At 72.3% G+C, this 115343-nt stretch carries 94 protein-coding genes, 2 tRNA genes and 1 riboswitch (2 of these 97 running past the window's edge); of the genes, 41 read left to right on the top strand and 55 right to left on the bottom strand.

The window, feature by feature from the left end; all coding sequences use genetic code 11:
• Together ACFYW3_RS03430 and ACFYW3_RS03425 are read right to left on the bottom strand one after the other, a co-directional pair.
• Window positions 1-7419: the 5' portion of an RHS repeat-associated core domain-containing protein gene (locus ACFYW3_RS03430; RefSeq protein WP_389385385.1), read on the bottom strand. Its footprint begins 840 nt before the window's first position; only the first 7419 of its 8259 coding nucleotides appear in the window; the start codon lies at window positions 7417-7419; its stop codon lies beyond the left edge, outside the window.
• Window positions 7420-8237: 818 nt separating this feature from the next.
• The gene (locus ACFYW3_RS03425; RefSeq protein WP_389385384.1) at window positions 8238-8615 is read right to left on the bottom strand and encodes a YybH family protein; all 378 of its coding nucleotides are present in this window, start codon (window positions 8613-8615) and stop codon (window positions 8238-8240) included.
• A gap of 160 nt (window positions 8616-8775) precedes the next feature.
• Here ACFYW3_RS03425 and ACFYW3_RS03420 point away from each other — a divergent pair, with 160 nt between their 5' ends.
• Both ACFYW3_RS03420 and ACFYW3_RS03415 read left to right on the top strand, forming a co-directional pair.
• On the top strand, window positions 8776-9696 hold the full coding sequence (locus ACFYW3_RS03420) for a LysR family transcriptional regulator (protein WP_389385383.1): 921 nt from the start codon (window positions 8776-8778) through the stop codon (window positions 9694-9696).
• 201 nt (window positions 9697-9897) lie between these two features.
• On the top strand, window positions 9898-10548 hold the full coding sequence (locus ACFYW3_RS03415) for a ScbR family autoregulator-binding transcription factor (RefSeq protein ID WP_351761890.1): 651 nt from the start codon (window positions 9898-9900) through the stop codon (window positions 10546-10548).
• Between the two features lie 45 nt (window positions 10549-10593).
• Here ACFYW3_RS03415 and ACFYW3_RS03410 read toward each other — a convergent pair whose 3' ends face one another.
• From ACFYW3_RS03410 to ACFYW3_RS03385, 6 genes are all read right to left on the bottom strand, one after another.
• Window positions 10594-11226 carry a uridine kinase gene (locus ACFYW3_RS03410; RefSeq protein ID WP_351761892.1) on the bottom strand — a complete coding sequence of 211 codons (633 nt, stop codon included), beginning with the start codon at window positions 11224-11226 and terminating at the stop codon, window positions 10594-10596.
• Window positions 11223-12011: a metallophosphoesterase family protein gene (locus ACFYW3_RS03405; RefSeq protein ID WP_389385382.1), complete on the bottom strand. Its 789-nt coding sequence runs from the start codon at window positions 12009-12011 to the stop codon at window positions 11223-11225. The genes ACFYW3_RS03410 and ACFYW3_RS03405 overlap by 4 nt, the downstream gene beginning before the upstream one ends.
• Window positions 12012-12273: 262 nt before the next feature.
• Window positions 12274-12867, bottom strand: coding sequence for a hypothetical protein (locus ACFYW3_RS03400; protein ID WP_351761899.1), 594 nt, complete (start codon window positions 12865-12867; stop codon window positions 12274-12276).
• 70 nt (window positions 12868-12937) lie between these two features.
• Window positions 12938-14014 (bottom strand): SCO0930 family lipoprotein, encoded by a 1077-nt coding sequence (locus ACFYW3_RS03395; protein ID WP_351761902.1) that lies wholly within the window; start codon window positions 14012-14014, stop codon window positions 12938-12940.
• Between the two features lie 145 nt (window positions 14015-14159).
• On the bottom strand, window positions 14160-15569 hold the full coding sequence (locus ACFYW3_RS03390; RefSeq protein WP_351761905.1) for an NADH-ubiquinone oxidoreductase-F iron-sulfur binding region domain-containing protein: 1410 nt from the start codon (window positions 15567-15569) through the stop codon (window positions 14160-14162).
• A 35-nt stretch (window positions 15570-15604) separates the two neighbouring features.
• The gene (locus tag ACFYW3_RS03385) at window positions 15605-16867 is read right to left on the bottom strand and encodes a hypothetical protein (protein WP_389385381.1); all 1263 of its coding nucleotides are present in this window, start codon (window positions 16865-16867) and stop codon (window positions 15605-15607) included.
• Window positions 16868-17327: 460 nt separating this feature from the next.
• Between ACFYW3_RS03385 and ACFYW3_RS03380 the strand changes: the two genes are divergently transcribed.
• Entirely contained in the window at window positions 17328-18509 is a 1182-nt protein-coding gene (locus ACFYW3_RS03380; protein WP_389385380.1) for a PucR family transcriptional regulator, read from the top strand.
• Between the two features lie 113 nt (window positions 18510-18622).
• Here ACFYW3_RS03380 and ACFYW3_RS03375 read toward each other — a convergent pair whose 3' ends face one another.
• The 3 genes from ACFYW3_RS03375 to ACFYW3_RS03365 all read right to left on the bottom strand — a co-directional run bounded on the left by ACFYW3_RS03375 (window position 18623) and on the right by ACFYW3_RS03365 (window position 21679).
• The gene (locus ACFYW3_RS03375; protein ID WP_389385379.1) at window positions 18623-19465 is read right to left on the bottom strand and encodes an RNA polymerase sigma factor; all 843 of its coding nucleotides are present in this window, start codon (window positions 19463-19465) and stop codon (window positions 18623-18625) included.
• Window positions 19466-19606: 141 nt separating this feature from the next.
• The gene (locus ACFYW3_RS03370) at window positions 19607-21001 is read right to left on the bottom strand and encodes a DUF1996 domain-containing protein (RefSeq protein ID WP_351763465.1); all 1395 of its coding nucleotides are present in this window, start codon (window positions 20999-21001) and stop codon (window positions 19607-19609) included.
• A 9-nt stretch (window positions 21002-21010) separates the two neighbouring features.
• Window positions 21011-21679 carry a DUF4142 domain-containing protein gene (locus ACFYW3_RS03365; protein ID WP_351763463.1) on the bottom strand — a complete coding sequence of 223 codons (669 nt, stop codon included), beginning with the start codon at window positions 21677-21679 and terminating at the stop codon, window positions 21011-21013.
• A gap of 427 nt (window positions 21680-22106) precedes the next feature.
• Between ACFYW3_RS03365 and ACFYW3_RS03360 the strand changes: the two genes are divergently transcribed.
• A complete protein-coding gene (locus ACFYW3_RS03360) occupies window positions 22107-23663 on the top strand; it encodes an alpha/beta hydrolase (RefSeq protein ID WP_389385621.1) in 1557 nt (518 codons plus the stop codon).
• Between the two features lie 65 nt (window positions 23664-23728).
• Here the strand turns inward: ACFYW3_RS03360 and ACFYW3_RS03355 are convergent, their stop codons facing one another.
• The 9 genes from ACFYW3_RS03355 to ACFYW3_RS03315 form a co-directional block, all read right to left on the bottom strand.
• Window positions 23729-24181, bottom strand: a complete 453-nt coding sequence (locus tag ACFYW3_RS03355; protein ID WP_351763461.1) for an SRPBCC family protein — start codon at window positions 24179-24181, stop codon at window positions 23729-23731.
• 78 nt (window positions 24182-24259) lie between these two features.
• Window positions 24260-25639 (bottom strand): MFS transporter, encoded by a 1380-nt coding sequence (locus ACFYW3_RS03350; protein ID WP_389385378.1) that lies wholly within the window; start codon window positions 25637-25639, stop codon window positions 24260-24262.
• On the bottom strand, window positions 25636-26049 hold the full coding sequence (locus ACFYW3_RS03345) for a PaaI family thioesterase (RefSeq protein ID WP_389385377.1): 414 nt from the start codon (window positions 26047-26049) through the stop codon (window positions 25636-25638). The genes ACFYW3_RS03350 and ACFYW3_RS03345 overlap by 4 nt, the downstream gene beginning before the upstream one ends.
• A 79-nt stretch (window positions 26050-26128) precedes the next feature.
• A complete protein-coding gene (locus ACFYW3_RS03340; RefSeq protein ID WP_389385376.1) occupies window positions 26129-28162 on the bottom strand; it encodes an FAD-dependent oxidoreductase in 2034 nt (677 codons plus the stop codon).
• Window positions 28163-28371: 209 nt separating this feature from the next.
• Complete coding sequence (locus ACFYW3_RS03335) at window positions 28372-31395, bottom strand: alpha-mannosidase (protein WP_389385375.1); 3024 nt, start codon at window positions 31393-31395, stop codon at window positions 28372-28374.
• 48 nt (window positions 31396-31443) lie between these two features.
• On the bottom strand, window positions 31444-32319 hold the full coding sequence (locus ACFYW3_RS03330; protein ID WP_351754898.1) for a carbohydrate ABC transporter permease: 876 nt from the start codon (window positions 32317-32319) through the stop codon (window positions 31444-31446).
• The gene (locus ACFYW3_RS03325; RefSeq protein ID WP_389385374.1) at window positions 32316-33221 is read right to left on the bottom strand and encodes a carbohydrate ABC transporter permease; all 906 of its coding nucleotides are present in this window, start codon (window positions 33219-33221) and stop codon (window positions 32316-32318) included. Before ACFYW3_RS03325 ends, ACFYW3_RS03330 begins: the two co-directional genes overlap by 4 nt.
• Window positions 33218-34552, bottom strand: a complete 1335-nt coding sequence (locus ACFYW3_RS03320; RefSeq protein ID WP_389385373.1) for an ABC transporter substrate-binding protein — start codon at window positions 34550-34552, stop codon at window positions 33218-33220. The genes ACFYW3_RS03325 and ACFYW3_RS03320 overlap by 4 nt, the downstream gene beginning before the upstream one ends.
• Window positions 34553-34874: 322 nt before the next feature.
• A complete protein-coding gene (locus ACFYW3_RS03315; protein ID WP_389385372.1) occupies window positions 34875-35234 on the bottom strand; it encodes a hypothetical protein in 360 nt (119 codons plus the stop codon).
• A 188-nt stretch (window positions 35235-35422) separates the two neighbouring features.
• Here ACFYW3_RS03315 and ACFYW3_RS03310 point away from each other — a divergent pair, with 188 nt between their 5' ends.
• Window positions 35423-35872, top strand: a complete 450-nt coding sequence (locus ACFYW3_RS03310; protein ID WP_351754889.1) for a universal stress protein — start codon at window positions 35423-35425, stop codon at window positions 35870-35872.
• Window positions 35873-36063: 191 nt separating this feature from the next.
• Here the strand turns inward: ACFYW3_RS03310 and ACFYW3_RS03305 are convergent, their stop codons facing one another.
• Both ACFYW3_RS03305 and ACFYW3_RS03300 read right to left on the bottom strand, forming a co-directional pair.
• A complete protein-coding gene (locus ACFYW3_RS03305; RefSeq protein WP_351754886.1) occupies window positions 36064-37017 on the bottom strand; it encodes a serine/threonine dehydratase in 954 nt (317 codons plus the stop codon).
• Window positions 37018-37094: 77 nt separating this feature from the next.
• A complete protein-coding gene (locus ACFYW3_RS03300; RefSeq protein ID WP_351754883.1) occupies window positions 37095-37739 on the bottom strand; it encodes a TetR/AcrR family transcriptional regulator C-terminal domain-containing protein in 645 nt (214 codons plus the stop codon).
• 240 nt (window positions 37740-37979) lie between these two features.
• Between ACFYW3_RS03300 and ACFYW3_RS03295 the strand changes: the two genes are divergently transcribed.
• The 6 genes from ACFYW3_RS03295 to ACFYW3_RS03270 all read left to right on the top strand — a co-directional run bounded on the left by ACFYW3_RS03295 (window position 37980) and on the right by ACFYW3_RS03270 (window position 42816).
• Entirely contained in the window at window positions 37980-39662 is a 1683-nt protein-coding gene (locus ACFYW3_RS03295) for a ricin-type beta-trefoil lectin domain protein (RefSeq protein WP_351754881.1), read from the top strand.
• Between the two features lie 156 nt (window positions 39663-39818).
• On the top strand, window positions 39819-39983 hold the full coding sequence (locus ACFYW3_RS03290) for a hypothetical protein (protein ID WP_351754879.1): 165 nt from the start codon (window positions 39819-39821) through the stop codon (window positions 39981-39983).
• 206 nt (window positions 39984-40189) lie between these two features.
• Window positions 40190-40405: a hypothetical protein gene (locus tag ACFYW3_RS03285; protein ID WP_351754876.1), complete on the top strand. Its 216-nt coding sequence runs from the start codon at window positions 40190-40192 to the stop codon at window positions 40403-40405.
• A gap of 121 nt (window positions 40406-40526) precedes the next feature.
• Window positions 40527-41108 carry an ECF RNA polymerase sigma factor SigK gene (gene sigK, locus ACFYW3_RS03280; RefSeq protein ID WP_351754874.1) on the top strand — a complete coding sequence of 194 codons (582 nt, stop codon included), beginning with the start codon at window positions 40527-40529 and terminating at the stop codon, window positions 41106-41108.
• Window positions 41105-41890, top strand: a complete 786-nt coding sequence (locus ACFYW3_RS03275; RefSeq protein WP_351754871.1) for an anti-sigma factor — start codon at window positions 41105-41107, stop codon at window positions 41888-41890. Before sigK ends, ACFYW3_RS03275 begins: the two co-directional genes overlap by 4 nt.
• A gap of 338 nt (window positions 41891-42228) precedes the next feature.
• The gene (locus ACFYW3_RS03270; protein WP_351754868.1) at window positions 42229-42816 is read left to right on the top strand and encodes a fasciclin domain-containing protein; all 588 of its coding nucleotides are present in this window, start codon (window positions 42229-42231) and stop codon (window positions 42814-42816) included.
• Window positions 42817-42954: 138 nt separating this feature from the next.
• On the opposite strand, the gene ACFYW3_RS03265 is transcribed toward ACFYW3_RS03270, so the two are convergent.
• Together ACFYW3_RS03265 and ACFYW3_RS03260 are read right to left on the bottom strand one after the other, a co-directional pair.
• Window positions 42955-44190: a cytochrome P450 gene (locus tag ACFYW3_RS03265; protein ID WP_389385371.1), complete on the bottom strand. Its 1236-nt coding sequence runs from the start codon at window positions 44188-44190 to the stop codon at window positions 42955-42957.
• A 62-nt stretch (window positions 44191-44252) separates the two neighbouring features.
• Window positions 44253-44603 (bottom strand): hypothetical protein, encoded by a 351-nt coding sequence (locus ACFYW3_RS03260; protein ID WP_389385370.1) that lies wholly within the window; start codon window positions 44601-44603, stop codon window positions 44253-44255.
• A gap of 895 nt (window positions 44604-45498) precedes the next feature.
• Between ACFYW3_RS03260 and ACFYW3_RS03255 the strand changes: the two genes are divergently transcribed.
• The 9 genes from ACFYW3_RS03255 to ACFYW3_RS03215 all read left to right on the top strand — a co-directional run bounded on the left by ACFYW3_RS03255 (window position 45499) and on the right by ACFYW3_RS03215 (window position 65078).
• Window positions 45499-52908, top strand: coding sequence for an SDR family NAD(P)-dependent oxidoreductase (locus ACFYW3_RS03255; RefSeq protein ID WP_389385369.1), 7410 nt, complete (start codon window positions 45499-45501; stop codon window positions 52906-52908).
• Window positions 52901-57523 carry a beta-ketoacyl synthase N-terminal-like domain-containing protein gene (locus tag ACFYW3_RS03250; RefSeq protein WP_389385368.1) on the top strand — a complete coding sequence of 1541 codons (4623 nt, stop codon included), beginning with the start codon at window positions 52901-52903 and terminating at the stop codon, window positions 57521-57523. The genes ACFYW3_RS03255 and ACFYW3_RS03250 overlap by 8 nt, the downstream gene beginning before the upstream one ends.
• A complete protein-coding gene (locus ACFYW3_RS03245; protein ID WP_351754854.1) occupies window positions 57513-57845 on the top strand; it encodes an acyl carrier protein in 333 nt (110 codons plus the stop codon). Before ACFYW3_RS03250 ends, ACFYW3_RS03245 begins: the two co-directional genes overlap by 11 nt.
• 6 nt (window positions 57846-57851) lie before the next feature.
• On the top strand, window positions 57852-58676 hold the full coding sequence (locus tag ACFYW3_RS03240; RefSeq protein WP_389385367.1) for an alpha/beta fold hydrolase: 825 nt from the start codon (window positions 57852-57854) through the stop codon (window positions 58674-58676).
• Entirely contained in the window at window positions 58673-59839 is a 1167-nt protein-coding gene (locus ACFYW3_RS03235) for a glycosyltransferase (protein ID WP_389385366.1), read from the top strand. Before ACFYW3_RS03240 ends, ACFYW3_RS03235 begins: the two co-directional genes overlap by 4 nt.
• Window positions 59836-61806 (top strand): methyltransferase domain-containing protein, encoded by a 1971-nt coding sequence (locus ACFYW3_RS03230; protein ID WP_389385365.1) that lies wholly within the window; start codon window positions 59836-59838, stop codon window positions 61804-61806. The genes ACFYW3_RS03235 and ACFYW3_RS03230 overlap by 4 nt, the downstream gene beginning before the upstream one ends.
• 11 nt (window positions 61807-61817) lie before the next feature.
• Window positions 61818-62756, top strand: coding sequence for a galactokinase (locus ACFYW3_RS03225; RefSeq protein WP_389385364.1), 939 nt, complete (start codon window positions 61818-61820; stop codon window positions 62754-62756).
• A gap of 71 nt (window positions 62757-62827) precedes the next feature.
• Window positions 62828-64069: an alkaline phosphatase family protein gene (locus ACFYW3_RS03220; RefSeq protein WP_389385363.1), complete on the top strand. Its 1242-nt coding sequence runs from the start codon at window positions 62828-62830 to the stop codon at window positions 64067-64069.
• Window positions 64070-64154: 85 nt separating this feature from the next.
• Window positions 64155-65078 carry an SDR family oxidoreductase gene (locus ACFYW3_RS03215; RefSeq protein WP_351383411.1) on the top strand — a complete coding sequence of 308 codons (924 nt, stop codon included), beginning with the start codon at window positions 64155-64157 and terminating at the stop codon, window positions 65076-65078.
• A 13-nt stretch (window positions 65079-65091) separates the two neighbouring features.
• Here the strand turns inward: ACFYW3_RS03215 and ACFYW3_RS03210 are convergent, their stop codons facing one another.
• Window positions 65092-65856 (bottom strand): TetR/AcrR family transcriptional regulator, encoded by a 765-nt coding sequence (locus ACFYW3_RS03210; RefSeq protein ID WP_351754839.1) that lies wholly within the window; start codon window positions 65854-65856, stop codon window positions 65092-65094.
• 97 nt (window positions 65857-65953) lie between these two features.
• Between ACFYW3_RS03210 and ACFYW3_RS03205 the strand changes: the two genes are divergently transcribed.
• Window positions 65954-66364: a VOC family protein gene (locus ACFYW3_RS03205; RefSeq protein WP_351754836.1), complete on the top strand. Its 411-nt coding sequence runs from the start codon at window positions 65954-65956 to the stop codon at window positions 66362-66364.
• A gap of 9 nt (window positions 66365-66373) precedes the next feature.
• Window positions 66374-68647: an ATP-binding cassette domain-containing protein gene (locus tag ACFYW3_RS03200; RefSeq protein WP_389385362.1), complete on the top strand. Its 2274-nt coding sequence runs from the start codon at window positions 66374-66376 to the stop codon at window positions 68645-68647.
• 63 nt (window positions 68648-68710) lie between these two features.
• On the opposite strand, the gene ACFYW3_RS03195 is transcribed toward ACFYW3_RS03200, so the two are convergent.
• The gene (locus tag ACFYW3_RS03195) at window positions 68711-69802 is read right to left on the bottom strand and encodes an enoyl-CoA hydratase/isomerase family protein (protein ID WP_389385620.1); all 1092 of its coding nucleotides are present in this window, start codon (window positions 69800-69802) and stop codon (window positions 68711-68713) included.
• Between the two features lie 114 nt (window positions 69803-69916).
• Between ACFYW3_RS03195 and ACFYW3_RS03190 the strand changes: the two genes are divergently transcribed.
• On the top strand, window positions 69917-70552 hold the full coding sequence (locus ACFYW3_RS03190; protein WP_351754827.1) for an ATP-binding protein: 636 nt from the start codon (window positions 69917-69919) through the stop codon (window positions 70550-70552).
• A 209-nt stretch (window positions 70553-70761) separates the two neighbouring features.
• Here ACFYW3_RS03190 and ACFYW3_RS03185 read toward each other — a convergent pair whose 3' ends face one another.
• Window positions 70762-71520, bottom strand: a complete 759-nt coding sequence (locus ACFYW3_RS03185) for an AraC family transcriptional regulator (protein ID WP_389385361.1) — start codon at window positions 71518-71520, stop codon at window positions 70762-70764.
• Between the two features lie 110 nt (window positions 71521-71630).
• Between ACFYW3_RS03185 and ACFYW3_RS03180 the strand changes: the two genes are divergently transcribed.
• The 3 genes from ACFYW3_RS03180 to ACFYW3_RS03170 are packed head-to-tail and all read left to right on the top strand — an operon-like array spanning window position 71631 to window position 74004.
• Entirely contained in the window at window positions 71631-72857 is a 1227-nt protein-coding gene (locus ACFYW3_RS03180; protein ID WP_389385619.1) for an MFS transporter, read from the top strand.
• A gap of 42 nt (window positions 72858-72899) precedes the next feature.
• Entirely contained in the window at window positions 72900-73361 is a 462-nt protein-coding gene (locus tag ACFYW3_RS03175; RefSeq protein ID WP_389385360.1) for a MarR family winged helix-turn-helix transcriptional regulator, read from the top strand.
• 28 nt (window positions 73362-73389) lie between these two features.
• A complete protein-coding gene (locus tag ACFYW3_RS03170; RefSeq protein ID WP_389385359.1) occupies window positions 73390-74004 on the top strand; it encodes a hydrolase in 615 nt (204 codons plus the stop codon).
• Here the strand turns inward: ACFYW3_RS03170 and ACFYW3_RS03165 are convergent.
• The 3 genes from ACFYW3_RS03165 to ACFYW3_RS03155 all read right to left on the bottom strand — a co-directional run bounded on the left by ACFYW3_RS03165 (window position 73967) and on the right by ACFYW3_RS03155 (window position 75274).
• Window positions 73967-74422: an ATP-binding protein gene (locus ACFYW3_RS03165; protein WP_351754815.1), complete on the bottom strand. Its 456-nt coding sequence runs from the start codon at window positions 74420-74422 to the stop codon at window positions 73967-73969. The two genes, ACFYW3_RS03170 and ACFYW3_RS03165, sit on opposite strands and share 38 nt — an antisense overlap.
• A gap of 76 nt (window positions 74423-74498) precedes the next feature.
• Window positions 74499-74864, bottom strand: a complete 366-nt coding sequence (locus tag ACFYW3_RS03160; RefSeq protein WP_389385358.1) for an STAS domain-containing protein — start codon at window positions 74862-74864, stop codon at window positions 74499-74501.
• A gap of 336 nt (window positions 74865-75200) precedes the next feature.
• Window positions 75201-75274: transfer RNA gene (locus ACFYW3_RS03155), tRNA-Pro, on the bottom strand.
• Between the two features lie 115 nt (window positions 75275-75389).
• Here ACFYW3_RS03155 and ACFYW3_RS03150 point away from each other — a divergent pair.
• Entirely contained in the window at window positions 75390-75881 is a 492-nt protein-coding gene (locus ACFYW3_RS03150; protein ID WP_389385357.1) for a DUF309 domain-containing protein, read from the top strand.
• An 18-nt stretch (window positions 75882-75899) separates the two neighbouring features.
• Here ACFYW3_RS03150 and ACFYW3_RS03145 read toward each other — a convergent pair whose 3' ends face one another.
• Genes ACFYW3_RS03145 through ACFYW3_RS03130 form a run of 4 tightly spaced genes read right to left on the bottom strand, consistent with a single transcriptional unit; the run spans window position 75900 to window position 79157 of the window.
• On the bottom strand, window positions 75900-76289 hold the full coding sequence (locus tag ACFYW3_RS03145) for a VOC family protein (RefSeq protein ID WP_053677171.1): 390 nt from the start codon (window positions 76287-76289) through the stop codon (window positions 75900-75902).
• A 5-nt stretch (window positions 76290-76294) separates the two neighbouring features.
• Window positions 76295-76927 carry a lactate utilization protein C gene (locus tag ACFYW3_RS03140; RefSeq protein WP_389385356.1) on the bottom strand — a complete coding sequence of 211 codons (633 nt, stop codon included), beginning with the start codon at window positions 76925-76927 and terminating at the stop codon, window positions 76295-76297.
• On the bottom strand, window positions 76924-78405 hold the full coding sequence (locus ACFYW3_RS03135; RefSeq protein ID WP_389385355.1) for a lactate utilization protein B: 1482 nt from the start codon (window positions 78403-78405) through the stop codon (window positions 76924-76926). The genes ACFYW3_RS03140 and ACFYW3_RS03135 overlap by 4 nt, the downstream gene beginning before the upstream one ends.
• Window positions 78402-79157, bottom strand: coding sequence for a (Fe-S)-binding protein (locus ACFYW3_RS03130; protein WP_389385354.1), 756 nt, complete (start codon window positions 79155-79157; stop codon window positions 78402-78404). Before ACFYW3_RS03130 ends, ACFYW3_RS03135 begins: the two co-directional genes overlap by 4 nt.
• A gap of 18 nt (window positions 79158-79175) precedes the next feature.
• Between ACFYW3_RS03130 and cobF the strand changes: the two genes are divergently transcribed.
• Entirely contained in the window at window positions 79176-79928 is a 753-nt protein-coding gene (gene cobF, locus ACFYW3_RS03125) for a precorrin-6A synthase (deacetylating) (RefSeq protein WP_351754801.1), read from the top strand.
• Here the strand turns inward: cobF and ACFYW3_RS03120 are convergent.
• Together ACFYW3_RS03120 and ACFYW3_RS03115 are read right to left on the bottom strand one after the other, a co-directional pair.
• Window positions 79915-81063, bottom strand: a complete 1149-nt coding sequence (locus tag ACFYW3_RS03120; RefSeq protein WP_389385353.1) for an aminotransferase class V-fold PLP-dependent enzyme — start codon at window positions 81061-81063, stop codon at window positions 79915-79917. The two genes, cobF and ACFYW3_RS03120, sit on opposite strands and share 14 nt — an antisense overlap.
• Window positions 81064-81210: 147 nt before the next feature.
• A complete protein-coding gene (locus tag ACFYW3_RS03115) occupies window positions 81211-82914 on the bottom strand; it encodes an endo-1,3-alpha-glucanase family glycosylhydrolase (RefSeq protein WP_389385352.1) in 1704 nt (567 codons plus the stop codon).
• Window positions 82915-83523: 609 nt separating this feature from the next.
• Between ACFYW3_RS03115 and ACFYW3_RS03110 the strand changes: the two genes are divergently transcribed.
• The 3 genes from ACFYW3_RS03110 (at window position 83524) to ACFYW3_RS03100 (ending at window position 86554) form a co-directional block, all read left to right on the top strand.
• A complete protein-coding gene (locus tag ACFYW3_RS03110) occupies window positions 83524-83943 on the top strand; it encodes a hypothetical protein (protein ID WP_351754792.1) in 420 nt (139 codons plus the stop codon).
• A gap of 230 nt (window positions 83944-84173) precedes the next feature.
• Window positions 84174-85586 (top strand): sulfatase, encoded by a 1413-nt coding sequence (locus ACFYW3_RS03105; RefSeq protein ID WP_351754790.1) that lies wholly within the window; start codon window positions 84174-84176, stop codon window positions 85584-85586.
• A gap of 35 nt (window positions 85587-85621) precedes the next feature.
• Entirely contained in the window at window positions 85622-86554 is a 933-nt protein-coding gene (locus tag ACFYW3_RS03100) for a formylglycine-generating enzyme family protein (protein WP_389385351.1), read from the top strand.
• 130 nt (window positions 86555-86684) lie between these two features.
• On the opposite strand, the gene ACFYW3_RS03095 is transcribed toward ACFYW3_RS03100, so the two are convergent.
• From ACFYW3_RS03095 to ACFYW3_RS03085, 3 genes are all read right to left on the bottom strand, one after another.
• Window positions 86685-87233 (bottom strand): GNAT family protein, encoded by a 549-nt coding sequence (locus tag ACFYW3_RS03095; RefSeq protein ID WP_351754789.1) that lies wholly within the window; start codon window positions 87231-87233, stop codon window positions 86685-86687.
• A 121-nt stretch (window positions 87234-87354) separates the two neighbouring features.
• The gene (locus ACFYW3_RS03090; protein WP_351754787.1) at window positions 87355-89574 is read right to left on the bottom strand and encodes an NADP-dependent isocitrate dehydrogenase; all 2220 of its coding nucleotides are present in this window, start codon (window positions 89572-89574) and stop codon (window positions 87355-87357) included.
• A 227-nt stretch (window positions 89575-89801) separates the two neighbouring features.
• Window positions 89802-90647, bottom strand: coding sequence for a chitosanase (locus ACFYW3_RS03085; protein ID WP_389385350.1), 846 nt, complete (start codon window positions 90645-90647; stop codon window positions 89802-89804).
• 229 nt (window positions 90648-90876) lie between these two features.
• Between ACFYW3_RS03085 and ACFYW3_RS03080 the strand changes: the two genes are divergently transcribed.
• Both ACFYW3_RS03080 and ACFYW3_RS03075 read left to right on the top strand, forming a co-directional pair.
• The gene (locus ACFYW3_RS03080; protein WP_053677196.1) at window positions 90877-91464 is read left to right on the top strand and encodes a sigma-70 family RNA polymerase sigma factor; all 588 of its coding nucleotides are present in this window, start codon (window positions 90877-90879) and stop codon (window positions 91462-91464) included.
• Window positions 91461-92180 (top strand): anti-sigma factor, encoded by a 720-nt coding sequence (locus ACFYW3_RS03075; RefSeq protein ID WP_351754784.1) that lies wholly within the window; start codon window positions 91461-91463, stop codon window positions 92178-92180. Before ACFYW3_RS03080 ends, ACFYW3_RS03075 begins: the two co-directional genes overlap by 4 nt.
• A 283-nt stretch (window positions 92181-92463) precedes the next feature.
• Here ACFYW3_RS03075 and corA read toward each other — a convergent pair whose 3' ends face one another.
• Entirely contained in the window at window positions 92464-93546 is a 1083-nt protein-coding gene (gene corA, locus ACFYW3_RS03070; protein WP_389385618.1) for a magnesium/cobalt transporter CorA, read from the bottom strand.
• A gap of 254 nt (window positions 93547-93800) precedes the next feature.
• On the opposite strand from corA, the gene ACFYW3_RS03065 reads away from it, so the two are divergent.
• Complete coding sequence (locus ACFYW3_RS03065) at window positions 93801-94235, top strand: BlaI/MecI/CopY family transcriptional regulator (protein ID WP_351754781.1); 435 nt, start codon at window positions 93801-93803, stop codon at window positions 94233-94235.
• 15 nt (window positions 94236-94250) lie between these two features.
• Complete coding sequence (locus ACFYW3_RS03060) at window positions 94251-95183, top strand: M56 family metallopeptidase (protein WP_389385349.1); 933 nt, start codon at window positions 94251-94253, stop codon at window positions 95181-95183.
• Between the two features lie 46 nt (window positions 95184-95229).
• Here ACFYW3_RS03060 and ACFYW3_RS03055 read toward each other — a convergent pair whose 3' ends face one another.
• From ACFYW3_RS03055 to ACFYW3_RS03045, 3 genes are all read right to left on the bottom strand, one after another.
• On the bottom strand, window positions 95230-95685 hold the full coding sequence (locus ACFYW3_RS03055) for a TerB family tellurite resistance protein (RefSeq protein WP_351754776.1): 456 nt from the start codon (window positions 95683-95685) through the stop codon (window positions 95230-95232).
• 123 nt (window positions 95686-95808) lie between these two features.
• On the bottom strand, window positions 95809-96201 hold the full coding sequence (locus ACFYW3_RS03050; RefSeq protein WP_389385348.1) for a molybdopterin-binding protein: 393 nt from the start codon (window positions 96199-96201) through the stop codon (window positions 95809-95811).
• Between the two features lie 25 nt (window positions 96202-96226).
• Window positions 96227-97147: a LysR family transcriptional regulator ArgP gene (locus tag ACFYW3_RS03045; RefSeq protein ID WP_389385347.1), complete on the bottom strand. Its 921-nt coding sequence runs from the start codon at window positions 97145-97147 to the stop codon at window positions 96227-96229.
• A 69-nt stretch (window positions 97148-97216) separates the two neighbouring features.
• Between ACFYW3_RS03045 and ACFYW3_RS03040 the strand changes: the two genes are divergently transcribed.
• Both ACFYW3_RS03040 and ACFYW3_RS03035 read left to right on the top strand, forming a co-directional pair.
• Complete coding sequence (locus ACFYW3_RS03040; RefSeq protein WP_351754769.1) at window positions 97217-97840, top strand: LysE/ArgO family amino acid transporter; 624 nt, start codon at window positions 97217-97219, stop codon at window positions 97838-97840.
• A gap of 98 nt (window positions 97841-97938) precedes the next feature.
• Window positions 97939-98871 carry an ADP-ribosylglycohydrolase family protein gene (locus tag ACFYW3_RS03035; RefSeq protein ID WP_351754767.1) on the top strand — a complete coding sequence of 311 codons (933 nt, stop codon included), beginning with the start codon at window positions 97939-97941 and terminating at the stop codon, window positions 98869-98871.
• 128 nt (window positions 98872-98999) lie between these two features.
• Here ACFYW3_RS03035 and ACFYW3_RS03030 read toward each other — a convergent pair whose 3' ends face one another.
• Complete coding sequence (locus ACFYW3_RS03030; protein ID WP_389385617.1) at window positions 99000-100316, bottom strand: phosphatase PAP2 family protein; 1317 nt, start codon at window positions 100314-100316, stop codon at window positions 99000-99002.
• Window positions 100317-100723: 407 nt separating this feature from the next.
• On the opposite strand from ACFYW3_RS03030, the gene ACFYW3_RS03025 reads away from it, so the two are divergent.
• On the top strand, window positions 100724-101272 hold the full coding sequence (locus tag ACFYW3_RS03025) for a pentapeptide repeat-containing protein (RefSeq protein ID WP_389385346.1): 549 nt from the start codon (window positions 100724-100726) through the stop codon (window positions 101270-101272).
• A gap of 502 nt (window positions 101273-101774) precedes the next feature.
• On the opposite strand, the gene ACFYW3_RS03020 is transcribed toward ACFYW3_RS03025, so the two are convergent.
• A tRNA-Pro gene (locus tag ACFYW3_RS03020) sits at window positions 101775-101848 on the bottom strand.
• A gap of 191 nt (window positions 101849-102039) precedes the next feature.
• Between ACFYW3_RS03020 and ACFYW3_RS03015 the strand changes: the two genes are divergently transcribed.
• Entirely contained in the window at window positions 102040-102741 is a 702-nt protein-coding gene (locus tag ACFYW3_RS03015) for a thiamine pyrophosphate-dependent enzyme (protein ID WP_351754762.1), read from the top strand.
• An 83-nt stretch (window positions 102742-102824) separates the two neighbouring features.
• Window positions 102825-103730, top strand: coding sequence for a transketolase (locus ACFYW3_RS03010; protein WP_351754759.1), 906 nt, complete (start codon window positions 102825-102827; stop codon window positions 103728-103730).
• Window positions 103731-103742: 12 nt separating this feature from the next.
• On the opposite strand, the gene ACFYW3_RS03005 is transcribed toward ACFYW3_RS03010, so the two are convergent.
• From ACFYW3_RS03005 to ACFYW3_RS02975, 7 genes are all read right to left on the bottom strand, one after another.
• Complete coding sequence (locus ACFYW3_RS03005; protein ID WP_351754756.1) at window positions 103743-104294, bottom strand: GAF domain-containing protein; 552 nt, start codon at window positions 104292-104294, stop codon at window positions 103743-103745.
• A 114-nt stretch (window positions 104295-104408) separates the two neighbouring features.
• Window positions 104409-104843 (bottom strand): DUF742 domain-containing protein, encoded by a 435-nt coding sequence (locus ACFYW3_RS03000; RefSeq protein ID WP_351754753.1) that lies wholly within the window; start codon window positions 104841-104843, stop codon window positions 104409-104411.
• Window positions 104840-105274, bottom strand: a complete 435-nt coding sequence (locus ACFYW3_RS02995) for a roadblock/LC7 domain-containing protein (RefSeq protein ID WP_351754903.1) — start codon at window positions 105272-105274, stop codon at window positions 104840-104842. Before ACFYW3_RS02995 ends, ACFYW3_RS03000 begins: the two co-directional genes overlap by 4 nt.
• Window positions 105275-105333: 59 nt before the next feature.
• Window positions 105334-107106, bottom strand: a complete 1773-nt coding sequence (locus tag ACFYW3_RS02990) for an ATP-binding protein (protein ID WP_389385345.1) — start codon at window positions 107104-107106, stop codon at window positions 105334-105336.
• A gap of 427 nt (window positions 107107-107533) precedes the next feature.
• Complete coding sequence (locus tag ACFYW3_RS02985) at window positions 107534-108748, bottom strand: MBL fold metallo-hydrolase (RefSeq protein ID WP_351754747.1); 1215 nt, start codon at window positions 108746-108748, stop codon at window positions 107534-107536.
• 181 nt (window positions 108749-108929) lie between these two features.
• Window positions 108930-109715: an SGNH/GDSL hydrolase family protein gene (locus ACFYW3_RS02980; protein ID WP_053677224.1), complete on the bottom strand. Its 786-nt coding sequence runs from the start codon at window positions 109713-109715 to the stop codon at window positions 108930-108932.
• Window positions 109716-109878: 163 nt separating this feature from the next.
• The gene (locus ACFYW3_RS02975) at window positions 109879-110907 is read right to left on the bottom strand and encodes a peptidoglycan DD-metalloendopeptidase family protein (RefSeq protein ID WP_389385344.1); all 1029 of its coding nucleotides are present in this window, start codon (window positions 110905-110907) and stop codon (window positions 109879-109881) included.
• Between the two features lie 4 nt (window positions 110908-110911).
• Window positions 110912-111098, bottom strand: a riboswitch (cyclic di-AMP (ydaO/yuaA leader).
• 310 nt (window positions 111099-111408) lie between these two features.
• Here ACFYW3_RS02975 and ACFYW3_RS02970 point away from each other — a divergent pair.
• Window positions 111409-112224, top strand: a complete 816-nt coding sequence (locus ACFYW3_RS02970; RefSeq protein WP_389385343.1) for a tyrosine-protein phosphatase — start codon at window positions 111409-111411, stop codon at window positions 112222-112224.
• A gap of 52 nt (window positions 112225-112276) precedes the next feature.
• Here ACFYW3_RS02970 and ACFYW3_RS02965 read toward each other — a convergent pair whose 3' ends face one another.
• The 3 genes in view from ACFYW3_RS02965 to ACFYW3_RS02955 are tightly spaced (at most 5 nt apart) and all read right to left on the bottom strand, a layout consistent with a single transcriptional unit that may run on beyond the window.
• Window positions 112277-113692: an aspartate aminotransferase family protein gene (locus ACFYW3_RS02965; RefSeq protein WP_389385342.1), complete on the bottom strand. Its 1416-nt coding sequence runs from the start codon at window positions 113690-113692 to the stop codon at window positions 112277-112279.
• Window positions 113689-114720, bottom strand: coding sequence for an adenosyl-hopene transferase HpnH (gene hpnH, locus ACFYW3_RS02960; RefSeq protein WP_351383307.1), 1032 nt, complete (start codon window positions 114718-114720; stop codon window positions 113689-113691). The genes ACFYW3_RS02965 and hpnH overlap by 4 nt, the downstream gene beginning before the upstream one ends.
• 5 nt (window positions 114721-114725) lie before the next feature.
• Window positions 114726-115343 carry the 3' portion of a 1-hydroxy-2-methyl-2-butenyl 4-diphosphate reductase gene (locus ACFYW3_RS02955; protein WP_389385341.1) on the bottom strand. The gene runs 48 nt beyond the window's last position, so the window shows 618 of its 666 coding nt (coding positions 49-666); its start codon lies off the right edge, out of view — the gene reads right to left on this strand; the stop codon is at window positions 114726-114728.

Here is a 115343-nt window from a genome sequence, read left to right as displayed (position 1 = left end):
CATCCCGAAGGCGCACCCCGTGGCAGCGGACCGTCCGACCTGTCCCCAGTTGACCTTGCGGCCGCTCAAGCGCTGCATGCCCCAGTCCACGGCTCCATCGATCAGGCCGCCTGCGGCGCAGCCAAGGAGAAGCGGATTGTTGCCGGTGGGATCGGTGTAGGTCGTGGGTGAGCCGGCGGCGTACTGGTAGAGGTTGGCTCCGCCGGCCTGGCCGATGGGGTCCTGGGAGATGAAGCGGCCGGTTTCGGGGTCGTAGTAGCGATTGCGGTAGTAGAGAAGCCCGGTGCTGTCTTTCTCGCGGCCGGTGAAGGTGTAGGGGTTGGTGGTGGCCTGGCCGGCGATGGCGGGCTGACCACTGGGGTCATAGGTGTAGCGGGTGGCTACGGTGCCATCGGTGTTGGCGAGGCCGACGACGGTACCGAGGGCGTCGGTGAGGTAGGTCTGGGACCGGCCGTTCTCGTCGCGGGTCAGAAAGGCGTCGATACCCGCGGTGGCGACGGTGGCCGTCGTCGTACCAGCGCCGGTCTGTTCGACGAGAGGGTTGGAGCCGTCCGTGAGGTACTTGGCGGTGGAGCTGTCGATGGTCTTGCTGATGCGGGTGCCCATCGGGTCGTAGCCGAAGGCGGCGTTCGTCCCGGCGGTATTGCTGAGGCCGGTGAGCTGACCCCGGGTGTTCCAGGCGTAAGCGCGCATGCCGTCGTTCTTGAGCCGGCCTTCACTGTCGTAGGTGAAGCTGCGACCGTTGAAAGTGGTGACGCGGTTGTCCTTGCCGAAGACGGCGCCCGTCTCGGTGGCCGGGAGCGCGACGCCGGCCAGGGTGCCGCTCAGCCGCGTCTGCAGGCCACGGTTGTCCCGGGTGTAGTTGAGATCGCCGATGTTCTGGGCGCCTCGGGTGTACGCGATGGACCTGACATTGCCGGTCTTGTCATGGTCAGTGGTGCGGGTGATACCGCCGGGTAGGACGGCGGTCTTCTGTCGTCCCGCGGCGTCGAGACCGAAGCTGACATTCTGCGCTCCGGTTTTGACGCTGGTCAGGATGTTGGAGGTGTCGTAGCCGTAGACGGTGGTGGTTCCTGCGGCGGTCATCGTGGCGCGGCGGTCGGCGTTGTCGAAGCTGTAGGTGACAGTGCCGGTGGGGCCGGTGACGGTCGCAGGTCGGTCGTAGTCGTCGTAGGTGAAGGACTGGGTGCCCGACACCGTGTCGCTGATGGTCTTGCCGCGATCGTAGGAGTCGTACTCGTAGTTGACCGTCGACTCGGCCTGTCCGCTGATCTGTACGCCGTATTTCGTGGTCTTGGTCCGGCCGAGCAGGTCGTGATCAGTGGTGGCGACCTCTCCGAGCCGATTGGTGACCCGGGCGATCCGGCCGGCTCCGTCGTAGCTGAAGGTGACCTTCGCGCCGAGGGGGTCGGTGGCGGCCTTGGGCCGTTCTGCCTGGTCGTACTCCCACACAGTGGTGTTGTCGCGGGCATCGGTGAGAGTGGTGAGGTTGCCGTTGTCGTCGTAACCGAGCGTCGTCTTCTGACCGAGTGGGTCGGTGCTGGTGCGAATCTGGTTGAGCTTGTCATAGGTGAGAGTGCCGGCCGCTCCGGCGCTGTCGGTGACCACGGTGGGCCGGCCGGCGGTATCGAAGAAGCGGGTGCTGGTGCGGCCTTCCGGGTTCTTGACGCTCACCAGATCGCCGTAGCGGTAGGTGTACTCGGTCACGGAGCCGTCGGGTGCGGTTGCCTTGGCGATCTGCCCGTCGGGCTGGAAGTCGAAATCCGTGAGGCGCCCTTCGGGGTCCTTGACCGTGTCGAGGTTGCCGTTGGCGTCGTAGGTGTACGTGGTGGTGTTGCCGAGGGCATCGGTCGTCTTCGTCGGCTGGTCGTACGGGCCGTCGAAGCTGCTGGTTCCCGATGTGCGGGCCTTGGGCGTACCGGCGAGTTCCGTGGTGGAGGTGATGTTTCCGTTGGCGTCGTACTGAAGATCGACGCGTCGGCCGAACGGGTCGGTGATCGCGTTGATGCGGTGGGTCGCGGCGTCGCGGGTGTAGGTGAGGGGTCGGGCCAGCGCGGTTCCGAACGCCTGGGTGTCCTTCACGCCGTAGCCGGCGGCGTCGAACTCGACGCGCCTCACCGCGCCTCCGGGTTCAGTCACCGTTGTGGAGGTGACCTGACCGACACCGGTCTGGGTGTGGTCGAAGGTGTATTTCTGGCCCTCGGCGAGGGTCTGCTCCTTGACACGTCCGTTCGCGTCGAAGGTGTTGCTCATGTAAGTGATGCCGCGGGCATCGGTGGCGCTCGCGATGCGGTTGGTCGTGCCGTCGTAGGTGTAGCGGCTGGTCTTTCCCGCGGGATCGGTCACCGTTTCGAGACGCCCGGCCGCGTCATAGGCGTACGCCACGATGCGGCCGGCGTTGTCCCTGGCCGAGGTGATGCGGTGCTGGGCGTCATAGCCGAAGCCGACCCAGCGGCCGCCGGGGGTGGTCACTTGGGTGATCTCGCCCTTGTTCCCGTTCAATCGGCTGATCTTGGTGACGTTGCCGTGGCGATCGCGGATCTCTTTCAGGGGGGAGTACTGCGGGAAGACCCAGACAGTGCCGTCACGGAAGCGCAGCTCCCACCGGCTGTCCACATTGGAGATCTTCGACCCCTTGAATTCGCTGGAGGTGTCGAGAGGTTCGAAGACCGCGTCGCTCCAGCCGTTGCCGGGCGAGGTACGTGTGAAGTGGACCTTGGCTCCGCCCGGCAGGTAGAGGTCGACTTCCCCGTACTGCTGCTCGGAGTGCAGGAAGGCGTTGTACATCAGGTCCCGGCCGATGCCGAACGAGCGCTTGACAGTGTCTCCCTGCCAGTACGTGCGGGTCGCCTCGGCGCTCCCTCGCGGGTCTGAGACGGCGAGGTCGGTGTGGGAGTCGGTGAGCATCCCGGTGGAGAGCTCGACCGGGTCACCGGAGAGCCAGTCGACGGCGTCCTTGAGCCAGGATGTCAGCCACGGGGCCCAGTCGCCGATGTTGAACATGGCCCCGTGGAACGCCCAGACGCGAGTGTTCGCGTCGGGTACGACCTGGCGGCCGTCGGCGGAGACGGCGCCTTGGCCGTATACGTACCAGCCCTTGGCCTTGGGGTCGTAGTCCATGAAGCTGACCCGGGTACCCGGGGCTTCATGGGTGTAGTTCGGATAGATGATCTGCGCGCCCTTGGGGAACACGTAGGTGCCGCCGGGCTGCACCGTGAAGTAGACCGGGATCACGCTGTTCGTCGGGAGCGGGAAGGGCGGCCGGTCAATCGGGACAGCGGTGATCCCCAGCTCCGTCACAGGGTTGCCCTTGTCGTCCCTTACAACCGACCCCTTCGGGATGCGCACCTCAAGTCCCGGGATCTGCGGTGTCGTCAGGACGACATCACTGGTGGCCGGCGCCGCGAACTTGACGGTGTTCCGGGTGTCCAGTGGGGTCATCCATACCGGGAACCCGAGATCCACGCTCTGGCCGGCCTTGGGCTGAATGTGGATGTCGAAACGACCATAGGCGCGCTGACTGCTGTTCGCGCTGGTGCCGTCGACGACCAGCGTCGTTGCCCGTGGATCGATGCCGCTGAGAAGGAACCATCCTTGGGCGTCGGTGCGCGCCGTTTTGGCCCCGACGGTCACGGTCACCCGCTGGAGGGGGTCGCCGTCCAGTTTGAGTACCCGGCCGGTCAGCGATGTCGTTCGGGGCGGTGCCTGCGGCGACGGTGGGGCCTTCGGCGCGTGGCCTCGTTCGGTGACCCAGTCCCGGCCGTCCAGGTTCGCCTTGCCGGGCTGCCACGTGTCGGACCCCGTGGGAACCGACTTGGCTGCGACCGCCGCGGTGGCCGGTTGTTCCTGCGGGGCGCCGGGGGTGCCCTTCTCGGACGCCGCCCCGGTTGCAAGGGGCGCCGCCACAGTGGCACCGACACTCTTCAAAGCCAGCTTGAAGGTACCCGTGTTCATACCTGGTTCGACGGACAGAACGTGCGTTCCGGTCGCTGCGAGCGCCGGGAGATCAGTGGTGAGTGTGGTCGTGCCGAGGTAGCGGCCGTCGACCAGCCTCTTGCCGTCCGGGCCGGTGACGTACAACAACCAGGAGGAGGGCGGGGTGTCCCAGGTCAGGGTCAACTTCTGACCCGCGGCGCCGCTGAAGGTGTAGCGCCCGTTCTGTCCCGCCTTCGTCAGACTGACCGGTGCCTTGGCCCCACCGATCGCGAGGGCCCCGCCCTGTGCGTCAGGAACGAGGGATGCCGTGGTTGTTCCCGTGGTCGGCTCGTTGGGACGGACCAGGATGCGGTGTGTCCCGGCAGCCAACGGCGGCAACAGGTCGGCGTCCACGGGCGCGGTCGACAGGCCGGCCAGGTAGGTGTCGGTCGTGGCTCCAGGTGGCAGGTGATAGATCTTGGAGCCACCGCTGAGCGTCGTTGCGGTGAAGGTGACCGCGTAGCCGTCGCCTACGGCTACGGGTACCGTGAGCTCGATCTGCTGGCCGGGGCGGTTGATCGTGGGTGTGGCTGTGGGAGCCGCCGTGGTCAGCGCCGTTGTCACCGGTTTCGACAGCCACAGCGTCATGCCGCCGGATCCTGCCTCGCTGGGCGTGTACAGCACGGTGTACTTGGTCCCTGCCGTGAGCGCTGTGAAGTAGTGTGCCGCGGGAGCGGACGCGGAGAACCGGCCGACGAAGGTACCCGTCCCACCCCGTGGGTCGATCAGGTGCACGTCGTTCGCCTTGGTGACGGTGTTGTTGGTGACGCCGATGCCGAGCGCCGACGTGCTGGATCCCGTGAACTCGGCGCGAACCTGCTGACCCGGCCTGGTCGTGGTGACTGCAGCGGAGGCTCCGTCAGCCGTGAGAGCCACGCGGAGGTCAGCGGAGAGCGTCAGAGCGATCGACCCGGTTGCCGCGTGGTCGGGATCGGAGAGGACCGTGTACGTGCCGGACTCGGACACGTCGGGCAGCGGCAGTGTGTCACCGTACCGTGCCGGGATGTATTTGGCGTTGATGAGTTTGGCTCCGGAAGGAGCCAGAACGGTGACGTACGTGTTCCCGGTGAAGGTGTTGCCCGTGACCCCGATGGAAAGGTCGTCGCCGGCCACCGCCGTGAACTGGCCTTGAGCCCGCTGGCCGGGCCTCGTCAGCGGGAACGGCACCGAGGCGCCTGAGGCGGACAACGTCGCCCGCACGTCAGCCGCCAAGGTCACGTTCAGGGACCCTGTCGACCCGTACGAGGGATAAATCAGTACGGTGTAGATTCCCGACTGCGGAAGGTCCGGCATGCGAACCGAGCCGGAGGTCGCGCCAAAGAGGTACTGGGCGTCGACGACCTTCGCTCCGGAGGGGGCGAACACCGTGACGTAGGTCGTCGCGGTGAAGGTGTTTCCAGTGACTCCCAGGGACAAGTCGTCGCCGGCCGACGCGGTGAACTGGCCCCGGGCGGTCTGGCCGGCGCGCGCCATGGACAGCGGTACGGATGCGCCTTGGGCCGAGACGGTGAACGCCAGGTCCGCCGACAGAGTCAGTGACATGGCACCGGTCGCGCCGTCCACCGGATTCAGGAGCACCCTGTAAGCGCCGGTCTCGGAAATCCCGGCCAATGGAATGCCGGCGTTGTCTCCGGCGGAGACGTACTTGCGGTCGACAACGATCGCACCGGACGGGGCGAACACGCTGATGTTCGTGCCGGAGAGCATGGTGTTGGCGGATACTCCGAGCGCCAGATTGTCGCCGGCCGACGCGGTAAAGGCAGCTTCCGCGTTCTGCCCCATGCGACTGATGTCCGCCCGGGTCGGTGCGGCGGTGGTCGTCAGCGCCCCCAGCGCAAGCGGACGAGAAGCGGTCAGAGCCACCGTACCGACATCGATGTTCGGCGGGTCGATGACAACCGAGTACGTCCCGGTCGCGGGTAGAGGCGGGCTGTCCCAGTCATGGCTCGAACCCGACCACAGAGTGAAGGCGCTCCCGCTTACCACCTTGCCGTCCGGCGCCCGGACTTCTCCTTCGATGTAGGACGAGAACCCCGTGGGGGTGAGCCCGAGGGATATCCGCTGTCCGGCTTGGCCGTCGAAGCGGGCCACACCCGATTGGCCGGGCCGAGTGATCCTCAACTGCCCTGGAGGGCCCGTCGGATCCAACGTCCCCGCGTCGGCGAACCGCGAAGCGGTCAGCCGCACCGTGCCGGTCGCGGCCAGGTTCGGGGCGTACCTCACGGTGTACTGCCCGGAGGCGGAAACGACCAGGGCTCCGAGCGATCCCGACCGGTTGGCCTGAAGGTAACCGCTCGCAGCCTCGGTGCCATCCGGTCGGTACAGGTAGGTGTTCGCGGTCTGGGAAACTCCGGACGCGTCCACTCCGATGCTCAGCGATGTGCCCAGCGCGGCGTTCACCGTCCAGCGGGCCTCCTGACCCGCCCTCGTGATCGGCACGTCCGCTGTCGGACCCGCGGGGTCGAGAACACCGGTGACCGGTTTGGACACCGTCACGGTCACGGCACCGATGTTGCCCGTTCCCGGCTTGAGGATCAGAACGTACCGACCGCCGACAGGAAGACGGGACATCTCCCACGCGGCGGAGTTCCCGTTGAAGTATCCGCTATCGCCGAACCGGACTCCTTGCGGCGTATGGAGCTCGAGGGTCACACCGGAGTTGAACGTGGAGTTGGTGAACCCGAAGTTGATGTCGTCGCCCTGGTTGGCGTCGAAGAGGACCTGCGCTCGGTTGCCGGGTGTGGTCACGGCAACCGTCGGTGGTGCCGGGTCAGAGACCGAAGTCGTTTTCGACGACTCGATATCGCCATCGCCCGAGGAGGAGACCACGCGAAACGCCGTCGAAGAGGCACTTCGGCCGTCCGCTGTCTCGATCTCCATCGGACCGGTCACAGCACCCGCCGGCACCTTGACCGTCAACGTCGTGTCGGTACGCGCGGTTGCCTCCGCGACGACTCCGCCGGCGAACCGCACCACGTTGTCGGTCAGGCCCGTGGCAAAGTTCGCTCCCGTCAGCACTACCGCAGTGCCCATCTGACCGTCCGTCGGGCTCATGCTCGAAACGGACGGAGCCGGAGAGGACCGGGTGAACGATTCAGCAGACTGCGCCGTGGTGCCGCTGACCGTCACGGAAACCTTGCCGCCCTCGGCGCCGGCAGGAACCTTCACCGTCAGGCGAGTCGCCGTGGCCGAGACAACCTCGGCGGTCGCACCACCGAACTTCACCGTGTTGGAGGTGGCTGTGGCGGCGAACCCGGTGCCCGACAGAGTGACTGTCGCTCCAACCGGCGCCCGTAGTGGGACAAGCGAGAGGATGGACAGAGAGCTGGTCGCATATCGGTCGATGCCCATACGGTTACCGGCCGCGTCGTACCGGTACCGCGCGGTCTCACCGTTGGGATCACTCACGCCAACGAGCCGACCTGCCGCGTCATAGGCGTACACGGCGTCGTTGGTGGTCGGGGCTGCAGCCGTGACAGACTCGGAGAGCGGCGCCTTCGGGCGCTCCCCCTTCGAAGAGGGCGCCACCGGTGGCGACGGCGCCCCAACCGCAGGGAACTGCGCAGGCTTTCCGCCTGCGGTCGGCGGCGACGACGATAATGATGCGCCCGATGCCGATGGTGACGACGTTGCCGTCGCCTGTGCGGACACCGTCCCCCCTGCCAGAGAGAGAACCAGCGCAACGACGGTCAAGGTACGCCGTCGAGCGGAACCCCTGAACGCACTGCTCTCGTTGTGCACGTGCACCACGCCCTCCCCAGAGCCGCCCTGCAGAGCCCAGTCGCCTCACTCCTGGCAGGACGTCACAACGTACACACAGGAAGTGAAGATCACTTTCCTTTCTTCACGCGCACTCGAACGCACGATCCAATCCGGCGTGGTTTCGGCCGGCCCTCCACCCTGCAGGCCGGCCCTCAGGAGCAGTCCGGGTGAGGCTGGGTCGGCGCACGTCACGCGAGTGGACGGCACGGTCGCAGCCGCCGCGGCGCGCCGACGACCACAGGTGAGGCACGGATTCCGCACCGCGGCTTCGGCCAAAACGAACAAGCGCGGCTCACGTTCCTCCAAAGGGCGGTCAACTCGGTTCGACCACACCGGATTCACCTCACCACGCCGTGGCCGGGACAGTGCCGTCGACGTCGTCACGGCTGATCTCCACATGGGTGGCCGCGCCGTCCAGCAGGGCGTAGACGCCGGAACGAAGGCGATCCTGCGATGCCGGCAGGGCGGTGAACGGGTCAAGGCGAATCTGGAGGTACGGGTCAGCCGGTCGGGGGGGCGAACTCGGGCTGGTCGAGCAGGCGGAGCCAGCTGCCGTCCGGTTGGCGGCGGACGACCTGTGCGCGGGCGCCCGAGCCGTCCTTCGGCGGGGTGGAGGTGAGGGCGATGTCTCCGCTGATCAGCGTCGGCAGCGGCTGCTCCGGTTCGAAGTGGGGCCGGCCGACCAGGACCTTCTCCCACAGGGCGCGGATCGCCTCCCGGCCCACGGTCCGGGAGCCCGGCGGATAGGCCATCACCGCGTCCTCCTCGTAGAGCGCGGCGACCCCGGCGGCGTCACCGGCGTTGGATCGTTCGACGAACAGACGGGTGATGTCCTCGGGGCGCATGGCCTTCTCGTACTCCGGCGTGTGCTTCGACATGGCGTCCTCACTCCTCGATGCCTGATGCCCTCGACGCGGGCGCTCGGCTGGGGCGCTCGACGGTCAAGCGCCCGGTGTCGAACCTCGACACCTCCCAGCCTGGTCGATGCCGATCCAGTAGTCCAACAGCTGGTTCCACTGAGAGCTAGAATTGACAGTCATGGACCTGAGGCAGTTGGAGTACTTCGTAGCGGTCGCCGACGAGCGGAACTTCACCCGGGCGGCCGAGCGGGTGCACATCAGCCAGTCGGGCGTCAGCGCGCAGATCCGCCGGCTGGAACGAGAGCTGGGCGCCGAACTGTTCGACCGGTCGGCCCGCACGACCACCCTCACGGACGCGGGCAGGGCCGCTCTCGATCACGCCCGGGCCGCGCTGTCCGCCGCGGCGGCCGTCAGTCAGGCGGTGGGCGAGGTGGCCGAGCTGATCCGGGGGCGACTCACCGTCGGGATGGTCATCGGCTGCACCGTCACACCGCTGTTCGACGCCCTCGCCACGTTCCACCGGGCCCATCCCGGGGTGGAGATCTCCCTGCGGGAGGACAACTCCGACCGGCTGATCGACGGGGTGCGCGACGGCACTCTCGACATGGCTCTCGTCGGGTCCTCCACCGCCACCCATGACGGTCTGGAGACCTTCACCATCATCAGCGAGCGGCTCGTGGCGGCCGTGCCCTTCGATCACCCCCTGGCACGGCTGGACCGGGTCACCCTGCGCGACCTGGGCGCTCATCCGATCGTGTGCATGCCCGCGGGCACCGGCCTGCGCACGGTGTTCGACCAGGCGTGCGCCGCGCGGGACGTCCGGATCGGGATCGCGTTGCAGGCCGGGGCCGCCGACGCCATCGTCGACCTCGCCGTCCGCGGTCTCGGCGTCGCCATCCTCAGCGAGTCGATGGCCGCCGGCCATGCCGACCGGCTCACCGCCCGCACGATCGACGACGTCACCTCGCCCGCCCTGCTCTCGCTGGCCTGGAAGACCCCGCACGGCCCCGCGGCACGCGAACTGCTCGCGCACGCCCGGCGGGCGTTCCTCCGGTCGGACGCCGGCCGGGAATCACCCCGCGGGGACGCCGTCCGGTGATCGCCCCCACCCGGGCCTCTCGGCGTCCGGCGGCCGCGATCGCCCACGTCAACAGCGTGGCACCACAGTCCTGTTGGGGGCATCGGCAGGTCCGGGGGCGGTCGGCGCGCTGGTACTGTACCGGACACTCGGTCGGTTTCCGTGCGGGTGGCGGGTGGGCCCGGCGGCCACAGCACAAGGCGTGCACACAGGGGGCGTGAAGTGGCCAGGCAGGAGCGCGCGATCCAGACGCGCAGGATCATCGTCGAGGCCGCGGCCGAGATGTTCAACGAACTCGGATACGACGCCACGACGATCGGCGGCCTCATCGATCGCATTCCGCTCACCCGAGGCGGGCTCTACTTCCACTTCACCTCGAAGGAGGAACTGGCGCGGGCGGTCCTCGACGAGGCCGTGACCCTGGAGGGGGTGACCCCGCAGACCCGCAAGCTCCAGGAGTGGGTGGACCTGGGTCTGCTCCTGGCACATCGGCTGCCCAAGGAGCCCGTGCTGAGCGCCTCGGTGCGGCTCTCGGTGGACGTCAAGGCCCGCGGCCTGTTCGGAACGCGGTGGCCCGACTGGATCTCGCTGGGCGAGGAACTGCTCGAAGAGGCGCGCCGTCGCGGTGAGTTGCTCGCGCACGCCGTACCGTGCCAGCTCTCACGGCTGCTCGTCGGAGCCTGGACCGGGGTGCTGCTGATCACCGAGGACACCCCCGGCGGGGATCTGTCCCGGGAGATCTCCAACCTCTTCGATCTGGTCCTGCCCAACATCGCCTCGCCCGGCGTGCTGGCGGAGCTGGACACGTCCCCGTACCGCGCCGAACGCCTCCTCGGCACGGCCGCTCCGGCGGAGCCGGCCCGAACCGCCTGATCCGACCCGTCCCGCGTGCCGTGCCGGGCCGGCCCGGGGGCCCCGTCAGTGGGCCACCACCGCGTACGCGGGAGCGCCGACCCCCTTCGTGCGGACCGAACTGTTCAGTACGACATCGGCCCGCAGGTGCGGTCGGTGGGTGGCCAGGTAGCGGTCCTCGGCGGGCATCCAGTCGTCCTCCCACAGGCGGCGCGCCGATTCCCCGTCCCGTGCCAGGCCGCGGCTCAGCCGCACCTCGCGCCGGGCGTCGCAGAACACCCTGTACGTGTACACGTGGCGCAGCCGCAGGTGGAGTGCGTGGACGCCCTCCACGATCAGCGGTGTGCCGGGCGGGAGTTCGGTCCATTCGGCGAGGCGGTCCAGGTCCCAGTCGTAGCGGCGGTACCGGACGGTGCCCCCGGTGGCCGCCGGTCGCAGCACCTGTGTTTCGAGGCGGGCGAGGTCGACGTCGGCGGCGATCGCGTCGGCGGTCCGGGGGCGTTCCGCGGAGGGGAGGTGGAAGTCGTCGACGTGGATGACCACCGCGGCCGGCAGTCGTTCGGCCAGCAGGCCGGCGAGCGTGCTCTTGCCGGACGCTCCCGGCCCGTCGATGCCCAGCAGGATCGGCCGGTGCAGCAGGGCGGCGGCCCGGGTGGCGTCCTCGGCCAGTGCGTCGATGTCGCAGATGTGCTCGCTCACGGTGCCTCCTGCTGCTGGTCGGGGGATCGGCCGTCTCGGGGGGCGAACGCGTCGAGGGCTTCGGTGTCGGTCGCGCGGGCGTGGAGGAAGTAGTCGGCCCAGGCCGCGGCTTCGGGGTAGCCGGATTCCCGGGTGATGCCGGCGATGGCGGACTCGATGTCGAAGTGCGTGGTGCGCAGTTCGACTCCGGGTCCGAGCAGAGCCCAATGGGCGCCCGAGCGCCCGTAGGGCATTCCGACGCTGCCCGGGTTGACGACGAGCCGGCCGTGGGCGAGGCGGACGAAGGGCATGTGGGTGTGTCCGCAGACCACGGTGCGAACGGTGGGGTCGAGGCCGGTGAACACCTCGCGCCAACGGTCGGGCGAGGAGTCGACCAGCACCACCTCCTCGTCGTTTCGGGGGGTGGCGTGGCAGAACAGGGTGTTCCCCAGGCCCCGCAGGGAGAGGGAGAGGGCGCGCGGGAGGCGGGCGAGCAGGTCGAGGTGGTCCGGCCCCAGTTGCTCCGCGGCCCATCGCGCGACGGGGTCGCCGAGGGCGTCGCGTTCGCCGCGACGGTGTTCGAGGAGTTCCCGGTCGGCGTTGCCACCGACCCAGGCGACGCGTTCACCGAGGCCGACGAGGAGGTCGAGCACCCGGGTGGGTTGGGGTCCCGCCGCGATGTCTCCGGTGAGTACGACGAGGTCCGCGGCCCGCAAATCCGGTTCGGCGAGGACCGCTTCCAGGGCGGGCAGGACTCCGTGGATGTCCGAGAGGACGGCGACGCGGGTACCGATGTCGTCGGCCATGGCCGTCCTCCCCGAGTTCACGTGCGTGCGACGCCGATCCCGCCGATCGCTCCCGACGATAGATCAACAGGAGTCGCGGGAGAAGCGGTCGGCGCATCGTGAACCCGTGCGGCGGGACGCGGTGCCGCGGGCCCGGCACGATCCGGGGAGAGGTCGGCCGGGGCCGAGCGGGACGCGTCCTTCCCCGCTCGGCGGGGCGACCGCCGGGTTCCGGCCCCCTGGGGGACGACGGATCCCGGCGGTCGCCCGGGAAGGCGGGGCCTCAGGAACCCGCGCCGCTCATGGCCTCGTGGCCCGGGGGGTGTTCCGCGCCCTGCGAGGGGCCCTGTGAGGCGCCGTGCTCCGTGCCGTGCGAGGCGCCGTGACCGGAGCCGGTCTCGACGGTGCCGCCGAGGCGTTCCCGGAGGGGTGCCAGGGCCTCGGCGGAGGCCGCGGTGACGACCCAGCGTTCTCCGACCAGGTACACGCCTCCGTACATCCGGGATTCGTCGAGCCATGCCCGCTGGCCCTGGTCCGCGGCGAAGGTGGCCATCCGGAATCCTTCCTTGCCCGCCCCGCACGCTCCTTCCTTCAGTTCCTCCGCGTCGACGGTGATCTCGGGTCGGCAGTCGAGGGCGGCGGCGATCTGGTCGAGGGAGGCGGGGCGGGCGGTGGACGACGGGGCCGGGGTGGCCGAGGGTGCCGGGGCGGTCGGGGTGGGCGACGCGGCCGCGGTGGCGGCGCCGGCCGGGTGGGCGTCGGTCGCGCCCGCCCGCGCCTTCCCTTGTCCCGCGCAGCCGCCACACAACATCGAGGCGATCAGCACGGCGACACAGGGCACCAGGTGGCGGGCGGTGATCCGGGGTGAAGCTGACACGTCTCCCTCACAGGGGGTCGGGGCGGGCACGGGGACGGGGCGCGGACGCTGGTTCCGGCTCCGGCTCGGGTCAGCCGGTGGTCGTGGTGACCTTCTTGCCGGCGTCGTTGACCGCGAACCAGAGGCCCTGCTTGCCCTGCCCGTTGGTCTGGCCGGGCTCCTTGTCACCGGTGAACAGGTAGACCGGCCAGCAGTCGATCGTCAACTGCTCGCTCCCGTCGGGTCGCTTGACCTTGCCGACCAGTTTGGCGGGAATTCCGGAGGCCTTCGCCTTGTCCACGGGAGGAGCCGGCTTCCAGGTGTTCAGGCAGGCGTCGAGGCAGCCGAATTTCATAGGCCACGCACTGTCCTTGTTGAATCGGTAGAGCGTACGCCCCTCGGCGTCCACGAGAATCTTTCCGAGCTTCTCGTTGGCGGCCACCGCGAGTTCGATCTTCTCATTGGAATTCATGTCCCCCATTCCGCCGTTGTCACCGGTCTTGGGGGGCTCGACGTCCTTCGTCGGCGGCTCCGCGTCCTTCTTGTCTATCGCCTTCTTGCCGTCCGCTGCCAGCGCGTGCCAGGTGCCGCCGACGCCCTCGCCCTTCGCGTCGCCGGCCTTCCCGTCCTTCGCGTAGCGGTACACGGGCCAGCCGCCGAGGGTCAGCTGCTTGGTGCCGTCGGCCCGTTCGACCGATCCGAGCATGCTCGGGTCGATGCCGGCGGAGGCCTTGGCGTCGTCGGCCGGCACTGCGGGCCAGGTGGCGGCACAGCCGCCCTCGCAGTTGGATTTGGGGGGCTTGGGGGTGTCCTTGTCGAAGCGGTAGAGGGTGGCGCCGCCGCTGTCGGTGACCACCTTGCCGATCTCCGGGATGTCCCGCAGGGCCAGTTGTCCGGCCGGGGCGGCCTTGGCCGCGGCCGCCGGCTCGTCGCCGTACCCGGATCCCGCGCCGGCCGCCGGATTCGCGCCCGTTCCGGGCGCCCCGTATCCGGCTCCCGAGCCCGATCCGGCTCCTGTGTCATATCCCTTGCCGATGGCCTGACCGGCGCCCGCCGGCTGTACGGAATCCACCGCGCGGTCGGAATCCCCGCCGCTGCAGCCCGCCGCCAGCATCAGTACCGCCATCACCGATCCGGCGGCTGCCGTCCCACGATGCTTGTTGTTCACGATCACTCCTTCGGGTCCAGCCCGGCGTTTTCGCTTACAGGCTTATTCATAGGGCCTGTGGGGCCAACTGAATTCAGAATCAAAGGATTTTGTCAGATCGCGCCAAACGTTGAACTCGATTTCCGGGCGATTGTCTACCGCGTGCTCATTCCTGAATGCGGAGGGCGAGCGCCGGGCAGCGGCGTACGGCGCGGAGCGCCTTCGGCCGCAGCCGTGAGGGCACCGGCATCACCGCCATCGCGGGGAAGCCGTCCTCGTCCAGGCGGACGACGTCGGGCAGCAGGTCCACGCAGAGGCCGTGCCCCCTGCACAGCGTCCAGTCCACGACGAGGCGTTCGGGGCTCTCGTCCTCGGGCAGGGGCAGCGCCCCCAGGACGCGGCGCCCGCAGCCGCTGCCGAGCGCGTGGTCGCGGAACTCGTCGGGGAAGACCGCGAGCGCGGAGGCGACGAATCCGGCGGTTCCGTCGGGGTGGCTGCACGCGCCGCGGCGGCGTACGCCGCGCATCCGGGCCTGTACGGCGTCGAGGGCGGCCCCGCCTCCGCCGGCCACGAGGGCGTCCACGGCGTCGGCCAGCGACGGCAGGCCTCTGGCGCAGGGGCCGCACTGGCCCGCGGACTCGCCGGCCATCCAGCGTGTCACCCGGGCGACTTCGCCGGCCGGGCAGGTGTCCTCGGGCAGCGGCAGGACCGCGCCGGCTCCGAGCACCCCGTCGTACGAGGTCAGGGACTCCCGGGAGAGGGCGGCCACGCGGGCCGACGCCGGCGGGAGCCACCGGCCGTGGTAGCCGCCGATCAGGACGCCCTGGCCGGGGGCGGTGCCGCACAGTTCCAGGACGTACGCGAGCGAGGTGCCGAGCGGGACCTCGACGGCGGTGGCGCCGGCGACGGTGAGCATGACGGTGCCCGGCTCCTTCTCGGTGCCGACCGAGCGGTAGTCCTCGACGCCCAGTCGGGCGGCGACGGCGATCTGGGCGTACGTCTCGGTGTTGGACAGCAGGGTGGGCATGCCGCTCAGCCCGCGCTCACTGGTCCGTACCTTCTGTCCGTTGGGGAGTGCGGGGCCGCCGTCGATGCCGTTGATGAGGGAGGTTCCCTCGCCGGTGACGAAGCGCTCGGGCAGTCGGGACACACGCACCTGCCGACCGGCCGGGCCCCGTTCGGCGACGGCCGCGCGCAGGGACTGTTCGACGTCGTCGCGCGTCACTCCGATGACCACCTCCTCCGCGCCCAGCGCGCCCGCGGCCAGCAGGGCCCCGTCGAGCACGAGGTGCGGCACGTGCAGCAGCACGGCGGTGTCCTTGAGGCAACTGGGTTCGCCTTCACTGGCGTTGACGACCACGGCGCAGCGCCCGTCGCCCGCCCGGGCGGACCGGGCGACGGCGCGGAGCTTGCGGGAGAAGGGGAACCCCGCTCCGCCGCGGCCCCGCAGGTCGATGCCCTCGGCGAGCTGCACGAGGTCGTCGAGCCCGTACCGGGGCAGGTCGCCGTGGACGGAGAGGTGGGCGGCGCGATCGAGCCGCGCCATGACGTCGAGTCCCGCCAGCAGTCTGGGCATGCCCACACAGCCGAGTGCCGGGCGCGGCAGATCGGTCACTGCCGCCCCCGGCTACCGTCGAAGGGCCCGCCGGGCCTCTCGGTGGTGACTTGGGCCTGACTGGGGATGAACACGGTTCCGTATTGCGGGTACTCGGGCTCGGGTGGGGATTCCGGCCATGCCGCCGTCACCGGGCCGGCCGCTCCCCGCTGGATCAGGAGGGTGTCCGGCGCCGGGCCCGGGCGTGGCTCACGGCCGGCTCCCTGGCCGGCGTACGAGCGCTGGGCGTACGGCTCGGCGTACGGCGGCGGGGAGGACTGGGCGTACGGCTGCGCATACGGTTGCGCGGGCGCCGATTCGGCGCCGCGCGGTGCGGATTCCTGACCCCAGTCCGGACGCGCCTCGGGCTCCGGGCGTTCGTCGGACTGCCGCGCCAGGCGGGCGGTCAGTCGGGACGCGGCCCACTCCGCGGGTCGGCTCACGAACGGCCCCGGGTTTCGCGGCGGCGCCTGCTCGGGAACTTTGGGACCTTTGGGGCCTTTGGGGCTCGTGGGAGTTCCGCCCGGCGGCCGGGCGGGGAGGGAGCGCAGTCGCCGACGGAGCCTGATGACGAGTACGGCGGCGACGCCGGCCAGGCACAGGCCGTACGCCACGGTCACCCAGCCGCTCGCGGGGCGGCCTGCTTTGAGTCCGTGCACCAGCGAGGCGCCCCAGGCCGGGTACGCGCCCATGTGAAGGGCTCGCCACCACATGGAGCGGCCCTTGGTCGCGAAGGCGCTGCGGACCGCGCCGGAGACCGCCACGGCGATGAAGAGGTATCCGGCCAGGGTGCCGAGACCGACGCGCAGGGGCTGGACCGGGTCCGCGAAGGGGACGACCGCCGAGGCGGCCACCGTCTGCGACTTGGCGATCTTGACCCAGATGTGCAGGCCGAGGAAGCCGAGTCCCGCGACGGCGAGGCCGCGGTGCACGCCTTGGGCGACGAGCCGGTGCCCGGACGAGAACAGCGTCCGGTCGGTGGCCGCCAGGCCCCACAGCACGGTGGAGCTCAGCGAGACGAGCGAGAGCACGCCCGCGCCGAAGTCGAGGAAGTTCCAGAAGTCGGTCAGGGCACCGGCCTGCGCCATCACGACCAGGGCGGCCAGGGCCGCCAGCGCCGCGAGGGTGATGGCACCGGGGTGCGGGCCGCCTGCGGCGGACAGCAGGGGCGGTCGCCGCAGGGCCCGCTTCCCGGCGGCCGCGGCGGCGACCATGCCGGCGTGCCGTCTGGTGCTGCGTGCCCGGTGTGAGCTCGGCGTACGAGGCTTGGACAAGGGCATGTAGTTCTCCCATACGCCCGGGCTCCGAGCACTCCACCTCGCGCTCGGCGCCCGGGGACTGTCGTCGGAACTGCTCCGCGGCAGGCGGGAGATGGTGCCTCGCCGGCCGGGAGCGGGGGCCGGAGTGCAGAAGCATCGTGGACCTTCGCAGCACCTCCACGGGATTTATCGAAACGTGATAATTTCTGGCCCCCGCGCAGTCATCGACTCAAACATCCCCGGAAGATTCCCTTCCAGTGGTGCGGTGGCAACGAGGTTCACGCCTTGTCCGCCGCCACACCTCCCCGTTGGCAAAATCTAGGCAAGGTCGCGGGACTGCAAGTGGTTGGCATGCTCCTGGAGGGAGTACGAGGCGCTCAACTCCCCCGTCGGCACTGACGTCGACGGGGAGGAGGACAGCCCCTACAGGCTTGTCACCCTCCCACGGGGCAGGCCATACCCCGGCATGAACGAGGTAACAATGTGCGAACTTCTGAACCGCATCTGGTCCCGCCCACGCGGCGAATGGACCCGGGTCCTGCGAAAGGAACTACCCGCGCTGGCCGCGGGGATCGTGGAGGAACTGCGGAACGACATCCCCGGTTTCTCCACTCTCATCGAGGACATCGACGACGAGGTCGTCAGAGAGCACGTGGAATCGGCCCTGCTCACGGTCCTCGGTTACCGCGAACCGTCGGTAACACCGCAGGATGAGGCAGCAGATCAGATTCAGCCGGCCCGGCAGCCAGAGCCGGCCCGAAACCCTCGGCAGCAGAACGCGGACGCGCTCTTCCCTCAGGACGTGCACGGCGGCGGCTCGTTGCCCACCCTCAAGGCGGTCCCCTCCCAGGGATTCAGCACCGGGCCCGAACGTGCTCGGCGAGAACTCTTCGCCGTTCTTACATCTGACATGCCCATGTCCGAAATAGCCCTGGCCGAACTGGCCGGTGCGGCCCGCTGGCCCCTGCCCGCCTCCGTCCGGGCCATCGCCCTGGCCTCGCCCGGCGAGACCCAGCAACTCGCCGCCGTCCTGGACGACGCCCTGGCCGGACTGGTCAACGGACAGCCCTGCCTGCTCGTCCCCAACCCCGACCCGGACACCCGCACCACACTCGAAGGCTCACTGCGCGGCCGGTTCGCCGCCGTCGGACACCCCGTCCCACCCCGCGACACCGCCTCCTCCCTGCGCTGGGCCGTACGCCTGCTCAACCTCACCCCCACCCGCTCCGGCCCCGACGTACGCGCCGTCTTCGTCGACGACCACCTCTCGACACTGATGCTGCTCCAGGACGAGCCCCTGGCCCACGCACTGGCCGCACGCTGGCTGCGCCCCCTCGCCGACCTCACGCCCCGCCAGAGCGAACGACTCGAAGTCACACTCCTCGCCTGGCTGGAAGGCGGTGGGGCACCCGAGGCCGCGAAGGCCCTGAGCGTGCACCCCCAGACCGTCCGCTACCGCATGCGACAACTGGAGAAGCTCTTCGGCCCCGGGCTGCGCGACCCCCGCACCCGCTTCGAACTGGAAATGGCCCTGCGCAGCAGGCGCCTCATGGCCCAGGTCCGACGCCAACACTCCCGAGTGACCCGCCGGGCCCGCGTCGTCACCGCCGAATTCCGCCCACCGCTGGGCGCCGGACGCATGGCCCGAGTCAACGGCCTCTAGACCCCAGGACAACAACCCCCACCCCGGACACGAAAGGAGCCGGCTCTCCCCCCGCAGATGCGGGGGGAGAGCCGGCTCCTTTCGTGTCGGCTCCCTTCGTGTCCTCAACCGGGTCACAGACGCGCGGCCACCGCCGGGGCGCCGGCGCGCAGCGCGGTGTTGAGGTCGGTCAGCTCCAGATAGGCCCGTGAGCAGGAACCGCAGGACGAAAGGTGTCGGGCGAGGCGGCGGGAGATCCCGCGCCGCCTGACCGCGGCGCCGAGCAGGGTGGCGAAGTACCGGCAGCGCGCGTCGTCGGCCGGGTCCACGTGGGCGCCCAGGTACGCCTCGCGCAGTCCCTCGCGGGCGCGAAAGGCCAGCGAGGTGACGGCGCTCTGGGTGATGCCCAGAAGTACGGGAACCTGGTGCGGGCAATCGTCCTCGACGAGGGTGTGCCACAGGACGGCCTTCCAGCGCTCGGGCAGGGTGCGGAAGGACCGTGCGGCGAGCCGACGGTTCTCGCCTTCCACCAACCGGCGTTGCGGATCGTCCCCCGAGGAGGCGGGGCGGCACCAGGACTCGACGTCCGGCGTGAGGATCACGCGTTCGTCTCCGGCCCGCCACTCGACCGCCGTGTGCCGGACGACGGTGAGCAGGTACGGGCGCCAGTGGTCCCGGGGGCCGGAGCCGGAGCGGACGGCCTGGAGGGTGCGCAGGAAAGCCTCGGAGACGAGGTCCTCTACGTCCTGCGGGGCCCGGCTACAGGCTCGGGCGCAGGCGAGGGCCGCGGGGCGGTGTCGTCGATAGAGGAGTTCGAAGGCCTCGGTGTCCAGCGCGTCGCGGGCGCGAGACCGTCTGATCCGCCGGATGAGTTCCCGGTCGGACTCGCCGACGCGGCCGGTCTCGCCGACTCGGCCGGACGTGCCGATCCGGCCGGGCGCGCGGGACCGGCCGGTTGTGTCTGAGGGGACGGACATGTCGCTCCTCACGTGCTCCGGGGCCCGCGGGCCCCGTTCGGGACGGCAAAAAGGGCGGTGCCGGTCCGAAGTCGGCTTCGGACCGGCACCGCTCTCGGGGCGACGCGGGGGAGGTGGGAGGAGGGCGACGCCCCGAGAGTCTCAGCGGCAGGCGCGCCCGCCGTTGATGCACTGCACGGCCTTGTTCATCAGGTTGTTGTTCATGACGTTGATGAAGTCGCCGTGGTCGGTGACCGGCTTGTGCAACTGCTCCGGGAAGCTGTCCACCGCGAACTTCGCGCCGGGGGCCACTCCGTACACGATGCGCTGGACCAGCTGCGGGATGGCCTTCATTCCGGCCGGGCAGGCGCCGTTGGCGGCGGCGAAGGCCACGTGGGTGCGGTGGTTGGCGCTGTCGATGTTCTTGCCGTCCCAGCAGCTCTGGAACTTGAAGGTGCGCACCACGTCACTGCCCTTGGGGCAGATCGGGTACTTGTCCTTCAGCTGGCGGTTCTCGAAGCCCGTGCAGCTCCACGACGCGTTCGCGTTGGCGTTGCCGTTGGTGAAGGCCTTGGCGTCACCGGTGATGATGCGCAGGAAGCGCGGCATGGCGGTGACCTTGGCGACGGGGTTGCCCTTGAAGTCGATGGTCACCTGCTTCGGCTGGAGGATGGTGCCGATGTTGGCGTCCTGGCCGCCGCCGGGGGCGTTGGCGTCCTTCTCGGCGCGTCCGTCGCGAAGACGCAGGACCGGCCAGTAGTAGGTGGACTGGTCGCCGTTGGTGCACGTGGTGCCGGAGGCGGCCAGGCTGTTGTTGGTGGAGAAGGCGTCCGTGGTCCTGTTGCCGACGTAGTCGTGCATGTGGTGCGCGCCGTTGCTCACACCGGGGGCGACGATGACGTTGTCGGGGTTGAAGTGCTTCTCCTGGTTGCGTCCGCACTGTACGGACAGCTGGCCCCGGGAGCCGCCGGCCCTCGCGCCGGGATTGGCCACGTTCGGCCGCACCGTGTTGATGGCGACGAAGTCGCTGCGTGCCGGCCCGCCGCCGGTCTTGGCCTTGGCGGCCTGGCCCTGGGCGGCTGCCGCCTGGGCGTCGACCTGGGCTCCGGGGGCGTCCGGGATGTCGGCGGCCGCGGCCTGCTTCATCTCGCAGCCGCCGAGCGCCTGCAACTGCCCGGCGTTGCCACCGGACTGGCCAATCGCCTTCGACATGTCGGCGATGGTCTTGTCGCGCTTCTGCTTCAGCTCGCCGAGAAGGGCGCCGCCCTTGGCCTTGCCGGTGGCGAGGCGTTTGTAGGAGTCGGCGATCTGCGTGTCCAACTGTGCCAATTTGGCGTCCACTTCGGGCTTTGCCTGGTCGGGCACCGCGCGAAGTTTGTCGCCCACGTCGGGACAGTCGATGGTGGCCGTCACCGGCGCCGTCCGCGCGGAGTCCTGCCCGGCGGATGCCCCCTGCGCGACGATCACGACCCCGCCGCCGCCCAGGACCAGGGCGGACACGATGGCGAGGGCCTTGTGCGTCGGCCGCAAGCGGCGTTTGTGGCCCTTTTGACTCATGCGATCACTTCACTTCGTCGGGGGTCGGGAAACCGTGGAGGGGGTGGGAGTGGCGTCCACCAGGCCGTCGAAGTCGACCAGCCCGGTGGCTTCGAGGACCGTAATGTGGTCCAGGACTGTGGTGTTGGCGTCATTGGCCAACTCACGGACCATGGAGTTGCGGGTCTGGGCCCGGATCTGGGCGACCAGCGCGAACACCTTGCCGTGGGCCCGACGCAGCAGCTGGACGAATACGCGCTCGTACTCGTCGCCCTGGGCCGCGGTCATCTGGTTGAGCCAGCCCTGCTGCTGATCACTCGGCCGGTCCGGCAGTTGGACGCCGAGGGCGCCGCCCACCTCTATGACGCGGCGGTCGAGTTCGGTGTGGCCTTCGATGAGGTGCTCCCCGGCGGTCCGTACCGTGGGGCGTGCACCGCGTTCCTGGGCCTGACGCCCTGCGGGCAGCTCCCAGAGTCCGGCGAGGCGCACCTTGCGGATGAAGTCCCGGTCCTGGGGGGTCAGTGGACCGAAGGCGGTACTCAGCACCCCGGCGCCGTCGTCGTCACCCGCCGGGGCCGAGGCGGCCGCGGAGGCTTTGCCACCGAAGCTCTGCACGGGAATCAGCAGCGCGATCAACGTGAAGGCGAGGGCGCCGATGACCATGCCCGTTCCCATCACGTGTCTCGACGCGACCGACATGCTGCCGATGGAAGACCGGCGGATTGACGGCACTGTGCCTCCTTGCTGCGTGGACCGGGAGGGACTCAAGGCCGGAGGGCCGTGGGCGGCGTCTGACGCGCCGCCCAGGACCGCAACCGTCCGAACTCCCGGGTGGCTAGGGACGCTAGCGCCAGTTGTGGTGCCCTTTTGGAAGGACCATCACGAATGGACAAACATCCGGGCGACGCCTCGAAAGGCTGGTACGGTTCGGGCGCCCGGGGCACGAGTGACTGCCGCCCTCGCCTCCGCCTGGCCGAACGCCGCCTAAGTTTCGGCCAGTTGTCCGGAATTGCAGTCATTCGCGAGGAGCATGGAAGCCGCCCTTCGGGATGATTCGCCCGCGGCGCGGTGTGCCACATGGTGAGCGGGAACCGTCCCTCACCGAAAGGAACGGCACTTCGTGCACATGAAGCGATTCGCACCGCTGCTCGCCGTCGGCCTCCTCGCCTCCGGCGTCCCGCTGTTGTCCGCGACCGGGGCGTCCGCCGCTCCCGCGGACCTCGACTCGGCACGCGGGCCCGCCTGGCACCGGTGCAGCCCGGACCAGCCGGCCTCGTACGAATGCGCGACCGTCAAGGTTCCGCTCGACTACCAGCGCCCCCGCGGCCGCACGATCGACCTCGCCATATCCCGCGTCAAGAGCGAGAACCCGGCCAAGCGGCACGGGGTCATGCTGTTGAACCCCGGTGGGCCGGGCGGCAGCGGCCTCGACCTGCCGTTGATGATGAAGGAGTCGATGCCCGAGGAGGTTCGCGAGAGGTACGACCTCATCGGCTTCGATCCGCGCGGTGTCGGCTCCAGCAGTCCCATCACCTGCGGCCTGAACGACGCCGAGCAGAACATCGACCGGCCGTACCGGCCGGGGACCTTCCCCTCGGACGTGGCGTGGGCGCGCACCGTCGCGGACAAGTGCTGGCAGAAGGCTGGTGCGGTCCTCCCCCACATCAGCACCCGCAACACCGCCCGTGACATGGACGCGATCCGCACCGCCCTGGGCGAGCGCAGGATCTCGTACGTGGGCTACTCGTACGGCACGTATCTGGGCGCCGTGTACACGCAGATGTTCCCGCAGCGAACGGACCGCTTCGTCCTGGACAGTGGCGTCGACCCGCAGCGGATCTGGCGGGGCATGTTCCAGGCTTGGGCGTCGGAGGCCGAGCCCGCGTTCAAGCGGTGGACCGAGTGGACCGCCCAGCGCGCGGGCGAGTTCCGGCTCGGGGACACCCCGAAGGCGGTGTCCGACACGTTCTGGGCGCTGGTGGCGCGGGCCGACGCGGACCCGATCGTCCTCGAAGGGCAGAAGATCACGGGAGACGACATCCGCGCCGCGCGCGGACTGTTCTTCTACCCGGCGCAGGCCGCACCGCTCGTCAGGGAACTCAAGGACGCGGCCGAGGGTCGGCCGGCGGCTCCCGGCGCCGCGAACCGTTGGCGGTCCGTACGGTCAGGCGCCGAGGAGCCGGCGTCGGACAACGGCAGCGCGGTCTTCTGGTCCGTGGTGTGCGCGGACACGGACAACTGGCCGCGCGATCCCGAGCGTTACCGTCGGGACGCGGCCCGGGACAAGGTGGCGTACCCGCTGTACGGGGACATGGCGTCCAACATCAAGCCCTGCGCGTTCTGGCAGCGCCCGTTGGAGGCGCCCACCCCGATGCGGACCCGCGCGAACGTGCTGACCGTGCAGAACGAGTGGGACTCCCAGACTCCCCTCGTCAGCGGGCAGGGCCTGCACCGTGCGCTGAAGGGTTCCCGGATGGTGCTGGCGCTGGGCGGCGAGGGGCACGGCGTGTACCTGGCCGACCCGACCTCCTGCGCGAACGCGCCGGTCAACGCCTACCTGGCCACGGGCCGGCTGCCCGCCAGGGACGTGACGTGCCGGGCGGCACCCGGTGACGGCGACCGCCGCGAGGCGTCGCCGCGGCGCGGCCCGCTGCCGTTCCCGATCGGACCGCAGAGGTTCTGACGCGCGGTCCTGATCGTGAGGGGCGGGCCGGCGTACCGGCACGCCCCTCGCCCGGGCCCCGTCCGTCACCGGGGGGAGGACGCCTCCACGGCCGCCTTGATCCGGCGACCGAAGTCGGGGGCGTCCTTGCGGGCCGCGCCCAGGGCGAGGCCGACAAGCAGCTTGCCGACGCCGTGCCCTTCGAGGGTGTTGAAGATGCGCACTCGGGTGCGACCTCCGGGCAGGGGTTCGACGTCGTAGCCGCCGTTGGCCGTGACCAGGTTCCGGCTCAGTTCGGTCCAGCGGATCGAGCGGGGCGGGTCGAAGCCGTCGATCCGGAACTCCCGCCCCGTCTTCATGCCCGCGTCCTTGACGGTGCTGCGGAAGACCGTGCCGACGGCCGTCGGGCCCTCGGGGCTGCGGGTGATCTCCTGGACGCGCGGACTGAACTGCGGGTCGTTGCGGCCGTCGGCCAGGTAGGCGAAGACCACCTCGACGGGGCGGTCGATCTCGACGCTCGCCTCGAACTCTCCGGACATGCGCACTCCTCGGTGGATGATCCCCGGGACATGATCGCAGGCAGACCGCCCTCGCGCGCGTCGGCGGCGGCCCGAGGTTCAGCGGCGTCGGTCCGACGGCCGGGCGCGTCGCGAGATCCCCCTGGCCGGTCCGCGTCCGGGGGAACCGGTCTCGGGCTCATTCGGGGGGCCGGGCCGGCCGGCGCGCAGCGGGGTGAACAGTCCGGCCCCGACCAGCAGCAGGCAGAAGGCACCGGCGGCCAGGCTGATCGCCGGGACCCCGTGCGCCTGGGCCAGTCGGGTGAGGACGGCCGCCCCCACCGGGCCCGAGGCGTTGTGCACGGTCCAGAACACCGAGGTGACCCGGCCCAGCAACGGGTCCGGTGTCACCTCCTGGCGCAGGGTCATCGAGCAGACGCCGGCGACGGTGAGCCCGAACATGAACACGGCGGCCAGTACGGCGATGGTCGCCACGTCGCGGCTCACGCCGATGCCCGCGACGGAGAGACCGACCAGGGCGACGGAGCCCAGCCAGCAGGCGCCGAACCCGAGGAGGCGACGCAGCCTCCCGGCGCAGAAGGCGCCGACGAGCGTGCCGAGACCGCTGACCGCGACGACGTAGCCGAGGGTGGCGGTGCTCTGCCGAAGGTCGTTCTCGACCCGGAAGATCAGCAGGTCGGTGGCCCCGATGGTGACGAAGGTCAGCAGGGTGAGAAGCACCGTCAGCGGGCGCAGGAGCGCGTGGGCCCACAGGAAGCGGAAGCCGACGAGGAACATCTCGCGGGTCTTCCCGGTCCCGCCGCCGGGCGGGCGCTCCTCCCCCGTCCCGTCCGGGGTGGGGCGCGGGGTGAATCGGACCCATCGGAGGGTGGCGGCGGACACCAGGAAGGTGGCGCCGTCCACCCCCACGGCCCAGTCCTTGCCGACCCACGTGGCGATGGCCGCGGCGGCGATCGGCCCGACCAGGGTGCCCACGGCGAAGGTGCCCATCAGCCGCCCGTTGGCGGAGGTGAGGTCCTCGGCGGGAACCAGGCTGGGGACGGCCGTCACGTACGCCACGTCGAACAGCGTCTTCAGCACGCCGACCACGGCGGTCATCAGGTACAGCAGCCAGATCCGGGGGCCCGCGAGCCACAGGAACGGCACCGCGCCCAGCAGGGCGGCGCGCGCCAGATCGCAGACGATCATCAGCCGGCGGCGGTCCACCCGGTCGACCACGTGGCCCGCGAACAGTCCCGTGCCGACCGCGGAGACCGCCGCGACGGCGGTGATCAGGCCCATCTGGGCAAGGGACCCGGTGGCTTCCAACACGAGCAGGGGCAGTGCGAAGTACGAGATCGACCCGCCGATCACGGACAGCGCCTGGCCGAGCCAGAAGACGTTGAAGTCCTTGTTGCGGGAGAGGCGGGAGAGGCGTGAAAGGTGTGAGAGGCGGAAGGGGTTCGACGGCCGGGTGGGCCCGGGCGCTCCCCCGCTCACCCGAGCAGCGCGTACACGGTGGAGGCCTTGGCGGCCGGCTCCGTGGAGCCGTCCGGAGTCATGGTGATGTCCGCGAACGCCATCCGCTTGCCGAGTTTGGTGATGCGTACGTCGATCATCACATCGGTCCCGACCACGGGACGTTGGAAGCTGGTCGACTGCTGGACGGTGGTCATGGGTCCGTACGCGCCGCGCGCGGCGGAGATCGCGATGACGGTGGCCGTGTCGGCGGCGGCCATCAGGGCCTGTCCGCTGAGCCCGCCGCCGTCCCGGGCCAGATCGTCGGACCACGGCAGCCGCAGGACGGCGTGCCGATCGCCGGTCTCCCGGACGGTGAGGCCGAGGGCGAGCACCCAGGGGGCGAAGTTGTCGGCGAGGATCTTGTCGGCGTCTGCGGGTGTCAGCGTCACCCGAGGAATTGTGGCGGCCCGACCGGGCCGCCACAACACCTTTGATCCGTACGGGATCCCGCGTCGTCGCGGCGCGCCGTCAGAGGCTCGCGGCCAGCTCCGTGCCCTGGCGGATGGCCCGCTTGGCGTCCAGTTCGGCGGCCACGTCGGCGCCGCCGATCAGGTGCGCGTCGACGCCGGCCGCGCGCAGCGCCTCGTACAGGTCGCGGCGCGGTTCCTGTCCGGTGCACAGGACGACCGTGTCGGCGGGGACCAGGCGCTGTTCGCCCTCGACGGTGATGTGCAGGCCCTCGTCGTCGATCCGGTCGTACGTGGCCCCGGCCACGGAGACGACGCCCCGGTGCTTGAGTTCCGCTCGGTGGATCCAGCCGGTGGTGGTGCCGAGGTTCGCGCCGACCTTGGTGGCCTTGCGCTGGAGCAGGTGCACGCGACGCGGGGACGCGGGGCGCTCGGCGGCGGTGAGACCACCCGGGCCGGTGTAGGCGGTGTCGACGCCCCAGTGACGGAAGTACACCTCGGGGTCCTGGGAGGCGCCCTCGCCGCTGTCGGTGAGGAACTCCGCGACGTCGAAGCCGATGCCGCCGGCGCCGACCACGGCCACCCGCTCGCCGACGGGGGCGCCGTCGCGCAGGACGTCGAGGTAGTTCACGACGTTGGGGTGGTCCACGCCCTCGATGGCGGGGGTCCGGGGGGTCACGCCGGTGGCGACGACGACCTCGTCGTAGCCCTGGAGGGTGTCCACGTCGGCGCGGGTGTTGAGCCGTACGTCGATCTCGCGGGCGGCGAGCTGTGTGCCGAAGTAGCGGATGGTCTCCTCGAACTCCTCCTTGCCCGGGATGCGGCGGGCGACGTCGAGCTGACCGCCGATGTGCCCGGAGGCCTCGTAGAGGGTGACGGCGTGGCCGCGCTCGGCGGCCGAGACGGCGCAGGCCAGTCCGGCCGGGCCGGCGCCGACGATGGCGACGCTCTTCTTCAACTGGGTGGGCGACAACACGAGTTCGGTCTCGTGGCAGGCGCGCGGGTTGACCAGGCAGCTGGTTATCTTGCCGCTGAAGGTGTGGTCGAGGCAGGCCTGGTTGCAGCCGATGCAGGTGTTGATGGTCTCGGGGGCGCCGGCGCGGGCCTTGTTCACGAACTCGGCGTCCGCCAGGAAGGGTCGGGCCAGCGACACCAGGTCGGCGCGGCCGTCGGCCAGCAACTCCTCGGCGATCTCCGGGGTGTTGATCCGGTTGCTGGTGACGAGCGGCACGGAGACCGCGCCCATCAGCCGCTTGGTGACCCAGGTGTAGGCGCCGCGCGGGACGGAGGTCGCGATGGTGGGGATGCGGGCCTCGTGCCAGCCGATGCCGGTGTTGATGATGGTGGCGCCGGCCGCCTCGATCTCCTTGGCGAGGTGGACGACCTCGTCGAGGGTGGAGCCGCCGGGGATCAGGTCCAGCATGGAGAGCCGGTAGATGAGGATGAAGTCCTCGCCGACGGCCGCGCGGGTGCGGCGGACGATCTCCAGCGGGAAGCGCACCCGGTTCTCGTACGCGCCGCCCCAGCGGTCGGTGCGCCGGTTGGTGGCGGCGGCGATGAACTCGTTGACCAGGTATCCCTCGGAGCCCATGATCTCGACGCCGTCGTAGCCGGCGAGCTTGGCGAGCCGGGCGGCGCGGACGAAGTCCTCGATGGTCCGCTCGACCTCGATGTCCGTCAGCTCGTTCGGGACGAAGGGGCTGATGGGGGCCTGGAGCGGGCTGGGGGCGACCAGGTCCTTGTGGTAGGCGTAGCGGCCGAAGTGGAGGATCTGCATCGCGATCTTCCCGCCCTCGGCGTGCACGGCCTCGGTGATCACCCGGTGCTCGGCGGCCTCGTCCTCGGTGGTGAGGCGGGAGCCGCCCTCGAAGGGGCGACCGGCGTCGTTGGGGGCGATGCCGCCCGTGACGATCAGGCCGGCGCCGCCGCGGGCGCGCTCGGCGTAGAAGGCGGCGAGGCGTTCGAAGCCGCCGGCGTGCTCTTCGAGGCCGGTGTGCATCGAGCCCATGATCACGCGGTTCGGCAGGGTGGTGAAGCCGAGGTCCAGGGGGCTCAGCAGGTGCGGGTACCGGCTGTGGGAACTCTGCGGACTCATCGGGGTGTGCCTCCTCGCGCGGGGATGATGAACCTGTTCTAGCGAGGCGGGGAGTCTTTTGCAACTAGGTGCATAACCGATACCGGGGCGGTTCCGGGCATTTCACCCGAGGAATCGCGCGCCGTGCGGCCCGTGCGGTCTCGGGCTGTGGCGCAGCTCACGAGTCGCGGCCCCGGCCCGGGCGGTCGCACCGGGCCGGGGCCGACGCGTCAGGCCCGGCGCAGGCGGATCGTGAGGATCTGGAACGGGCGCAGGGTCAGCCGCACCGTGCCGTCCGCCGCCGGGGCGCCGACGGCCGCACCCTCCAGCGGCCGTTCCAGCAGGTCGCTCTCGACGGCGGCCGAGATCGGGAAACCCGCAGTCAGCCCGGCGCTCGCCCGGCCGCCCCGGGACTCGTAGAGGCGGACGATCACGTCCCCGCCGCGGTCCTCGGCGAGCTTCACCGCCTCCACGACCACCGCGTCGTCGTCCACGGCCACCAGCGGGGCGACCGGTCCGGCGCCGGTGACGACCCGTTCCGGCAGGTTCAGCGCGTGTCCCTCCCGTACGGCGTCCCCGACGCTCGCACCGGGAGCGAGGGAGTGGCGCAGGGTGTGGGCGCCCTGGTCCGTCTCCGGGTCCGGGTAGCGCGGAGCCCGCAACAGGGACAGCCGGACCGTGGTGGTCTGGCCGCCGTCGGGCCGCACGTCCCGGGTCACGTCGTGCCCGTAGGTGGACTCGTTGAGCAGCGCGACCCCCCAGCCGGGTTCCTCCACGTGGATCCACCGGTGGGCGCAGATCTCGAACTTGGCTGCTTCCCATGAGGTGTTGGTGTGGGTGGGCCGGTAGACGTGTCCGAACTGGGTCTCCGAGGCGGAGCGTTCGGCCTTCACGTCGAGCGGGAAGGCGGCCTTGAGGAACTTCTCCGTCTCGTGCCAGTCCACCTCGGTGACCAGGTCCACCGTCCTGGACTCCGATCGCAGGGTGATCGACTGCGTCGCCCGGGAGGAGCCGAAGGAGCGGGTGACCCGCACCGTAGCCGCCTCCGGGCCGCTCTCCGTGACCTCCAGGGCGTCCCGTTCCACGAGGTCGGTGACCCGGTGGCGGTAGAAGGCCTCGATGTCCCAGGCGTCCCACATGTTGGGGAAGTCGGGGTGGATCTGGAGCAGGTTGGCCGCGCCTCCCGGCGCGAGCGACTCCCGGTCCGCCTCCAGGTCGTACGCCGACACGATCAGGCCCCGGCCGTCGATCTCCACGCGCAGCCGCCCGTTGACGAGCACGTGCCCCCCGCCCGGCCGCTCCCCCACCGTCACCGACCGACCCGCCGGCGCGGGCAGGGCCGCGCCACCCGCGGGGACGCCGCGTCGGGCGTGCGGGGCGCAGTTGAAGACCAGCCGTTCGGCGCCCTCCCCCGCCAGGGCGAGCTGCGCGGCGCGGGTGATCGCGCTCAGCTCCTCCCGGACCCTCGCGTACGTCTCGCGCGCCTCGCGGTGCACCCAGGCGATGGAGGATCCGGGCAGGATGTCGTGGAACTGGTGCAGCAGCACGGTCTTCCAGATCCGCTCCAGGTCCTCGTACGGGTAGACGTGCCCCGGCACCCGCACCGCGGCGGTCGCGGCCCACAACTCGGCCTCGCGCAGGAGGGATTCGCTGTGTCGGTTGCCCTGTTTGGTCTTGGCCTGGGAGGTGTAGGTGCCGCGGTGGAGCTCCAGGTACAGCTCGCCGGCCCAGACGGGGGCGTCCTCGTACTCGGCGTGGGCCTTCTCGAAGAAGGCGTCGGGCCGTTCGATCTCGACGCGCGGTGATCCCTCCAGGTTGCGCTGTCGGCGGGCGCGGGCCAGGTGTTCGCGGGTGGGTCCGCCGCCGCCGTCACCCCAGCCGAAGGGGACGAGGGAACGTGAACCACGCCCCTTCTCGCGGTAGTTGCGTGCCGCGTGCGCGAGCTGCGCCCCGCCGAGGTCGCTGTTGTAGGTGTCGACGGGCGGGAAGTGGGTGAAGACGCGGCTGCCGTCGATGCCCTCCCACCAGAAGGTGTGGTGCGGGAACGCGTTGACCTGGGACCAGGAGATCTTCTGGGTGAGGAACCACCGGGCGCCGGACAGTTTGACGATCTGGGGCATGGCGGCGGTGTAGCCGAAGGAGTCGGGCAGCCAGACGTTGTGGGTCTCGATGCCGAACTCGTCGAGGAAGAACTTCTTGCCGTAGAGGAACTGGCGGGCCATGGCCTCGCCGCCGACCATGTTGGTGTCGGACTCGACCCACATGCCGCCCACCGGCACGAACTGCCCGTCCGCGATCTTCTTCTTGATCCGCTCGAAGAGTTCGGGACGGTGGGTCTTGATCCAGTCGAACTGTTGGGCCTGGGACATGGCGAAGACGAACTCGGGGTGCTCGTCCATCAGGTTGACCATGTTGGCGGTGGTGCGGGACACCTTCCGGACCGTCTCGCGCAGCGGCCACAGCCAGGCGGAGTCGATGTGGGCGTGGCCGACCGCGCTGATCCGGTGCGCGCAGGCGTGGGCGGGCGCGGCGAGGACGGCGGCGAGCCGCGCGCGGGCCTCGCCGGCGGTGCCGGGGATGTCGTCGAGGTCCACCGCGTCCAGCGACGCGTCGACGGCGCGCAGGATCTCGTACCGTCTGGCGTCGTCCGCGCCGAGCTGCGTCATCAGGTCGTGGAGGACGTCGAGGTCCTGGGCGAGTTCCCAGACCTCTGTCTCGAAGACGACCAGGTCCATCCGGGCGAGCCGATAGAGGGGTTGGTGTCCGCTGGTCAGTCGGTCGCCCTCGTGGGTGGCTCGGTGATCGACGAGCACGGGGTTGGCGGCGGCCTCCACGTACCACTCGATCCGCTCGCCGCCCTCGGCGAGGTCGGTGACGCGGACCCAGTCGTTGTGGGGGTTGAGTGCCTTGATCTCGGTGCCGTCGGCGCGGTGGACCAGGCCTTCGCACTGGAAGCCGGGCATCATCCGGTCGAAGCCCAGGTCGAGGACGGCTTCGACGACGTGGCCCGTGTGGTCGGCCGGGACCACACCGGTGACCTTGAACCAGGTGGTGCCCCAGGCCGGACCCCAGGGTTCGCCGACGGCGCAGGGCTCGTACGGCGCGGCGAGGCCTTCGGCCACGGGGACGGGCTCGCCCGGGGCGTCCCAGCGCTCGACGGTGAGCGGGACCGGGCGGGAGCGTACGGCGGGTTTGATCCGTTCCGCGAGGACCCGGCGGAGGCGGAGTTCGGTGACGCTGCGGTCGTCGTGCATGACGGCTGCTCCAGGAGGCAGGGGTCGTGTGGTGGGTGGGTGCGGCGCTCAGGTCTTGACGGCTCCTTCGCCCACGCCCTTGAAGAAGAAGCGCTGGAGGGCGAGGAAGAGGAGCAGCATGGGCAGGAGCGCCGCCATCGCGCCGGCGGCGATGAGCCGCTGGTCGTTGACGGTGGTGGCGCCGGCCAGGGTCTTCAGGCCGAGTTGGAGGGTGTAGTGGTCGCTGTCGGTGAGGACGAGCAGGGGCCACAGGAAGTCGTCCCAGGCGCCCATGAAGCTGGTGATGCACACGACGGCCAGGGCGCCTTTGGCGGTGGGCAGGAACACCCGGGTGAAGCGGGCCCATTCGTCTGCTCCGTCCAGTACCGCGGCCTCCTCCACCTCCCGGGGCACGGCGAGGAAGGCCGCGCGCATGACCATGATGTTGAGGACGGAGACGGCGCCGGGCAGCCACACGCCGACGAGGGTGTCGACCAGGCCCATGTCGCGGATCGTCAGGAACATCGAGATCATCACGGATTCGAAGGGGAACATCAGGGTCGCCACGAGCACCGTGAAGACGGTTCGGCGGCCCTTCCAGCCGGCGCGTGAGAGCGCGTAGCCGCCCATCGCGGCGAAGACGGTGTTCGAGGTGATCGCGAGGACCGCCACGACGAGGGTGTTGCCGACGTACTGGAGCAGGGGAAACGATTCGGCGACCCGGAGGTAGTTGTCCAGGGTGGGTTGTGCGGGCAACACGCCGTCGTACACGTTCTCGGTGCGGCCGCGGATCGAGGTGAGGAACTGCCAGACGATCGGCCCGAGCATGACCACGAGCACGGCGATCAGCGTCGCGTACCGGCCGGCCAGACCGAACAGTCTGCGCCTGCGACCGCCCCCGGCCCTCCGGGAAGGCTCCGCGGCGAGGGAGACCCGTGTGCTCAACTCTCGTCCCCCTTGGAGAGGCGGCGGCCCAGCAGACTGAACACCAGCGTCAGCAGGAACAGCAGGATGGAGATGGCCGAGGCGTAGCCGGTCTCGCCGGAGAAGCCGAGGCCGACCTGGCGGATGAGGAACGGCAGGGTGCGGGCGCCGCCGCCGGGGCCGCCGCTCTCGCCGCCGAGGATGTAGATCTCGGTGAACACGCGCAGCGCGGAGATGGCGGAGAGGGTGCCGACCAACAGCATCATCGGTTTCACCTGCGGGACGGTGATGCTGAAGAAGCGCCGGACCGCGCCCGCGCCGTCCAGGGCCGCCGCCTCGTGGAGGGCGGCGGGCACGTTCCCGAGGGAGGCCAGGTAGAAGACCATGTAGTAGCCGAGGCCCTTCCACACGGTCACGATCATCGCGGAGACCAGCAGCATGGTGCTGTCGGTGAGGAACGGGATCGGTTCGCAGACGATGCTCAGCTTCCGGAAGACCGTGTTGACGAGCCCGTCACTGCGCAGCACCCACTGCCAGATCAGGCCGACGACGACGGCGGAGGCGATCACCGGCGTGTAGAAGGCGGACCGGAAGAAGCCGATGCCGGGAACCTTGGTCTGGACGAGGACGGCGAGGGCCAGCGGCAGGAAGACCAGGCACGGCACGACGACGAGCAGGTACACCACGCTGTTGCCGGTCGCGACCCAGAAATCGGGGTCCGCCAGGGCGCGCCGGTAGTTGTCGAGGCCGACGAACCCGCCCCCGCGCAGGATCCGGGCATCGGTGAGGGAGAGCAGGACGGTGTTGACGAACGGCCAGAGGCTGAACAAGGTCACCATCAGCAGTCCGGGGGCCAGGAAGAGGTAGGGCGTCCACCAGGTGCGGTGGAGGAGTCCCGTCTCGGCCTCGGCGCGGCCCCTCATCGGTTCGCCGCGTCGGCGAGCAGCTTGTTCGCCTCCTCCTGTGCCTTCCTCACCGCCGCCTTGGGGTCCAGCTCCCCCTGGATGGCCCGCTGCATCTCGCGGACCACCGCGTCACCGACCTGGTTGGTCCACTGCACGGGAGTGTTGGCGTCGAGGTCCGCGGTCCTCAACTGCTCGGCGCCGATCGCGCGGGCCAGGGTCTCGGCGTCCTTGCCGTCTCCCCGGTCCGCGAAGTACGGGTCGGTCAGGCCCCGCGCGTTGGAGGGGTAGATGGTGGCCCTCTTGGCGAACTCGACCTGGTTGGCCCCGTTGGTCATCCACTTGGCGAACTCGGCTGCCGCGTCCGGGTGTTCGGTGTCCTTTCGGATGCCGAGGGACTGTGCGTAGATGCCGATGTGGCCGAGCGTTCCGGTGACGGCGCCCGCCACCCGGGTGTGGGCGTAGACCTGCGGGGCGTTGCGCTTGATGTCCTTGACGAAGCCCGGGGAGCCCGGCCCGAAGACCAGTTTCCCGCTGCCGTACAACTGGTTGATGTCGTCCGCCTTGAGGAGGGACTCCTTCGGCATGGCGCCTTTGGCGTACAGGTCCTTCATCCGTTCGACCCACTCGACCGCCTTGGCGGTGTCGAAGGTGAACGCGCTCCCGCTCGCGTCGAGGATCGGGACGCCCATCTTCTGCCAGTCGCCGGGCAGTCGCCCCTTGGGGTCGGCCATGAAGGCGGCGTAGCGGCCGCCGGAGCGGGCGGCTATCCGCTCGGCGCAGTCGAAGAACTGCTCGACGGTGGTGGGCGGTCGGGCCGGATCCAGGCCGGCCCGCTCGAAGAGCTCCTCGTTGTAGGTGAGGATCTCGGGGGTCACGTACCAGGGGTAGGCGAACACTCCGGAGCCCTTGCCGGGGAGTTTGAACTGCTCCCAGGAACCCGGGACGTAGTCCTCGGAGACCTCCGCGTCGAGCGCGGCCACATCGGCGAGCATGCCCCGGTCGCCGAGGAGTTGGAAGGAGTCGGTGGAGAGGTTGACCACGTCCGGGAGGGCCCCGGCCCGGGCGTCGGCGACGAGCTTCTCGTTGTAGCCGTCGCCCGGGACGTCCTCCCATCTCACCTTCACCTCGGGGTACTTCGCCTCGAAGGCGTCGATGACCCCCTGGACGTACGAGGTGTACGCGGGTTTCAGCTGGAGGGTGCGGAAGGTGATCGCGCCCGCCACCCGGCCGGTCCTCCTCGCCTCCCTCACGTCGTCCGGGGCGGCGTTCATGCCGCATGCGGCCGTGGACAGGAGGGCTCCGGCCACGAGTGTGGCGAGGGCCGTGCGGAGCGCGGGGGAACGGGTCATCGTCGCCGCCTTCGGAAGGGTTCCGGCCGTTCCGGCCTCGCTGCCGGAGCGCGGCGCCCACGCTGACTCGAAGGGCCGGGCCCGTCAACGTGCCCGAGGTCCCGCCGGCCGGGTATCCCCGCATCCCGCACCGCGCCGGCGGGCCCGCACGCAGACCCGGGGGCCCCGGTCAACACCGCCGCCACCTGTACTGATGCGCTTTACCTCGGGCGCCGCGAAGGATCGCGCACGGGGACGGCTCCGGGCGTCGATGGCCGGGAAGGTGCCGGGCCCGACGGCGGGAACGTCCGCCCGGCCGGCGAGGCGGCGGTGCGGTGCCGCGCTACTTCATGCGGTACTCGACCTTCTCCGCGAGCTTTCCGTCCTTGAAGCAGAAGCGGAACACGTCGTTGCCGTCGGAGTCCGCCGCGGAGACGTACCAGGAGCAGACGCTGCCCGCCGGTTCGACCGGACCGCCCTCCTTGAGGACCCCCTTCACGAAGGTCTCGCCCGAGGGCAGCTTGGCGCGGACCGCGTCCTCGGCGTCCCCGACCTTCACCGAGCGGTAGACCTCCGGTTCCACGAAGGTCTTCTCGGCCGCGTCCATGAACGTGCCGACGCCGAGGAAGAGTGCCACGAGGGCACCGATGCCCAGCACGAGCACCACCCCGCAGCCGATCAGACAACCCTTGCGCTGTGCCACGCCCGTTCCTCCATGCCTCGCCGCACCGCGTCGATCGTGGTGACGATCGGACTGTCGCAGGACGGCGGGGTGGCGGGCTGTCCTCCAAAGTCTTCGACCGCGGCGACCATCGTCGTTCGAGGTCGACACCCCCTCCCCGTGTATACAGGGAGCGAACGCGAATGCGGACGAAGCGAGAGGAACCCACCGTGAGTGAGACCGCCGAGCCCCTGATCGTCGTCGGCGTGGACGGTTCGAACCACTCCAAGGAAGCGCTGCGCTGGGCCGTCGCCCAGGCCAAAGCCATCGGCGGCCGGGTGCACGCCGTGATGAGTTGGGACTGGAACACCAACCCCTTCGTGGTGGGCCCGACATCGCAGGAGGACCTGGTGGGCGTCGAGGAGGCGGCCCGCCTCAAGCTCGCCGACACCGTCGCCGAGGCCGTCGGCACCTCACCGGGCGTCCCGGTCTTCCGGCGCGTCGAAAAGGGCGCGCCCGCGAAGGTGTTGGTCGAGGCGTCGCGGGAGGCCGAACTGACGGTGGTCGGCACGCGCGGGTACGGCGGCTTCAGGGGCGCCCTGTTGGGCTCGGTGAGCCAGCAGGTGGTCCAGTACGCACGGAGCACCGTGGTCGTGGTCCGGGACGAGAACGAGGGCTGACGCGGGGCCCCGCCTCCTAGGGCCTGTCGTCAAAGTGTCGTCTGCCTCGCGACGCCTGGCACGCACTCTCGCCGCACCGGGCGAAAGCCCAAGTACGTCCAGTACGCGGGCTTCCGCCCGGCACGCCGAGAGCACGCACCAGACACCGCGAGGCCGCCCTTCGGGCGACGACGCCACTGTGACGACAGGCCCTACCGCACCGCTTGTCGGGCGGGCTCCGGCGCCGTCAGGTCCGAAGGGTCCGTGTTGGCCCCGCACAGGATCACCGCGACCCGCTCCCCCAGCGACTCCGGGGCCCCTCGGAGGGCGGCGAGGGCGGTGGCGGCGGCCGCCTCGACCACGATCCGGTGGTCTTCCCAGAGTCCCCGGCGGGCGGCGACGATGGCCGCGTCGGGGACGAGCACCGAGTCCACGTCGCCCCGCCGCGCCGCGGCCAGGGCGTCGGCGGAGACGCGGGTGGCCCCGAGGGAGTCTGCGGCGACGGAATCCACCGGCACGTCCACCGGTCGACCCGCCTCCAGGGCGGCGTTCAGGGCCCGGCAGTTCTCGGGTTCGGCCGCCACGACCCGTACGCCGTGCTCGCGCGCGGCGGTGGCCACACCGGCGAACAGCCCGCCGCCGCCCACCGCGACGACCACCGTGTCCAGACCGGGAAGTCCCGCCCGGATCTCGTCGAGCAGGGTCCCGGCGCCCGCGGCGATCAGCGGGTGGTCGTACGCGTGGCTGCTCAGGGCGCCGCTCTCGTCGGCGAACTCCCGGCAGGCGGACAGCGCTTCGGCGTACCGGTCGCCGACGAGCCGTACGTCGGCCCCGTACCCGCGCAGCCGCTCGACCTTCACTCGGGGCGCGTTCACGGGCAGGAACACGGTCGCGGCCACCCCCTGCGCGCGGGCCGCCCAGGCACAGGCGAGGCCCGCGTTGCCGCCGGAGGCGATCGTCACACCGGCGGCGGGGAGGGTGCCCGCCTCGCGGTGCGCGACGAGGAAGTTCCGGGCTCCGCGCGCCTTGAAGGAGCCGGTGTGCTGGAGGTGTTCCAGGGCGTACCAGACGCCCCGGTCGGCGGGCACCACGGCGACGGGGCGGATCACGTCGGCCATGCGGCCGGCGGCGGCGCGCACGGCCGCGTAGTCGAGCTGCTGCTCCATGAACGGTCTCCTCTGGGGGCGGTGGCTGGTTCAGGCGGTGACGGGTTCGGCCGGTGGTGGGCCGGGGCGTGACGGGTTCAGGCCGTGCCGGGCCGGGCGGCGTCGATCAGCTGACGCAGGGCGCCGTGGTACACCTCGTGGTCGGTCAGGGGCGGCAGCACCTCGGCCAGGCCCCCGGAGAGCACGGGGAACTCGGCCGGGTCCAGCGCGGCCAGGGCGGCCCGGGACGCCGCGGTGGCACCGGCGGGATCGCGGTGGTCCACGAAGGCGGCGCTGCCGAGGGTGAGCAGGTACATCCGGCGGTAGACGGTCATCGCCTCGGCGGCGGTCATCCCGGCGGCGACGCTGTCGGCCAGCGCCGGTTCCACGAGGCGGGCGAGCAGGCGGCGGCCCAACCAGGGCCGGCCACCGCGCAGTACGAGCAGACCGGGGTGCGCGGTGAGCAGTCGGTAGAACGCGGAGAACCGCTGCTCGGTGGCCTCGGCCCAGTCGGTGCCGGCGGCGATCTCGGGCAGTTGGCCCGCGAGGTGCTCGGTGCACAGGTCCAACAGCCCGGCCAGATCGGCGCAGCGGCGTTGGACGGTGGCGTGCGAGACGTCGAGCCGGTCGGCGAGGGCGCGGAAGCTGAGTGCGGCCGGCCCGTCCTCGTCGATGATCCGCAGGGCTTCGACGGCGATCGCCTCGGGGGTCGCGCGGTCCAGGGCGGCTGATCTTCTCGGCATGAGATACACCGTAACAGACAGCGTCACGTACAGCGTCTCATTCATGGACCGGCGAACCGGGCACCCCCGGGGGCCCGTCAACCGCACGCCCCCGAAGTCAACCCTTCGCGTGAGGGCGACTACACCCATATTGCTGGTCATCGGGTCATCGCCGGCGACTCGTGTTGACAGTGGGTAGCCGCACGGATGCACTGAGCGCTCGACAGACCCTCGGTACGTCCCCCACGTCAAGGAGACCCCGTGCCGCCTCGCCCGCGTGCGTCGCTCCCCTGTCTGACCGCGGCCGCCCTGCTCGCCCTCCTCCTCTCCCCCGCGACGGCGGCGGCCGAACCCACCGCCACCTCGGACACCCCGCTCGCCCTCACCCCTCCCATGGGGTGGAACAACTGGGCGCACTACATGTGCGACATCGACGAGGCCAAGGTGGTCGCGAACGCCGACGCGCTCGTGTCCACGGGTCTCGCCGCCAAGGGCTACGACACCGTGACCGTCGATGACTGTTGGATGCTGAAGAGCCGTGACGCCGACGGCGATCTGGTCGCCGACCCGGAGAAGTTCCCGCACGGGATGGCCTGGCTCGGCGAGTACCTGCACGCCAAGGGGCTGAAGTTCGGCATCTACCAGGACGCCGGCGCGCTGACCTGCGAACGCTACCCGGGCAGCGGCGCTCCCGCGGGCGGGGGCGCGGACCACTACGCGCGCGACGCCCGGCTCTTCGCGTCCTGGAAAGCGGACTTCGTCAAGATGGACGGCTGCAACCTGTACGTGCCGCCCGGCAAGACGAAGGAACAGGCCTACCGCGACGCCTACGACGGTGTGGCCCGGGCCCTGCGCGACAGCGGCCGCGACATGGTCCTGTCCGCGTCGGCGCCCGCCTACTTCCAGCAGGGCGAATGGGGCGGCGCCGACTGGCACAAGGTGATCGACTGGGTGGGCCAGACCGGCCAGTTGTGGCGCGAGGGCCGTGACATCAAGGTGTACGCGGCGACCGCGCCCACGACCTCGCGGTGGAGTTCGGTCCTCGGCAACTACGGCTACAACCGTTGGCTCGGCCGGTACGCGGGCCCCGGAAACTGGAACGACCCGGACTTCCTCATCGCCGGCGCCCCCGGACTCACCGAGGCGGAGAGCCGAAGTCAGGTCGGGCTGTGGGCCATGATGGCGGCCCCCTTCATCCTCTCCTCCGAGGTCTCCGCGCTCACCCCGGCCGGGCTCGCCGCGCTCGGCAACGCCGACCTGATCGCCCTCGACCAGGACCCGTTGGGCCGGCAGGGCGCGGTGGTCTCCTCGAACGGCGCCTCCGACGTCCTGGTGCGGCCGCTCGCGAACGGCGACCGCGCGGTGGCCGTCCTCAACCGCACCGGCGCGGCCACGGACGTCGAGGTGCCGCTGGAGGACATCGGTCTTCCCTCGTCGTGCGCCGTCGACGTCAAGGACCTGTGGAGCGGGGCACGTCGTGAGGCGACCGTCTCGCTGACCGGCAGGGTCGCCGCCCACGACACCGCGGTGTGGCGGCTCACCCCGCGCGGCTGCGGCAAGGCCGTACCGACCGGGCAGATCGCCGGCAACGCGGCCAAGTGCGCCGACGGGGCCAACACCAGCGGTGTCGGCGCGGTGGTCATGGCGGCCTGCACCGGAGCCTCCGACCAGCGGTGGACCGTGGGCCCCGACTCCCGACTGCGCTCGGCCGACCAGTGCCTCACGGCCCGGGACGGCGACCTGGTGGAACTGGCCGACTGCATGCCCGGGCGATCCCGGCAGAGCTGGGCGCACGACCGTCCCGGCGCCCTCGTCGAGAAGTCCAGCGGGCTGTGCCTGACGGCGCCCGCGGCCGCGGCGACCCCGGACGCGCCGGCCGAGCGACTGCGCCTGACCCCGTGCGGCGACCACCGGATCGACCAGACCTGGGCACTGCCGGTCTGACGGCGCCGGTCCGACGCTCCGATCCGACGGCTCCGATCGACGGAATGAGGTACGGCCCGATGGCACGGACGACGGCCACTCGGGCCCGTACCGCACTTCGAGGAGCACCGACGGCAGATCGACCCGGCGGCCGGGGCGGTGCAGGTGGCCGGGGCGGTGCAGAAGGAGGCGCTGGTCCGGCGGGCGGTGCCCCGGCAGATCGACTGGCGCGCCTTCGAGGAGGAGTGGGCGCGGCGGACCACCCGGCACGCCCAGGCGCCGGTCGGGGAGCCCTACGTCCTGGCGGTGGGGATCGCGACCGCGCTTCCCGCCGCGAAATGACCTACACCATCGACCGTGACGCCGTCCGGGACTTCCCATGACCGCCACCCTCACGGGGGTAATTCCACACTCGTGAGAGGGAGAGCGCATACGGCTGATCGGCGCACTGGACGGGTGGTCGGTTCACTGGCCCGGACACGAACAGGGGCGGCTGTCGGAGCGATCCGGTGGCCGCCCCTTCCGACGCCCCCAGGAGCGCACCGAGCATGTCCGAGACCGAGCCGGAGCGGCCCTCCCCGGCGCCGGAACCGCCGTCCGACCTCGCGACCGCGCCGATCCGGACCGGCGAGGGCCCCGACCAGACCGTCCCCCCGCCGCCCCGGGTCGGTGATCCGGCGCGGGAGCCGTCGCCGCGCTCCGAGCCGCGGGACCTGATCACCGACGGGGTGGTCGAGCTGCGCAAGCGCAGGCCCCGCGGATGACGGCTGCGGGGCCGCCGTGCACCGCCGGCGTACGGGGCCAATCCGGTGGCTCGCCGGCTACGAAAGACCTACGAGGCGCGCGGATGCCGACGAACAACCGGGAATCCCGGAGGATCTTCCCGTGAACGACGTGACACGAGCCGACCGCGCCGAGGAAGGCATGTCCGCCCTTCTCGGCCGGGTCGCCGAAGGGGACGAGGACGCCTTCGTCTCGGTGTACGAGGCGGTGAGCGGGTCCGTGCTGGGCCTCGCGTACACGGTGCTGCGCGATCGGGCCCAGGCCGAGGAGGTGGCGCAGGAAGTGCTCGTCGAGGTGTGGCGTACCGCCGGGCGCTACCGCGCCGACCGGGGCAGCGTGCGGACCTGGGTGCTGACGATGGCCCACCGCCGCGCGGTGGACCGGGTGCGTTCCGCGCAGGCCTCGACCGAGCGCGAGCGCCGCGCGGCGCGGCTGGAGGCCGCGCTTCCGGAGTTCGACGAGGTGAGCGAGGCGGTGGAGCACCACGAGGAGCGCGACCGGGTACGGCGCTGCCTGGGTTCGCTGACCGAGATCCAGCGCCAGTCGGTGACCCTGGCCTACTACCGAGGTCTGACCTGCCGCGAGGTGTCCGAGACGCTGTCGGTGCCGCTGGGTACCGTGAAGACGCGCCTGCGCGACGGGCTGCTGCGGCTGCGCGACTGTCTCGGGGTGAGTGGCGGATGAGCACAGAGGACACGGAAGGCACGGAAGGCGCGACGGGCGTGCACGAGGGCACGGGCGCCTACGTCACGCACGCGCTGCCCCCGGCGGAGCGGGCGGCCTTCGAGGCGCATCTGGAGACCTGCGAGGCGTGCCTGCGGGAGGTCGCGGAACTCGCGGCCACGGCGGCCCTGCTGGGGCGGGCGGTGGCGGTGGAGCCGCCGCCGACGCTCCGGGAGTCGGTGCTGCGCGAGATCCGGGCGGTGCCCGCGCGGCCGGAGCCCGTACGGGTTCCCGCGCACCACGCGCGGCCGGCGCGGCCCTGGCTCCGCTGGGCCCTGGCGGCCTGCCTCGTGGCGGCGGTCGGTTTCGGCGGGGTGGCGGCCTGGCAGTACCAGCGGGCCGAGACGGCCCGGCAGGACGCCCGACGGGTCGAGGCGCGGGCGGCGGCCCTCACGGAGGTGCTCGCGGCACCCGACGCGCGACTGACCACGGGCCGCGTGACGGGCGGCGGCACGGGCACGGTGGTGCTCTCCCGGGACCGGGACCGGGCCGTGTTCGTGGCCGACGGCATGGCTGCGCCGCCCGAGGGACGGGTGTACCAGTTGTGGTACGCCGACCCGAGGGGCGTCATGCGTCCGGCCGGGCTGATGGACCCGGCGCGACCCGACGCCCCGGCACTCCTGAAGGGCGAGGTGGGCGGTGCCTCCGGGGTCGGGGTCACGGAGGAACCGGCGGGTGGTTCCGCCGCACCGACCACGGATCCGCTGGTGGTGCTCGCGTTCCCGACGGCGGGCGCCGCGTAGGCCGTCTCTTCCGGATCTCGCCGGTCAGGCCCGCGTCGTCCGGTGCCGTGCATCGCACGGCGGAGAGGCTCCCGAGTACCGGACGTACTCGGGTGCCTCGACAACGCGGCGAGGTGCGGTGCCGGGCGGCGCGGGCCAGGCAAGACCCGGAAGAGACGGCCTGGGTCCGGGGCGGTTTGGGCGTCCGCCGGGTGGCTCACGCAGGACACAACCCACCAAACCGGTTGCCCGGCCGCTCCGAATGACCCGTGTGAAGGAAGACCCGGGACGCCCGCGACCCGCAGTGCGGGCCGGGCGCCCGCGGGCGGGGGGAACGACCCGACCCGAGGAGTCACGTGATGACAGCACGTCGCAACACAGGCATACGCAGGGCGGCGTTCGCCGCGTCGGCCGTGGCCGCACTGGCCCTGGGGCCGGCTCTCGCCGCGGGTTCCGCGGTGGCGGCGGACGGCGAGCCGTTCGGACCGGGCTGCGCCTCGGTGCCGAAGGACGGCTCGGGCTCCTTCGCCGGTATGGCCAAGGACCCCGTGGCGACGGCCGCGTCGAACAACCCGGCGCTGTCGACCCTGGTCACCGCGGTCAAGAAGGCCGGCCTGGTCGACACCCTGAACAGCGCGAAGGACATCACGGTGTTCGCGCCGACCAACGCGGCCTTCGCGAAGGTGCCGAAGGCCGACCTGGACAAGCTGCTGGCCGACAAGGCGCAGCTCACCAAGGTCCTCACCTACCACGTGGTGGGCCGTGAGCTGACGCCGAAGCAGTTGGAGCAGGGATCCTTCGACACCCTGTCCAAGCAGAAGTTGACCACCTCCGGCTCCGGTGAATCCTTCAAGGTGAACGGCAGCGCGGCCGTGGTCTGCGGTGACGTCCACACGGCGAACGCGACGGTCTACCTGGTGGACTCCGTCCTGATGCCGAAATCCTGATGCCGAAGTCCTGATGCCGAAGTCGTGACGCACAGGCCCTGATGCCCGTGCCCCGACCCCGATCCCCCGGCGTCCGCCGGACCGCGCCCACCCGGGCACCGTCCGGCGGACGCCGGGCGCCGGGCGCCGGGCGCCGAATCACCCCAGGCGGATCGGCAGCGTCTGCACGCTGTTGCCGATGAAGCTGCGCTGGTAGGGCAGTTCCGCGTCGGGAACCGCGAGGTCGAGGTCCGGGAACCGGTCGAAGAGCCGCTCCAGGGCGATGACGGCCTCCAACCGGGCGAGCGGGGCACCCACGCAGTAGTGGGCGCCGTGCCCGAAGGAGAGGTTGCGACCGTTCTCCCGGGTGAGGTCGAAACGGTCCGCCCCGGTACCGTACGCGGCCTCGTCGCGGCCGGCCGCGGTGTAGCCCGCGAGGACCGGGGTGCCCCGCGGGATCACGGCGCCGCCCACGGTCACGTCGCGGGTGGGGTAGCGGAACGGGAACCAGCTGACGGGTCCGTCCCAGCGCAGCGTCTCGTCGACCACGTCCGACCAGCTCGCCTTTCCCTCGCGAACCAGTGAGAGCTGATCGCGGTGGGTGCACAGGGCGCGCACGGCGTTGCTGATCAGATTGAGCGTGGTCTCGTGACCGGCGACGAGCATCAGCCGCATCGTGCCGATGAGTTCGGCCTCGCTGAGCCGGTCGCCGTCCCCGTCGCGGGCCGCGATCAGGGCGCTGGTGAGGTCGTCGCCCGGTGCGGCTCGGCGGGCTGCGGCGATGGTGCCCATGAGTTCGACGAGCTCGCGTACGGCGGCCATCACCTCGGCCGGGGTGGTGTCGGTGGAGACGATCACCGTGTTGGAAAGGTGGTGCAGCCGCCCCCGGTGCTCCTCGTCCACTCCGAGCAGTTCGCAGATGACGCTCATCGGCAGGGGGAGCGCGAAGTGGGTCCTGAGGTCCGCGACGCCGTCCGGGGACGCCCCCGCCGCCGCGCCGAGGTCGTCGAGCAGCCCGGCGGTCAACTCCTCTATGCGCGGCCGTAGTCGTTCCACCTGGCGGGCCGTGAAGGCGTTGCCGACCAGCGAGCGCAGCCGGCGGTGGTCGGCGTCGTCGGCGGTGTGCATGCCCTGGGCGTTGGCGAAGACCCGCAGGGGCCAGTCCCGGGGGACGGTGCCGTCGTGCAGGCCCGGGAAGTGTCGGGCGTCCTTGGCGACATCGGGGTGGGCCAGGAACTCCTTCAGTGCGTCGTGGCCCAGGACGACCGCGCCGGGCACTCCGCCGGGGAGTACGACCTCCGCTACGGCGCCCCGGGACCGCAGGCGGGCGTTGAGGGCGTGCGGGCACCCCCCGGCGGGATCGATGACGTGCGCGTCTGCAGTGTGGGACGACAAGCCGATTCTCCTGACCGTGTGGAAGAGACCCGGTCAACAGTGCGGCCTGGAGGACGGGTTGTTCAAGACCGACTCTCCGCGTCGTCTCGGAACCGGTCGAGGGTGAGGGTGAAGGTGGTGCGGGTGGTGGCTCCGGTGGAGTCGGTGGCGCTGGCGATGGCGATGGCGGTGGCGGTGGCGAGACCCTCTCGGTCGGTGGTGGCAACCCCGGTGACGGTGTAGATCGCCGGGAGCCGGCCGGATGTGGTGTTGCAGTCGACGGCGAAGACCTGGTCGGTGTCGCCGCTGTCGTCGACGGCGTCCCCCGGTCGCCCGGGCGGCGGCCGGCGGGGCGACGGCGAGGACGGCGGTGGCGAGGGCCGCCGCCCATGATGTTCTGCGGGTGGGTGACATGCGCGGCATGGAGAGGACACCGGACGCCTACACCCGTCTCAACGCCGCCCCGTTTGAGCATGGTTCAATGCCGGACCGACATCTCTCGCGGTGCGCAAGGCCTGTTCCGGTCAGGGTGCGGGTTCGCGTACGGGGGGCCTTCCCGGTCGATGGGCAGGTCGACCGGCGCCAGTTCGGCGCTGCCGCCGGTGAGTTCCCGGACCAGGGCCTCCCGACTGTCGCACTGCCGGACCCGGTCGCCCACCCCGGGGTGCCGCCGGCAACCGGGTGATGCCATACCCGTAAGGGGCGCCACGGCAAACAACTCCCGCGCCCCGGTGCGCCGTTCATGCCCGGGTGGCGAGAAGACACACCGGCACGGCATCACCCCGCGCCCCGGCCCTCCCCTCACGTGCCCCCGGACCCGGTCCGCGGGGCGGGGATCTCCGCAGGCCACCGGCGGGCGGAGGTGCGGGGCGGACCGGGCCCGGACGGTCGCGAACCGGCCGGCGGGTCCGGGAGGAGCGAGAGAACCCACTCCGCATACCGGTTGACAGTGCACGGTCATCACCGCACGATGCATCGCGGCGCCGGGGATTTTGACCACCGCTCAAGCCCGTCCGAACCGTCGACGGGTCACCCGGCCGCGGCACGCACCGCGCCGGCGCAGTCGCCGACCGGCGTGTTCCCCCGTCCTGCCCGCACGGCCCGCACCCCCACAGCACGGCCCGTACGGCCCCACGCGTCGCCCCGCACGACATCGCCCCGCGGGGTCTCGCGCGCCCCACCGCGAGGCACCGGTGCGCCGCGCACCGCGCCGCGTGACACGACACCGCACGGCACGGCACCACGCCCCCGCACCACCGCCCGCGCGAGCACCGCACCGGAACACACCGCACCGGAACGCACCGGAACGCACCGGAAGAAGGAGCGCCCGTGACCCCCCACCCCGCGCAGCCCCCCGCCATCCGTGACCTGGTCGTCGCGGCCTGCCCGTTCGAGGAGCCGCACCCCCGGATCGTCACCGCCGCCGAGCGCGCCGGGGCCCTCGGGCTGCTCGACCTCGGCCGGGACCCCGGACCCGCGCGGGCCGCCTTCGCGGAGCTCGGGCGGCGGCTCGAAGGCCGGCCGTACGGGGTGCGGGTACCGGTGGGCTGTCCGCTGGGCCCCGGGGAACTTCCGGCCCAGGTGGACACGGTGTTGCTGGCCGATGTCGCGGAGCACGTCCCGGGGCGGGTGGCCGCCTGGGCGGCGGCCCCCGGTTCCCCCCGGGTCTGGGCCGAGATCACCGACCCCGGGGAGGCGCGGGCGGCGGTGGCGGCCGGGGTCGGGGCGATCGTGGCCAAGGGACACGAGGCCGGCGGTCGGGTTGGCGCGACCACCACCTTCGTCCTCCTCCAGCGGCTGCTGGCCGGGCCCGGACCGGGGGTACCCGTCATCGCGTGCGGGGGCATCGGCCCGCACACCGCGGCGGCCGCCGTCGCGGGCGGAGCCGCCGGCGTGCTGGTCGACGTACAACTGGCCCTGACCTCCGAGGGGGTGGCCGGCCTGCCCGGGGAGGTCGTGGCCGCGCTGCGGGCGATGGACGGTTCCGAGACCCGGCTCGTGGACGGACACCGGGTGTTCGCCCGGCCCGACCTGCCGCCGCCCGACGGACCGGCGGCGCGGCTGCTCGGGGCCCGGGACCTGCGGACCCAGTTGCTGCCCGTCGGCCAGGACGGGGGCGTGGCGGACCGGCTGGCCCGAAGGCACCGCACCACGGGCGGGGTGCTCCGGGCCGTCCGGTCCGCCGTCGCCGGGCACATCGGGGCCGCCGCCCGGGCGAGACCGCTGCTCGGCTCCCGGGTGGTGGCGCAGGGCCCGATGACCCGGGTCAGCGACCAGGCGGCGTTCGCCGAGGCGGTGGCCGCAGCGGACGGAGTGCCCTACCTGGCGCTCGCCCTGACCCGGGGACCGCAGGCGCACCGGCTGCTGGCCGAGACCGCGGAGCGGCTCGGGGACCGGCCGTGGGGCGTGGGCCTGCTCGGCTTCGCCCCGCCCGAGCTGCGCCGCGAGCAGCTCGCGGCCGTGGCGCGGGTGCGTCCCCCGTACGCGATCATCGCCGGCGGCACCCCGGCGCAGGCGGCCCCGCTGGAGGCGGCGGGAACGGTGACGCATCTGCACGTCCCCTCGCCCGGCCTGTTGGAGCGGTATCTCGCCGAGGGGGCACGGAGGTTCGTCTTCGAGGGGTCGGAGTGCGGCGGGCACGTCGGGCCGCGCGCCTCGTTCCCGCTGTGGGAGGAGCAGATCGAACGGCTGCTGTCCTGCGCCGAACCGGCCGAACTGGACGTCCTGTTCGCGGGCGGCATCCACGACGAGCGGTCCGCCGCGATGACGGTCACGGCCGCCGCGCCGTTGGCAGCGCTGGGGGCCCGGGTCGGCGTACTGATGGGCACCGCCTACCTGTTCACACAGGAAGCGGTCGCGGCGGGCGCGATCCTGCCGGGCTTCCAGCGGACGGCGGTGGAGTGCGAGGAGACCGTCCTGTTGCACACCGCGCCGGGCCATGCCACCCGTTGCGCGCAGACCCCGTACGCGGTGACGTTCGAGGAGACCAGACGGCGGCTCGCCGAGGACGGGACCGAACCGCGCGAGATGTGGGAGGAGTTGGAGCGACTGAACCTGGGCCGGCTCCGGATCGCCGGCAAGGGGGTGCGTCGGGGTGCGACCGGGATGGAACCGGTGGGTGAGCGGGAGCAGTTGACCGACGGCCTGTTCATGCTCGGCCAGGCCGCCACCCTGCGCTCCGAGACCACGACGGTGGCCGCGCTGCACGCCCAGGTCACCCGGGGGGCGACGGAGTTCCTGGCCCGGCGGGCCGCCGAGACGGCCGGGGTGGCCGAGACCGAGGCCGTTCCCGTCGCCGAACCGCTCGACGTCGCCATCGTCGGAATGGCCTGCGCCTACCCGGGGGCGCCGGGTCTCGACACGTACTGGTCACAGATCCTGGCCGGCCGGGACGCCGTCACCGAGGTCCCGGTCGAGCGGTGGGACCCGGGGCTCTACTACGATCCCGACCCGGCCCGGGCCGGTGAGCGCACCCCTTCCCGTTGGGGCGGCTTCCTGGCTCCGGTGCCGTTCGACGCCCTCGCCCACGGCATTCCGCCGACCTCGCTGGCCGGGATCGAGCCGGTGCAGCTCCTGGCCCTGGAGATCTCCGCGCGGGCGCTCGGCGACGCCGGGTACGGCCGGGGCAGGGAGTTCGACCGCTCGCGGACCTCGGTGGTCTTCGGCGCCGAGGCGGGCACCGAGTTGGCGGGCGCGTACGGGATGCGCGCGCTGTATCCGGCCTATCTGGGCGAGTTGCCGACGGCGTTGGACGAGCAGTTGCCCCGGCTGACGGAGGATTCCTTTCCCGGCATCCTCGCGAACGTGATCGCGGGCCGGGTCGCGAACCGTCTCGACCTGGGCGGCGCCAACTGCACCGTGGACGCCGCCTGCGCCTCCTCGTTGGCCGCCCTCGACCTGGCCTGCCGTCAACTGCGCGACGGCGACAGCGACATGGTGGTGTGTGGCGGCGCCGACGTGCACAACGGCATCAACGACTACCTGATGTTCGCCTCGGTACGGGCCCTGTCGCCCGGGGGCCGCTGCCGGCCGTTCGACGCCGCCGCGGACGGGATCGCGCTCGGCGAGGGGGTGGGCGCCCTGGTGCTGAAGCGGCTGGCCGACGCGGAGCGCGACGGCGACCGGGTGTACGCGGTGATCAAGGCGGTCGGAGCGTCGAGCGACGGCCGGTCGCTGGGGTTGACCGCGCCCCGGCCGGAGGGGCAACGACGGGCCCTGGACAGGGCGTACGCCCGGGCGGGCGTCACTCCGGCCGACGTGGGACTGATCGAGGCGCACGGCACCGGGACCGTGGTCGGCGACAGCACGGAACTGGCCGTGCTGAGCGAGCTGTTCACCGCCTCGGGTGCCGAGCCGGGGTCCTGCGCCCTGGGGTCGGTCAAATCGCAGATCGGCCACACCAAGTGCGCGGCCGGGCTGGCCGGCCTGATCAAGGCGGCGTGGGCCGTGCACACGGGCATCCGGCCCCCGACCGCGCATCTGAGCACGCCGAACGCGGCCTGGCGGGCCGAGGACGGCCCGTTCGTCTTCGACACCGAGGCCCGGCCGTGGGCGGTGCCGGTGGAGCGGCGGATCGCGGGCGTCAGCGCGTTCGGTTTCGGGGGCACCAACTACCACGCCGTGCTGGCAGGTTACGGCGGCGCGGAGGAGCCGGGGCACGGGCTGGAGGAGTGGCCGGCGGAGTTGTTCTGTTTCCGGGGCGAGGACCGACGGGCGGCGGGGCGGGCGATGGCGCGGCTCGCCGCCCGGCTGGAGGAGAACGACGCGGCCGGCCGGCCCTGGGCCCTGCGGGACCTCGCGGCGGAGGCCTCCGCGTCCGGCACCGGGCCGGTGCGGGTGGCCGTGGTCGCCGCCGACGCGGACGAACTCGCGGTCAGGTTGGAGCAGGCCCGCGGCTTCACCCCGGGCGCGGGGGTCCACGTACGGGAGGAGGCGGCCGATCCGGGCGAGGTGGCTTTCCTCTTCCCCGGGCAGGGCAGCCAACGCGTGGGAATGCTCGGGGACTTGTTCATGGCGTTCCCCGCCTTGCGCGGGCTCCTGGACGAGGCGCCGGGCGGGGTGGCGGGCGCGATGTTCCCGCCGGCCGCGTTCACCGCGCCGGCGCGATCCGCCCAGCGGGCGGCCGTCACCGACACCCGGGTGGCCCAGCCCGCCCTCGGGCTGGCCGGCGCCGCGGCGCACCTGCTGCTCGGCCGGTTCGGCGTGCGGCCGGACTGTGTCGCCGGGCACTCGTACGGGGAACTGACCGCGCTGTGGGCGGCGGGCGCGTACGACACGGCGAGTCTGTCGCGGCTGAGCACGCGCCGGGCCGAGGCGATCCTGGCGGCGGCCGGCGCGGATCCCGGCGCCATGGCTGCGGTGTCGGCGGCGCCGGACGAGGTCCGGGACGTCGCGGCGCGGGCCGGGTGCGTGGTGGCGAACCACAACGCGCCACGGCAGTGCGTGATCTCGGGTCGGACGGAGGCCGTGGCCGAGGCGGTGGCCGCGCTCCGGTCGGCCGGACTCGCGGCCGAACTCCTGCAGGTGGCTTGCGCGTTCCACAGCGAGGTGGTGGCCGGGGCCGAGTCGGCGCTCGCCGCCGAGTTGGCGGCGACGGCGGTGTCCGCGCCGACCGTCCCCGTGTGGTCGAACGCCACGGCGGCCCCCTACCCGGCCGACTCCGACGGCGTACGCGGCCTCTTGGCGGGTCAGGTGGCGCGGCCGGTCCGGTTCGTCGACGAGGTGGAGGCCATGTACGCGGCCGGCGTCCGGACGTTCGTGGAGGCCGGGCCGGGCCGGGTGCTGTCCGGTCTGACGGCCCGGATCCTGGGCGATCGTCCGCACACGGTGGTGCCGTTGGACGTGCCCGGCGAGCACGGTCTGGTCCGGCTGGTCACCGCCCTGGCCGAGCTGGCCGCGGCCGGGGTCCCGATCGATCCCGAAGCCCTGTTCCGGGGACGGACCGCCCCGCTGCCGGACCGGGCCCCGCGGCGCCCGGGCTGGCTGGTGGACGGCCACCTGGTCCGCACCTCGACCGGCACCCCGATCCCGGGCGGCCTCCGCCCCGCCCACCGCATCCCCCGACCGGAGGCACCGATGAGCCCGCAGAGCGCCGCCGAACAGAACGGCTCCCCCCTTCCTCCCCTGTCCGCCCGGTCCCCCCGCTCCGTTGAGACCCCGGCCCCCGCGCCGAGGCTCGGGAGCGCGGCCGGGAACGGCCACGCGCCGACCGCCGCCCCCGGTCCCCGCGACGAGGCCGTGCTGGAGTACCTCCGCGGCTCGCGCCTGCTGATCGAGGCCCAGCGCGAGGTCCTGCTGGGCTACCTGGGTCGAACCGACCCCGGCGCGAGCACGCCGGCCGAACCACGGCCGGACTCCCCCACCCGGGCCGAACCGGACGCGGCGTGGGGCGACGGCTCGGCGTGGACCGACGGCTCGGCGTGGGTCGTGGCGGGGCCCGACGGCTCGGCGTGGGTCGGGGCGGGGCCCGACGGCTCGGCGTGGGTCGGGGCGGGGCCCGACGGCCACCCGCCGGCGGCGGGGAGCCCGGACCGCTTGCCCGATCCGTGGCGGTCGGCGCCGGTCAACGGCCGGGAGCCGGCGCACACGGCCACGGCGCCCGGAGCGACGATGCCCGGCGGCGCGGTGGCGATCGAGGCGGCGGCGCACCCCGATCCGTGGCGGGCGGCCGGCCCCGACCCCTTCGGGGGTCCGGTGGACGGGCCGGTGGACGGGCCGGGCGCCCCGGCGACCGCCGCGTCCGCGCCGCCGACCGCGGGCGAGGTGATGGACGTCGTCCTGGAGATCGTGCACACCCGGACCGGCTATCCCCTGGACATGCTCGACCCCGGACTGGACCTGGAGGCCGACCTCTCCATCGACTCCATCAAGCGGGTCGAGATCATCGGCGCCCTCGCCGACCGGATCGGCCTCCCCCGGGAGGCGGGCGGATCCGCCGAGTCGGCCGTCGAGGAACTCTCCCGCCTCAAGACCCTGCGCGGCGTCGTCGACTGGGTCGTGTCCCACACCACGTCGTCCGCCGGCGGGTCCGACACCGCGACCGCCGGCGCGCCGGACGACGACACCGGCACCCCGGCCGGCGCCTCGACGTCGACCGGCGGCCTGTCCGGCGGGCCCGCGCCCCGGCCCGCCGGACCGCGACCGCGCCGGATGCGCGTGGACCTCGTACCCGTTTCACCGCCCGGTGGGGATCCGGCCGGACTGCGCGGGCTGCGGATCGGGATAGTCGAGGACGGGCAGGGCGTGGCGCTCGCGTTGAGCGGGGCGTTGGAGTCCCACGGGGTCGAGGTGCGGTTGCTGTCCGCGCCCGAGGTCGGCCATGACGGGCTCGTCGACCTGTCCGCGCTCCGGGCGGGCCGGGGCGCCGGGCAGGAACCCGTCCTGCCCGCCGCCTTCGCCGGGTTCCAGCGGGCCCTCGTCGGCGGTGTGGGCCGGCTGATCCTCGCCGCCACGCCCGACTCGGGCCTGCACGGCTTCGCCCGCAGCGCCGCCCTGGAGTTCCCCGGCGCCCTGATCCGGGCGGTCGGAGTACACCCCAAGGAGGACCCGGCCCGCGTCGCCGCCCAGCTCGTCGCCGAGTTGAGCGACAGCGCCGCGACCCGGGACGCCGACTCCACCGGCGAGAGCGGCGGGAACGGCAGGAGCGGCGACGGCCATGACGGTCACGACCCGGGCGCCGACCCCGCCGCCTCGCCTCTCCACTCCGTCGTCTACACCGCCGACGGAGCCCGCGTCACGGCGCGTCCGGTGCGGGCGGACCTCACCTCCACCGGATCGGCGCCGCCCCTCGGCAGCGACGCCGTCGTCCTGCTCACAGGCGGCGCCCGAGGGATCACCGCCCGGACCGCGCTCGCCCTCGCCCGCGCCACCGGCTGCCACGTCGAGCTCGTCGGGCGCACCCCCGAGCCGGCGGCCGCCGAGGACGAGCGGTACGGGCAGGCCTCGGACCGGGTGGCGCTGCGCGCCGCGCTGGTGGCGGCGGGGCTGCGCACTCCCGCCGAGATCGAAGCCGCCGCCTCCCGGATCCTCGCCGAGCGCGAGGTGCGGGCCACGCTGGCGGCCCTCGCGGGCGTCGCCGGCTCCGTGCGCTACCACCGTGCCGACGTCACCGACGAGCGGGCCGTACGGGCCGTCGTGGCGGACGTCCGGGCCCGGCACGGCCGGCTCGACGGCATCGTGCACGGCGCCGGCACCCTCCGCGACGGGCTGCTGCGGGACAAGCGACCGGAGGCCTTCGCCGAGGTGTTCACCACCAAGGTGCTGGGTGCCCGGCATCTCGCCGCGGCCGCCGCCGACCACGGCGACACGCCGGCCCCCGTCTTCCTGGCCCTGTTCGCCAGCGTGTCCGGGGTGTACGGCAACCGCGGCCAATGCGACTACGCCGCCGCCAACGACGCCCTCGACGGTCTCGCCCACACCTGGGCCGCCGGCTTCCCCGGCCGGGTGCTGTCCGTCGACTGGGGTCCCTGGGCGGCCGAGGCGGGCGGCATGGTCACTCCCGAGTTGGAGCGTGCGTACGGCCGCCGCGGCATCGCGGTGATCAGCCCCGAGGCGGGTACCGCCGCCTTCCTCGCCGAACTCGCGCACGGCCACGACGTACAGGTCGTCCTGACGGCGGCGCGGGACGAAGGGCAGGGCCGGGCCCGGGGCAGAGCCGGAACGGCACACGAGGACGGAAACCGAACCGGAACCGGGACTGGGACTGAGACCGGGACCGGGACCGGAGAGCGCCGTGACTGACGGCCCGCGGCGCGGGCCGCGACCGACCGACGCGGCCATCGTCGGTATGGGCGCGGTCTTCCCGGGAGCCCCGGACCTGCCCGCCTACCGCCGCAATCTGCTCGCCGGAACGGATTCCATCGGCGAGGTCCCGCCCGGCCGCTGGGATCCCGAGGTCTACTACGACCCCGCCGGGGCCACCGGGCCGGCGCGCGGGGACCGCTTCTACTGCCGGCGGGGCGGCTTCATCGACGGGCCGGCCGCCTTCGATCCGACACGTTTCGGGATCATGCCGTCGGCGGTCGAGGGGGCCGAGCCGGACCAGCTCCTGGCCCTGCACGTCACGGCCGGGGCGGTCGCCGACGCGGGCGGTGAGGACCGGCTGCCGGCCGACCGGTCGCGGATCGGGGTGGTGTTGGGGCGCGGCGGGTTCATGGGTGTGGCCACCGCCCGATTGGACCAACGGGTGCGCACGGCACACCAGTTGGCACAGACCTTGCGCGAGGTGGCGCCGGAGCTGGGGGAGCGGCGCATCGTCGAGGTGCGCTCCGCCTTCCAGGAAGCCCTGGGCCCGGATCGACCCGACGCGTCGATCGGGCTCGTGCCGAGCTTCACCGCCGCCCGGACGGCGAACCGGCTGGACTTCCGGGGCCCGGCCTACACCCTGGACGCGGCCTGCGCCTCCTCGCTCCTCGCGGTGGACCAGGCGGTCGGGCTGTTGGCGGGCGGGCGCTGTGACGTGGTGGTCGCCGGTGCCGTGCACCACTGCCACATCGCCACGCTGTGGAGCGTGTTCACCCAGTTGCGGGCGTTGAGTCCGACCGAGCGGATCCGCCCCTTCGACCGGCGGGCCGACGGAACGCTGCTCTCGGAGGGCACCGGGGTGGTGTTGCTGAAGCGGCTCGCGGACGCGGAACGGGACGGGGACCGGATCTACGCGGTGATCCGGGGCACGGGGGTCGCCGGGGACGGGCGGGCGGCGAGCCTGATGAGCCCGCTCGTCAAGGGGCAGGTGCAGGCACTCGAACGGGCCTGGCGGGAAGCCGGCCTGGATCCCCGCTCCCCCGGCGCGCTGGGGCTGTTGGAGGCGCACGGTACGGGGACCCCGATCGGGGACGCGGCCGAACTGGACACCTTGGGACGGGTGTTCGGGACACCCGACGACGGCGCGGGGTCGGCGCGGATCGGCTTCGGGTCGGTCAAGTCGATGCTGGGGCACACCATGCAGGCGTCGGGCATCGCCGGGTTGATCAAGGCGGCGTTGGCAGTGCACGAGGGGGTCCTGCCGCCCACCCTGCACCTGGAGGAACCACACCCGGACCTGGCCCGTACGCGCATGAGGCCGGTGACGGTGGCCGAGCCGTGGGAGCGCGGCCCCGAGCCCCGGCGGGCCGGCGTCAACGCGTTCGGGTTCGGTGGGATCAACGCGCACGTGGTACTGGAGGAGGCCCCGGGTGCCTCCGCACGCGCCGGCGGCGGCGCGCCGAGATCCACCCCGCCGGTACGCCGCTTCCTGCCGATGGGCTCGCCGGCCCCGACCGCGACGGTGGCAGGGGCAGGGGCGCGGGACGACGTGCTCCTGCTCGCCGGGGAGAGCACGGCCGACGTGGCCGATCTCCTCGCCGCCGCAGCGCCCTCGGACCCGTCGGGGGCGTCGTTCGGGGACGGCCCCTGTCGGCTCGCCGTGGTCGGGCCCACACCGCAGCGGCTCGCGCTGGCCGCGAAGGTGCTGGCGCGCGGGCGGACGTGGCACGGCCGGGGGGACGTGTGGTTCACACCCGAACCCCTGGGCGGCCGACTCGCGTTCCTCTACCCGGGCCTGGAACCGGAGTTCGCGCCGGTCGCCGACGAGGTCGCGGACCTGCTCGGCCTGGACCGCCCCCGACTCGGACGGGGCGGGGAACTGGTGGAACGGGCGTTGGACGCCGTCGAAGCGGGCCGGTTCTTCGGCCGCGCCCTCGGTGAACTGGGCATCGAGGCGGATGTGTCGGCCGGTCACAGCCTGGGCGAGTGGGCCGCGATGGTGGCGGCCGGAATGTATCCGCGGGAGGCCGTCGACACCTTCCTCGCGTCGCTGCGGCCCGGCTCGCTGAAGGTACCGGACCTCGTGTACGCGGCGCTGGGTTGTGGGGCGCGGCGGGCCGAGGCGGCGCTGCACGGGGAGGACGGGGTGGTGGTCAGCCACGACAACTGCCCGCACCAGTCGGTGGTGTGCGGGGATCCCGCCGGGGTCGCCCGGGTCGTGGCGCGGCTGCGGGCCGAGGGGGTGATGGGCCGGGAGCTCCCTTTCCGCTCTGGGTTCCACACGCCCATGTGGGAGCCGTACCTGGGGCAGGTCCGGGCGGCGTTCGACCGGCTCCCGCTGCGGCCGGCCGCGGCGGGGCGGGTCTGGTCGGCGACGACGGTGTCCCCGTTCCCGGCGTCGGCCGAGGAGGTGAGGGAGCTGGTGGTGCGACACCTGCTGGAACCGGTTCGGTTCCGGGAGTTGACGCTGCGGATGTACGAGGAGGCGGGGGTGCGGCACTTCGTGACGCTGGGACCGGGGAGCCTGCCGGGGTTCGTCGAGGACACCCTGCGGGACCGGCCGCACCTGTCGGTGGCCGCGTCCTCGCCCCGCCTTTCGGGCGTGGCCGCGCTGCGACGGGCGTGCGCGGCGCTGTGGACGCAGGGGCAGGCGCCGAAGTGGGACCGGCTGTCGCAGGACACCCCGCCCGACCCGATCGGGACGCCGGCCCCGAACACGACGCTCACGACCCCCTCCCCGACCGTGCCTGCGCGCCCGGTCGAACAGGTGGGGCCGGTCGAGCCGGCGGGCCGGCCGATGGTGTCCCGCGCGGTGCCGCTGGACCTGGGCTCCCCGCTGGTACGCCTCTCCCCCGCCGCCGTGGCCCGGCTGCGCTCCTCGGGCCCGGCCGGGGCGGATCTCCCGGCGGGGAGCACGGCCGGGGCGAGGATCCCGGTCGCGGCGGGGATCACCCCCGGAGCCACGGCCGGGACCACGACCGTCACCGGCCGCCCGGCGGTGGCCCCGTACCGCGGCGGCGCGGACGGCGCTGGTGGTGGCGACGATGGTGGCGACGGTGGGCGGCGGGCCTCGGGAAGAGCCGTCCTGCGGCTCGGTCTCGACACGCTGCCCTACGTACGGGACCACCGGGTCTACCTCCAGCCGGCCGGCTGGCCGGAGGAGTCCGACTGGTTTCCCGTCGTACCCATGACCACCATGCTGGAACTGGCCTCCCAGGCCGCTCTGGCCCACACCGCCCACACCGACCGAGGTCGGGACGGCGTCGAGGTCGTCGGGTACGAGGACGTCCGCGCCCTGCGCTGGCTCCCCGTCGAGCCCGCCCACGACATCGAGGTCCGCACCCGTACGGACGGCCCCGGGCGCGTCCACGTCGCTCTGGGCGAGTACGCCACCGTCGTCGTGCTGCTCGGTCGGGCCTTCGACCCGGCGCCGGCGCCGGACCCCACGCCGCTGCGCGACCCGGGCCCCGCCCCCGTCAGCGCGGACGCGCTCTACCGTGACCGGTGGATGTTCCACGGCCCCCGCTTCGCCGGTGTGCACGAGGTCCGTACCGTGGCCGCCGACGGCATCCGGGGCGTGTTGCGCGCCCTACCGGACCCGGGGGCGCTGCTCGACGCCGCCGGGCAGTTGTTCGGCCACTGGATGCAGCTCCGACTGCCGGTGGACCGGCTCGTGTTCCCCGCCACCGTGGACCGGGTCCGTTTCCACGGGCCGCCTCCCCCGCCGCACGCCCTGGTGGCGGCCACCGCCCGGATCCGGGAGGTCCGCGGGACCACCGTGCGGGGCGATCTCGAACTGTGCCGTCCCGACGGCCGGGTCTGGGCGCGGATCGACGGCTGGACGTACCGGCGTTTCGGTGCCGACGAGCGGGTGTGGCCGATGAAGTTCACTCCGGAGGTCTGCGGGATCGGTGAGCCGCAGCCCGCCGGGTGGTGCCTGGCCCGCCGCCGGTGGACGGATCCCGCGTCGCAGGAGCTGGTGATGCGTCGCTACCTCGGGGCGGCCGAGCGGGCCGTGTACGAGCGGCGCTCGCCGCGGGAGCGGCCCGGCTGGCTGCTCGGCCGGATCGCGGCCAAGGACGCGCTGCGGGGCCTGCTGTGGGACGGCGGCGCCGGTGCGGTGTTCCCGGTGGAGGTGCCGGTCGGCAACGCCGCGTCGGGGCGTCCGGTGCCGGAAGGGCCCCTGGTCGGGGGAGTTCACCTCTCGATCGCCCACAAGGACAGGGTGGCGGTCGCGCTGGCGCACCGGACCCGGCCCGTCGGGGTGGACGTGGAGACGGCGACCACCGATCCCGACGCGCTGACGCGGATCGCCCTGGGCCCGGGCGAACGAGCCCTGGCCGAAGGGCTGGTGGCCCTCGACGGGTCCACGCTGTCGGCCGCGCTCACCACGCTCTGGTGTGCCAAGGAGGCCGCCGCGAAGGCGGAGGGCACCGGTCTCGCCGGCCGCCCCCGCGACTGGCGGGTGTCGGGCGATCCCGGATCCGGCGTCCTGCGCGTGGTGTCCCCCGCGGGCGTCGCCCACACGGTCCGCCACGACACGATCCCCGCGAGTCACCCCACCCCCCTCGACCACCTCGTCGCCTGGACGGAGCCCCGCCATGACCACTGACATCCTCGCCGAGATCACCGACATGCTCGTGGAGATCGTCGGCGACGAGTTCCTCGTCGCCCAGGAGGTCACGATGCGCACCACCTTCAACGAAGACCTCGCCCTGGAGAGCATCGAGTTCGTCGCGCTCGCCGAGTCCTTGCACCAGCGCTACGGCGCCGAGGTCGACCTGATGGGCTTCCTCGCGGAGAAGGACATGGACGGCATCCTCGCGATGTCGGTGGGCGAGATCGTCGAGCACATCGCCCGGGTCACGCACGGTTCCCTGGCGTCGACGGCCGGCTCTCCCGCCGCCGCCACCACCGCCCCCTCGGCCGGCTGAGCCGCCGTGTCCTTCGTCCGCGCGAACGGCCTGCGCTTCCATGTCCAGCGGCTCCCGGCCGACGCCGGGGCCGACGCGGGCCGCCGGCCCGTGGTGGTCTTCCTGCACGGCCTCGTCGTCGACAACCTGTCCTCCTTCTACTGTCCGCTGGCCGTCCCGGTGGCCCGGTCCGGGTTCGAGACCGTGCTGTACGACCTGCGCGGGCACGGCCGCTCGGAGCGGCCGGCCGGCGGGTACGACAGCGACACGGCCGTACGCGATCTCGTGGCCCTGCTCGACGCCCTGGGCCTCGGGAACCGGCCGGTCCACCTCGTCGGCAACAGTTACGGCGCGACCCTCGCCGTGCACGCCGCGCTGGCCCTCCCCGACCTGGTCGTCGGGCTGACCCTGCTCGAACCGCCGCTCGCCGGAGCCTGGGTGGAGAACATGGTGGACACCCTGTCGGCCGCCGCGTTGAGCCTGGAGGACAGCCCGGTGCCGGCCGAGCTGCTCACCCTTCGGTTGCGGAAGGCCGCGAACCTCACCTCGATCGCGGACGACCTGCTCAACCGGACCAGCCTGATCGACGACATCGCCGCCAGTCGCGTGTTCACCCCGGCCGACTACGCCCGGTTGCGCTGCCCGACCTCGACGCTGTGCGGGGAGCACTCCGAACTGCTGCCGGGTGGCCGGACATTGGCCGACCACGCCCCGCGGGCGACGCTGACGGTGCTGCCTGGCCTGGGGCACGACGTACTCAAGGAGAGCAGTGGAGTCCTGCGGGAGACCGTGCTCGCCCACCTCCGGACGACGGCCGCGTCACGGGCGCGGACGGGAGCTCTGATCCGATGAGGGTGCTCTTCACGGTTCCGCCGCTCGCGGGACACGTCAATCCCACCGCGGCCGTAGGGGCGGAACTCGCTTCGCGGGGGCACGAGGTCGCCTGGACGGGGCCACCCGCGGAACTCGCCCGGCTGCTCCCCCCGCACGCACGGATCCTCCCCGCCGGGGAGGACATCGCGGGCGGCTACGCCGGGCTGCACGAGCGGTGGCGCGATCTGCGCGGGGTGGCCGCGCTGCGCTTCCTGTGGCAGGAGGCACTGATACCGCTGGCCCGCGCGATGGAACCGGGGGTGCGCGCCGCGGCCGCGGAGTTCGCGCCGGACGTGCTCGTCTGCGACCAACAGACCCTGGCCGGGCCGCTGGTGGCCCATCGGCTCGGGATCCCCTGGGTGACGTCGGCCAGCACCTCCGCCGAACTCACCCGACCCTTCGCCGGTTTCCCCAAGGTCGGCGCATGGGTGTCGGAGCGGATCGGCGCGCTGCTGAGCGAGTACGGCGCGGACGCCGGCGGCTGGGATCCACGGTTCTCGGAGCGGCTGGTGTGGGTGTTCTCCACACCCGAGTTGGTGGGTACCGGCGCCGACGTTCCGCCGCACCACGCCTATGTGGGTCCGGCTTTCGGGGCCCGGCCGGCGGCGCCCGATTTCCCCTGGCGGCGACTGGACCCGGCGCGCCGGCGGGTCCTGGTGTCGTTGGGCACGCTCAACCAGGAAGCCGGCATCCGGTTCTACCGCTCGATGCTCGGAGCCGCCGAACACCTCGCCGAAGGCGTCCAGTTGGTGGTGTCCGCGCCCGCGTCGGCGATCGGGTTCCCGACGCCGGCGAACGTACTGGTCCAGGACGGCGTTCCACAACTGGAGCTGTTGCCGCACCTGGACGCGGTGGTCAGCCACGGCGGTCACAACACCGTCTGCGAGGCACTCGCGCACGGGCTGCCGCTGGTGGTCGCGCCCATCCGGGACGACCAGCCGATCGTGGCCCGTCAGGTCGTCGAGGCGGGTGCCGGCGTCCGGGTGCGCTTCGGTCGTACGGGGCCCGAGGAACTGCGCGACGCGCTCACGGCCGTGCTGGACGACCCCGGCCCCCGCCGGGCCGCCCGCCGCATCCAGGCCTCCTTCGCCGCGGCCGGCGGGGCCGCCGCCGCGGCCGACCGGTTGGAGAAGTTGTCATGACGCCACCCCCTTCGCGCCGGGTCCGGTGGACCTCCGTCGCGGTCCTGGTCGCTCTCGGCGCGGGCACGGTCCGTTCCCACCGCAGGCTGCGTGCCGTCCCGGTGCTGCCCACGATCCCGTCGACCGCGTCGACCGGGGTGCCGCGCGCCGCCGGATGGCGGCTGCTGACGGCGCGCGGGGTCGAGTCCGATCCGGCGACCTTCCTCGCGGCCTGTGCGCACGCCGACCGGGAGGGCCTGCGGGTGCTCGACCTGTTGCCCGGCGATCTGGCCGTCGAGCGGGCCCTCGGGCTGCTGCGGCTGGTCGATCCGACCCGGTACGGCGCCGACCGGCTGGGCGAGGGCCGTGGCGCCGGGTTCGCCGTGCTGGTCGCGGAGGAGGTGCTGACCCGGGCCGGGGTGGAGCCGGGTGACACGCCCCCGGAGCCGGCGGAACTCCTGGCGCTGGTGCGCCGCTTGAAGGAGTACGCGCCCGCCGCGACGGGCCTGGCCGTCGCACCGGCGCTCCGCGCGGGACGCCGGCCGGAGCCGACCGGCGCGGTACGGGCCGCCGAGCTGCGGGCGCAGGGCCTGCCGGCGGGGACGGTCGTCGCGGCGCAGCTCGCCGGGCTGGCCGTGCTCGCGGCCGTCGCCGCCCGGCAGGGCCGGTGGGGCGCCGCTGCGGCCGGGCTGTACTGGCTCCAGCCGTACCTGGTCCTCGCCGGCCCGGGCGCGCCCCTGCGTCCCGCCGACCTCGCCGCTGCCGGCGCGGTCCGGCCGGCGCGGGCGCTCGGCGCGGCTCTGCGGACGGCCGCCGACCTGGCCCGGACGCCCCCGGTGGCGGCCGACGCGGACCGGGCGGTCGCCTACCGGGCCGAACTGGCCGCCGGTACCGACCGGTTCCTCGAAGCACGCCGGCCGGACTGCCCGTGGTGCGGTTCCGGTCGGCTCACCGTGCGGCTGCGGGTGCCGGACCTGCTCCAGGGCAAACCGGGTCGCTTCGTCCTGGAGGAGTGCGGGGAGTGCGGGCACGTCTTCCAAAACCCTCGGCTGACCCTGGAGGGGCTGGAGTTCTACTACCGGGACTTCTACGACGGTCGCGGGGGCGAGAGCGCGGGTTCCGTGTTCGGGCGGCTCGGCGACTCGTACCGCAAGCGCGCCGGGATGCTCGAACCGTACGGCGAGCCGACGTCCTGGTTGGACGTGGGCACCGGGCACGGACACTTCTGCAACGCGGCGCGGGCCGTGTGGCCGCACACCCGCTTCGACGGGCTGGACATGGGCGACGGGGTCCGGGACGCGGAACGGCGCGGCTGGGTGGATTCCGGGTTCCAGGGCCAGTTCCCCGAGTTCGCCGCGAAGTTGGCCGGCCAGTACGAGGTGGTGAGCATGTACCACTACCTGGAGCACACCCGGGATCCGCTCGCGGAGCTGGACACCGCGGCCGCCGTACTGGCGCCCGGCGGGTTCCTCGCGATCGAGCTCCCCGATCCGCGGTCGCGGATGGCCCGTCTCCTGGGACCGGCCTGGCTGCCGTGGTTCCAGCCCCAGCACCAGCACCTGATCCCGGCGGCGAACCTGCGGGAGGCACTGACCGGCCGCGGGTTCACGGTGCTGGCCGAGGAACACGGTCCGGCCCACCAGGGCAACGACTTCGTCGGCGCGGTGGCCCTGACCACGACCCGGCTGGCGCCCGACCCGGACCGACCGTGGGCGCCCCCGGCGGGGCCCTGGCGGCGGGCCCTGGCCCGCGCGGTTCGCGCGGCCGCGCTGCCGTGCCTCGCGGGCGCGGTGGTGCTCGACGCGGTCCGCACGGTCGCGGCCCGCCGCATGGACGGCGGCAACGCGTACCGGATGCTGGCCCGCAAGGACGGCGGCGACCCGTACCAGGTGCCGGGCCACGCGGACGGCGACCATGCCTTCCCGATGCCGGCCCGCGCGGCCGGCGACCACGCGTACCCGAAGCCGGCCCGCCGGGACGAGCGGTGACGGCGGGCCGGGTGGGCACGGTCGGGCCGGACCTCGCCCGTCGGGCCACCGCCGATCCCCTGTTCCGGTTGGTGGCGTACGCGCTGGAGGCGGCGCACGGTCTGCGGCCGACCGCCGTCTGGAGCGCCCCGTACGCCTTCCATCTGGATCGCGAGGTGTGGCCGGCGGGCTCCGCGGGCGGCCCGCACCCCGGTCCCGGGTCGGTCGCGGGCGCCGGCTGGCCGGTCGCGGCGGCCGCCGCGCCGCGTGACGACGGGCTGGTCCGGCTCAGCTCGCTCGCCCACCCGGCCGACGGGTGCGATCTGCCGCTCACGCCGTCGGGGCCCGCGCCGACCCCGCCCGCCTGGGCGGTCCGGCCCTACGCGGTGCTGCGGGCGCTGGCCCGCGCCGGATACGGGCGCGGCGGCTCCGACCTGCACGTCCAGGGTTCGTTGACGGAGGCGTCCGGGCTGGACACGGCGGAACCGGCGGACTGCGTGGTGGCGCTCGCGGTGGCCGACGCACACACACCGCCCGGCGTGGATCCGGACCGGGCGGAGCTGGCCGAACTGCTGGCCGAGGCGCTGCCGGACGGGGACACCGCCCTGCGCCGGGCTGCCCTGTTCACCCGGCCCGGGCGGGCCCTGTTGCCGGGGGCCCGTGACGCCCCCCGGTACGCGACCTTCGACCCTGCGGCCTCGGGCGCGCGGCTGGTGCTCCTGGTCGTACGCGGCGACCCGGCCCGGTGGGCGACGGAGTCGGCACGGGCCGTGGCCCGGGCCCGTGAGGCCGGGGCGCTGCGGGCCTGGTCGCCCGGGAGGCTTCCGGGACGGAGCGTGCTGATGCTGGTGCCCGAGGAACGCAACACGGCCGTCCGGGCCGCCGTGGCCGAGGAGTTCCGGGATCGGGCACGCCCGGCGCCCCGGTTCCTGAACATCGCCGTGGCCGGTGGGGCCAGGCGCGAGGAGTGAGCAGCGGCAATTCGCCGAACCCGCCGCCGGCGCGCCTGCCGGCGTCCCGCCGCATCGAGGAGGAGACGTCCATGCCCGTCACCGCGAGACAGCGGACCCGACGGCCCGCGCCGATCGCCGCACTGGGGGCGTTCGTGCTGCTCGCCGCCTTCACCGTCGCCAACTCCCAAGCGGCGGACGGTGGTTCGACGACAGCACGGACACGTTCCGTGGCGACCACCGACGCCACCGCGCTACCGAGGTACGACCACGTGGTGGTCGTCGTGTACGAGAACAAGCAGTACGGGGAGATCATCGGCAGCGCGAACGCCCCGTACATCAACCAGTTGGCGAAGGACGGCGCGAGCCTGACCGGCATGAAGGCGCTGACCCATCCCAGCCAGCCGAACTACTTCAACCTCTTCTCCGGTGCCACCCAGGGCATCACCGGCGACGGCTGCTACACCCCGCAGTCGATGACCGCCCTCAACCTGGGCCAGGAGGTCCTCGCCGCGGGAAGGACGTTCGTCACGTACAACGAGGACCTGCCGGGCCAGGGGTCCACGGCCTGTACCAGCGGGCAGTACGCGCAGAAGCACAATCCGTGGTTCGCCTTCAAGAACGTCCCGCTCGACACCGGGAAGACCTGGGCGCAGTTCCCGCAGAGCGATTTCGCGTCGCTGCCGGACCTGTCCTTCGTCGTGCCGAACCAGTGCAACGACATGCACTCCTGCCCGGTGGCCACGGGTGACACCTGGACCAGGAACAACCTCGACGCGTACGCGCGGTGGGCGAAGGCCAACAACAGCCTGCTGGTGCTGACCTGGGACGAGGACAACTACCTGGGCTCGAACCGGATCGCGACCGTCTTCCACGGCGCGAACGTGAAGACCGGCGCGTACGCGAGCGCGTACAACCACCACCACCTGCTGCGCACCCTGGAGGACCTGCTCGGGACGGCGACGCACGCCGGCAACGCGGCCAACGTCGCACCCGTCACGGAGGTGTTCGGCGGCCCCACGGAACCCACGCCCACGCCTACTCCGACACCCACCCCCACCCCCACGTCGGGTGATCTTCGGATCGTCGACCCCGGCCCACAGACCTGCCGGTTCAACCAGACCTGCACCATCCGACTCACCACCACCGGAGGCACACCCCCCGTCCGCTACACCACCACCACACTCCCGTGGGGACTCGCCCTCGACCCCACCACCGGCCGCATCACCGGAAAGCCCTGGACCACCGGAACCCACCCCATCACCGCCACCGCCACCGATTCCACCGGAGCCACCACCCACACCACCTTCACCCTCACCCTCAACTGGTTCTGATCCCCGCGCCAGGGTGACGCCGGGGCCCGCCGCCGCGCCCGCCGATCGGCGCGCCCCGCGCGACGCGGCGTCGTAGGCTCGGGGCATGGCGGACTCAGAGCAGACCCTCCGGGGCAAGGTCGCCCTGGTGGCGGGCGGGACACGGGGCGCCGGTCGGGGCATCGCGGTGCAACTGGGCGCGCGGGGCGCGACCGTGTACGTGTCGGGGCGCAGCACGACCGGCAAGCGGTCGGAGTACGACCGGCCGGAGACGATCGAGGAGACGGCCGCGCTCGTGACGGCGGCCGGCGGTCACGGGATCGCGGTGGTGGCGGACCATCTGGTGTCCGAGGAGGTCGAGGCGCTGGTCCGGCGGATCGACTCCGAGCAGGGCCGGCTGGACGTCCTGGTCAACGACATCTGGGGTGGCGAGCTGCTCTTCGAGTGGGAGAGCACCGTCTGGGAGCACGACCTCGACAAGGGGCTGCGCCTGATGCGCCTCGCGGTGGAGACCCACGCCATCACCAGCCATCACGCGCTGCCGCTGCTGCTGCGCGGTCCGGGCGGGCTGGTGGTGGAGATGACGGACGGGACGGCCGAGTACAACGCGAGCCGCTACCGGGTGTCGTTCTTCTACGACATCGCGAAGTCGGCCGTGTTGCGGATGGCGTTCGCCCTCGGCCACGAGTTGGGGCCGCACGGCGCGACGGCGGTGGCGTTGACCCCGGGTTGGCTGCGGTCGGAGATGATGCTGGAGCACTTCGGCGTGACCGAGGCGAACTGGCGGGACGCGCTGGAGAAGGTCCCGCACTTCGGGATCTCCGAGACCCCCGCCTACGTCGGCCGCGCGGTCGCCGCGCTCGCCGCCGACCCCGAGGTGTCGCGCTGGAACGGGCAGTCCCTCTCCAGCGGGCAACTGGCCCGGGTCTACGGTTTCACGGACCTGGACGGCAGCCGGCCGGACGCCTGGCGGTACATGGTCGAGGTCCAGGACCCGGACCGCCCGGCGGACACCACCGGCTACCGCTGAGCGGCGGGTCCCCTCACTCCGGGTCCCGCCGCCCCTCCACCCGCAGGGCGAGCCCGTCGAGGACGCAGCGCAGCCCGAAGTCCCACACGACCTCGGGCCGGTACCCGCCGACGGCGCTGCCGACGCGCCCGGCGAGCGGGTAGCGCTCGGCGTCCATGGCCCGCTCCAGCAGCGGGGCGCTGACGGCCCACCACTCGTCGTCGCTCTGCCGGTCGTTGTGGGCCGCGGCGTCCGCGGCGGCCAGGGCGTTGGCGTGCACGAAGCCCAGCAGATGGGTGAGGGCGGCGTCCATCTCGACGTCGGTCAGGCCGATGCCGTCGAACGCCGCCAGTTCGTGCTCGTACTTGCCGATCACTCCGGGGCCCAGGGGGGGTCGGGTGACCGGGAGGTCGGCGATCCACGGGTGGCGCAGGAACAGGTCCCGGTTGTCGTCGGCGATCCGTGCGATCCGGGCCCGCCAGGGTTCGTCGGCGCGCGTGTCACGGCGCGCCATGCGCCGGTACGCCTCGTCGAGCATCAGGTCGAGCAGCTCCGCCTTGCCCGGTACGTACGTGTAGAGGGTCATCGGGGTCACTCCCAGCCGGCCGGCCAGGGCCCGCATGGTGAGGGCCGTCAGGCCCGCCTCGTCCGCGAGCGCGAGCGCCGACTCGACGACGGCGTCGACGGTGAGTCCCTGACGGGGGCCTCGCCGTCCGCTCGGCGGCCCCTGCCCGGGCTCCCTCCACAGCAGTTCCAGGGTGCGGACGGGATCGCCCGCACCGCTCCGGTCCTTCGCCATGCCCGGCTCCTTCCAGCCCGCGTCAAGAATTCTCTCTACGCCGTACAGACTACTATGTACAATGAAAAACCAGAGCCACCGAGACGCGAGGAGTTCCGTGCAGATCGCCAGTTCCGCCATATCCCTCAACGTTGACGACGTTCCCGCCTCCGCGGCCTTTCTGACCAGCCACTTCGGCTTCCGGGAGGCCATGTCCGCCGACGGCTTCGTCTCGCTCGCCCACCCGGACGGCCCGCAGGTGATCTTCCTGCGCCGGGGACTCGAACTCCTCCCCGAGGGCTTCCGGGACGAGCGCGCGGCCGGCCTGATCCTGGTGTTCACCGTGGCCGATCTGCCGGGCGAGCACGAACGACTGCGCGCGGAGGGCGTCCCCATCACCATGGCACCGCGCGAAGAGCCCTGGGGCGAACGCCTGTTCCAGGTCACCGACCCGAACGGCGTGATCATCGAACTCGTCGACTGGATCGCCACCCCCGGCGCCGACGAGCCGGCCGACAACCACCAGTAGGGAGCCCCCGTGACCTCTCAGCCCATCGCGGCCGCCGACGCCCACCAGGTCATCCAGGTCCGGGGCGCGCGGGAGAACAATCTCGCGGACGTCTCCCTCGACATCCCCAAGCGCCGCCTCACCGTCTTCACCGGGGTCTCCGGCTCCGGCAAGTCCTCGCTGGTCTTCGGCACCATCGCCGCCGAGTCCCAGCGCATGATCAACGAGACGTACACCGCCTTCATCCAGTCGTTCATGCCGAGCCTGGGCCGCCCCGACGTGGACGGACTGCACAACCTCAGCGCCGCGATCGTGGTCGACCAGGAGCGGATGGGAGCCAACTCCCGCTCCACCGTGGGCACCGCCACCGATGCCTACACGATGCTGCGGATCGTCTTCTCCCGGCTCGGCGTCCCGCACATCGGCACGTCCACCGCCTTCAGCTTCAACACCCCCGACGGCATGTGCGTCCGCTGCGAGGGCATCGGCCAGGTCTCCGACATCGCCGTCGACCAGCTCGTCGACCGCGAACTCTCCCTCAACGAGGGCGCGATCACCGTCCCCGGCTTCGCCGTGGACTCGTGGTACTGGCAGATCATGGCGAACTCCGGCTTCTACTCCCCCGACACCAGGCTCAAGGACTTCACCGAGCGGGAGTGGGCCGACTTCCTGCACAAACCCTCGATGAAGGTGAAGGTCGGCTCCAACAACTTCACCTACGAAGGCCTGATCACCAAGATCCAGCGCACCTACCTCGCCAAGGACCGCGAGGCCATGCAGTCCCACATCCGGGCTTTCGTGGACCGGGCCGTGGTCTTCGCCGACTGCCCCGACTGCGGGGGCACCCGGCTCTCCGCCGCCGCACTGTCCTCGCGGATCGACGGGGCGAACATCGCGGACTGCTCGGCCATGCAGATCAGCGATCTGGCCGCGTTCGTCCGGCGGATCGACGATCCGGCCGTCGCCCCCATGATCGCCAACCTGCGGGACCTGCTGGACTCCCTCGTCGAGATCGGCCTCGGCTACCTGAGCCTGGACCGACCCTCCGGCACCCTGTCGGGCGGCGAGGCCCAGCGCGTCAAGATGGTCCGCCACCTGGGATCCTCGTTGACGGACATCACCTACGTCTTCGACGAGCCGACCACCGGTCTGCACCCGCACGACATCCGACGCATGAACGACCTGCTCCTGCGGCTGCGCGACAAGGGCAACACCGTCCTGGTCGTGGAGCACAAGCCGGAGGTCATCGCGATCGCCGACCACGTCGTGGACCTCGGCCCGGGGGCGGGCACCGCCGGCGGCCGGCTCTGCTACAGCGGGGACGTGGCCGGACTGCGCGCCTCCGACACCCTCACCGGCCGACACCTCGAGCACCGGGCCGCCCTGCGCGAGCCCGTGCGCACCCCGCGCGGTCACCTGTCCGTCAAGGACGCCGACCTGCACAACCTCAAGGACGTCAGCGTGGACGTCCCCCTGGGCGTACTGACGGTGGTGACCGGCGTCGCGGGCTCCGGCAAGAGTTCCCTGATCCACGGCTACCTCTCCGGACGGGACGGGGTGGTGGTCGCCGACCAGTCCCCGATCCGGGGTTCGCGCCGCTCCAACCCGGCCACGTACACGGGCCTGCTCAACCCCATCCGCACCGCCTTCGCCAAGGCCAACGGGGTCAAGGCGGCGCTGTTCAGCGCCAATTCCGAGGGCGCCTGCCCGAAGTGCAACGGCCTCGGTCTCGTCTACACCGATCTGGCGATGATGGCCGGGGTGGCCTCGGTCTGCGAGCAGTGCGAGGGCAGGCGCTTCACGCCCGAGGTGCTCACGTACCGACTGCGCGGCAAGAACATCAGCGAGGTGCTCGACATGCCGGTGACGGAGGCGCACGCGTTCTTCACCACCGGCCAGGCCCGGGCGATCCTGGGCCGGCTCGCGGACGTGGGGCTGGGCTACCTGCGGCTCGGGCAGCCGCTGAACACCCTGTCGGGCGGCGAGCGCCAGCGCCTCAAGCTCGCCATCAACATGGCGGAGAAGTCCTCGACGTACATCCTGGACGAGCCGACGACCGGCCTGCACATGGCCGACGTCGACAAGCTCCTCGCCCTGCTGGACCGCCTCGTGGACGACGGCAACTCGGTCATCGTCATCGAGCACCACCAGGCGGTGATGGCCCACGCGGACTGGCTGATCGACATCGGTCCGGGCGGCGGCCACGCGGGCGGCAGCGTGGTCTTCGAGGGAACCCCGGCCCAACTGATAACTGATGCCGACACATTGACGGCACGTCATCTGAGGGAGTACGTCGGCTCCTGACGGCGGGGTGGGATGTCGGGCCGCCGCCCGCCGCCGTGCGCGGGAGGCGGCGGCCCGACGCGCTCAGCCGGTGACGCGCTCGCCCCGCGCCTCCGGGAAGACCGGTTCGCGATCCGCCCCGAGCGGGGCGAAGAAGCGGGCCACATCCTCCTCGGTGACCTCTTCGAGGGTGGCGGGCGACCAACGGGGCCTGCGGTCCTTGTCGATCACCTGGGCCCGGACCCCCTCCACCAGGTCGGGCGATGCCAGGGCGTTGCAGGAGACCCGGTACTCCTGCTCCAGCACCCATTCGAGGGGCCCGAGTTCGCGCGCCCGGCGCACGGCGGCCAGGGTGACCTTGAGGGCGGTGGGCGACTTGGCCAGGATGGTCTCGGCGGCCGCCTTGGCCTCGGGCTCGTTGGTCGCGAGGAGCCTTCCGACGATCTCCTCCACGGTGTCGGCCGCGTAGCAGGGGTCGATCCACCGTCGGTGCTCCGCCAGTTCGGCGTGTCCGGGCGTGCCGACGTGGCGGGGAAGCACCTCGTGGACCGGGGCGAGGAGCAGTTCGGCGGTCAACTCCGGCAGCCGCCCGGCGGGGACGAAGTGCCCGGCGAGCCCGCACAGCAGCGCGTCGGCGGCCCCGACGGCCGTTCCGGTCAGGGCCAGGTGGAGGCCCAACTCCCCTGGGGCGCGCCCCAGGAGGTAGGTGCCGCCGACGTCGGGGACGAAGCCGATGCCGGTCTCGGGCATGGCCACGCGGGAGCGTTCGGTGACGATGCGGACGTTGCCGTGGGCCGAGATCCCGACTCCGCCACCCATCACGATGCCGTCCATCAACGCCACGTACGGCTTGGGGTAGCGGGCGATGAGCGCGTTCAGCCGGTACTCGTCCCGCCAGAAGTCCGCCGAGGCCGTACCCCCGGCCTTGGCGTCGTCGTGGATGGCCCGGATGTCACCACCCGCACACAACCCGCGCTCGCCGGCGCCCCGCAGGAGAACCTGGGTCACACCGGGATCCCGCTCCCAGTCCGTCAGCGCCTCGGTGATCCGCAGCACCATGGCGTGGGTGAGCGCGTTGAGGGCGCCGGGCCGGTTGAGGGTGATCACCCCCGTGTGGCCGTCGATCTCGATCAGGACCGTCTCGTCTGCGGCGTCTTCGCTCTTCACACCGGCCAGTATGCTGCGTGGCCCGCCCCGCGGAAGATCATCCCCACGGTGTCGGCGCCCCCGGACGACCCGGTCGAGGGGGCCCGCCCCCGGCGCCCGCGGCACGGTCGACATACTTCCGTGATGGATGTTTCGAGCGCGTCATGGCGCAACACCACGCACGACTGGGCGCGATCCGTGGACCCGGAGCACCTCGCCCTGATCCGCCGGGACCCGGCCGGCCTCGCTCCCGGCGGGGTACGGCACCTGGTCCTGGAGGTCCTCGCCTACGCGGCGGACGAGGCGGAGCACAGGGGCGCGGGCCGCTGTACCGTGACGCTCCACCCTGACGGGTCGGTGTCCGTCGCGGACGACGGGCGGGGCACCGACACCCGCTTCGACGAGCACGGCCGGCCGGTCCGCAAGCCCGTCATGGCGACGAAGGACCTGCGGTTCTTCGACCACCCCGACGCCGAGTCGCTGCCCGACGGGCATCCCCGCCGGGGGATGTCCGTCGTCGCGGCGCTGAGCGAGTGGCTCGTCCACACCAACCGCCGTGCGGGCGGCGCCTGGAGCCAACGCTACGAGCACGGTGTGCCGGCGACCGGGCTGACGCCGATCGCGGACGACGGCACCACGGGCACGGTCGTCCACTTCCGCCCCGCCGGGCCGGCGGCCACGACCGACGCCGCATGCGATCCGGTCGTCGAGCAGCTCGCCGGCTTCGCCTCCGCGTGGCCCTTCCTGTCCGTCGACCTCGACGACCGCCGCGTCGACTGATCGCGCGGGCGCGCCGAGACCCACCGGCCGGACGGGCCCGCGGGCCGGCTAGTGCTGTGACCGGAATGGTTTGCCGGGGCGCGGTGTCCGGTGCGGTGCATCGCAAGGCGGAGGACTGCCTCTTGTACTGGACGTACTTGAGCGGTCCGACAACGCGGCGAGGTGCCGTGCCGGGCGCCGTGACACGGTGAACCTTTCCGGTCACAGCACTAGAGGTGCGTGCCCGGTGTGTGGCCGAAGGCGCGCCGGAACACGTCGATGAACGCGCTCGCGGACGACCAGCCGCAGCGGTGCGCGACCGCGGTCACCGGCGTTCCCACTGCGAGCAACCGCAGCGCCTGGTGCAGCCTTAGCTGGGTGCGCCACTGCGGGAACGTCATCCCCAAGTCGGCGCGGAACAGCCGGCTCAGCGTGCGCTCCCCCGCGCCCGCGCCGGCCGCCGCGCCCAGCGCCGCCAGTCCCCGCCCGTCCGCGGGATCGGCCTCCAGCACCGCGCACACCGCCGCCAATCGGGGGTCGGTGGGCGCGGGCAGGTGCAGGGGCTGGAGCGGCGAGACCCGCAGTCGGTCGAGGAGCACCGCCAGCAGGCGGCGGCGTGCCGGGCTCCCGTCGTCCGGTTCGCGGGTGTAGGCCAGGATCAGTTCCCGCAGCAGCGGTCCCACCGCGATCACCGCCGGCCGGTCCGGTGGCAGCGGGGCGTGGCGGGTCGGCAGACCCACGCAGTGCAGGTCGGTCCGTCCGTACGCGCGGTGCTCGTGCACCGTCCCGGCCGGGATCCACAACGCGCGGGTGGTGGGCGCGACCCACGTGCCGGCGTCGGTGGTGACGGAGAGCATCCCGGAGCCCGCGTAGGCGATCTGGTGATCGTCGTGGTGGTGCGCGGGGATCCCGACGTGGGTGTCGAGCCGGTTGACGTTGGTCAGGGCCCGCGGTCGGTGCTCCGCGTCGGGTTGGCGGAATTTCTGCATCACCGGGCATTTTATCGGAAGCGTGACGCCCTGCCCCGGGAGATTCTCGATCGGTGACATCGATCGCGACACCCTCCGCGCCCCACCGACCCCGACGTACGCCCGGCCGCCTGCGCGTGGCCGGCTTCTCCGCCGGTCACGCCTGTGTGGACGTCTATCAGGGCGCGGTCTCCGCGCTCGTGCCCTTCCTCGTCTCCGAGCGGGCCTACGGTTACGCCGCCGCGTCCGGCATCGTGCTCGCCGCCTCCCTCCTCTCCTCCGTCGCGCAGCCGCTGTTCGGGGCGCTCACCGACCGGCGGGCCGTGCCCTGGCTGATCCCGGTGGCCGCGGGGGCCGCCGGGCTCGGGATCGCGCTCGTCGGTCTGGACGCCGGGTACCGCGCCACCCTGGCGGCGGTCGCCGTGTCCGGGCTCGGGGTGGCCGCGTACCACCCGGCGGCGGCCCGTCTCGTGCGCACCTGGCCGGGCGACGGGCACGCCGCGATGAGCTGGTTCGCCCTCGGTGGGAACATCGGCTTCGCGTGCGCGCCACTGCTGGTGTTCGCGGCGCTTTCGGTGTCCGGCCCGGCCGGATGGTGGCTGTTGGCGCTGCCGGCGGTCGTGGGCGTGTTCCTCAACCGGCCGCCGTCCGCCCGGAAGCGGGCCGATGCGACCGACCCCGCCGTGCCGGCCGACGCGCGGGCACGGGAGGACCGGCGGGCGTTCCTGCGTCTGTCGCTCGTCGTGGTCGTCCGCTCGGTCGTCTTCGTCGGGCTCAGCACCTTCGTCGCGCTGTACGTGCGTGAGCGCGGGGGCAGTGCGAGCGCCGGGTCCGTGGCCCTGTTCGCCCTGTTCGCGGGCAGCGCGGGCGGCACCCTGCTCGGGGGCCGGCTCGCCGCGCGCTGGGGCCGGGTGCCCACCGTGCGCCGGGCCTACGCCGCCGCCGTCCCCGCCGTGGCGGGAATCCTGTTCCTGCCGCTGCCCCTCGTGTACGGGTGCGCCGCGCTGGCCGCCACCGCGCTGTACGTGCCGTTCTCGCTCCAGGTCACCCTGGGCCAGGACTACCTGCCGACCCGCATGGGCACCGCGAGCGGGGTCACCCTGGGCCTGACGGTCAGCATCGGCGGGGTGGCGAGCCCGCTGATCGGCGCCCTCGCCGACGCCTCCTCACTGCGCACCGCGCTGCTGCCGCTGATCGTCCTGCCGCTCCTGGCGTGGGCCCTGGCCCGGCACCTTCCCGAGCCCGCCGCCCTGCCGACGGCTGCCCCGCCGGACTCGGCCACGACCAAGTCCGCCGCGACGGAAGCGACGGAAGCGACGGCAACCGGGCCCGCGGACCGGGCGCCCGAAAAGCCATAAGGTCGCCTTGAAAGTTTGACTGTATGTCCCTACCGTGGCGACATGTCCCCCGCGCCCTCCGACCCCTCCGCCACCTCCCGAGCCCCTCGCCCCCGCGACACCGCGGAGGAACTGCAACTCGCGCTCGGCCTGCTGGTGCGGCAGATGCGGGCCGCCGCCGGTGGCGGGATCAGCCTGTCGCAGATGTCCGTGCTCAAGCGGCTCGACCGGCTCGGACCCCAGACGGCCTCGGAGCTGGCCCGGGCCGAGAAGATCCGCCCCCAGTCCGTCATCGCCACCGTGAACTCCCTCCAGGCCGAGGGACTCGTCGTCCGCACCCCGCACCCCACCGACGGGCGCAGGTTGCCGATCTCGCTCACCCCCGAGGGCCGGACCCTCGTGAGCGAGCGCCGCGAGGCGGGCCACGGCCGGCTCGCCGAGCTGATCGCCGAGCGACTGAGTCCCGCGGAGCAGCGGATGGTGGCCGATGTCGTACCACTGCTGCGGCGGTTGGCCGAGGACTGAACACCCGACGACCCGAGGAGACCGACCCATGACCGCGCCCGCGTCGCCCGCACGCCCCGAGCCCGACCTGACCCTCGATTCCGCCACGGCGCTGGTCCTCGTCGACCTCCAGAACGGAATCCTGGCCCTGCCCACGACCAGGCCCGCCCCCGAGGTCCTGAAGAACGGCATCGCCCTCGCCGAGGCCTTTCGCGCCCGCGGGCTGCCGGTGCTGCTGGTGCGGGTCGCCTGGTCCCCCGACGGCGGCGACCTGCCCGTTCGCCGGGTCGACCGGCCCGGCCCGGCCTCGACCCCTCCCCCGTCGTTCTCGGAGATCCCGGCCGAACTGGCGGCACTGGGGAACGTGATCGTCACCAAGCGGCACTGGGGCGCGTTCACCGGCACCGAACTCGATCTGCAACTGCGCCGTCGGGGCGTGCGCCGCATCGTTCTCGCCGGCATCTCGACCAGCATCGGCGTGGAGTCCACGGCCCGCACGGCCTGGGAGCACAGTTACGAGCTGGTTTTCGCCGAGGACGCCACCGCCGACACGGACCCCGACGCGCACGCCCACACCTTCGGCAAGATCTTCCCGCGCATCGGTCGGGTGAGCGGGACCGGCGAGATCATCGCGGCCCTGGACGGCCTCGGCCCGAAGGACTGACGGGCCCGTCCGTCCCGTCGGGCCCGACCTCCAGCCATACGCACTTTCCGTCCGGGCCCGGCCGGGAACCCCAGGACCGGGCGAGCCGTTCCACGATCAGCATCCCGTGCCCACCGGGCCGTCCCGGTGTCGCCGAGCCCGCCGGCACCGGGACGGGCGGGGCCGGATTGCCGTCGGTCACCTCTATCCGCAGCCGCTCCGGCGTGCGGTCGAGGACGAGCACGCCCGGGCCTCCGCCGTGCAGGCAGGCGTTCGACACGACCTCGGACACCAGGAGCAGTACGTCGTCGGTCGCGTCCGCGGACCACCGCCAGGTGTCGAGCGCCATGCGGGTGAAGTCCCGGCTGCGCGTGACCGGGTTCCGGGCGCCCGCCAGCTCCAGGAGCCAGGTCCGGTCGGACGACCCACGCTGCTCCATGGCGCTCAGACTCCTCGTGTCCGTGTCTCTGTTCCTGTGCGAACCGGCGGGCGTCCGCCCGTCGGGTGTCGACCGCCTAGCCGGGCTGTCGACCGCTGAGCGCCTGTTCCACGTCGTCGTGCACGGGGAAGACCCCGTCCGCGCCGGTGATCCGGAACATCCGTGCGACGGGTCCGGTCAGGCCCGCCAGCTCCAGGGTGCCCTCGGCCTCCTGGGCCGTGATCCTGCTGTGCAGCAGCACGTTCAGGCCGGTGGAATCGCAGAACTCCAGCTTCGAGAGATCCACCAGCAGGCGGACACCCGGGGTGATCGCCGCGTCGAGGGCATCCCGCAGGGGCTGGGCCGTGTCGTGGTCCAGCTCCCCGGTGAGAGCCAGGATCACGGCCCCGTCCGCGGCCCGCTCCGCCACGGTGAACCGCTCATTCTCCGCTCCCGGCACCATCCGCCTTCACCCTTCCGTCCTGCTGCCGATGCGCCTGCCCCGATACCGCCGGGATACGCGCCAAGGCATGAAGTCTGTCGGACCGGGCGGGCACATCCCCGCAACCGGTCGGGAACCACACCGTACGCGGATCAGGACACGGCCCCGTCGGCGCCCGCGCCGATCGGCCGCCGCGGCCCCCCTCACCACCGAACGGCCGCCGATGTCGCGGCACTTGCCCCTGCGCGGAAAGCGGGACCAGGGGGGACGGGCAGCCCGGCGACAAGGGCGGGGAAAACGAAAGAGAGGCCGTATCGGATGAATCCGATACGGCCTCTGCTTCACGACTCTGTCGAGTCGGGACGACAGGATTTGAACCTGCGACCCCTTGACCCCCAGTCAAGTGCGCTACCAAGCTGCGCCACGTCCCGTTCTGCTTTGCGCCTTCCACCTGGGGTTTCCCCCTCGTGCCGGGCACATGCAGAACATTACCCCACGCGGAGGGGTACGCGTGCACCGGTGATCGGCGGGAGAGAGGATGTCCGGGTGAACGCACGGGATCGGGATGGCGAGGGACGGGCGCGGAGCGCGCGGCCGCGGGACGGACTCGGGCGGCCGTTGCCGTACGGGGCGCCGGGTGTCGAGCGGCAGCCCGAGGGGGTGGTGCGGACGCCCGCCGCGACGCTCGCGGAGGCGCAGCGACTGCTGGACGCCGGCATGCCCTTCCACGCGCACGAGGTGTTCGAGGACGCCTGGAAGTCGGGTCCGCCGGCCGAGGCGGCGTTGTGGCGGGGGCTCGCGCAGTTGGCGGTGGGGCTCACCCACTCGGCGCGGGGGAACGCCACCGGTGGGGCCCGGTTGTTGCGGCGCGGCGCGGGCGTCCTGGCCGGGCTGGACGCGCCGTACGGGATCGACCTGCCGGGGCTGGTCGGGTGGGCCGGGGCGCTGGCCGGCAGGGTCGAGGCCGGCGCGGCGGTCGACGCGGCGGCCGAGGCGCCCCGGCTCGCCGCGTTCCCGGACGGCCCGGCGGCGGCCTGACCGTCCCGCGCCCGGGGGTTACGCCGGCTGGAGCAGGTCCCAGCGGTTGCCGTAGAGGTCCTCGAAGACGGCGACGGAGCCGTACGTCTCGTGGCGCGGTTCCTCCAGGAAGCGGACCCCCTCGGCGGTCATCCGGGCGTGGTCGCCCGCGAAGTCGTCGGTGTGGAGGAAGAACCCGACGCGTCCGCCGGTCTGGTCGCCGACCCGGGAGCGCTGGGCCTCGTCCTTGGCGCGGGCGAGCAGCAGGGCCGCTTCGGTGGCGCCGCGCGGGCGGACCACGACCCAGCGGGAGCCGTCCGGTCGGGCGGTGTCCTCGACGAGGGTGAAGCCGAGGGCGCGGGTGTAGAAGTCGATGGCCTCGTCGTAGTCGTGGACGACGAGGGCGGTGAGGGCGATGTGTGCGGACATGGGTCCTATTGTGCGGACCCGTCGAGCAGGACGACCTCCAGGGTCCGGGGGCCGTGTACGCCCTCGACCCGGTCGAGCTCGATGTCGCTGGTCGCCGAGGGCCCGGAGATCCAGGTCAGCGGGCGGGTGGGGTCCAGTCGCTCCAGGGCCTGCGGGATCGAGTCCACCAGCAGGTCGGGGATCCGGACGACACAGACGTGGTGGTCGGGGATCAGGGTGATCCGGCGCCGGCCCTGCTCGGGGCCCCCGTCGAGGACGAGGGTGCCGGTCTCCGCGACGGCCAGGGCGCAGCCGGTCACGACGCTGTCCACCGCGTCGAGTTCGAGCGGGGTGGACGTGGCCAGGTCGTGGACGAGGGTCACGTCGGCGTCGGCGAGCCAGTGCGGGGGCAGGTCGGGCGGCACGAGCACGGTGGCGGATCCCTGGCGGGCGAGGAGTCGTGCCAGGAGCGGTGGCAGGCCGTCCTCGTCGGCGCGGTGGACCGTCGCCCGGTACTCGGTGAGGTGTGCGGCGAGCAGGTCGGCGCTCTGCTCGGGGGTGCGGGTGCCGTGGCTGCGGAGGTAGTCGCGGGGCACTTCCGTGTCGGGGCCGTCGACGGCCCGTCGGATGCGGCCCAGGATGAGGTCCCTGGTGCTCATCGGTGTTCCTCTCCCCGGTCGCCGCGTTCCCGGGTCCACCAGTCGCGGAAGGATTCGGCGGGCGGGCGTGGCAGCTCGCGGCTGTCGGTCCAGGCCCGGCCGGGCCCGGGCAGTCGGCGCGGTCGCAGGCGGCGGGCGCGGGACAGCAGCCGCTCCCCCGCGCGGAGGGCGCCCGGGCGGTCGAGGAGGAGGCGGGCGGCCCGCATGGCGGCCCGTTCGGCGGTGTGGCCCCGGGCGGGACGGATGCGTACGCGGATGCCCTCGCGGGTCACGGGGCCGCCTTGGGCGACGCGTTCGCGGAGGTGCACGAGGACCTCGGGGATGTCGATGGCGACGGGGCAGACCTCGTAGCAGGCGCCGCACAGGGTGGAGGCGTAGGGCAGCGAGGCGTCGATCTCGCTTGCGGTCCCGCGCAGTTGGGGGCTGAGGATGGCGCCGATCGGGCCGGGGTACACGGAGCCGTAGGCGTGGCCGCCGGCGCGTTCGTAGACGGGGCAGACGTTCAGGCAGGCGGAGCAGCGGATGCAGCGCAGGGCCTGGCGGCCCACGGCGTCGGCGAGGGTGTCGGTGCGCCCGTTGTCGAGGAGGACGAGGTGGAAGGCGGTGGGGCCGTCGCCGTCCGTGGTGCCGGTCCACATGGTGGTGTAGGGGTTCATCCGCTCGGCCGTGGAGGAGCGTGGCAGCGTCTGGAGGAAGATCTCCAGGTCCCGGAAGGTCGGCACCACCTTCTCGATGCCGACGACCGAGATGAGGGTCTCGGGAAGGGTCAGGCACATCCGGCCGTTGCCCTCCGACTCGAGGACGACCATGGTGCCGGTCTCGGCGACCATGAAGTTGGCCCCGGACACGGCGACTTTGGCGCGCAGGAACTTCTCGCGCAGGTGCAGGCGTGCCGCTTCGGCGAGTTCGCGCGGGTCGTCGCCGAGGCCGTCCGGTGCGGGTCTGCCCCAACTCGCCATCTCGCTGCGGAAGATGTCACGGATCTCGGCCCGGTTGCGGTGGATGGCGGGGACCAGGATGTGCGAGGGCCGGTCGTGGCCGAGTTGCACGATGAGTTCGGCCAGGTCGGTTTCGTACGCGGCGATCCCGGCCGTTTCCAGGGCTTCGTTGAGGCCGATCTCCTGGGTGGCCATCGACTTGACCTTGACCACCTCGCGCTCGCCGGTGGCCAGTACCAGTGCGGTGACGATCCGGTTGGCCTCGTGCGCGTCGGCGGCCCAGTGGACGGTGCCGCCGGCCGCCGTGACGGACTCCTCCAACTCCAGCAGGTGGCGGTCGAGATGGCGCAGCGTGTGGTCCTTGACCGCCTTGCCGGCCGCGCGGAGCCGGTCCCAGTCCGCCAACTCCGCCACGGCGCGGGCCCGTTTGTCGCGAATGGTGTGCGTGGCGTGCCGGAGGTTGGCGCGCAGGACCTCGTCGTGCACGCCGTCGCGCGCCGCGGCGGGGAAGGCGGGCATGCCGAGCGGGATGGCGGTCATCGCAGGGGTTCCTCCTCGGTCGCGGCGAGGATCTCCGCGAGGTGCAGGGCGCGCGGCGGGACGTCACGGCGGCGGAGCATCCCGTCGAGGTGGGCGAGGCAGGAGTTGTCGGCGCCGCACAGCACCTCGGCGCCGGTGGAGGCGGCGGCGCGGATCTTGTCGGCGCCCATCGCGGCGGACACGTCCGGGTTCTTGACGGCGAAGGTGCCGCCGAAGCCGCAGCATTCCTCGGCCCCGGGGAGTTCGACCAGCTCCAGGCCCTTGACGGCGGCCAGCAGCCGCCGGGGGCGGTCCCCTAGGCCCAGGGTCCGCAGGCCGTGGCAGGAGGGGTGGTAGGTGACGGTGTGCGGGAAGTACGCGCCGACGTCGGTCACCCCGAGGACGTCGATCAGGAACTCGGTCAGCTCGTACACGCGGGGTGCGAGGTCGTCGGCGAGCCGGGCCAGTTCCGGGCCGCGTCCCTCGTCCTCGGCCCTGCGGCCGATCCGGGGGTAGTGCTCGCGGATCATGGCGGCGCAGGACGCGGAGGGGGTGACCACGTAGGCGTGGCCCGCGAAGGCCTCGGCGGTGCGCCGCATCAGCGGTTCGCTCTCGTGGCGGTAGCCGGTGTTGTACTGCGGTTGTCCGCAGCAGCTCTGGGCGGCGGGGAAGTCCACGTGGACGCCGAGCCGCTCCAGGAGGCGGACCACGGCGATGCCGGTTCGGGGGTACAGCGCGTCGTTGACGCAGGTGACGAACAGGGCGGCGCGCATGACGGGCAGAATAGCCGGGTGAAGAAGTTCTACGTGATCGGCATCGGCGCGGGCGACCCGGACCACCTGACCCTCCAGGCGGTCAAGGCGATCGGCGCTTCGGACGCATTCCTCATCCTGGAGAAGGGCGAGGACAAGTCGGACCTGACCGGGCTCCGGCGGGCGATGCTGGACGAGTACGCCCGGCCGGGCCACCGGCTGGTGGAGGGCCGTGACCCGGACCGGGACCGCACGCCGGCGCAGTACGCCCCGACCGTGGACGGCTGGCGCAGCGCCCGGGCGGAGATCTTCGAGCGGTTCATCGCCGAGGACCTGGCGGACGGCGAGACCGGGGCGTTCCTGGTGTGGGGCGACCCCTCGTTGTACGACTCCACGCTCGCGATCCTCGACGAGGTGCTGGAGAAGGGGCGGGTCGCCTTCGACCACGAGGTGGTGCCCGGCATCAGCAGCATCTCCTCGCTGCTCGCCCGGCACCGGACCACCTTGAACCGGGTGGGTCGCCCGGTGCAGATCACCACCGGGCGGCGGCTCGCGGAGGGCTGGCCGCAGGACGTGGACGACGTGGTGGTGATGTTGGACGCGCGGCACGCCTTCACGGCCCACCTCGACCAGGACCTGTACATCCATTGGGGCGCCTATGTCGGCACGCCCGACGAGATCCTGGTCTCGGGGAAGCTGGCGGAGGTGGCCGGGCGGATCGAGGAGCTGCGGACCGAGGCCCGCGCCCGCAAGGGTTGGATCATGGACACGTACCTGCTCAGGCGTCCTTGAGGTAGTCGGGCAGGGCGGCGGCCAGGCGTTCGTACTCCTCGGGCCGGTTGTAGATCTGGCCGCAGACGCGGATGCCGCCGCCGCCCGGCCAGGGCCAGATCAGTACCCGCGTGCGCAGCTCGGCGGCGATCCGTTCGCGCAGGGCGCGGGCGCTGTCCTGGGTTTCGGCGATGCCCGGCGGCAGGCGCAGGGCGCGCATGGCGAGCCCCTCCGTGTACGGGAGCGGGGTGAGCCCGGGGAGCTCGGCGAGCAGGGCGGCGCCGTGGGCGGCGAGCGCGGCGTTGTGGACCCGCACCGCGGTCGCGTCGAGGCGTTCGAGGAGGTCCAGGCCCTCGGGTGCGGCCAGCCAGCCGGTGTAGTCGGCGGTGGCCCGGTTCTCGACGGAGCGGGGGAAGCCGTGCCGGTCCTCCCAGGAGGGGACCAGGGCCCGGATCCGGGTCCGGTGGCGCGGGGCGACGGCGAGGACGGCGCTGCCGGAGGGTGCGTACCCCCATTTGTGCAGGTTCCCGAACCAGAAGTCGGCGCCGCCGGCCAGCGGGTCGGCGAGCATGCCGGGGGCGTGGGCGCCGTCGACGATGGTGGTGACGCCGCGGGCGGCGAGGTCGGCGAGGAGCGCGGGGCCGGCGATGAGCCGGGCGGTCGGCGAGCTGACGTGGTCGAGGACCGCCACCTTGGTGCGGGGGGTGAGTGCGGCGAGCACGGTCTCCCGTACGGCGTCCTCGTCGGGGAGGTACGGGTCGAGGGTGACCGTGGTGAGGGGTGCGCGGCGGGCCGCCGCCTCGACGACCGTGCCGTAGCCGTGGTCGGTGACCAGGATCTCGTCGCCGTCGGCGAGGGGGACGGCGTCGAGCGCGAGGTTCGCCCCCTCGGTGGCGTTGGCGATGAAACCGATGCCGTCGGCATCGGTGCCGAGGTGGGTCGCGACCCGGGCACGGGCGTCGGCGATGCGTTCCGGCACGCCGATGAAGAACACGTCGGGGTCGTGGTGGACCTCTGCCTGGAGTGCGGCGTGCGCCTGCTGCACGGGGACCGGGACGGCGCCGAACGATCCGTGGTTGAGGTGCGCCACGTCGGGGTCGAGCCGGAACAGGGCGCGCCCGCCGGGGAACTCCGCCGGGGCTTTCGGCTCGGTCACTGGGCCTCCGTGGGTGGGGTCGGCTGGTGTGCCGATCCTCTCCCGGGGCGGGCCCGGACCGGAAGACCGCCCCGGCGGCCGGAGGACCGCCCCCGGCGCCGAGGACCGCCCCCGGACCGGAAGGCCGCCCCCGCCGCCGGGGCCGGGCTACTCCCGGCCGCTTGTCGCCGCGTAGTACTGGAGGTCCTGGACTTCCACCTTGTGGTCGGCCGGGTAGGGGAGTTCGACCTCCGTCACGGTCCGGCCGGCCCGCACCACCTCCGCGGAGCTGACGCCCGTCTTCAGCGGCAGCAGTTCGGTGTGGAGTCCGGCCGGGGCCTCGTGGGAGTCCTTGGCGGCGCCGACGGTCGTACGGATCCTCGCCGACCCCGTCAGGAAGCTCAGCACCTCCACGGTGTCCCGGGGGGCCGCGCTTCCCCTGCGCAGCGACATCACCAGCGACTGGTCGCCCGTCGGGTCGGCGGCGGCGAACTGGGTGCGGGCCGTGAGGTAGAGGGTGTCGCGGACGATCCGCGGCCAGTCGCCCGTCTTGAAGCGGGTCAGGTAGTACGAGGTGAGGTCCAGGTAGGCGTAGCCGTTGTGCAGGGACGGCGCGAACTGGCTGCCTTCGGAGTAGTCGTTCCAGGTGGTCAGTTGCACCCAGTCGGCGCCGTCGTCGATCGCGTGCGTCCACGTGGACCGGAGCGTGGCGGTGTTGCCGGCCTCGTCGTAGATGCCCTGGTTGGGGCGGGCGTCCTGGACGGAGACGGGCTGCATCCAGATCTTGCCCATCTCGTGGGCCCGGCGCGCGTCGCGCGTCGAGCTCTCCTGGCCGACGTAGCTGCGGCTGCCCCACTCGGAGAAGCCGTGGCTGATCGGCGCGAAGGCCGCCCCGTTGGCGCCGAAGTCGAGGAAGAGGGGGACGAAGGCGGTGCGGATGCCGTGCTTCGACTTCAGGTTGTCGATCACCCGGGTCCACCAGGCCACGTTCTTGGCCTCGGCCTTGAAGGGCGACACGACGAGTCGCCCGTCACCGAGCCGGTGGGCGGCCGGGCTCTTGCCGAGGGCTGCGATGGCGTCGGCGAGCACGCCCGGGTCGTCGGTCCTCAACGAGGTCATGTCCGGCATCAGCATGATCTTGAAGTCGGGGTCGACCGAACGGGCGGCCTCCATCAGGAGGTTGGAGCGCTCCCAGTTCTTGCCGGAGAGGGAGAGCATGTCCAGGGTGAATCCGTCGATGCCGGCGGCGCGGGCGGTGCGCACCTCCTGCTGGAGGTTGGCGTACTCCCAGTTGCCGCCCTTGGGCGGCACGGGCAGCGGGCGGTCGCGCAGCAGGCCGCCGTAGCGCTCGTGCTTGCCGCTCTCCCCGTCGGGTTCGAGGTAGTTGCGGGTGTAGTAGTCGACGTCCGCGCTCGTGTTGTCGAGGGACAGCGGGTACGGGGTGAAGTAGTGGGCGAACACCAGCTTCTTGCCGGCGGAGCCCGAGCGCAGCGCGGCCGGTCGGGGCATGTCGAAGGGCAGGGATCCCGCGGCGCGGGTGCCTCCGGTGTCCACCTGCCCCCGGGGGGTCGGCCGTTCGGATTCCTCGGGGGATCCGCTCGGGCTCGGGGTGGCCCCGGGCGTGCGGGTCGCCTCGGGCGAGGGCTCGCCGCCGGGGGCGATGGTCCGGGGCGCGTCGATCTCGGGCGTCGCGCTGTTCTGGTGCGCGTCGGCGGTGAAGGGGTCCCAGGCGATGCCGGTCGCGGCGCTGACGCCGACGAGCAGGAAGGCCGACATCAGGAACGTCAGCAGTGGTCTGCGCCCCCGGAAGCGGGGACGGCGTCGGTGCGACGCGGGTCGTGCCTCCCGCTCTGCCCGCCGGTCCGCTCTCATGTGTGCCCCTCCCCGGAATATGCCCCGGCTGCGGGGCTGCACAGCAGTAGAGCCGATTCCCGGCTGCCAAACAACCGTTCCAGAGGGGCGGGGGCCCGGCACGTACGTCACGGGGACCACGGGAACTACGCCGACCGCTTTGCCTTGGCCAACACGGCGTCCGCTTCGGGGCCCTTGGCGTGTCCCGGCCGCAGGCGGGTTCCCTGTCCCCGCGAACACGTCCGCAACGTACCGCGCCCGTCCGCCGGCCGGCGGGGGCGACCCGGGACGACGGGCGCGAGCGTTGCCCACCTGGGGTCTTGGCCCGCCGCGTTCCCCTCGCCGGGCTTCCCGCCGCGTGCGTCGTCTACCGGCCCTCCACCATCCGGCCGACGCGCGTCACGCAGGTCGTGGACCGCTCCGGGGCGGGTGCCGGCCGGCCGTGCGAGGGCGAGCCACGGCCGCCGTGCGAACCATTCGGCGGAATGAGACATTCCCCTGGTCTTGCCATGAAACTGGCGCATAATCATCGGCATGCGGCCTGAAGCACGCCTCTTGCCGCGCCTGGTCACGCATGCAATGGGGGGCATCGTGCCGATGGGGGAATCTCGACCGGCCGGAACACTGCCGATGACGTCGACGGAACTGTCGTGGCTGCTCACCGCCGTCCGGCGGGGCCGCGTGCTGACCGTGACCGGCCGGTTCCGCGCGCCGCGCAGCCTGTTGGTGCGCGAGGTCGCACGGCGGCTCTCGTCCAACTTCTGCGACGGCGTGGCCGTGGTCGCCGTCGCGGAGGCCGGTGGCGTACCGGAGCTCGTGGCCGCGCTGGGCTGCGTACCCGGCATGCCCTTCCTGCCCTGTGGCACGCGCGACGCCGCCTCCTGGCTCGCGGAGCGGGACATGCTCCTCGTCCTGGACGGTGTCGACCACCTGACGGCCGACACCCTGCGCTGGTTGCGCGAACTGCTCGGCGTCGCGCCCGGACTGCGGATCCTGGCCGCCGGGCGCCATCCGCTGGCCGTCGGACAGGGCCGGGTCCACCGGCTCTGAGGGGCGTGACGACACACCTGGAGCCCATGGCTGCCGCGCCGGCCCGTCACGTGCGCGGCACAGCGCCGCCATGTTCGCGCCACAGCACTGCCACAGCACTGCCATGCGGCGGACATTGAGTCGCGGCTGCTCGAATTCTAGGGTCTGACCTGCGGGTTCGACGGGCCGTCAGGTCCGGTGCGAGCCCCGCGTACGTACGTCACCCTCCCCCGCGCGTACAGGAGACCCTCGTGAGCGAGCAGCACACCAGCGGACCCCGGAACTCCCCCGTCGGCAGACGCGGCTTCCTCGCCGGCGCGGCGGCCGTGGCCGCCGCCGCGGCCACCCCGGCCCTCGCCCTGGACGCGGCGGCCGCACCGGCGGCGGCGCGCCCCAACATCCTGCTCATCGTCACCGACGACCAGCCCAAGCAGACCGACTGGGCCATACCGAAGACCATCGAGTGGCTCGGGGGCCACGGCGTCACCTTCACCCACGGGCACGCGGCGACCCCGCTGTGCGCGCCGTCCCGGTCCTCCATCTTCTCCGGACGGCACGCGCACCACCACGGCGTGCGCAACAACTCGGCCTCGTACAGCCTCGACCAGTCGACCACCGTGCAGCGCCACCTCAAGCAGGCCGGCTACCGCACGGGGTTGTTCGGCAAGTACCTCAACTCCTGGACCCTGGCGGAGAATCCGCCGCACTTCGAGGAGTTCGCCCTCCTCCAGCCCGGATACAACGACGCCCGCTGGAACGTGGACGGCACCGTCCAGCAGCTCCCCGGGTACACCACCAACATCGTGAAGAACCGGACACTGGCCTTCCTTGACAAGTCGACCACCGACAGCCGGCCCTGGTTCGCGTACGTCACCCCGTACGCCTCGCACGCGCCGAACACGCCCGCGCCGAAGTACACCGAGACGCCCGTCCCCGCCTGGAACGGCCGCCCCTCGGTCCCGGAGGACGACCGCTCCGACAAGCCCGCCTACATCCGCGACGCCACGTCCACCCTCGACGACGCCCGTGAGACCCGCAAGCGCCAACTGCGCAGCCTGCTCTCGGTGGACGACGCGGTGCGGGCCATCCACGACAAGCTGGTAGCGCTGGGCCAGTTGGAGAACACCCTCGTCATCTTCACCGGGGACAACGGCTACACCTGGGCGGACCACGGCTGGACCAAGAAGTCGGTGCCCTACTCCCCCGCCCACGAGGTCCCCTTCTACCTGTCCTGGCCCGCCGGAGGTCTCGGCGGCGGCACCAAGGACCACCGCATCGTCGCGAACATCGACATCGCGCCGACGATCCTGGACGCCGCGGGCGTCGCGCGGCCCGCCGGTCAGGACGGGCGGTCCCTGCTCGGCTCCGAATCCCGGGACCACCTGCTCGTCCAGTGGTGGAAGAAGGGCGCCGGCGGCGAGGGGCCGAAGTCCTGGGCCTCGTACGTGGCCAAGGACCGGCAGTACACGGAGTACTACGACCTGCACACCGACGCGACGGGTGCCGTGTCCGGCACCGGACAGGTCACCTTCCGGGAGTACTACGACCTGGCCGCCGACCCGTACCAGTTGAGGAACCTGCTGTACCAGGCCACACCCGCGCAGGAGCAGGCCCTCGGCGTCCCCGCGCTGGCGGCGCGGCTGGCCGCCGACCGCGCCGGCTGAGCCCCCGCCCCGCCCGTCCCGCCGAACCAGGAGTGATGCCCGTGCCGACCGAGTCCTGCTGCACCCCGGGCCGCGAACCGGCCACCGCCGTGATCGCCCTCGGACCGCCGCCGCCCGTACGGCGGGCCGACCCGGCGGCGGAGCGGGCCGTACGCGACCTGGTGGAGCTCGCGGGCGGCCGGTTCCTGATGGGCACCGAGGACCCGGACGGCTTCCCGGCGGATGGCGAGGGGCCGGTACGGGAGGCGGTGGTCGGGGCGTTCCGCATCGCCCCGACCACCGTCACCAACGCCCGGTTCGCCTCGTTCGTGAAGGCCACCGGGCACGTCACGGAGGCGGAGTCCTTCGGGTTCAGCTTCGTCTTCGCGGGGTTCCTCACGCCCGAACTCGCCGCGCGCTCACCGGCGGTGGCCGGCACCCCGTGGTGGCGGGCGGTCGACGGCGCGCACTGGCGTCGCCCCGAGGGACCGGGGTCCTCGTCCGACGCGCGACAGGACCATCCGGTGGTGCACGTGTCGTGGAACGACGCCCGGGCCTACTGTGCCTGGTCCGGGACCCGGCTGCCCACCGAGCCCGAGTGGGAGTTCGCGGCGCGCGGCGGGCTGGAGGGGAGGCGGTACCCCTGGGGTGATGAACTGCGGCCCGACGGGCGGTACATGTGCAACATCTGGAACGGCGACTTCCCCCGGCACAACACGCGCGCGGACGGCTACGCGGGCACGGCCCCCGCGAAGTCCTTCCGCCCCAACGGGCACGGCCTGTACAACGCGGTCGGCAACGTGTGGGAGTGGTCCGCGGACCGCTTCTCGGCGGCCGGCCCGGAGCGCGCGATGCGCGGCGGCTCGCACATGTGCCACGACTCGTACTGCAACCGGTACCGCGTCGCGGCCCGCACCCGCAACACCCCGGACAGCTCCGCGGGCAACATCGGCTTCCGCGTGGCGGCCGACGTCCGCCCCGCGGTCTAGAACCGGTCCGGCCCGGTCAGATCCGGCGGCGCCGGCCCCACGGCCGTGACGCGGGCCCCCAGCGGCGTGCCGACACAGGGCCCGGACCCCGGGGCCCTCCACCCGTACCGGCGGTCCCGTGCGGGGCGAATCAGCTCTGCCAGGAGGGGCGCTCCCACTCGTCGGCGGGCAGTCCGAGGATCACTTCGTCGACGAAGGCCCCGTACACCCACGCGGAGCGGCGCAGGGTGCCCTCGACCTGGAAGCCGGCGTTGCGTGCGGCCCGGATCATCGCCGGATTGTCGGCGAGGGTCTCCAGTTGGAGCCGGTGCAGACCGCGCACGGTGAACCCGTAGTGGCACAGCAGTTGTACGGTCTCCGCGCCGATCCCGCGGCCGCGGGCACCGGGGAGGAGGGACATCCCGAGGTGGGCGCCCCGGTTGTGCAGGTCGATGCCCCACAACAGGGCCTCGCCGGCGAGTTCGCCGGTGGCCAGGTCGACCACGGAGAAGGCGGCCTTGCCGTCGTCGGAGGGCCCGTCGGGCTCGTAGGGGGAATGGCCGCTCGCCAGGGTCAGCGGGCGCCAGGGACGGGAGTCCGACCGGGAGTGGTTCGGGACGTCGTCGTGGAGTCCGGCATGCAGGATCGCCACGTCGTCGGGGTGGCGGGCGCGCAGCCCGGCCAGTTGTCCAGTGATCACCCCGTATTACTAGCCGTGTGCGGACCCCCTTCACAACCGGAATACGGTCGCCGGCGTCCGGACGCGCCGACGCCCCGGCCGGGAGGTCCCGGTCGGGGCGTCGGCGGACACGCCGTGGGCGTCAGCCCAGGATCGCGAGCGCCTGGTTCAGGGTCTCGGACGGGCGCATGATCTTCGAGGCCTTGGCGGCGTCGGGCTGGTAGTACCCGCCGATGTCGGCCGGGGAGCCCTGCACCGCGATGAGCTCGGAGACGATGGTCTCCTCCTGCTCGCCCAGCGTCTTGGCGAGCGCCTCGAACGCGGTCGCCAGCTCGGCGTCGTCGGTCTGCTTGGCCAGCTCCTGCGCCCAGTACAGGGCGAGGTAGAAGTGGCTGCCGCGGTTGTCGATGCCGCCCAGCTTGCGGCTCGGCGACTTGTCCTCGTTGAGGAAGGTGCCGGTCGCGCGGTCCAGGGTGTCGGCCAGCACCTGGGCGCGGGCGTTGCCGGTGGTGGTCGCGAGGTGCTCGAAGGAGACGGCCAGCGCGAGGAACTCACCGAGGGAGTCCCAGCGCAGGTAGTTCTCCTTCACGAGCTGCTGCACGTGCTTCGGGGCGGAGCCGCCGGCGCCGGTCTCGAAGAGGCCGCCGCCGTTCATCAGCGGGACGACCGACAGCATCTTGGCGCTGGTGCCCAGCTCCAGGATCGGGAAGAGGTCGGTCAGGTAGTCGCGCAGCACGTTGCCGGTCACCGAGATGGTGTCCTCGCCGCGGCGGATGCGCTCCAGGGAGAAGGCGGTGGCCTCGACCGGGGGGAGGATCTTGATGGTCAGACCCTCGGTGTCGTGCTCGGCGAGGTACGTCTTGACCTTGGCGATCAGCTGCGCGTCGTGCGCGCGGCCCTCGTCCAGCCAGAAGACGGCCGGGTCGCCGGTGGCGCGGGCGCGGGTGACGGCGAGCTTGACCCAGTCCTGGATCGGCGCGTCCTTGGTCTGGCAGGCGCGGAAGACGTCGCCCTTGGCGACCTTCTGCTCCAGGACCACGTTGCCCTCGGCGTCGACGAGGCGGACGGTGCCCGAGGCGGCGATCTCGAAGGTCTTGTCGTGGCTGCCGTACTCCTCGGCCTTCTGGGCCATGAGGCCGACGTTCGGCACCGAGCCCATGGTGGACGGGTCGAAGGCGCCGTGCGCGCGGCAGTCGTCGATGACGGCCTGGTAGACACCGGCGTAGCTGCTGTCCGGGAGGACGGCGAGGGTGTCGGCCTCGGCGCCGTCGGGGCCCCACATGTGACCGGAGGTGCGGATCATCGCCGGCATGGAGGCGTCGACGATCACGTCGGAGGGGACGTGCAGGTTGGTGATGCCCTTGTCCGAGTCGACCATGGCGAGGGCGGGGCCCTCGGCGAGCTCGGCGTCGAAGGAGGCCTTGATCGCGGCGGCGTCGGGCAGCGCGCCCAGGCCGTTGAGGATGGTGCCGAGGCCGTCGTTGGGGGACAGACCGGCGGCGGCCAGGGTCTCACCGTGACGGGCGAACGTCTTCGGGAAGAAGGCGCGGACCACGTGGCCGAAGACGATGGGGTCGGAGACCTTCATCATCGTGGCCTTGAGGTGCACGGAGAACAGCACGTCCTCGTTCTTGGCACGCTCGATCTGGGCGTTCAGGAAGGTGCGCAGCGCGTCGACGTGCATGACGGACGCGTCCACGACCTCACCGGCGAGGACCGGTACGGACTCGCGCAGGACGGTGGTGGTGCCGTCGGCGGCCACGTGCTCGATGCGCAGCGTGCCGGCCTCGGCGATCACGGTGGACTTCTCGGTGGAGCGGAAGTCGTCGGCGCCCATGGTGGCGACGTTCGTCTTCGACTCGGAGGTCCAGGCACCCATGCGGTGGGGGTGGGCCTTGGCGTAGTTCTTGACCGAGGCGGGGGCGCGGCGGTCGGAGTTGCCCTCGCGCAGGACCGGGTTGACGGCGCTGCCCTTGATCTTGTCGTAGCGGGCGCGGATCTCGCGCTCCTCGTCGCTCTTCGGGTCGTCCGGGTAGTCCGGGAGCGCGTAGCCCTGGCCCTGGAGTTCGGCGACCGCGGCCTTGAGCTGCGGGATCGAGGCCGAGACGTTGGGCAGCTTGATGATGTTGGCGCCCGGGGTCTTCGCCAGTTCGCCGAGCTCGGCGAGGGCGTCCGCGATGCGCTGGCCCTCTTCCAGGTGCTCGGGGAAGCTGGCGATGATCCGACCGGCCAGGGAGATGTCACGGGTCTCGACATTCACACCGGCCGTCGACGCGTATGCCTGGATCACAGGCAGGAAGGAATACGTCGCGAGGGCCGGGGCCTCGTCAGTGTGCGTGTAGATGATGGTCGAGTCAGTCACCGGATGCTCCGCTCCACAGTCTGCGTCTCTCGTCTGCAACATTGCTCGACATCAAGATATCTCGTGATCGGACCGGTCTGGACAGCCCCCTGCCGGAACCCGGGGGAGACACGCGTCACCCGGCCCCGCCTGCCCGGTCACCCGACCCGCGGCCCGGGACGGGGAGGGGACCGTCCCGGGCCGCGGGGTGCGGGCGCCGGACGGGGGCGCGGGGTGCGTGGGGCGGGTCAGCCGATGTGGAAGGGGTCCCCGTAGACCTTCCAGTCGAGCGGGGTGTCGAGGTTCAGGTTCCCCTTCTTGACCCACACCCGCTGGGCGGTGTCCACGCGGCTGGTGTCGCCGTGGGCCTCCTCCTGCTTCATCGCCCAGACGCGGGCGTCGAGGAAGGCGTTCAGCCAGGTGGTCTCGTTGCCGCCCTGGGCCGGGGGCTTGGCCTTGGTCAGGGCGCGCTTGCGGATGTTGCGGAAGCTGGTGGAGTCGCTTCCGTCGCCGTGCATGACGATGGCGTCGTAGTAGGCGAACTGGCCGAGGGTGCCGACACCGTCGCTCTTGCCCTGCTTGACGGCGGGGTTGAAGTAGACCCGGTCGCGCTCGTGGTCCTGGGCCTTCTTGAACTCCGTGTCCCGGGCGGCCTTGGCCCAGTCCTCGGTGAAGTTCGGGTCGAGGCCGGCGTGCGAGTCGCCGCCGTCGACCTCGCGCAGCGCCGGAAGGTACTTCGCGAGCACGTTGCCCGGCTTGACCTGCGTGTAGTACTCGACGAGGTCCAGCATGTCGCCGGTGCCGGAACAGAACCCGATGATCCCGGCGGTGTAGCCGCGGCCGTCGCCGATGTCCTCTATGTACTTGTACTGCGCCTTCCAGTCCAGCGAGGAGTTCTCCGCGCTGGAGACGATCCGCATGGCGATGTCCTTCTTCGCCGGGTCGTCCAGCCCGGTCGCCGCCGCCGCGGTGGCGGCGGCGGGTGTGGTGTCCGGGGCCGCCGTGGCGTGGGCCGCGACGGGGGCGGCGAGCAGGGCGGCGCCGAGCAGGGCGCCGAGGGCGACGGTCCGGTTCTTGCGTTGGGGGGTGAACACAAGGCCTCCATGCGATGGTTGAGGCTTCCTGATCAGTTAGGAAACTTTCCTACCAGATAATCGGGGCGCGGAGAAGCCTTGTTGTCAGTTCCGGAGCAAACCAATCCATGACGGCCCCGGCTACGAAACCCTCCATGTGTCACCCCTGTCAGTCGTCGCCGCCCCCGAAGGAAGCCCCCGCCATGACCTGTACTCGAAACGGCCGGCTCCTCGGGCGAAAGGGGCTCTCGTGCGGCAACCGGTGACCTTCGGCGCGGCCTGGGAGAAGCCCGGCCCCGACCTGCCCACCCTCATGGACCAGATCGCCCGCGGCGACCAGGACGCCTTCGCCACGCTCTACGACGTGGTCGCGGGTCCCGTCTACGGCATCGTCGTCAAGGTCCTGCGGGACCGGGCGCAGTCCGAGGAGGTGGCGCAGGAGGTCCTGATCGACGTCTGGCGGCAGGCCGCGCGCTACCGCTCCGACAAGGGCAGCGTCATGACCTGGGTGATGACGATCGCGCACCGGCGCGCGGTGGACCGGGTCCGCTCCGCGCAGGCGGCGGCGGCCCGCGAGCAGGACAACGCGGCCCGGGAGCACACCCGCCCCTACGACGAGGTGAGCGAGCAGGTGGAGGTCCGGCTGGAGAGCGAGCAGGTGCGCCGCTGCGTGCGCGGCCTCACCGAACTGCAGCGGCAGGCCGTCAGCCTCGCCTACTACGGCGGGCTGACGTACCGCGAGGTCGCGGAGACCCTCGGCACCCCGCTGCCCACGGTCAAGACACGGTTGCGCGACGGCCTGATCCGCCTGCGCGACTGCATGGGGGTCAACGCATGAACACCGGGACCGACCACATGCACGCCCTCGCCGGCGCCTACGCGCTGAACGCCCTGGACTCCGAGGAACGGACGGCCTTCGAGCACCACCTGGCGCGGTGCGCGCTGTGCCCTCAGGACGTACGGGAGTTCACCGCGACGGCGGCCCGGCTCGGCTCGGCGACCGCCCTGCCTCCGCCACCCGCGATGCGCGCGCACGTACTGGACCGGATCGACACGGTGCGGCAACTGCCTCCGGCCCGTCGGGGCATCCCGAGCCTGCGCAGGCGCGCCCTGCCGATGGCCCTCGCGGCCTGTCTGGCCGGGGCGCTCGCCCTGGGTGGCACGGCGGTGTGGCAGCGGGACCAGGCCGTCCAGGCCGGCCGGGAGCTGCGCGAACTGCAGAACCTGACGGACGTGATCACCGCCCCGGACGCCCGGACGGTGGTGGGTCGCACCGCGTCCGGCGCGAAGGGCACGGTGGTGGTGAGCGCGGCACGCAACCGGGCCGCGTTCGTCGGCTCCGGGATGGCGCCCGCCCCGGCGGGCAAGACGTACCAGCTCTGGTTCGCGGACGGTCCGGGGATGCGACCGGCGGGCCTGCTCGGCGGCGACGGGAGCACCCTGATGACCGGGCCGGTCGGCCGGGCCACCGCCGTGGGGGTCACCCTGGAGCCGGCGGGCGGATCGCCCAGGCCGACGTCCGATCCGGTGATGCTGATGAGTCTGGCCGGTTGACGCCGGGTGCGCGGCCGGCCGGTTCGGAGCATCGACCAGGCCGCACGCCTTCGAGCGGCGGTTTTTCCGTGTCGGGCACCAGTCGTGGCGACCTCGGCCGGCCTGGTTGACTGGCCGGACACCACGGGGTCCGGCCCGGTGTCTGCGGCTCTTTCGCCGTGCCGGGTCCCGAGGGGTCGGGAGGAGTCCTCGCGCACCGATCGCGGTGTTCGGCGCGCGGGGTCCTGCCCTGCGGATCGGCTCCGCGCGCGTCTCGCCGTCGCGCCGGTCCGGAGCCGACCGGTCAGAGCCAGCCGTTGCGCCGGAACCCCCGGTGGATCACGAGGCAGGCGATCGCCATGACCGCGACCACCAACGGGTAGCCGTACGTCCAGTGCAGTTCCGGCATGTGGTCGAAGTTCATGCCGTACACCCCGCAGACCATGGTCGGCACGGCGACGATCGCCGCCCAGGCCGTGATCTTGCGCATGTCCTCGTTCTGGGCCACGGTCACCTGCGCGAGGTGGGCCTGGAGCACGGAGTCGAGGAGTCCGTCGTAGGCGCCGATCTGTTCGGTGGCGCGGGTGAGGTGATCGGCCACGTCGCGGAAGTACGCGCGGATGTCCGGCGGGATGAGCGGTATCGGCTCCGTGGCCAGCAGGTGCAGCGGTCGGCCGAGGGGGGCCACCGCCCTGCGCAGTTCGAGGAGTTCGCGCTTGAGCTGGTAGATCCGTCCGGCGTCGCCACGACCGCCGTACTCGCTGAACACCGCGGTCTCGACGGCGTCCATGTCGTTCTGCACGGCGTCGGTGACGGCCACGTAGTCGTCGACCACATGGTCGGCGATGGCGTGCAGGACGGCCGCCGGACCCTTGGCGAGTTGGTCCGGGGCGGCTTCCAGGGCCTCGCGGACGGGGCCGAGGGTGCCGCGGCCGCCGTGTCGGATGGTGAGGACGAAGTCCTCGCCGACGAAGGCCATCAACTCGCCGGTCTCCACGACCTCGCTGGTCGCGGTCAGCTCCTCGTGCTCGACGTAGCGAACGGTCTTGAACACGGCGAAGAGGGTGTCGTCGTACCGCTCCACCTTGGGCCGCTGGTGGGCGTTGACGGCGTCCTCGACGGCGAGCGGGTGCAGGTCGAACAGCCCGGCGAGCCCGGTGATCTCCTCCTGGCTCGGCTCGTGCAGGCCGACCCACACGAAGCCCTCGCCGTTCTTGCGGACCCGGCGCAGCGCCTCGTCGACCTCCCCGCAGTCCTCCTGGCGGAAGCCGTCGCGGTAGACGAGGCAGTTGACGACCGCGCTGCCGAGAGGGGAACGGGCCGGGTGGCTGAGGTCGACGGCCCGCCGGTAGCCGCGGCGCACGGCCCGGCGCAGGTTGCTGAACATGGACAAGGACGTACTCCCCTTCGGCGGATCAGCCGCCAGTCTGCCACCGCCCTACCGGTGCCCGATCCAGGACACCACCGCACCGGGACATCACCCGCGCCAGAGGCCACCGGATCGGGCCGGCGACGCCGTGTGACACCGCGCGTTCCCCGGCGCGGCACGGTGAACCCCGCCTGGGCGACCGGGGCCGCCGCGGGGCGTCAGTACGATGGCCTCCCCGCGACAGTCGGGACGCGGACCGGAAGGCGGACGGCATGAACGACCACGACGAGGGTGGCTCCGCCGGCCCGCACCCGTCCCGGCGCCGGGCCCAGGGGCAGTTGGAGGCCCAGGTGCTGGCCGCGCTCGGCGAGTCCCCGGAGGCCGCCACCGCGGGCTGGGTGCAGGAGCGGATCGGCGGGGGCATCGCCTACACGACGGTGATCACCATCCTGACCCGCCTGCACGACAAGGGGGCGGTGGAGCGGGAGCGGTCGGGCCGGTCGTTCCGCTGGACGCCCGTGGCGGACGGCGCGGGGCTGGCCGCGCTGCGGATGCGCAAGGTCCTGGACGGGGAAGCGGACCGCGACGCGGTGCTGGCCAGTTTCGTCACCGCGCTGTCGCCCCACGACGAGCGGCTGCTGCGCGAGCTGCTCGGGGGTGAGGTGCCGGGCGGCGGATCCCCCGGCTCCGGCCCGACCCGGGCCTGACGGGACGGGACACCGATGGGCCTGCTCGTCTTCCTTCCCCTGGTCCTGCCCCTGACCGCCTGGCCGCTCGCCCGGCCGGCCGCGCAGCACCTGCACCCGCGCACCGCCACCTGGCTGCTGACCGGCGCGGCCGCCGCGCTGGCCCTGTGCAGCACTCTGTGCCTGGCCCTGCTCATGGTGGTGGGCACCGCCCAACTGCCGGGCAATCCGCTGCCCGACGCCTGGTCGGACCCCGAGGTGCGCGCGGCGCTCCCCTACGACGAGGTGGCCGGCCCCGCGGCGATCCCCGCGCTGGCGGCCGTGCTCGGCTCCGCCGTGGCCGCCGTGTGGCGCGCCCGCCGGGTCCGGCGCGACTGTCGGCGCGCGCTCGCGGGACTGGCCGACGGGCCGGTGGCGGTACTGCCGGCCGCCGAACCGTACGCCTACGCGTTGCCCGGCCCGGGCCGGCACGGTGGCCGCGTCGTGGTGACGACGGGACTGCTGTCGGCACTCGACCCCGCCGAGCGGCGCGCGCTGTTCGCCCACGAGCGGGCGCACCTCGCCGGTCGTCACCACCGGTTCCTGACGGTGGTGCGGCTGGCCGCCTGCGCCAACCCCTTCCTGCGGCCGTTGTGTTCGGCCGTGTCGTACACGGCCGAACGCTGGGCGGACGAGGTCGCGGCGGCCCGGGTCGGCAATCGCCGTACGGTCGCCACGGCCATCGGCAAGGCCGCCCTGCTCACCCGCACCACTCCCCCGGGGCTCCCCGCCGCGACGGCCGGGCCGGTGCCGCGCCGTGTGGCGGCGCTGCTGTCCCCGGCCCCGCCGGCGCTCGTCTGGCCCCCGTTGCGCACGGCGGCCGGGCTGGCCACCTGGAGCGCGGCGGCGGGCACGACGGTCTCGGCACTCTCCTCCGCGAACTCGGCGGTGACCCTGATCTGCGTCCTGAGAACCGCCACGGCACTCTGAGGCCACCGGCGGGGCGCGGTCGCTCCGAAGAAGGGCGCGGGGCGACTCAGAGGTCGAACTCGTGCGGGGGCAGGTCCAGCGCGTAGCAGGCCTCGCGCACCACGGCCTGCTCGGTCTTGTCGAAGTCCCCGTCCGCCCCGCCGATGACGATGCCTATCTGCACCACGGCGCGCGCCTCGGTCGGCTTCTTCTTCGCCTTGGCGATCTCCTGGAGCACGCTGACCTTGCCGAAGTCGAAGTCGGTGGTGAGCTTGGTCAGGTTCGCCTCGAACCGGCGGCGCAGGTCTTCGGCGTCGAAGTTCCGCAGCACCTCGTTGCCGGCGATCAGCTGCGCCACGCGCCTGCGTTCGTCGGGATCGATGGTCCCGTCGGCGGCGGCGACCAACGCGCACATCGCCATGCTCGCGTCGCGGAACGCGCCGCTCTTGAGGTCGTTCTTGGTCGCCACGAGCTGGGTCTGCATCGTCGATGCGGACTCCTTGATGCGGTCCCACAGGGCCATGAGAACTCCATACGTCGGCTTGCTTCTACAACACTGTAGAAGTTACCAGGCGCCGGTGACACACCCTCACCCCGACGCCCCGCCGACCGACCGCCCGGGCACGCCCCGCCCCGGCCTCCCGGTTCAACCCCGGTCCACGAACACGCTGGTCGACTTCACCCGGGCGACCGCCCTCGCGCCGACCTCCAGTCCCAGTTCCTCCACCGCCTCCCGCGTCAGCAGGGACACGACCCGGTGCGGTCCGGCCTGGATCTCCACCTGCGCGTCCACCGTGCCCAGCTTCACGGCCGTGACGATGCCCGGGAAGGCGTTGCGGGCGGAGGTGTGGGGGGTCTCCTCGTCTTCGTCGCCCTCCTGCGCGACCCGCACGCAGAAGGCCGCCAGGTCCGGGCCCTGGACCATGCGCCGCGAGCCCTCCCGACGGGTGGGGAAGCGTTCGGCGTCGGCCCAGCGGCGCGCCGTGTCGACGCTCACGCCGAGCAGCCGTGCCGCCTGGCCGATCGTGTAGGACTCCATGTCGACAGCGTAGGACCTGCCCGACTCAGCGAGCCGCAGGCAACAGCGCCTCCCTCGCGGCCTCCGCGATCACCTGCGCGACCACCGCGAGCGCGGGCGAGTCCAGCTTCCACTGCTGCCAGTACAACGGCACGTCCATCGTCCGCTTCGGCGTCAGGAGCACCAGTTCCCCGGTCCGCAGGAGCGGGTCGGCCTGCGCCTGTGGCACCAGCCCCCACCCCAGGCCGGCGGCCACGGCGTCGCGGAAACCCTCCGAGGTCGGCACGTGGTGCCGGATCGAACTCGCCCCCGCCCCCGAGCCGGCGCCGCGCGCCAAGGTTCGCACGAACCGGTCCTGGAGTTCGTCGCGCCGGTCGAAGACGATCACCGGCGCCTCCCGCAGGTCCCGCTCCAGCGACCCGGTCAGGTGCCGCGCGGCGAAATCGGGCCGTGCCACCGGCAGGTAGCGCGCCAGCCCGAGCGCACGGACCGTGCACCCGGCCACCGGGTCCGGCGTGGAGGTGACCGCCGCCATCACCTGGCCCTCCCGGAGCAGCGCCGTGGTGTGGCCCTCGTCCTCGCGGTGCAACTCGAAGCAGACGGGCGGATCACGGGGCACCCGGGTCAACGCCGGCAGCAGCCAGGTGGCCAGCGAGTCGGCGTTGACCGCCATCGGCAGGCGGACCGGCTCGCGCGCCTCGTCCGCGCCCAGACCCAGCTCGGCGCGGGCGTCGCGTTCCAGCCGGGCCAGTTGGCGGGCGAACCGGATCACCACCTGCCCGGACTCGGTCGCCCGCACGGGCTTGGTGCGCATCAGCAACACCCGGCCCGTGCGCTGTTCCAGGGCCTTCACGCGCTGACTGATCGCCGAGGGGGTCACGTGCAGGGCGGCGGCCGCGGCGTCGAAGGTGCCCTCGTCGACCACGGCGAGCAGGGTGCGCACCTGCTCCAGGGGAAGCTCTTCCATCACAAGTGCTAAGGGTACGTAAAAAACTTTAGCTGTACTGAACCGACGCGCCTGCATACGGTCGAATCCATGACACACGGCATCACCACGGCGGGTCTCGCGGGTTTCGGCACCGGTCTCTCCCTCATCGTCGCCATCGGCGCCCAGAACGCGTTCGTCCTTCGCCAGGGAGCGCGCCGACAATCGGTCCTCCCCGTGGTGGCCATCTGCGCGGTGTCCGACGCGCTCCTCATCCTGCTCGGCGTGGCGGGGGTCGGGGCCTTCGTCAACGCCTGGCCGGCCGCGCTGACCGCCGTGGGGATCGCCGGTGGCACCTTCCTGATCGGCTACGGGGTCCTCGCGGCCCGCCGGGTGCTGCGACCCGCTCCGGGGGCGGCGCTCACCACTTCGGGCACGGCCCCCGGATCCGCCCGCACGGCCGTGCTGACCTGCCTGGCGATGACCTGGCTCAACCCGCACGTCTACCTGGACACCGTCCTGCTCGTGGGCTCCCTCGCGGCGGACCGGGGCGATCTGCGCTGGGCCTTCGGCGGCGGCGCCGTCCTGGCCAGCCTGGCGTGGTTCAGCGCGCTCGGCTACGGATCACGACTGCTCAGCGGTCTCCTCGCCCGGCCTTCGGCCTGGCGGGTCCTGGACGGCCTGGTCGCGGCGACAATGGTCACCATGGGCGGGCTGCTCCTGGCCGGCGCCTGAGTCCCGCGCAGCCCCTGGGAACACGGCCCGGGCAGGGGCCGGGTCGGGGCGGGTAAAACTCCTGCGCGCGGGGCGGACTTACCGGCAGCATGCACGTCATGACGACACCCGCGGACGCCGCTCGTGACGCCCTCGAAGGCCTGGCCCTCGGCGATGCCTTCGGAGAACTGTGGTTTCCGTGGTTCCGACCCGGCGATTCGGCGATCGAGGGGATCCGGGCGCGCCGCACGCCGCAGGAGCCGACCTGGCGCTGGACCGACGACACGGCGATGGCGGTGTCGGTGTTGCGCGTCCTGAGGGAGCACGGCACGGTGCGTCAGGACCGGTTGGCGCAGGCGTTCGGCGCGGCATACGTGGCGGACGCGCACCGCGGCTACGGCAACGGCATGCGCCGGCTCCTCCCGGAACTCGCGAAGCGGCCGGAGAGTTGGCGTACCGAGGCGAGGAACCTCTTCGACGGTCAGGGCAGCCTCGGCAACGGCGCGGCGATGCGGGTGGCGCCCCTGGGCGCGTGGTTCCACGAGGACCTGGACGAGGTGATGGATCAGGCCGTCCTGTCGGCCGAGGTCACCCACGCCCACCCGGAGGCGATCGCGGGCGCCGTGGCGGTGGCCGTGGCCGCCGCCCTGGCCGCGCGCGGCCGGGACCGGCCCGCTCCCGAGGCGTCGGCCTTCCTCGGCGAGGTGGCCGCGCTCACACCCGCCGGGCAGGTCGCGCAGGGTCTGCGCCGGGCCGCCGCACTGCCGGCCGGCACCGGACCGGGCGAGGCCGCCGAGGTGCTCGGCAACGGCCGGTTGATCCGCGCGAGCGACACGGTGCCCTTCGCCCTGTGGTCCGCGGCCCGGCACCTGGACAGCCTCCTCGACGCGCTGTGGACCACCGCGGAGGGTCTCGGCGACATCGACACCAACTGCGCGATCAGCGCGGGCACGGTCGCCGCGCGCACCGGTACCGCCGGCGTCCCCGAGACCTGGTGGGCACGGCGGGAACCCCTGCCCGGCGGCCCGGCCACGGCCCGAACCGCCATCTGAGCCGGTACCTGAGCCGACGGCCCGAACCGGCGGCCCGCCCGGCCCGCGCGGCGGACGGAAACGCGGCGGACGGGAGCGCGGCGGGTGCCGGACGGCTCCGGGCATCGGCAGAGCCGCCGCGAGACGCGTCAGACCAGTTCGGGCTGGGGTTCGCGTCGCTGTTCCGGGATGCGCGCCGACGGGGTCGTCCGTTCCCACGACCTGGTGGTGCGCACGTAGGCGTAGAGCACCGAGCCCGTCGCGAGGAGGAGCAACGGTCCGAACACCCAGGGGTGTCCGGCCATCTCCGTCGACAGGTAGCGGTACGACACCAGGAGCGCGACGAACACCGCGCCGCCGTGGGCGACCAGGAGGGCTCCGGACCGGTCCCAGCCGCGGGCGAGCGAGCGCAGCCCCGCCTCGATCGTGAGCGTGAACACCACGCCGGCGATGATGTCCGCGCCGTAGTGGTAACCGAAGCCCAGCGTCGCGCCGAGCGTCGCGATCAGCCAGAACGTGCCCGCGAACCGCAGGGCCCGCGGCGCCTTGCGGGAATGAATGAAGATCGCGGTGGCCCATGCCGTGTGCAGGCTGGGCATGCAGTTGCGCGGTGTGAACTCGTCGAAGGGCATCTCCTGCGGAACGCCCAGCGGCGGCGGGGTGTTCGGCCACAGGTCGGCCAGCGCCCACTGCCCGCCGTCGGCGCCGTAGGCGAAGATGGGCCCGACCACCGGGAAGATCATGTAGATGCCCGGCCCGAGCAGGCCGATGACCAGGAACGTGCGCACCAGGTGGTGGCTCGGGAAGCGCCGCTCGATCCGCACGTTGCGCAACTGGTACAGGGCGACGGCGACCGCGGCGACCGCGAGTTGGATGTAGACCCAGTCGAGGACGTGGGCGCCGACCGCGCCGGTGGCCTCGACCAGACGACCCACGACCCACGACGGATTGCCCAGCGCGTGGTCGGCGGTCGCCACGTACTGGTCGAGGACCATCGGGCGGGTCTTGGACGTGATCAGCAGCCAGGTGTATCCGGTCTTGCGACCGGCCACCAGCAGCAGGGCCAGTGCGACGCCCTTGAGCAGCAGGGCACGCTCGCGGCCCGTGCGGCGTGTGACGGCGATGACGGCGCAGCCGAGGGTCACCCACAACGCGCCGTTGCCGAACATCATCTGGGCGCCGACCAGCCACCGCACCAGCCAGAACACCAGGTCGATGGCGATCGCCGCGCCGACCGCGATGAACCGCTGCCGCCAGGTGAGCACCACCATCATCAAGGCCATGCTGGCGTACAGCACCGTCCCCGACTGCGGCGCGAAGATCACCTCGCGCGCCTGGACGGTCACCGGACCGGGCACGCCGTAGTGGCGCGCGGCGATCTCCAGCGCGACGAGGAAGCCGAGGGCGATCACACTCACCGCGGCCCACAACAGGACCCGCGGCCGACGCCACCCGGCGAACCCGATTCCGCCGCCTCTTCGCGAAAGGGATCGCGACACCCTAGATATCAATTTTCAGCCGATTTATATAAATACAACCCGTGATCATTGTCTGCTCGAACATGTTAACGGAGCGGGTACACATCGCCGATGCCAGGTGGCTCGAATGTGGCGAGCGCCTCGCCCACCATCCGCGCGGACCGACGACCGACGCACGCGGCCCCTCGCACGGGCCAACGGGATCGGCGGCCGTTGAGCGCCACGGTCGCCGACCGGTGACCGTGAGTGGCGGCCCGCACGAGGGCCCTGCCGCCCACCCGCGCCCACCGAGGGGTGCCGGTGCCGCGCTTCGCGGGAATTGCACCCCATTCCATTCACACGGTCCGGCACGGGATGGCAGCACTCAACTACCACATTCAACTATTCCGCGGAGCGTGGATAAACCCGGGAGATTCAACGTTCGCCCCACTCGGGACGTAGCGTTTGCGATCACTCGGGAGCAGAAGTATGCGGCGTGGCGCGCGAACATTGAAATTGCCGAGACCATACCAGGATTCACGCCGGGCAAACGCGATATCGATGGGATAAATTTCAGCGGCAAGCTGATGCGCAACGCGGACTTCATGGGAGTCACGGTACTGAACGGCCGCTTTCAGGATGCACGCCTGGAGAGGTCCCACTTCGAGGGCACCACGATGCGGGACGCGAATCTGCTCGGGGCCAACCTCTATGAAGCAATCTTGACAGGCGCCAACTTCGACAGGGCCGATCTGCGGAGCACCAATCTCACCCTCGCAGCCGTCAACGGCAAGAAAACCTCGTTCGAGGGAGCGAAGGTGGACGCGCACACGTGCTGGCCCAAAGGCGTCGACAAGAAGAAGCTCGCCACGGTCATCATCACGAACGATGGGCCCGACAACTTCCGAGGCGGCGAGGAGGCTCCCCACTGCACCCTGTGGAAGGGAGGGGAGCGGACGAGGTGATGAGGGCCGGAAATCCATCCGATGCTCGGCGCCCTTATCGCGACTCCGGGAGGAAGACATGGGACTCAGGGACCTGCTCCTCGGCAAGAGGCCTCCTCCGCCAGGAGTCGACAGCGCACCGGTGGAGCGAAGTCCTTTTGAAACCGTCCCAAAAGTCCAACGGAAAGTGGGCAGATCGCTCAAGGAGCTCTTCGGCATGCTCCGCGGAACGACCTCGGGTCGCGTCAAAATATGCCCGACATGCAACCGCTCCATGGATCCCGACGAAACGCGTTGCGCCATGGGCCACTACGTCGGATAGTGCGCGACTCGATCCAGCCCTGCGGGGGCGGGGTCGCAGCACGGTTCCCGGACGCCCGCTTGGGCGCGGGCCCGGAGCAGCTCGGGGAGCCGCTCGCCACCTGTCACCACGTGTGACTCCACAGCCCGGAGAACGAACAAGAGCCCTGCCTCACCGAAGTGAGACAGGGCTCTGATCTGCGACTACGAGGCGAACCTCTAGTCGGGACGACAGGATTTGAACCTGCGACCCCTTGACCCCCAGTCAAGTGCGCTACCAAGCTGCGCCACGTCCCGATGCCCGCTGACCTGGGGGTTTCCCCTGGTTGAACTGGCACGAGAACAATACCGCACTTCGGAGGGTGGTCGCGCGCACCTTTCCCGGACCGGATCCACGGACCCGGTCCCCGTACGCACGACGCACGCCTGGAGGGCTGCCACGACGGCCGCTTGACCTCAAGTCGACTTGAGGTTGCACGGTTGGACGCATGACACAGGCAACCGCGGACACCGGGCTCCGCCACGAAGACCTGGGCCGACTCATCGCCCTCATGACCGGGGCCGAGAAGCACGGACCCGCCGCCACATCCACGCTCGACGTGTTGTGGGTGCTGTATGACCGGGTGTTGCGGGTGGGTCCCGAGTCCGCCCGGGATCCCGAGCGGGACCGGTTCCTGCTCTCCAAGGGACACGGGCCCATGGCCTACTACGCCGTGCTCGCCGCCAAGGGGTTCTTCCCCGTCGAGTGGCTGAGCGGGTTCGGCTCGTACGACTCCCCGCTCGGCCATCACCCGGACCGCATGCTGATCCCCGGGGTGGAGATCGGCAGCGGTTCGCTCGGGCACGGCTTGCCGCTGGCGGTCGGCAGCGCGCTCGGGTTGCGGGCGCAGGGGTTGGACGAACAGGCGGTGTGGGTGCTGATCGGGGACGCCGAGCTCGACGAGGGCAGCAACCACGAGGCGCTCGCCCACGCGGGTTCGGCCGGCCTGGACCGGCTGCACACGGTGGTGATCGACAACGACTCCGCGACCCACGGATGGCCGGGCGGGATCGCCTCCCGCTTCGAGGCGGCGGGCTGGTCGGCGGTCACCGTCGACGGGCGGGACCACGAGGCCCTGCACGCGGCCTTCACCCTGCCGCATCCGGGTCGACCGCACGCCGTCGTCGCCCGCGTCGAGAAGAAGTTCTGATCGGACATCCGGATCGGACATCCGGATCGCAAGTCCGGATCGCAAGTCCTGTGAGAAGCAGAAGCCAAGGGGCAGGGAAGAACATGGACACCATGCGGGAACGGTTCATCGCGGTCACGTCACGGCTGCTCGACGAGGATCCCCGGCTGGCCCTCGTACTCGCCGAGATCACCATGGACGGATTCCGTCCGGCCCAGGTACGTCACCCGGACCGGGTCGTCAATGTCGGGATCCGCGAGCAGTTGCTCGTGGGCGTCGGCGGAGGGCTGGCCCTCACCGGGATGCGCCCGATCATGCACACCTTCGCGAGTTTCCTCGTGGAACGACCGTTCGAGCAGGTCAAGTTGGACTTCGGGCACCAGGGCACCGGTGGCGTGCTGGTCAGCGCGAGTGCGAGCTACGACTGGCCCGCCGGCGGCTTCACCCACATGTCGCCGGGCGATGTCGCCCTGATGGACACCCTCGACGGCTGGACGATCCACGTACCCGGCCATCCCGACGAGGCCGAGGCACTCCTGCGTCACGCCTACGCCGCCGGAGACGAGCGGGTGTACGTCCGACTGTCCGCACAGGAGAACGGCCGGTCGCGCCCCTTCTCCGGCCTGGGCTTCCAGACGGTGCGGCAAGGCGGTGGCGGCGTGGTGCTCGCCGTCGGACCGCTGCTGGACAACGTGCTGGCCGCGACGCGGGACATGGACGTCACGGTCCTGTACGCGACGACCGTGCGGCCCTTCGACGACGCGGCGCTGCGCGCGGCCGTCGGCTCCGGGCCGGCCGACGTCGTGCTCGTCGAGCCGTACCTGGCCGGCACGTCCACGGCCGCCGCCAACGACGCCCTCGCCGACCTCCCCCACCGCGTCCTGGGCCTCGGTGTCTCGCGGGCCGAGCTCCGCCGCTACGGCACCATCGACGAACACACCTCGGCGCACGGGCTCGACCCCGCCGGACTGCGGAAGCGGATCTCGGCGTTCCTCGGCCCCCGCGCCTGAGACCAGGAGCCCTTAGGGGGTGCCTTGTCGGTCCTCGCGCGTGTGGACCAGCTCGATCAGTTCCGCCGCGAGGCCCTTCAGCGTCGCCAGTCCCTCCAGCCCCCAGCCCCTCGGAACCAGGTCCACGGCGCACACCGTCCCCAGGACGAACCCCCGCCGGTCCGTCAACGGGGCTCCCAGGTAGGACCGTACGCCGCTGCCGTCCACGACCGCGTTCCCGGCGAAGCGCGCGAAGTCCCGTACGTCCTCCAAGGCCAGCGCCCGCCGCCGGACGACCACGTGCGGGCAGTAACCGTGGTCCCGGGGCAGGGAACGCTCCGGATAGCCTCGCCGCGGGGCGTCCGGCGCGTGGTGCAGGCCGGCGAAGAACTGCCGTTCCTCCCCCATGAAGTTGACCCCCGCGTAGGGCGTCTCCAGTGTCTCGGCGACGCGTCGCGCGAAGGCGTCGAGTTCCGGGTCCGCCCTTTCCCCGAGGCCCAGTTCGCGCAGGCGCGGGGTGCGCGCGGGCGCCTCCCGGTCCACGGGCGTGAGGAGCAGGTGGCCGGTCGATGCGTACAGGGTCATGCGGTTCCCCCGGATCCGAGAGCGTGATGGGTCGGGCGGTGCGGGTGGCGCTGCCCGCCCCGACCCCGTCCGTGGCCGCTTGTCCGGCGGCGCGGGCGGGGCCGGGGCCGGTCGTCACAGGCACCGGTGCAGGCCTTCGAGGACCGCCCGCAACAGGGTCTGGTCGTCGGCGATCAGTGCGGCGCCGTCAAGGTGCCGCGGCGCCTGCGCCGTGACGGCCCCGTGTTCGAGGAGGTCACCGAGCAGCACCTGCACCACCGCTGTCGGGAGCCGCAGGTGTCCCGCCATCTCGGCGACCGTGACCGCCGCCACGCCCGCGCACAGGCGCAGGACCAGGGTGTGTTCCGGTCCGAGCGGGGCACGCGGGCGTACGCCGGTCGCCGTCACCAGCGACAGCAGATCGAGTGCGACGGCCGGCCGGGTCCGCCCGCCGCTGGCGGTGTACGGGCGCGTCACCCGGCCCGCCGTGTCGTCGAGCCACGGGGTGTCCCGTCCCCCGCCCGTGGCATGCGTCCCCCCGGCGCGGGTCCCCCCGATCCGGGTCCTCATCGCTCCGCGTCGGCGGCGACGGGCCGCCTCGGCGGCGCCGACAGGTACGGACGGACGCTCTTGACCATCATCGCCATCTCGTAGCCGAGGACGCCGGCGTCGGCCTCACCGTCCGCGAGCACCGCCAGACAGGTCCCGGAGCCGGCAGCCGAGACGAAGACGAGGGCCGTGTCCAGTTCGACCACCACCTGCCGGACCTCCGCGCCGCCCGCGAAGCGGGAACCGGCCCCGCGCCCGAGGGAGTAGAGCCCGCAGGCCAGCGCCGCCATGTGGTCGGCGTCGTCGGCGTCCAGTCCGTGCACGCAGGTGACGAGTCCGTCCGCGGTGAGCAGGACGGCGCCGCGGGTGTACGGCACCCGCTGGACCAGTCCGCCGAGCAGCCAGTCGAGATCGGAGAGCCTGACTGTCTTCGTCGCCGCTTCGCCGCCCATGGGGGTGTGCTCCTTGCCGAGGTGTGGGGTGGGGGTGGTGCGAGGGGTGGGGATCGCGGTCATGCGGGCCCCTCCGATCGGGCGAGACCGAAGCCCCGCTGGAAGGCCGCCATCAACCCGGGTTCGTGAACGGGCGGTTCGGCATCCGGCGCACGGCTCGTGCCGGCGGCCTCGCCGGGATCGGGGACGGGGTGTGGGCGGGCGTGACGTCGCGGCAGTGGCGGCGGGGCCGTGTCCGCGCCGATCCCGGGGCCGGTCGCGGGGACGACCGTACCGAGGAGCACGGCGGCGGCCTCGGCCGCGCACTCGGGCGGCGCCGCCTGCGTCGGCACGATCCCCGACGGCACGGCCTCCGCCCCCGTCGGTTCGGGATCGCGCGCCGGAACGGGAGGCGCCGAGTGCCCCGGCGCGGACGGGTCCCACGTCGACACGACCGCCGGCGGGCCGACGGACTCGGACCGGTGGCTCTCGGACGCGTACCTCTCGGAACCCTGGCTCCGGGCCGCGAGGCTCTCGGACGGGTACGGCCGGGCGGACGCCCGTACGGGCACCAACGACGGCATCGGGTCCATGTCGCCGGATCCCCACGAGCAGGCCCGGGAGCCGCCCCCCAGCACGTCGGCGGCGCTCGGGGCCTCCGCGCCCAACAGCTCCTGCGGCAACACGAGCACGGCGAGCACCCCGCCGTAGATGTTGGACTTGAGCTCGACGGCGATCCCGTGCCGCCGGGCCAGCGCCGCGACCACGAACAATCCGATCCGACCGTCCGCCAGCAGGTGCCGGACGTTGACCTGGTCCGGATCACCCAGCAAGGCGTTCATCCGGTGCTGTTCCTCGACCGGCATGCCCAGGCCCCGGTCCTCCACCTCGACCGCGACCCCGGCGGTCACGCGCTCGGCGCGCACCGTCACGTCGGTGTCGGGGGCGGAGAAGACGGTGGCGTTCTCGACGAGTTCGGCCAGCAGGTGCACCACGTCCGCGACGGCGTGCCCCCGGACGGTGCCGCCCGCCGGGGGCACCACCTTCACCCGCGGGTACTGCTCGACCTCCGCGACGGAGGAGCGCAGCACCTCGCCCAGATCGATGGGGCGGGTCCACTGGCGACGGGAGGGGGCGCCTCCGAGCACGGCGAGGTTCTCGGCGTGGCGGCGGATCCGGGTGGCGAGGTGATCGACGTGGAAGAGCTCCTTGAGCAGGTCGGGGTCCTCGACGGTGTCCTCCAGGTCGTCGAGGAGGGCGATCTCGCGGTGCACCAGGGACTGGAGGCGGCGCGCGAGGTTGACGAAGACCTCGACCTTGCGGTCGCTGTCGGACGGGGTGACCGGGCCGGCCAGCCGGACGAGGGCCGTGTGCGCCTGTTCCCGGGCGCCCCGGAGCTCCTGGGAGAGCAGCCAGAACTCGTCCACCCCCGCCGGATCGGTGTGCGGCGGCGGCCCGCTCGGTCCGCCGCGCACCGGGCGGGCCGCGGCCTCGCCCCGTTCCAGCCGTTCGGCGGCCGTACGCAGTTCCTGCCGGCCGCGCACGCTGGAGCGGCGCAGGGCCTCGCACCGGTCGCGGACGGCTTTCGACGCGCGGTGCCCGCCCAGCAGGGCCGCGGCGAGGGCACCGAGCACGAGCAGGGCGCAGCCTCCGAGGACCGGCCACAGACGCGCGTCCCGGTCGCCGGTGCCTCCGCCGAGCTGGAGCGTGAAGATCACCGCGGCCGCGCCGCTGAGCCCGGCGGCGAGCGTGGGCAGGACGGTGGCGCGGAGCATCTGGGGGCGTATCTGCCGGCCGGGACCGGTGGCGGCGTGTTTCGACGGGGAGTGGCGGGCGGCGCGGAGTGCGGACATCGGCGTCCTCGGTACGTGGGGCCCGGGCCCCCGGATGTGCCGAGGCCCGGCGTTGATCACCGGATACCCACGCTAGACCGCGCTCTCCCGCCCGGGACCGTCAGTCGGGGAACTTGGCGGGGGTGCTTCCCGCTTGCGACGGAGCGCTCGTACGACAGCCCGAATCCGCCGGGAGCGCGCACGCCCGGGCAGGCCGGGGCGTACGCCGTCCGAGCGCGCGCCCGCGCTCCCGGGGGGGCCGGAGCCGCCCCCGGTCGGCTCGCCACCACCGAAGACCGGGTCCCGCGTCAGGGTGCCGGGTCCCACGTCAAAGTCGCGCCCGGTCGGCTCGCCACCACCGAAGACCGGGTCCCGCGTCAGGGTGCCGGGTCCCACGTCAAAGTCGCGCCCGGTCGACGGCTCGTCCGGCCCGCTTCCACGACAGGGCCTAGGACCCTACGGCCTCCGATTCCTCCCGCCCGGTGACGGCCGGGGCCGACGCGGTGGGCGCGGGGGCCGCCGGCGCGGCCGTCGTCGTACGGGCGGGGGCGGGTTCGGCGGCGACGAAGGGCCGCCACCACGGTTCGGCCGGCGCGTCGGAGGCGCCCGGTTCGAACGGCTGGCCCGGTACCGGCAGGGCGATGGCGGACCCGGTCTCCCGGGAGGCGGTCACCGTGCCCTCGCCGGGCTCGTCCCAGGGGTGCAGGGCCAGGTTGAACGTGCCCCAGTGGATGGGCAGCATCGTGCCGTGCGGGATGCCGCCCTGGAGGTCCAGGTGGGCCTGCATGCCCTCCTGCGGCGTCATGTGGATCTCGCTCCAGTACTCGGAGTACGCGCCGATCTGGATCATCGTGGCGTCGAAGGGACCGTGCGTCGCGCCGATCTCCTTGAAGCCGGGGAAGTAGCCGGTGTCACCGCTGTGGTAGATCCGGTGGCGTTCCCCCGCGACGACCCAGGAGGCCCACAGGGTGAACTGCTGGTTGCGCAGTCCCCGGCCGCAGAAGTGCCGGGCCGGGGTGGCCGTCAGCGAGAGCCCGGCGACCTCGGTGGTCTCGTTCCAGTCGAGTTCGCGGATCCGGTCGGCGGGGACTCCCCAGCGCTCCAGGTGGGCTCCGACGCCGAGCGGGACGGCGAAGACGATGTCCCTGCCCGCCAGGGCCTTGATCGTCGGGAGGTCGAGGTGGTCGTAGTGGTCGTGCGAGATCACGACCACGTCGACGTCGACCAGCGAGGCCAGCGGCACGGGCACGGGGTGCAGCCGCTTGGGTCCGGCGAAGGGGAAGGGGGAGCACCGCTCGCCCCACACCGGGTCGAAGAGCACTCTGCGGCCGTCGATCTCGGCGAGCACGCTGGAATGCCCCATCCAGGTCAGGCGCAACCCGCTGACCGGCGGCTTCGCCAGTTCGGCGAGGGTCGTCGGATAGACCGGGATGGCGCCGGAGGGGCTGCGCCGGATCCGCTGTTCCTTGTGGAAGTAGATCTTGGCGAACTCCGCCATGGAGCCGGAGGGCCTGGTCCGGGCGCCGACCGGGTTCTGGAAGACGCCGTCGGCGAAGTTCGGCGAGCGGCGGATCCGCTCCAGGCGGGCGCCTGACGGGTCCGCGCCGAAGGCTTCGGGCCGAAGGGCGCGCAGCCGGGGACGCAGGGGACGGGAGCCGGTCAAGGCGCCTCCTGGGTGGATCGGGGCGGGACGGTCGTACGTCTACGACCATCCCAACGCACACCGGCCCCGAAGGATTCCGCCCCCGCCGACCGACTCCCCGGGCCCGCCGTCCCTCGACCCGGTCGGCGGATCCCCCCTCGGCCCCGGCCCGGCCCCACGGGTCGGTCCTGCAGCCTTGGCCCTACAGGGGCAGCAGGTCGGGGCGCTTGGCCTCGACGTGGTCCCCGGAGGACTCCCCGCGCAGTCGTCGACCGATCCAGGGGACCAGGTGCTCGCGCGCCCACTGGATGTTGTCCCGCGTCACGTCCACCGATCCGCGCGGTCGCTCCGGCGGCCACGGCTGGTCCGGGTCGGTCGGCACGTCCAGGCCGAGCACCTGCGCGGCGCGCAGCGCGACGCGGGTGTGGCCCTCGGGAGAGAGGTGCAGTCGGTCGCCGTCCCAGGCCCGTCGGTCCTGTACGGACTTCAGGGACCACAGGTCGAGGACCGGGCAGTCGTACTTGTCCGCCACGGCCCGCACGTGTGCGTTGTACGTGGCGATCTTGCCCCGCATGTACCGCAGGACCGGTACGCCCCGGGTGTCGAACCCGGTCGTGATCATGACCTGTCCGACGGAGCCGACCAGGTCGGCCACGGCCGCCTCGAAGCGTTCCGCCGTGGCGTCCGGGTCGCTGCCCGGCCGGATGATGTCGTTGCCGCCCGCGCAGAAGGTGACCAGGTCCGGCGCGAGGGCTTTGGCCCTGGGTACCTGGTCGGCCACGATCTGGTCGAGGAGCTTTCCGCGCACGGCCAGGTTGGCGTACCGGAAATCGTGTTCTTCACGCCGATCGGCCAGGAGTACGGCCAGCCGGTCCGCCCAGCCGAGATGCGAATCCCCGGGTCCCGGGTCCCCCACGCCCTCGGTGAAGCTGTCCCCGATCGCCGCGTACGAGCCGATGGTCTTGAGTGTCGTCTTCGTCGCTGCCACAGCTCGACATCCTTCACCCCCGCGGCCGACCTACGCCAACGTAATGAGGGGTTGACGGACCGTGATCTATCCCACCATGCATACGTGGAATAAGAATCGCGTGAGGCCGGGACCCCCCTCGGGTCCCGGCCTCACGCGTGTCCGTGCTCCTGCGGGCCGTGCGTCAGATGCTGACGCCCTTCGAGCGGAGGTAGGCCAGCGGGTCCACGTCCGAGCCGTAGGACGGGCCGGTGCGGATCTCGAAGTGGAGGTGCGGGCCGGAGGAGTTGCCGGTGGAGCCGGAGAGCCCGATCCGCTGTCCGGGCGTGACGCTCTGGCCCGTCGAGACGGACAGCGAGGACATGTGGCCGTACTGCGAGTACTTGCCGTCCGCGTGCCGGATCACGACCTCGTTGCCGTACGCGCCGCCCCATCCGGCGGAGACCACGGTGCCCGCGCCGACGGCCTTGACGGTGGTGCCGGAGCTCGCGATGAAGTCGACGCCGGTGTGGTAACCGGAGGACCACATGGCGCCGGAGGCGCGGTACTGGGTGGAGATCCCGCCGCCGACCGGGGCGACGAAGCCGGTGCCCGTACCGGAGTTCGCGGAGGTGTCATCACCCTGGCCGGTGGGGGCCGCGGGCCGCTTGGCGGGGGCCTTGGAGGCGGAACCGGCCTCGGAGTCGGCCTGAGCGGCGCCGGAGGACCGGTCGGTCGACTCCGGAGCGGCGGCGGCACCCTTCGCGGAGCGCGACTGCGACGGGCGGGCCGGAGCGGGGGCGGACTCGGCGGCGGGAGCGGCCGCGCCGAGGTTCAGCTTCAGGCCGGGGTGGATCATCGAGGGGTCGGAGCCGACGGCCTGCCGGTTGTCGGCGTACAGCCGCTCCCAGCCACCGGAGACCTGACGGTCGGCGGCGATCTTCGAGAGGTAGTCGCCCGACACGACGGTGTAGACGGTCGGGGCGGCCTTCGCGGCGACGGGAGCGGCCTGGGTGGCCTGGAGGGACACCGGGGCCTGCGGGACCGAGACGGGCGCGGCGTCCGGGGCCGACACGGGCGCGGCGACGGGGGCCGATGCGGGTGCGCCGGCCGCGTGGGCGCCGGCGGCTCCGATCAGCGGCAGGGCGAGAGCCGCACCACCGGTTCCCGCGACGGCGAACCCGCGGGACAGCGAACTGGTCTTCGGACGGCGGTGCTTACCCTTTGCGGGCATGGCGAATTCCTCTCCGACGCCTGCGAGGTGAGCTGTCGGGTTCGGACTGGAGATGTCCGGCCGGGCATCGGCGTCGGTGACGACGGCCGAAGTGCGGCTTCACCCCTAGCCGTCCCGGAGACGAGGCCCGGAACGGCGGCTTACCTGGTTCCCCCGCTCCTGCCGCGCGCGTGAATAGTCGGGTGGGGTTCCCGGGCGGCGGCAGGATTAGGCGGTCCACCCGGATCGATCGCGAAGGTAATCGAGTCCTGCCGCACACAACAAGCCATGAATTTCCTGACGGAATCCCAGACATGGGGGGACGGCGAAATTCCCGTCACCCTCTGTCCATTCCGGGCCGGCAACAACCCTCGTCACATGGCAATTCGAGTTTCGTGATCAGGCACGCACGGTCACCGTATGATCTGGCTCACGGAGCGTGGCGCGATCTCGCCGCCGCTCATGGCAAGTTGTTTCCAAGTAGTGTAATTCGGACACTCACGACGACGCGGAGGAACCCCCTTGACCCGGCAGATACCCCGAACCCCGTCCGTGACGCCCGAACTGTCCGGAGTGCGCAACTTCCGTGACGTGGGCGGGCTGACGACCATCGACGGACGGAGGGTCAGGTCAGGACGACTCTTCCGAAGCGGACATCTCGCACATGCCACCGAAACCGATGCACAGTTCCTCGTATCGCTCGGGCTGCACACCGTCTTCGACTTCCGCAACGACGCCGATCACGCCCTGGAAGGGCAGGACGTGGCGCTGCCCGGCGTCCTCAACGTGAACATCCCCCTCTCCGATCCCGCCGACGGTCGGGAGTTCTGGACGATGGTCCGCGACGGCGAGCTCGACCGACTGCGTGACGTACTGGGCGACGGAAAGGCCGCCGCCCGGATGGAGAACTCCTACCGCGGCATCATCCGGAACCGGACCGTCGAACACGGTCGGGTCGTGCGCGCCCTCGCCGAGGAGAGCCTCCCCGCCCTGATGCACTGCGCGGCGGGCAAGGACCGGGCCGGCCTGTCGATCGCCGTCACCCTGCTCGCGCTCGGGGTGGAGCGCGAGGTGATCGTGGCGGACTACCTGGAGTCGAACGCCCCGCACAACCGCTACCGGGTCCGCCGGGGCAGTGACGCGCCCGAGGCCCGCTCGCCCGAGGTCATGGCCCTGCTCGCCCCGCTCTTCGACGCCCGCGCCGAGTACCTGGGCGCCGCGTTCGAGGTCGTCGACGAGACCTGGGGCGGGGTGGACGGCTATCTGACGGAGGGTCTCGGGCTGACGCCCGAGACCCTCGACCGGCTGCGGGACCGGCTCCTGGAAGAGCCGGTCTGATCCCGTCGGTCCGATCCCGTCGACGGCGGGCACCGCCGGTGGAAGCGGGCCGTCAGCGGTTGCCGACGGCCTGCTTCACGAGCGTCCTGCCGAACTCCCACATCAGCCCGCCCCCGCCGTGCGCCTCGTCCATGACCTCGCGGAAGGCGCCGACGAACCGGTCGACGTCCCGCTCGTCCACGATCAGCGGCGGAATGAGCTTGATGACCTCCAGGTGATCCCCGGAGACCTGGGTGAGGATCCGGTGCTTCTGGAGCAGCGGCACCACGACCATCTGCGCGAAGAGCCCCTTGCGGGCCGCCTGGAGCATCGTCCAACGGCTGCGCAGCCCCAGCGAGGACGGTCGGCCGAACTCGATGCCGATCATCAGGCCGCGACCGCGCACCTCGTGCAGCAGCTCGTACTCGTCCACCAGGGCGGCGAGCCGTCCGCGCAGCAGGTCGCCCGTCGATCGCGCGCGGGCCACCAGTGCCTCGTCGTCCATGACGGAGAGCACCGCCAGTCCGGCCGCCATCGCCTGTGCGTTGGATCCGAAGCTGGCGGAGTGCACCAGGACCCGGTCCATCGAGGAGTAGACCTTCTTGAAGATCCAGTCCTTGCCGAGGGTGGCGCCGACGGGCACGTACCCCCCGGAGAGGGCCTTGGCCACGCACACCAGATCCGGCTCCACGCCGGGTTCGTGCTGATAGGCGTAGAAGTCACCGGTACGTCCGAGGCCGGTCTGCACCTCGTCCGCGATCAGCAGCGCCTTGTGCCGGTGCAGGAGTTCCTGTGCGGCGAGCAGGAACCCGGGCGGGGCGGCCAGCACGCCCTTGCCCTGGATCGGTTCGACGACGAGGGCGGCCACGTCGCCCCGCCGCAGTTCGCGCTCCAAGGCGGCCAGTTCTCCCAGCGCGATCCTCGTGTCGGGCAGCAGCGGGGCGAAACCGTCCCGGAAGCCGGCCTCCCCGTTGACCGAGAGCGAGCCGGTGGTGAGCCCGTGGAAGGCGTGGTCGCAGTAGAGGACCCTGGGGCGCCCGGTGGCGTACCGGGCGAACTTCAGGGCGGTCTCCACTGCCTCGGTGCCGCTGTTGCCGAAGAAGACCCGGTCCAGGTGCGGACTGTACGACAGCAGCTTCTCCGCGAGCAGTCCGGGCAGCGGCTGGCAGTCGAAGCGGGTGAGGTCGGCGAGCTGCGCGTCCAGCACGTCGTGCAGGGCGCGCCGGACCACGGGGTGGTGGCGGCCCAGCCCCATCACCCCGAACCCGGCCAGCATGTCCAGGTAGTCGTTGCCCTCGGCGTCGAAGAAGTGGGCTCCCTCGGCCCGCTCGTAGACCTTGTCGAAGCCGATGGTGCGCAGCATCCGGGGCAACTGGTGGTTGAGGTGGCGGCTGTGCAGCTCGTACCGCTCTCCACCGCGTTCGGCCAGCAGGGCGCCGAGGTCGAAGCCCTTGCCCCGGTCGCCCTCCCCCGCGTGGCCGGCGCTCATGCCGACGTGCCCCGGTTGCCGCCGATGGTCTCCCGGGCCGCGCGCAGGGATTCCTTGAGGGAGCCCATGGTGGCGAGGACGGCGGTGGGTTCGTAGCCGCAGTGCGCCATGCAGTTCGCGCAGCGCGGGTCCTTGCCCCGGCCGTACTTGCTCCAGTCGGTGTCCTCGATCAGCTCCCGGTACGTGGGGACGTATCCGTCGCTCATCAGATAGCAGGGGCGCTGCCAACCGAAGAGGGAGTAATTCGGAATGGCCCACGCGGTGCAGGGGAAATCGGCCTTGCCTTCCAGGAAGTCCAGGAAGAGCGGTGAGTGGTTGAGCCGCCAGCGGCGCCGGTTTCCGCCCGCGAAGGCCTTCTTGAAGAGTTCGCGGGTCTGTTCCACTCCGAGGAAGTGTTCCTGGTCGGGCGCCTTTTCGTACGCGTAGGCGGGCGAGATCATCATCTCGTCCACCTCCAGGTCGTCATTGAGGTAGTTCAGCACCTCGATGATGGTCTGCGGGGTGTCGGTGTTGAAGAAGGTGGAGTTCGTGGTCACCCGGAATCCGCGCTTCTTCGCCTCCTTGATGGCCGCCACGGCCTCGTCGAAGACGCCTTCCTTGGCCACCGACTCGTCGTGCCGCTCGCGCAGGCCGTCGATGTGCACGGCGAACGCGAAGTAGGGGGACGGGGTGAACTTCTCGATCTTCTTGCGGAGGAGCATCGCGTTGGTGCAGAGGAAGACGTACTTCCTCTTGGCCACCAACTGGCGGACGATCTCGTCGATCTGCGGGTGCATCAAGGGCTCGCCACCGGCGATGGAGACCATGGGCGCCCCGGACTCCAGGACGGCGCCGACCGCCTGGGCGACCGGCATGCGCTGCTTGAGGACGCCGGCCGGGTGCTGGATCTTCCCGCACCCCTCGCAGGCCAGGTTGCAGGCGTAGAGCGGCTCCAGTTCGACGATCAAAGGGAACTTCTCGACCTTGCGGAGCTTCTGTTCGAGAAGATAGGTCCCGACCCTGATGGACTGTCGCAACGGCATGGCCATCTGGCTCACCTCCTGGGGAGCGGCAAAGAACGGTGCCAGTCATGAAACGCGGGCAGTACGGCACGCAACACGCGGAAAGCCGATATTCCTCCGCGTACCGTGCCGATACGGACGAGCTCGTGCTCCGGAGCGTCCACGATCACCCGGACGGCCGCAACCGGGCGGTTCGCACCGGGTTCGGCGGTGGGGCCGCGGGCGGCGGTCCACAGGGTGGCCGCCGATTCCATGTCGACCGCGACGGCGCCGGTGGCGCGCAGGTGTGCGCGCTCCTGGCCGCGGACCACGTGGTCGGATCCGGTCAACGCACCGAGGTGCACGGTCCGGCCGGGTACGGCCCGGGCCAGTGCCTCGGCGAGCAGGGCGGTGCCGTCGCAGGCGACGGTGCCGCGGGGGTCCCGGGTCTCCTCGGCGACGACGAGGTCGCCCGGGTTCATGCCGGGCACCAGCCCGGCGCAGAAACCGGTGGCGAGCACGGCGGTCCGTTCCATCCCCGGGCCGGCGAGCGCCCGGCCGACGGCCGCGTCGGCGGCGCGCGGGCCCATGCCGGTCCGCAGGACGGTGTACGAGGCGGGCGAGCCGCGTTCGCCGCCGCGCAGGGCCAGGCGTTCGATGCGCAGGGCGCA

Source organism: Streptomyces sp. NPDC002602 (assembly GCF_042889445.1).
Classification (GTDB): domain Bacteria; phylum Actinomycetota; class Actinomycetes; order Streptomycetales; family Streptomycetaceae; genus Streptomyces.
The sequence above is the reverse complement of the archived record's forward strand: the minus strand, read 5'-3'. Positions and strand labels throughout refer to the sequence as shown.

What these genes read in the sequence shown, in the direction of transcription:
- ACFYW3_RS03190 (WP_351754827.1), top strand. Translation starts at nt 69,917, where the DNA reads ATGGATGTTTCGAGCGCGTCATGGCGCAACACCACGCACGACTGGGCG.
- ACFYW3_RS03285 (WP_351754876.1), top strand. Translation starts at nt 40,190, where the DNA reads ATGTCCGAGACCGAGCCGGAGCGGCCCTCCCCGGCGCCGGAACCGCCG.
- ACFYW3_RS03145 (WP_053677171.1), bottom strand. Translation starts at nt 76,289, where the DNA reads ATGTCCGCACACATCGCCCTCACCGCCCTCGTCGTCCACGACTACGAC.
- ACFYW3_RS03050 (WP_389385348.1), bottom strand. Translation starts at nt 96,201, where the DNA reads ATGGAGTCCTACACGATCGGCCAGGCGGCACGGCTGCTCGGCGTGAGC.
- ACFYW3_RS02990 (WP_389385345.1), bottom strand. Translation starts at nt 107,106, where the DNA reads ATGTCCGCACTCCGCGCCGCCCGCCACTCCCCGTCGAAACACGCCGCC.
- ACFYW3_RS03215 (WP_351383411.1), top strand. Translation starts at nt 64,155, where the DNA reads ATGGCGGACTCAGAGCAGACCCTCCGGGGCAAGGTCGCCCTGGTGGCG.
- ACFYW3_RS03075 (WP_351754784.1), top strand. Translation starts at nt 91,461, where the DNA reads ATGAACACCGGGACCGACCACATGCACGCCCTCGCCGGCGCCTACGCG.
- ACFYW3_RS03140 (WP_389385356.1), bottom strand. Translation starts at nt 76,927, where the DNA reads ATGAGCACCAGGGACCTCATCCTGGGCCGCATCCGACGGGCCGTCGAC.
- ACFYW3_RS02965 (WP_389385342.1), bottom strand. Translation starts at nt 113,692, where the DNA reads ATGAGCGCCGGCCACGCGGGGGAGGGCGACCGGGGCAAGGGCTTCGAC.
- ACFYW3_RS03360 (WP_389385621.1), top strand. Translation starts at nt 22,107, where the DNA reads ATGAAGCGATTCGCACCGCTGCTCGCCGTCGGCCTCCTCGCCTCCGGC.
- ACFYW3_RS03320 (WP_389385373.1), bottom strand. Translation starts at nt 34,552, where the DNA reads ATGACCCGTTCCCCCGCGCTCCGCACGGCCCTCGCCACACTCGTGGCC.
- ACFYW3_RS03340 (WP_389385376.1), bottom strand. Translation starts at nt 28,162, where the DNA reads ATGAGTCCGCAGAGTTCCCACAGCCGGTACCCGCACCTGCTGAGCCCC.
- ACFYW3_RS03385 (WP_389385381.1), bottom strand. Translation starts at nt 16,867, where the DNA reads ATGCCCTTGTCCAAGCCTCGTACGCCGAGCTCACACCGGGCACGCAGC.
- ACFYW3_RS03185 (WP_389385361.1), bottom strand. Translation starts at nt 71,520, where the DNA reads ATGCAGAAATTCCGCCAACCCGACGCGGAGCACCGACCGCGGGCCCTG.
- ACFYW3_RS03390 (WP_351761905.1), bottom strand. Translation starts at nt 15,569, where the DNA reads ATGCCCAGACTGCTGGCGGGACTCGACGTCATGGCGCGGCTCGATCGC.
- ACFYW3_RS03010 (WP_351754759.1), top strand. Translation starts at nt 102,825, where the DNA reads ATGGACACCATGCGGGAACGGTTCATCGCGGTCACGTCACGGCTGCTC.
- ACFYW3_RS03355 (WP_351763461.1), bottom strand. Translation starts at nt 24,181, where the DNA reads ATGTCCGGAGAGTTCGAGGCGAGCGTCGAGATCGACCGCCCCGTCGAG.
- ACFYW3_RS03045 (WP_389385347.1), bottom strand. Translation starts at nt 97,147, where the DNA reads ATGGAAGAGCTTCCCCTGGAGCAGGTGCGCACCCTGCTCGCCGTGGTC.
- ACFYW3_RS03420 (WP_389385383.1), top strand. Translation starts at nt 8,776, where the DNA reads ATGGACCTGAGGCAGTTGGAGTACTTCGTAGCGGTCGCCGACGAGCGG.
- ACFYW3_RS03405 (WP_389385382.1), bottom strand. Translation starts at nt 12,011, where the DNA reads ATGGCCGACGACATCGGTACCCGCGTCGCCGTCCTCTCGGACATCCAC.
- ACFYW3_RS03015 (WP_351754762.1), top strand. Translation starts at nt 102,040, where the DNA reads ATGACACAGGCAACCGCGGACACCGGGCTCCGCCACGAAGACCTGGGC.
- ACFYW3_RS03040 (WP_351754769.1), top strand. Translation starts at nt 97,217, where the DNA reads ATGACACACGGCATCACCACGGCGGGTCTCGCGGGTTTCGGCACCGGT.
- ACFYW3_RS03235 (WP_389385366.1), top strand. Translation starts at nt 58,673, where the DNA reads ATGAGGGTGCTCTTCACGGTTCCGCCGCTCGCGGGACACGTCAATCCC.
- ACFYW3_RS03110 (WP_351754792.1), top strand. Translation starts at nt 83,524, where the DNA reads ATGACGTCGACGGAACTGTCGTGGCTGCTCACCGCCGTCCGGCGGGGC.
- ACFYW3_RS03000 (WP_351754753.1), bottom strand. Translation starts at nt 104,843, where the DNA reads ATGAGGACCCGGATCGGGGGGACCCGCGCCGGGGGGACGCATGCCACG.
- ACFYW3_RS03100 (WP_389385351.1), top strand. Translation starts at nt 85,622, where the DNA reads ATGCCCGTGCCGACCGAGTCCTGCTGCACCCCGGGCCGCGAACCGGCC.
- ACFYW3_RS03365 (WP_351763463.1), bottom strand. Translation starts at nt 21,679, where the DNA reads ATGTCGGTCGCGTCGAGACACGTGATGGGAACGGGCATGGTCATCGGC.
- ACFYW3_RS02975 (WP_389385344.1), bottom strand. Translation starts at nt 110,907, where the DNA reads ATGCCCGCAAAGGGTAAGCACCGCCGTCCGAAGACCAGTTCGCTGTCC.
- ACFYW3_RS03130 (WP_389385354.1), bottom strand. Translation starts at nt 79,157, where the DNA reads ATGCGCGCCGCCCTGTTCGTCACCTGCGTCAACGACGCGCTGTACCCC.
- ACFYW3_RS03325 (WP_389385374.1), bottom strand. Translation starts at nt 33,221, where the DNA reads ATGAGGGGCCGCGCCGAGGCCGAGACGGGACTCCTCCACCGCACCTGG.
- ACFYW3_RS03165 (WP_351754815.1), bottom strand. Translation starts at nt 74,422, where the DNA reads ATGGAGCAGCGTGGGTCGTCCGACCGGACCTGGCTCCTGGAGCTGGCG.
- ACFYW3_RS03230 (WP_389385365.1), top strand. Translation starts at nt 59,836, where the DNA reads ATGACGCCACCCCCTTCGCGCCGGGTCCGGTGGACCTCCGTCGCGGTC.
- ACFYW3_RS03425 (WP_389385384.1), bottom strand. Translation starts at nt 8,615, where the DNA reads ATGTCGAAGCACACGCCGGAGTACGAGAAGGCCATGCGCCCCGAGGAC.
- ACFYW3_RS03170 (WP_389385359.1), top strand. Translation starts at nt 73,390, where the DNA reads ATGACCGCGCCCGCGTCGCCCGCACGCCCCGAGCCCGACCTGACCCTC.
- ACFYW3_RS03060 (WP_389385349.1), top strand. Translation starts at nt 94,251, where the DNA reads ATGGGCCTGCTCGTCTTCCTTCCCCTGGTCCTGCCCCTGACCGCCTGG.
- ACFYW3_RS03160 (WP_389385358.1), bottom strand. Translation starts at nt 74,864, where the DNA reads ATGGTGCCGGGAGCGGAGAATGAGCGGTTCACCGTGGCGGAGCGGGCC.
- ACFYW3_RS03210 (WP_351754839.1), bottom strand. Translation starts at nt 65,856, where the DNA reads ATGGCGAAGGACCGGAGCGGTGCGGGCGATCCCGTCCGCACCCTGGAA.
- ACFYW3_RS03300 (WP_351754883.1), bottom strand. Translation starts at nt 37,739, where the DNA reads ATGCCGAGAAGATCAGCCGCCCTGGACCGCGCGACCCCCGAGGCGATC.
- ACFYW3_RS03275 (WP_351754871.1), top strand. Translation starts at nt 41,105, where the DNA reads ATGAGCACAGAGGACACGGAAGGCACGGAAGGCGCGACGGGCGTGCAC.
- corA (WP_389385618.1), bottom strand. Translation starts at nt 93,546, where the DNA reads ATGTTCAGCAACCTGCGCCGGGCCGTGCGCCGCGGCTACCGGCGGGCC.
- ACFYW3_RS03035 (WP_351754767.1), top strand. Translation starts at nt 97,939, where the DNA reads ATGACGACACCCGCGGACGCCGCTCGTGACGCCCTCGAAGGCCTGGCC.
- ACFYW3_RS03305 (WP_351754886.1), bottom strand. Translation starts at nt 37,017, where the DNA reads ATGGAGCAGCAGCTCGACTACGCGGCCGTGCGCGCCGCCGCCGGCCGC.
- ACFYW3_RS03005 (WP_351754756.1), bottom strand. Translation starts at nt 104,294, where the DNA reads ATGACCCTGTACGCATCGACCGGCCACCTGCTCCTCACGCCCGTGGAC.
- ACFYW3_RS03175 (WP_389385360.1), top strand. Translation starts at nt 72,900, where the DNA reads ATGTCCCCCGCGCCCTCCGACCCCTCCGCCACCTCCCGAGCCCCTCGC.
- ACFYW3_RS03055 (WP_351754776.1), bottom strand. Translation starts at nt 95,685, where the DNA reads ATGGCCCTGTGGGACCGCATCAAGGAGTCCGCATCGACGATGCAGACC.
- ACFYW3_RS03380 (WP_389385380.1), top strand. Translation starts at nt 17,328, where the DNA reads ATGTGCGAACTTCTGAACCGCATCTGGTCCCGCCCACGCGGCGAATGG.
- ACFYW3_RS03220 (WP_389385363.1), top strand. Translation starts at nt 62,828, where the DNA reads ATGCCCGTCACCGCGAGACAGCGGACCCGACGGCCCGCGCCGATCGCC.
- ACFYW3_RS03370 (WP_351763465.1), bottom strand. Translation starts at nt 21,001, where the DNA reads ATGAGTCAAAAGGGCCACAAACGCCGCTTGCGGCCGACGCACAAGGCC.
- ACFYW3_RS03245 (WP_351754854.1), top strand. Translation starts at nt 57,513, where the DNA reads ATGACCACTGACATCCTCGCCGAGATCACCGACATGCTCGTGGAGATC.
- ACFYW3_RS03375 (WP_389385379.1), bottom strand. Translation starts at nt 19,465, where the DNA reads ATGTCCGTCCCCTCAGACACAACCGGCCGGTCCCGCGCGCCCGGCCGG.
- ACFYW3_RS03335 (WP_389385375.1), bottom strand. Translation starts at nt 31,395, where the DNA reads ATGCACGACGACCGCAGCGTCACCGAACTCCGCCTCCGCCGGGTCCTC.
- ACFYW3_RS03115 (WP_389385352.1), bottom strand. Translation starts at nt 82,914, where the DNA reads ATGAGAGCGGACCGGCGGGCAGAGCGGGAGGCACGACCCGCGTCGCAC.
- ACFYW3_RS03135 (WP_389385355.1), bottom strand. Translation starts at nt 78,405, where the DNA reads ATGACCGCCATCCCGCTCGGCATGCCCGCCTTCCCCGCCGCGGCGCGC.
- ACFYW3_RS03065 (WP_351754781.1), top strand. Translation starts at nt 93,801, where the DNA reads ATGAACGACCACGACGAGGGTGGCTCCGCCGGCCCGCACCCGTCCCGG.
- ACFYW3_RS03270 (WP_351754868.1), top strand. Translation starts at nt 42,229, where the DNA reads ATGACAGCACGTCGCAACACAGGCATACGCAGGGCGGCGTTCGCCGCG.
- ACFYW3_RS02995 (WP_351754903.1), bottom strand. Translation starts at nt 105,274, where the DNA reads ATGGGCGGCGAAGCGGCGACGAAGACAGTCAGGCTCTCCGATCTCGAC.
- hpnH (WP_351383307.1), bottom strand. Translation starts at nt 114,720, where the DNA reads ATGGCCATGCCGTTGCGACAGTCCATCAGGGTCGGGACCTATCTTCTC.